The sequence below is a fragment of the Streptomyces sp. GESEQ-4 genome, from assembly GCF_017948455.1.
In the GTDB taxonomy this organism is placed as follows: Bacteria; Actinomycetota; Actinomycetes; order Streptomycetales; family Streptomycetaceae; genus Streptomyces.
On sequence record NZ_JAFFSU010000011.1, the window covers coordinates 170562 to 285904 of the forward strand.

99 protein-coding genes, 1 tRNA gene and 2 pseudogenes (1 of these 102 only partly in view) are annotated in these 115343 nt (G+C 69.4%); 49 read left to right on the top strand and 53 right to left on the bottom strand.

The window, feature by feature from the left end:
- The 3 genes from galK to galT form a co-directional block, all read right to left on the bottom strand.
- Positions 1 to 127: the 5' end (the start) of a galactokinase gene (galK, locus tag KCH48_RS22390; RefSeq protein ID WP_210576458.1), read on the bottom strand. Its footprint begins 1037 nt before the window's first position; only the first 127 of its 1164 coding nucleotides appear in the window; the start codon lies at positions 125 to 127; its stop codon lies beyond the left edge, outside the window.
- 151 nt (positions 128 to 278) lie between these two features.
- Positions 279 to 1256 (bottom strand): UDP-glucose 4-epimerase GalE, encoded by a 978-nt coding sequence (gene galE / locus KCH48_RS22395; RefSeq protein ID WP_210576459.1) that lies wholly within the window; start codon positions 1254 to 1256, stop codon positions 279 to 281.
- Positions 1253 to 2314 carry a galactose-1-phosphate uridylyltransferase gene (gene galT, locus KCH48_RS22400; protein ID WP_210576460.1) on the bottom strand — a complete coding sequence of 354 codons (1062 nt, stop codon included), beginning with the start codon at positions 2312 to 2314 and terminating at the stop codon, positions 1253 to 1255. Before galT ends, galE begins: the two co-directional genes overlap by 4 nt.
- 177 nt (positions 2315 to 2491) lie before the next feature.
- On the opposite strand from galT, the gene KCH48_RS22405 reads away from it, so the two are divergent.
- On the top strand, positions 2492 to 4171 hold the full coding sequence (locus KCH48_RS22405) for a sodium:solute symporter family protein (RefSeq protein WP_210576461.1): 1680 nt from the start codon (positions 2492 to 2494) through the stop codon (positions 4169 to 4171).
- Positions 4172 to 4192: 21 nt separating this feature from the next.
- Positions 4193 to 4540 carry a hypothetical protein gene (locus tag KCH48_RS22410; RefSeq protein ID WP_210576462.1) on the top strand — a complete coding sequence of 116 codons (348 nt, stop codon included), beginning with the start codon at positions 4193 to 4195 and terminating at the stop codon, positions 4538 to 4540.
- A 44-nt stretch (positions 4541 to 4584) separates the two neighbouring features.
- Here the strand turns inward: KCH48_RS22410 and KCH48_RS22415 are convergent, their stop codons facing one another.
- The 4 genes from KCH48_RS22415 to KCH48_RS22430 all read right to left on the bottom strand — a co-directional run bounded on the left by KCH48_RS22415 (position 4585) and on the right by KCH48_RS22430 (position 11388).
- Positions 4585 to 5295 carry a response regulator transcription factor gene (locus KCH48_RS22415; protein WP_210576463.1) on the bottom strand — a complete coding sequence of 237 codons (711 nt, stop codon included), beginning with the start codon at positions 5293 to 5295 and terminating at the stop codon, positions 4585 to 4587.
- A gap of 259 nt (positions 5296 to 5554) precedes the next feature.
- Positions 5555 to 7387 carry a PQQ-binding-like beta-propeller repeat protein gene (locus KCH48_RS22420; protein WP_210576464.1) on the bottom strand — a complete coding sequence of 611 codons (1833 nt, stop codon included), beginning with the start codon at positions 7385 to 7387 and terminating at the stop codon, positions 5555 to 5557.
- Between the two features lie 83 nt (positions 7388 to 7470).
- Complete coding sequence (locus KCH48_RS22425) at positions 7471 to 9351, bottom strand: PQQ-binding-like beta-propeller repeat protein (protein ID WP_210576465.1); 1881 nt, start codon at positions 9349 to 9351, stop codon at positions 7471 to 7473.
- 234 nt (positions 9352 to 9585) lie between these two features.
- Positions 9586 to 11388 carry an ABC-F family ATP-binding cassette domain-containing protein gene (locus tag KCH48_RS22430; protein ID WP_210576466.1) on the bottom strand — a complete coding sequence of 601 codons (1803 nt, stop codon included), beginning with the start codon at positions 11386 to 11388 and terminating at the stop codon, positions 9586 to 9588.
- 343 nt (positions 11389 to 11731) lie between these two features.
- On the opposite strand from KCH48_RS22430, the gene KCH48_RS22435 reads away from it, so the two are divergent.
- Positions 11732 to 12922 carry an alginate lyase family protein gene (locus KCH48_RS22435; RefSeq protein ID WP_210576467.1) on the top strand — a complete coding sequence of 397 codons (1191 nt, stop codon included), beginning with the start codon at positions 11732 to 11734 and terminating at the stop codon, positions 12920 to 12922.
- A 335-nt stretch (positions 12923 to 13257) separates the two neighbouring features.
- On the opposite strand, the gene KCH48_RS22440 is transcribed toward KCH48_RS22435, so the two are convergent.
- The 7 genes from KCH48_RS22440 to rsmI all read right to left on the bottom strand — a co-directional run bounded on the left by KCH48_RS22440 (position 13258) and on the right by rsmI (position 20559).
- Positions 13258 to 14370 carry a peptidoglycan recognition family protein gene (locus tag KCH48_RS22440; RefSeq protein ID WP_307840914.1) on the bottom strand — a complete coding sequence of 371 codons (1113 nt, stop codon included), beginning with the start codon at positions 14368 to 14370 and terminating at the stop codon, positions 13258 to 13260.
- A 227-nt stretch (positions 14371 to 14597) separates the two neighbouring features.
- Entirely contained in the window at positions 14598 to 15491 is an 894-nt protein-coding gene (locus KCH48_RS22445) for a 4-(cytidine 5'-diphospho)-2-C-methyl-D-erythritol kinase (protein ID WP_210576468.1), read from the bottom strand.
- Positions 15488 to 16384: a 16S rRNA (adenine(1518)-N(6)/adenine(1519)-N(6))-dimethyltransferase RsmA gene (rsmA, locus tag KCH48_RS22450; protein ID WP_210576469.1), complete on the bottom strand. Its 897-nt coding sequence runs from the start codon at positions 16382 to 16384 to the stop codon at positions 15488 to 15490. Before rsmA ends, KCH48_RS22445 begins: the two co-directional genes overlap by 4 nt.
- Positions 16385 to 16505: 121 nt before the next feature.
- Positions 16506 to 18008 carry a ubiquitin-like domain-containing protein gene (locus tag KCH48_RS22455; RefSeq protein ID WP_374104700.1) on the bottom strand — a complete coding sequence of 501 codons (1503 nt, stop codon included), beginning with the start codon at positions 18006 to 18008 and terminating at the stop codon, positions 16506 to 16508.
- Between the two features lie 143 nt (positions 18009 to 18151).
- On the bottom strand, positions 18152 to 19066 hold the full coding sequence (locus KCH48_RS22460; protein WP_210576470.1) for a TatD family hydrolase: 915 nt from the start codon (positions 19064 to 19066) through the stop codon (positions 18152 to 18154).
- A 46-nt stretch (positions 19067 to 19112) separates the two neighbouring features.
- On the bottom strand, positions 19113 to 19511 hold the full coding sequence (locus tag KCH48_RS22465; RefSeq protein WP_210576471.1) for a hypothetical protein: 399 nt from the start codon (positions 19509 to 19511) through the stop codon (positions 19113 to 19115).
- A 190-nt stretch (positions 19512 to 19701) separates the two neighbouring features.
- Complete coding sequence (gene rsmI / locus KCH48_RS22470) at positions 19702 to 20559, bottom strand: 16S rRNA (cytidine(1402)-2'-O)-methyltransferase (RefSeq protein ID WP_210576472.1); 858 nt, start codon at positions 20557 to 20559, stop codon at positions 19702 to 19704.
- Between the two features lie 62 nt (positions 20560 to 20621).
- Between rsmI and KCH48_RS22475 the strand changes: the two genes are divergently transcribed.
- The 3 genes from KCH48_RS22475 (at position 20622) to KCH48_RS22485 (ending at position 25866) form a co-directional block, all read left to right on the top strand.
- Entirely contained in the window at positions 20622 to 22373 is a 1752-nt protein-coding gene (locus tag KCH48_RS22475) for a dolichyl-phosphate-mannose--protein mannosyltransferase (RefSeq protein WP_210576473.1), read from the top strand.
- A 73-nt stretch (positions 22374 to 22446) separates the two neighbouring features.
- A complete protein-coding gene (locus KCH48_RS22480; protein WP_210576474.1) occupies positions 22447 to 24075 on the top strand; it encodes a penicillin-binding transpeptidase domain-containing protein in 1629 nt (542 codons plus the stop codon).
- Between the two features lie 111 nt (positions 24076 to 24186).
- Complete coding sequence (locus KCH48_RS22485; RefSeq protein ID WP_210576475.1) at positions 24187 to 25866, top strand: penicillin-binding transpeptidase domain-containing protein; 1680 nt, start codon at positions 24187 to 24189, stop codon at positions 25864 to 25866.
- A 67-nt stretch (positions 25867 to 25933) separates the two neighbouring features.
- Here KCH48_RS22485 and KCH48_RS22490 read toward each other — a convergent pair whose 3' ends face one another.
- Positions 25934 to 26281, bottom strand: coding sequence for an SsgA family sporulation/cell division regulator (locus KCH48_RS22490; RefSeq protein ID WP_210576476.1), 348 nt, complete (start codon positions 26279 to 26281; stop codon positions 25934 to 25936).
- A 168-nt stretch (positions 26282 to 26449) separates the two neighbouring features.
- On the opposite strand from KCH48_RS22490, the gene KCH48_RS22495 reads away from it, so the two are divergent.
- The 6 genes from KCH48_RS22495 (at position 26450) to KCH48_RS22520 (ending at position 31384) form a co-directional block, all read left to right on the top strand.
- The gene (locus KCH48_RS22495) at positions 26450 to 27505 is read left to right on the top strand and encodes an energy-coupling factor ABC transporter permease (RefSeq protein WP_210576477.1); all 1056 of its coding nucleotides are present in this window, start codon (positions 26450 to 26452) and stop codon (positions 27503 to 27505) included.
- A 1-nt stretch (position 27506) separates the two neighbouring features.
- Positions 27507 to 28268: a cobalt ECF transporter T component CbiQ gene (gene cbiQ / locus KCH48_RS22500; protein WP_210576478.1), complete on the top strand. Its 762-nt coding sequence runs from the start codon at positions 27507 to 27509 to the stop codon at positions 28266 to 28268.
- Entirely contained in the window at positions 28256 to 29023 is a 768-nt protein-coding gene (locus KCH48_RS22505) for an energy-coupling factor ABC transporter ATP-binding protein (protein WP_210576479.1), read from the top strand. Before cbiQ ends, KCH48_RS22505 begins: the two co-directional genes overlap by 13 nt.
- Before the next feature lie 57 nt (positions 29024 to 29080).
- Positions 29081 to 29542 (top strand): MarR family winged helix-turn-helix transcriptional regulator, encoded by a 462-nt coding sequence (locus tag KCH48_RS22510; protein WP_210576480.1) that lies wholly within the window; start codon positions 29081 to 29083, stop codon positions 29540 to 29542.
- Positions 29543 to 29671: 129 nt separating this feature from the next.
- The gene (locus tag KCH48_RS22515) at positions 29672 to 30154 is read left to right on the top strand and encodes an organic hydroperoxide resistance protein (RefSeq protein ID WP_210576481.1); all 483 of its coding nucleotides are present in this window, start codon (positions 29672 to 29674) and stop codon (positions 30152 to 30154) included.
- 54 nt (positions 30155 to 30208) lie between these two features.
- Positions 30209 to 31384 (top strand): serine hydrolase domain-containing protein, encoded by a 1176-nt coding sequence (locus KCH48_RS22520; RefSeq protein WP_210576482.1) that lies wholly within the window; start codon positions 30209 to 30211, stop codon positions 31382 to 31384.
- 22 nt (positions 31385 to 31406) lie between these two features.
- Here KCH48_RS22520 and KCH48_RS22525 read toward each other — a convergent pair whose 3' ends face one another.
- Together KCH48_RS22525 and KCH48_RS22530 are read right to left on the bottom strand one after the other, a co-directional pair.
- The gene (locus tag KCH48_RS22525) at positions 31407 to 31925 is read right to left on the bottom strand and encodes a hypothetical protein (protein WP_210576483.1); all 519 of its coding nucleotides are present in this window, start codon (positions 31923 to 31925) and stop codon (positions 31407 to 31409) included.
- 137 nt (positions 31926 to 32062) lie between these two features.
- Complete coding sequence (locus KCH48_RS22530; RefSeq protein ID WP_210576484.1) at positions 32063 to 32338, bottom strand: DUF1876 domain-containing protein; 276 nt, start codon at positions 32336 to 32338, stop codon at positions 32063 to 32065.
- A 176-nt stretch (positions 32339 to 32514) separates the two neighbouring features.
- Here KCH48_RS22530 and KCH48_RS22535 point away from each other — a divergent pair, with 176 nt between their 5' ends.
- Positions 32515 to 34038 carry a metallophosphoesterase family protein gene (locus KCH48_RS22535; RefSeq protein ID WP_210576485.1) on the top strand — a complete coding sequence of 508 codons (1524 nt, stop codon included), beginning with the start codon at positions 32515 to 32517 and terminating at the stop codon, positions 34036 to 34038.
- Positions 34039 to 34111: 73 nt separating this feature from the next.
- Here the strand turns inward: KCH48_RS22535 and KCH48_RS22540 are convergent.
- Positions 34112 to 34234 (bottom strand): annotated as a pseudogene (locus KCH48_RS22540) (EamA family transporter); the annotation flags it as partial.
- 26 nt (positions 34235 to 34260) lie between these two features.
- Here KCH48_RS22540 and KCH48_RS22545 point away from each other — a divergent pair.
- Positions 34261 to 35709 (top strand): recombinase family protein, encoded by a 1449-nt coding sequence (locus KCH48_RS22545; protein WP_210576486.1) that lies wholly within the window; start codon positions 34261 to 34263, stop codon positions 35707 to 35709.
- A 700-nt stretch (positions 35710 to 36409) separates the two neighbouring features.
- Here the strand turns inward: KCH48_RS22545 and KCH48_RS22550 are convergent.
- The 4 genes from KCH48_RS22550 to KCH48_RS22565 all read right to left on the bottom strand — a co-directional run bounded on the left by KCH48_RS22550 (position 36410) and on the right by KCH48_RS22565 (position 39899).
- A complete protein-coding gene (locus KCH48_RS22550; protein ID WP_210576573.1) occupies positions 36410 to 37759 on the bottom strand; it encodes a replication initiator in 1350 nt (449 codons plus the stop codon).
- Positions 37760 to 38053: 294 nt separating this feature from the next.
- Positions 38054 to 38251: a hypothetical protein gene (locus KCH48_RS22555; RefSeq protein WP_210576487.1), complete on the bottom strand. Its 198-nt coding sequence runs from the start codon at positions 38249 to 38251 to the stop codon at positions 38054 to 38056.
- Complete coding sequence (locus KCH48_RS22560) at positions 38248 to 39555, bottom strand: FtsK/SpoIIIE domain-containing protein (RefSeq protein ID WP_210576488.1); 1308 nt, start codon at positions 39553 to 39555, stop codon at positions 38248 to 38250. Before KCH48_RS22560 ends, KCH48_RS22555 begins: the two co-directional genes overlap by 4 nt.
- Positions 39552 to 39899, bottom strand: a complete 348-nt coding sequence (locus KCH48_RS22565) for a hypothetical protein (protein ID WP_210576489.1) — start codon at positions 39897 to 39899, stop codon at positions 39552 to 39554. The genes KCH48_RS22560 and KCH48_RS22565 overlap by 4 nt, the downstream gene beginning before the upstream one ends.
- A 164-nt stretch (positions 39900 to 40063) precedes the next feature.
- Between KCH48_RS22565 and KCH48_RS22570 the strand changes: the two genes are divergently transcribed.
- The gene (locus tag KCH48_RS22570; RefSeq protein ID WP_210576490.1) at positions 40064 to 40843 is read left to right on the top strand and encodes a GntR family transcriptional regulator; all 780 of its coding nucleotides are present in this window, start codon (positions 40064 to 40066) and stop codon (positions 40841 to 40843) included.
- Between the two features lie 407 nt (positions 40844 to 41250).
- Here the strand turns inward: KCH48_RS22570 and KCH48_RS22575 are convergent, their stop codons facing one another.
- The gene (locus tag KCH48_RS22575) at positions 41251 to 41547 is read right to left on the bottom strand and encodes a hypothetical protein (protein ID WP_210576491.1); all 297 of its coding nucleotides are present in this window, start codon (positions 41545 to 41547) and stop codon (positions 41251 to 41253) included.
- A 327-nt stretch (positions 41548 to 41874) separates the two neighbouring features.
- Positions 41875 to 42429, bottom strand: coding sequence for an ATP-binding protein (locus tag KCH48_RS22580; RefSeq protein ID WP_210576492.1), 555 nt, complete (start codon positions 42427 to 42429; stop codon positions 41875 to 41877).
- Between the two features lie 206 nt (positions 42430 to 42635).
- Between KCH48_RS22580 and KCH48_RS22585 the strand changes: the two genes are divergently transcribed.
- Complete coding sequence (locus KCH48_RS22585) at positions 42636 to 44012, top strand: sporulation protein (protein WP_210576493.1); 1377 nt, start codon at positions 42636 to 42638, stop codon at positions 44010 to 44012.
- Positions 44013 to 44015: 3 nt separating this feature from the next.
- Here KCH48_RS22585 and KCH48_RS22590 read toward each other — a convergent pair whose 3' ends face one another.
- The gene (locus KCH48_RS22590) at positions 44016 to 44930 is read right to left on the bottom strand and encodes an aminoglycoside phosphotransferase family protein (RefSeq protein WP_210576494.1); all 915 of its coding nucleotides are present in this window, start codon (positions 44928 to 44930) and stop codon (positions 44016 to 44018) included.
- 182 nt (positions 44931 to 45112) lie between these two features.
- Positions 45113 to 46261 (bottom strand): N-6 DNA methylase, encoded by a 1149-nt coding sequence (locus KCH48_RS22595; RefSeq protein ID WP_210576495.1) that lies wholly within the window; start codon positions 46259 to 46261, stop codon positions 45113 to 45115.
- A gap of 293 nt (positions 46262 to 46554) precedes the next feature.
- Between KCH48_RS22595 and KCH48_RS22600 the strand changes: the two genes are divergently transcribed.
- Positions 46555 to 48645 (top strand): sensor histidine kinase, encoded by a 2091-nt coding sequence (locus tag KCH48_RS22600; protein ID WP_246885723.1) that lies wholly within the window; start codon positions 46555 to 46557, stop codon positions 48643 to 48645.
- Positions 48646 to 48697: 52 nt separating this feature from the next.
- Complete coding sequence (locus tag KCH48_RS22605; protein ID WP_210576497.1) at positions 48698 to 49399, top strand: hypothetical protein; 702 nt, start codon at positions 48698 to 48700, stop codon at positions 49397 to 49399.
- Positions 49400 to 50834: 1435 nt separating this feature from the next.
- On the opposite strand, the gene KCH48_RS22610 is transcribed toward KCH48_RS22605, so the two are convergent.
- The gene (locus tag KCH48_RS22610) at positions 50835 to 51614 is read right to left on the bottom strand and encodes an EamA family transporter (protein WP_210576498.1); all 780 of its coding nucleotides are present in this window, start codon (positions 51612 to 51614) and stop codon (positions 50835 to 50837) included.
- The gene (locus KCH48_RS22615; RefSeq protein ID WP_210576499.1) at positions 51611 to 52156 is read right to left on the bottom strand and encodes a YbaK/EbsC family protein; all 546 of its coding nucleotides are present in this window, start codon (positions 52154 to 52156) and stop codon (positions 51611 to 51613) included. Before KCH48_RS22615 ends, KCH48_RS22610 begins: the two co-directional genes overlap by 4 nt.
- Positions 52157 to 52259: 103 nt before the next feature.
- Between KCH48_RS22615 and KCH48_RS22620 the strand changes: the two genes are divergently transcribed.
- On the top strand, positions 52260 to 53072 hold the full coding sequence (locus KCH48_RS22620; RefSeq protein WP_210576500.1) for a methyltransferase domain-containing protein: 813 nt from the start codon (positions 52260 to 52262) through the stop codon (positions 53070 to 53072).
- Between the two features lie 506 nt (positions 53073 to 53578).
- Here KCH48_RS22620 and KCH48_RS22625 read toward each other — a convergent pair.
- Positions 53579 to 54148, bottom strand: a complete 570-nt coding sequence (locus KCH48_RS22625) for a YceI family protein (RefSeq protein ID WP_210576501.1) — start codon at positions 54146 to 54148, stop codon at positions 53579 to 53581.
- A gap of 92 nt (positions 54149 to 54240) precedes the next feature.
- On the opposite strand from KCH48_RS22625, the gene KCH48_RS22630 reads away from it, so the two are divergent.
- Entirely contained in the window at positions 54241 to 54915 is a 675-nt protein-coding gene (locus KCH48_RS22630; protein ID WP_246885678.1) for an N-acetyltransferase, read from the top strand.
- 56 nt (positions 54916 to 54971) lie between these two features.
- On the opposite strand, the gene KCH48_RS22635 is transcribed toward KCH48_RS22630, so the two are convergent.
- Together KCH48_RS22635 and KCH48_RS22640 are read right to left on the bottom strand one after the other, a co-directional pair.
- Complete coding sequence (locus tag KCH48_RS22635; protein WP_210576502.1) at positions 54972 to 57194, bottom strand: MMPL family transporter; 2223 nt, start codon at positions 57192 to 57194, stop codon at positions 54972 to 54974.
- 150 nt (positions 57195 to 57344) lie between these two features.
- The gene (locus KCH48_RS22640) at positions 57345 to 57959 is read right to left on the bottom strand and encodes a TetR/AcrR family transcriptional regulator (RefSeq protein WP_210576503.1); all 615 of its coding nucleotides are present in this window, start codon (positions 57957 to 57959) and stop codon (positions 57345 to 57347) included.
- Between the two features lie 180 nt (positions 57960 to 58139).
- Between KCH48_RS22640 and KCH48_RS22645 the strand changes: the two genes are divergently transcribed.
- Positions 58140 to 61367 carry a S41 family peptidase gene (locus tag KCH48_RS22645; RefSeq protein ID WP_210576504.1) on the top strand — a complete coding sequence of 1076 codons (3228 nt, stop codon included), beginning with the start codon at positions 58140 to 58142 and terminating at the stop codon, positions 61365 to 61367.
- A 78-nt stretch (positions 61368 to 61445) separates the two neighbouring features.
- On the opposite strand, the gene KCH48_RS22650 is transcribed toward KCH48_RS22645, so the two are convergent.
- Complete coding sequence (locus KCH48_RS22650; RefSeq protein ID WP_210576575.1) at positions 61446 to 62063, bottom strand: MerR family transcriptional regulator; 618 nt, start codon at positions 62061 to 62063, stop codon at positions 61446 to 61448.
- Between the two features lie 200 nt (positions 62064 to 62263).
- Here KCH48_RS22650 and KCH48_RS22655 point away from each other — a divergent pair, with 200 nt between their 5' ends.
- From KCH48_RS22655 to KCH48_RS22670, 4 genes are all read left to right on the top strand, one after another.
- Complete coding sequence (locus tag KCH48_RS22655) at positions 62264 to 63790, top strand: NAD(P)/FAD-dependent oxidoreductase (protein WP_210576505.1); 1527 nt, start codon at positions 62264 to 62266, stop codon at positions 63788 to 63790.
- Positions 63787 to 64704, top strand: a complete 918-nt coding sequence (locus tag KCH48_RS22660; protein ID WP_210576506.1) for an alpha/beta fold hydrolase — start codon at positions 63787 to 63789, stop codon at positions 64702 to 64704. Before KCH48_RS22655 ends, KCH48_RS22660 begins: the two co-directional genes overlap by 4 nt.
- Positions 64701 to 65585, top strand: a complete 885-nt coding sequence (locus KCH48_RS22665; protein WP_210576507.1) for an SDR family oxidoreductase — start codon at positions 64701 to 64703, stop codon at positions 65583 to 65585. Before KCH48_RS22660 ends, KCH48_RS22665 begins: the two co-directional genes overlap by 4 nt.
- A 76-nt stretch (positions 65586 to 65661) precedes the next feature.
- Positions 65662 to 65901, top strand: a complete 240-nt coding sequence (locus KCH48_RS22670) for a hypothetical protein (protein ID WP_210576508.1) — start codon at positions 65662 to 65664, stop codon at positions 65899 to 65901.
- 87 nt (positions 65902 to 65988) lie between these two features.
- Here the strand turns inward: KCH48_RS22670 and KCH48_RS22675 are convergent.
- Positions 65989 to 66780: pseudogene (locus KCH48_RS22675) on the bottom strand (exodeoxyribonuclease III).
- Positions 66781 to 66954: 174 nt separating this feature from the next.
- On the opposite strand from KCH48_RS22675, the gene KCH48_RS22680 reads away from it, so the two are divergent.
- Genes KCH48_RS22680 through KCH48_RS22690 form a run of 3 tightly spaced genes read left to right on the top strand, consistent with a single transcriptional unit; the run spans position 66955 to position 69157 of the window.
- A complete protein-coding gene (locus KCH48_RS22680; RefSeq protein WP_210576509.1) occupies positions 66955 to 67761 on the top strand; it encodes an SDR family oxidoreductase in 807 nt (268 codons plus the stop codon).
- A 27-nt stretch (positions 67762 to 67788) separates the two neighbouring features.
- Complete coding sequence (locus tag KCH48_RS22685; protein ID WP_210576510.1) at positions 67789 to 68658, top strand: helix-turn-helix transcriptional regulator; 870 nt, start codon at positions 67789 to 67791, stop codon at positions 68656 to 68658.
- Positions 68659 to 68674: 16 nt separating this feature from the next.
- The gene (locus KCH48_RS22690) at positions 68675 to 69157 is read left to right on the top strand and encodes a GNAT family N-acetyltransferase (protein ID WP_210576511.1); all 483 of its coding nucleotides are present in this window, start codon (positions 68675 to 68677) and stop codon (positions 69155 to 69157) included.
- Here KCH48_RS22690 and KCH48_RS22695 read toward each other — a convergent pair.
- Entirely contained in the window at positions 69147 to 69818 is a 672-nt protein-coding gene (locus tag KCH48_RS22695) for a response regulator transcription factor (RefSeq protein ID WP_246885679.1), read from the bottom strand. The genes KCH48_RS22690 and KCH48_RS22695 overlap by 11 nt on opposite strands.
- Positions 69779 to 71062 (bottom strand): sensor histidine kinase, encoded by a 1284-nt coding sequence (locus tag KCH48_RS42330; protein WP_246885680.1) that lies wholly within the window; start codon positions 71060 to 71062, stop codon positions 69779 to 69781. Before KCH48_RS42330 ends, KCH48_RS22695 begins: the two co-directional genes overlap by 40 nt.
- A gap of 180 nt (positions 71063 to 71242) precedes the next feature.
- Here KCH48_RS42330 and KCH48_RS22700 point away from each other — a divergent pair, with 180 nt between their 5' ends.
- The gene (locus KCH48_RS22700) at positions 71243 to 71980 is read left to right on the top strand and encodes an ABC transporter ATP-binding protein (protein WP_210576513.1); all 738 of its coding nucleotides are present in this window, start codon (positions 71243 to 71245) and stop codon (positions 71978 to 71980) included.
- Complete coding sequence (locus tag KCH48_RS22705) at positions 71974 to 74514, top strand: ABC transporter permease (protein ID WP_210576514.1); 2541 nt, start codon at positions 71974 to 71976, stop codon at positions 74512 to 74514. The genes KCH48_RS22700 and KCH48_RS22705 overlap by 7 nt, the downstream gene beginning before the upstream one ends.
- Positions 74515 to 74534: 20 nt before the next feature.
- Here the strand turns inward: KCH48_RS22705 and KCH48_RS22710 are convergent.
- From KCH48_RS22710 to galU, 7 genes are all read right to left on the bottom strand, one after another.
- Positions 74535 to 74608 (bottom strand) — tRNA-Ala (locus tag KCH48_RS22710).
- A 127-nt stretch (positions 74609 to 74735) separates the two neighbouring features.
- Positions 74736 to 76025 (bottom strand): gephyrin-like molybdotransferase receptor GlpR, encoded by a 1290-nt coding sequence (gene glpR, locus KCH48_RS22715; protein WP_210576515.1) that lies wholly within the window; start codon positions 76023 to 76025, stop codon positions 74736 to 74738.
- A gap of 185 nt (positions 76026 to 76210) precedes the next feature.
- Entirely contained in the window at positions 76211 to 76867 is a 657-nt protein-coding gene (locus tag KCH48_RS22720) for a GNAT family N-acetyltransferase (RefSeq protein ID WP_210576516.1), read from the bottom strand.
- A 20-nt stretch (positions 76868 to 76887) separates the two neighbouring features.
- A complete protein-coding gene (locus KCH48_RS22725) occupies positions 76888 to 77394 on the bottom strand; it encodes a molybdenum cofactor biosynthesis protein B (RefSeq protein WP_210576517.1) in 507 nt (168 codons plus the stop codon).
- Positions 77391 to 77903 carry a cyclic pyranopterin monophosphate synthase MoaC gene (moaC, locus tag KCH48_RS22730; RefSeq protein ID WP_210576518.1) on the bottom strand — a complete coding sequence of 171 codons (513 nt, stop codon included), beginning with the start codon at positions 77901 to 77903 and terminating at the stop codon, positions 77391 to 77393. The genes KCH48_RS22725 and moaC overlap by 4 nt, the downstream gene beginning before the upstream one ends.
- Positions 77904 to 77987: 84 nt before the next feature.
- Positions 77988 to 79310, bottom strand: coding sequence for a gephyrin-like molybdotransferase Glp (gene glp / locus KCH48_RS22735; protein ID WP_210576519.1), 1323 nt, complete (start codon positions 79308 to 79310; stop codon positions 77988 to 77990).
- 5 nt (positions 79311 to 79315) lie between these two features.
- A complete protein-coding gene (gene galU, locus KCH48_RS22740; RefSeq protein WP_210576520.1) occupies positions 79316 to 80218 on the bottom strand; it encodes a UTP--glucose-1-phosphate uridylyltransferase GalU in 903 nt (300 codons plus the stop codon).
- A gap of 93 nt (positions 80219 to 80311) precedes the next feature.
- Here galU and KCH48_RS22745 point away from each other — a divergent pair, with 93 nt between their 5' ends.
- Entirely contained in the window at positions 80312 to 80932 is a 621-nt protein-coding gene (locus tag KCH48_RS22745) for a 5-formyltetrahydrofolate cyclo-ligase (RefSeq protein WP_210576521.1), read from the top strand.
- A gap of 62 nt (positions 80933 to 80994) precedes the next feature.
- Here KCH48_RS22745 and KCH48_RS22750 read toward each other — a convergent pair whose 3' ends face one another.
- A complete protein-coding gene (locus KCH48_RS22750; RefSeq protein ID WP_210576522.1) occupies positions 80995 to 83775 on the bottom strand; it encodes a penicillin acylase family protein in 2781 nt (926 codons plus the stop codon).
- Positions 83776 to 84028: 253 nt separating this feature from the next.
- Between KCH48_RS22750 and KCH48_RS22755 the strand changes: the two genes are divergently transcribed.
- The 6 genes from KCH48_RS22755 (at position 84029) to mscL (ending at position 89753) form a co-directional block, all read left to right on the top strand.
- Positions 84029 to 85558 carry a potassium/proton antiporter gene (locus KCH48_RS22755; protein ID WP_374104701.1) on the top strand — a complete coding sequence of 510 codons (1530 nt, stop codon included), beginning with the start codon at positions 84029 to 84031 and terminating at the stop codon, positions 85556 to 85558.
- Positions 85559 to 85790: 232 nt separating this feature from the next.
- Positions 85791 to 87083, top strand: coding sequence for an MFS transporter (locus tag KCH48_RS22760; RefSeq protein ID WP_210576524.1), 1293 nt, complete (start codon positions 85791 to 85793; stop codon positions 87081 to 87083).
- Between the two features lie 67 nt (positions 87084 to 87150).
- Positions 87151 to 87477: an FmdB family zinc ribbon protein gene (locus tag KCH48_RS22765; protein WP_210576525.1), complete on the top strand. Its 327-nt coding sequence runs from the start codon at positions 87151 to 87153 to the stop codon at positions 87475 to 87477.
- Positions 87478 to 87583: 106 nt separating this feature from the next.
- Positions 87584 to 88417 carry an S-methyl-5'-thioadenosine phosphorylase gene (locus tag KCH48_RS22770; protein ID WP_210576526.1) on the top strand — a complete coding sequence of 278 codons (834 nt, stop codon included), beginning with the start codon at positions 87584 to 87586 and terminating at the stop codon, positions 88415 to 88417.
- Between the two features lie 169 nt (positions 88418 to 88586).
- Complete coding sequence (locus tag KCH48_RS22775) at positions 88587 to 89156, top strand: hypothetical protein (RefSeq protein ID WP_210576527.1); 570 nt, start codon at positions 88587 to 88589, stop codon at positions 89154 to 89156.
- Positions 89157 to 89294: 138 nt separating this feature from the next.
- A complete protein-coding gene (gene mscL / locus KCH48_RS22780; protein WP_210576528.1) occupies positions 89295 to 89753 on the top strand; it encodes a large conductance mechanosensitive channel protein MscL in 459 nt (152 codons plus the stop codon).
- A gap of 43 nt (positions 89754 to 89796) precedes the next feature.
- Here the strand turns inward: mscL and KCH48_RS22785 are convergent, their stop codons facing one another.
- On the bottom strand, positions 89797 to 89979 hold the full coding sequence (locus KCH48_RS22785) for a hypothetical protein (protein WP_210576529.1): 183 nt from the start codon (positions 89977 to 89979) through the stop codon (positions 89797 to 89799).
- Between the two features lie 137 nt (positions 89980 to 90116).
- On the opposite strand from KCH48_RS22785, the gene KCH48_RS22790 reads away from it, so the two are divergent.
- The 4 genes from KCH48_RS22790 (at position 90117) to KCH48_RS22805 (ending at position 94765) form a co-directional block, all read left to right on the top strand.
- Positions 90117 to 91355 carry a low temperature requirement protein A gene (locus KCH48_RS22790; protein ID WP_210576530.1) on the top strand — a complete coding sequence of 413 codons (1239 nt, stop codon included), beginning with the start codon at positions 90117 to 90119 and terminating at the stop codon, positions 91353 to 91355.
- Positions 91356 to 91396: 41 nt separating this feature from the next.
- Complete coding sequence (locus tag KCH48_RS22795; RefSeq protein WP_210576531.1) at positions 91397 to 92422, top strand: P1 family peptidase; 1026 nt, start codon at positions 91397 to 91399, stop codon at positions 92420 to 92422.
- A 192-nt stretch (positions 92423 to 92614) separates the two neighbouring features.
- Positions 92615 to 93832: an Ig-like domain-containing protein gene (locus tag KCH48_RS22800; protein WP_210576576.1), complete on the top strand. Its 1218-nt coding sequence runs from the start codon at positions 92615 to 92617 to the stop codon at positions 93830 to 93832.
- Positions 93833 to 94018: 186 nt separating this feature from the next.
- The gene (locus KCH48_RS22805) at positions 94019 to 94765 is read left to right on the top strand and encodes a DUF6227 family protein (protein ID WP_210576532.1); all 747 of its coding nucleotides are present in this window, start codon (positions 94019 to 94021) and stop codon (positions 94763 to 94765) included.
- Positions 94766 to 94888: 123 nt separating this feature from the next.
- Here KCH48_RS22805 and KCH48_RS22810 read toward each other — a convergent pair whose 3' ends face one another.
- The 4 genes from KCH48_RS22810 to KCH48_RS22825 all read right to left on the bottom strand — a co-directional run bounded on the left by KCH48_RS22810 (position 94889) and on the right by KCH48_RS22825 (position 100771).
- Positions 94889 to 97006: a fructose-specific PTS transporter subunit EIIC gene (locus KCH48_RS22810; RefSeq protein ID WP_210576533.1), complete on the bottom strand. Its 2118-nt coding sequence runs from the start codon at positions 97004 to 97006 to the stop codon at positions 94889 to 94891.
- Positions 97007 to 97352: 346 nt separating this feature from the next.
- Positions 97353 to 98300: a 1-phosphofructokinase gene (pfkB, locus tag KCH48_RS22815; protein ID WP_210576534.1), complete on the bottom strand. Its 948-nt coding sequence runs from the start codon at positions 98298 to 98300 to the stop codon at positions 97353 to 97355.
- The gene (locus KCH48_RS22820) at positions 98297 to 99058 is read right to left on the bottom strand and encodes a DeoR/GlpR family DNA-binding transcription regulator (protein ID WP_210576535.1); all 762 of its coding nucleotides are present in this window, start codon (positions 99056 to 99058) and stop codon (positions 98297 to 98299) included. The genes pfkB and KCH48_RS22820 overlap by 4 nt, the downstream gene beginning before the upstream one ends.
- 198 nt (positions 99059 to 99256) lie before the next feature.
- On the bottom strand, positions 99257 to 100771 hold the full coding sequence (locus tag KCH48_RS22825; RefSeq protein WP_210576536.1) for an MFS transporter: 1515 nt from the start codon (positions 100769 to 100771) through the stop codon (positions 99257 to 99259).
- A gap of 62 nt (positions 100772 to 100833) precedes the next feature.
- Here KCH48_RS22825 and KCH48_RS22830 point away from each other — a divergent pair, with 62 nt between their 5' ends.
- Positions 100834 to 101799, top strand: coding sequence for a YafY family protein (locus KCH48_RS22830; protein WP_210576537.1), 966 nt, complete (start codon positions 100834 to 100836; stop codon positions 101797 to 101799).
- Between the two features lie 92 nt (positions 101800 to 101891).
- On the opposite strand, the gene KCH48_RS22835 is transcribed toward KCH48_RS22830, so the two are convergent.
- Both KCH48_RS22835 and KCH48_RS22840 read right to left on the bottom strand, forming a co-directional pair.
- Positions 101892 to 102497: a TetR family transcriptional regulator gene (locus tag KCH48_RS22835; protein ID WP_210576577.1), complete on the bottom strand. Its 606-nt coding sequence runs from the start codon at positions 102495 to 102497 to the stop codon at positions 101892 to 101894.
- Between the two features lie 485 nt (positions 102498 to 102982).
- Positions 102983 to 103978 carry an RNA polymerase sigma factor RpoD/SigA gene (locus tag KCH48_RS22840; protein WP_210576538.1) on the bottom strand — a complete coding sequence of 332 codons (996 nt, stop codon included), beginning with the start codon at positions 103976 to 103978 and terminating at the stop codon, positions 102983 to 102985.
- A gap of 196 nt (positions 103979 to 104174) precedes the next feature.
- On the opposite strand from KCH48_RS22840, the gene KCH48_RS22845 reads away from it, so the two are divergent.
- Positions 104175 to 104693: a GNAT family N-acetyltransferase gene (locus tag KCH48_RS22845; RefSeq protein ID WP_210576539.1), complete on the top strand. Its 519-nt coding sequence runs from the start codon at positions 104175 to 104177 to the stop codon at positions 104691 to 104693.
- A gap of 43 nt (positions 104694 to 104736) precedes the next feature.
- Here the strand turns inward: KCH48_RS22845 and KCH48_RS22850 are convergent, their stop codons facing one another.
- Entirely contained in the window at positions 104737 to 105528 is a 792-nt protein-coding gene (locus KCH48_RS22850; protein WP_210576540.1) for a dioxygenase, read from the bottom strand.
- Positions 105529 to 105648: 120 nt separating this feature from the next.
- Here KCH48_RS22850 and KCH48_RS22855 point away from each other — a divergent pair, with 120 nt between their 5' ends.
- Complete coding sequence (locus KCH48_RS22855) at positions 105649 to 106176, top strand: MarR family winged helix-turn-helix transcriptional regulator (RefSeq protein ID WP_210576541.1); 528 nt, start codon at positions 105649 to 105651, stop codon at positions 106174 to 106176.
- Between the two features lie 140 nt (positions 106177 to 106316).
- Here the strand turns inward: KCH48_RS22855 and KCH48_RS22860 are convergent, their stop codons facing one another.
- Entirely contained in the window at positions 106317 to 107858 is a 1542-nt protein-coding gene (locus tag KCH48_RS22860) for an MFS transporter (protein WP_210576542.1), read from the bottom strand.
- A gap of 152 nt (positions 107859 to 108010) precedes the next feature.
- Positions 108011 to 108658: a TetR/AcrR family transcriptional regulator gene (locus KCH48_RS22865; RefSeq protein ID WP_210576543.1), complete on the bottom strand. Its 648-nt coding sequence runs from the start codon at positions 108656 to 108658 to the stop codon at positions 108011 to 108013.
- A gap of 255 nt (positions 108659 to 108913) precedes the next feature.
- On the opposite strand from KCH48_RS22865, the gene KCH48_RS22870 reads away from it, so the two are divergent.
- The 5 genes from KCH48_RS22870 (at position 108914) to KCH48_RS22890 (ending at position 115267) form a co-directional block, all read left to right on the top strand.
- Entirely contained in the window at positions 108914 to 110218 is a 1305-nt protein-coding gene (locus KCH48_RS22870) for a M6 family metalloprotease domain-containing protein (protein WP_210576544.1), read from the top strand.
- A gap of 156 nt (positions 110219 to 110374) precedes the next feature.
- The gene (locus KCH48_RS22875) at positions 110375 to 112060 is read left to right on the top strand and encodes an IclR family transcriptional regulator C-terminal domain-containing protein (protein ID WP_210576545.1); all 1686 of its coding nucleotides are present in this window, start codon (positions 110375 to 110377) and stop codon (positions 112058 to 112060) included.
- A 154-nt stretch (positions 112061 to 112214) separates the two neighbouring features.
- A complete protein-coding gene (locus tag KCH48_RS22880; protein ID WP_210576546.1) occupies positions 112215 to 113219 on the top strand; it encodes a sugar ABC transporter substrate-binding protein in 1005 nt (334 codons plus the stop codon).
- A gap of 285 nt (positions 113220 to 113504) precedes the next feature.
- Positions 113505 to 114392, top strand: a complete 888-nt coding sequence (locus KCH48_RS22885; RefSeq protein ID WP_307840918.1) for an ABC transporter ATP-binding protein — start codon at positions 113505 to 113507, stop codon at positions 114390 to 114392.
- Positions 114389 to 115267, top strand: coding sequence for an ABC transporter permease (locus tag KCH48_RS22890; RefSeq protein WP_246885682.1), 879 nt, complete (start codon positions 114389 to 114391; stop codon positions 115265 to 115267). The genes KCH48_RS22885 and KCH48_RS22890 overlap by 4 nt, the downstream gene beginning before the upstream one ends.
- Positions 115268 to 115343 lie beyond the last annotated feature (76 nt).

The following is a 115343-nucleotide window of genomic DNA, read 5'->3' on the forward strand; positions in this document are numbered from 1 at the left end:
CGTCGTTGTAGTCGGTGTGCTCGCCGATCAGGTTGACCCGGCCCGGCGCCGCCCACACTCCCTCCGGCTCGGCCCCGTACAGCTCCTTGAACCGCTCGGCGACACCACCGACGACAGGCTCGCTCATCCCCTGACCCCTGACCTTTCGAACCGACCGGTCTGTACCGGCCCTGAATTTACTTGCCGCGCATACGCGTTACTTGCCGCGCGGACGACTCACTCGCCGCGAGTACGACTCAATCGCCGCGCGTACGCCGTCACTTGCCTCGCGTACACGGTCATTTGCCGCGCGCCTGCGCGAATTCCCACGCGTCCGCGACGATCCCGGCGAGGTCCGCTCGGGACGGGTTCCAGCCGAGCCGCTCGCGGGCGGTGTCGGCGGACGCGACAAGGACCGCCGGGTCGCCGTCGCGGCGCGGGGCCGTGACCTCGGGGATCGGGTGGCCGGTGACCTGGCGGACGGTCTCGATGACCTGGCGGACGGAGAAGCCGTTGCCGTTGCCGAGGTTGCAGATCAGGTGCTCGCCGGGTCGCGCGGCCTTCACGGCCAGCAGGTGGGCCTCGGCCAGGTCGGCGACGTGGATGTAGTCGCGGACGCAGGTGCCGTCCGGCGTCGGGTAGTCGTCGCCGAAGACGGAGATCGCCTCGCGCTTGCCCTGCGCGACCTGGAGGACCAGCGGGATGAGGTGCGACTCGGGGTCGTGCCGCTCGCCGACCATGACATTTGACTGCGTGCCGTATGCGCCTGCCACGTTGAAGTAGCGCAGGGAGACCGCGGCCAGGCCGTGCGCCGCCGCCTCACCGGTGATCATGTGGTCGACGGCGAGCTTCGAGGCGCCGTACGGCGAGGTGGGCGCCGTCGGGTCGGTCTCGGTGATCGGGGTGCTGACCGGTTCGCCGTACGTGGCCGCCGTAGAGGAGAAGACGAGCTTGCGGACGCCGGCCTCGCGCATCGCGCCCAGCAGCGCCATGGTGCCGCCGACGTTGTTGTCCCAGTACTTCTCGGGCTTGGCGACCGACTCGCCGACCTGCGAGAACGCGGCGAAGTGGAGGACGGCGTCGAAGGTCGCGTCCAGCCACTTGGCGGCGTCGCGGATGTCGCCCTCGATGAAGGTGGCGCCGGTGGGCACACCCTCGCGGAAGCCGGTGGTGAGGTTGTCGAGGACGACGACCTCGTGGCCCGCTTCCAGCAGATGCTGGGCGACCACGCTGCCGACGTATCCCGCGCCACCGGTCACCAGGTACTTACCGCTCATGAACTCGCTACCTCTCGCAGTCGCTCGGCCGCGCGCTCCGGCGGCACGTCGTTGATGAACACGTTCATGCCGGACTCGGAACCCGCGAGGAACTTCAGCTTGCCGGACGTGCGGCGGATGGTGAAAAGCTCGAGGTGAAGGGCGAAATCATCCCTGCTCACACCGTCGAACTCGTCCAGCGCGCCGAACGGGGCCTGATGCCAGGCCGCGATGTACGGCGTGGGCGGTTCGCCCTCGCCGAAGATCCGGTCGAAGCGCCTCAAGAGTTCCAGATAGAGCTGGGGGAATTCTGTGCGCGCCGCCTCGTCGAGCCCGAGCAGATCGGGCACGCGGCGCTTGGGGTACAGGTGGACCTCGTACGGCCAGTGCGCGGCGTACGGCACGAAGGCGACCCAGTGTTCACCCTCCAGGACGACTCGCTCACCGGCGAGTTCACGCTCCAGGACGGCGTCGAAGAGGTTCTCACCTCCGGTCGCTTCCTTATGAGTTGCGAGAGAACGCAGCATGAGCGCGGTGCGCGGGGTGGTGAAGGGGTAGGCGTAGATCTGGCCGTGCGGGTGGCCCAGGGTCACGCCGATCTCGGCGCCGCGGTTCTCGAAGCAGAACACCTGGTCTACGGAGGGCAGATGGGACAGCTCCGAGGTCCGGTCGGTCCAGGCGTCGAGCACCAACCCAACCTGTTCCTCGGTCAGTTCGGCAAAGGACGCGTTGTGGTCGGAGGTGAAGCAGACGACCTCGCAGCGGCCGGAGTCGCCGGCGAGCGAGGGGAAGCGGTTCTCGAAGACCACGACGTCGTACGACGAGTCGGGGATCTCGCTCAGCCGCTCGCCCTCGGAGGGGCACAGGGGGCACTCGTTGGCCGGCGGGTGGTAGGTGCGGCCCTGGCGGTGCGAGGCGATCGCGACGGAGTCGCCGAGCAGGGGGTCCTGCCGGATCTCGGACGTGGTGACGGTCCGCTCCAGCGGACGGCGGTCCACGGCGTCCCGGACCGTGTCGTCGCGCAGGTCGTAGTAGACCAGCTCGCGACCGTCGGCCAGCCGGGTCGAGGTCTTCTTCACTGCGGACTCCCTATCAGGGCCACTCCATCAACCAACATAAGTAAACATATCGAAACACAAGCAACCAGGGGCGTCAACGTCACAATCCAACAAAGAGCACCATACGAAGTGTTCAATTACTGAACACGGAGGCGTAGGTTCCGCTCTGGATCAGTTCGCGCAACGAAGCGAGTGCTTATGCAAACCCCCACATACCTGGCAGCTGAGCTCCGACTCCCCACCAACTGGCTCGACTACACGATCCTCGGCATCTACTTCGTCGTCGTCCTCGGCATCGGCTTCGCCGCCCGCCGCTCGGTCAAGACGAGCCTTGACTTCTTCCTCTCGGGCCGGTCGTTGCCGGCCTGGATCACCGGTCTCGCGTTCATCTCGGCGAACCTGGCCGCCACCGAGATCCTCGGCATGGCCGCCAACAGCGCGCAGTACGGCGCGTACACCGTGCACTGGTACTGGATCGGCGCCATCCCGGCCATGGTCTTCCTCGGCCTGGTGATGATGCCGTTCTACTACGGCAGCAAAGTGCGCTCGGTTCCCGAGATGCTGTTGCTCCGCTTCGACAAGTGGGCACATCTGCTCAGTTCGGCTCTGTTCGCCTTTGCCGCCGTTCTGATCGCCGGTGTCAACCTCTACGCCCTGGCGATCGTCGTCGAGGCCCTGCTCGGCTGGCCGCAGTGGGTGGCGATCGTGGTCGCGGGCGCCTTCGTGCTGGCGTACATCACCCTCGGCGGTCTGTCGTCCGCGATCTACAACGAGGTGCTGCAGTTCTTCGTGATCCTCGCGGCCCTCATCCCGATCGTCGTGCTGGGTCTGAAGAAGGTCGGCGGCTGGGACGGTCTGACGGACTCGTTGACGAAGACGCACGGCGCCGACTTCACGACCGCGTGGGGCGGCACCGGCATCGGCAGCGACAACCCGCTGGGCGCGAACTGGCTGACGATCGTGCTCGGCCTGGGCTTCGTGCTGTCCTTCGGCTACTGGACGACGAACTTCGCGGAGGTCCAGCGAGCGCTGTCGGCCAAGAACCTGTCGGCGGCCCAGCGCACCCCCCTCATCGCCGCCTTCCCGAAGATCTTCATCGTGTTCCTGGTGATGATCCCGGGGCTGACGGTGGCGGCCCTGATCCCCGGCTTCGGCACCCCCGACTCGGGCTACCAGTACAACGACGCCATCCCGTATCTGATGGAGCAGTTGCTGCCCAACGGCGTCCTCGGCATCGCGGTGACCGGTCTGCTCGCGGCGTTCATGGCGGGCATGGCGGCCAACGTGTCGTCCTTCAACACGGTGTTCACCAACGACATCTGGGCCCGGTACGTGGTCAAGGGCCGGGAGGACGAGTACTACGTCGGGTTCGGCCGTCTGATCACGGTGATCGGTGTGTGCGCCTCGGTCGGCACGGCGTTCCTCGCGTCGTCGTTCTCGAACATCATGAGCTACCTCCAGACGCTGTTCTCCTTCTTCAACGTGCCGATGTTCGTCGTCTTCATCGTCGGCATGTTCTGGAAGCGCGCCTCCGCGGTGTCCGGCTTCTGGGGACTGCTCGCCGGCACCGTGGCCGCGATGGTGAACTACTTCTGGATCTACAAGGAGGGCATCGTCGACATCCCCTCCGACCAGGGCGCCAACTTCGTCTCCGCGATCGTCGGCTTCGTGGCCGGCGCGGTCGTCATGGTCGCCGTGTCGCTGTTCACCAAGCCGAAGCCGGCTGAGGAACTGCAGGGCCTGGTCTACGGCACCGTCTCGCCCGGTATGTCCGAGGCTCCGGCCGTCGGCGACGACGCCTGGTACCGCAGGCCGGCCCTGCTGGGCTGGGGTGCGATCGTCCTGGCCGCCGCCTGCTACATCCCGTTCTCGTTCTGATCGCGGGAGGATTGAGAAACCATGTCTGAGCACTCAGGGCCCTCCGAATACTCCAAGTACTCCGAGAAGGACGTCCTACGGGAAGTCAGCGAGTTGCAGGCCAAGTCCGCGACCGCGGCCCGCATCTTCGACCTGCGCCGCATCATCGGCGGACTGTTCGTGATCTACGGCGTGATCGTCACGATCGCGGGCATCTCCCCGTCCGACGCCGACCTGGACAAGGCCGAGGGCGTCAACATCAACCTCTGGACCGGGCTGGGGATGCTGGCGCTGGGCGTGTTCTTCCTGGTGTGGCTGAAGCTGCGGCCTGTGGCTCCGCCGCCTCCGGACATCCTGCCGGACGAGTCGGCCGAGTCGCCTCGCCCGTGAGACCGGGGCCGGAGTCCGCGACGGACTCCGGCCCCGTTTCTGATCTACTCCAGTCCGTTACCCGTCCCCGTCTCAGGGGCCGAGTGCGGTACCGGACCCGCCCGGTCCAGCAGGCCGGTCCTGGCCGCCAGGGCCGCCGCCTCCAGCCTCGACCCCACCCCCAGCTTCATCAGGACCCGCTGCACATGCGTGCGTGCGGTCGAGGGGGCGATGCCCATGCCGGCCGCGATCAGCCGGGTGTCCTCGCCGTCGGCGACCCTGACCAGAACCTCGACCTCGCGAGGCGTCAGCATCTGCAGCAGGCGCTGGCCCTCGTCGTCCGGCTGAACCGCGGGGTTGAGGAGTTCGCTGAAGGCGCCTTGCAGGAGCTGCGGCGCCACGGCCGCCTCGCCCGCCCTGGCCTTCATGATCGCCCGCTCCACACCCTCGATGCGCTCGTCATGCCGTACATAGCCCGAGGCGCCCGCGGCGAACGCGGCGGCTATGCCACGCGGTGACGGCACGGGCCCCAGGACCAGCACCGCGACCTGTGGGCGCTCCCGTTTGATCTTCATCACCGGGTCGAATATGCCCGGTTCCGCAGGCGTCGCCGTCCCCAGCAGGCACACCTCCGGCGCCCGCGCGATCACCAGCTCCGCCGCCCCCGCGGCCGGTGCCGCCGCGGCGAGCACGCGATGGCCCCGCAGTTTCAGCGCCGAGGCCAGTGCCTCGGCCAGCAGTCGGTGGTCGTCGACCACCATGAGCCGCACTCCCATCGAGCAACCCCCCAGTCCCCCCAATGGATGCCCCACTATGCATGCCCACTGGTCCGCGCGGCCAGAAGCCCCCACCCGGCTCCCCCGCTCTTCATGCCCCCGGAAGCTACACGCTTGTTCGACGTTGCGCTCCCCCTACCGATGAGAAGTGCCCCGGATCGACGGAATTTCTCGCTTTCCGCTCATTCGAGGGTGATGGGCGGTACGCGCACGGCCCCGTCTCTGAGCAGGGACGGGGCCGTCAACGCGAGTGAGTGGTTCAGCCGTTGGTGCCGAACGCGATCACCAGGTACCTCTTGTCGTCCGGATTGCCGAGTTCACTCGCGTACACAGAAGACATGTACAGATGCCCCTGCGCGTAGAGGATCTCGGCGTACTGCGGAGACATACGGGTCTCCACATCCCGCACCGTCTTCACGGACGGGTTCTCCAGCAGCTTCGTCTCCTTGAAGGTGCCACCGTCGATGCTGACGATCTGCCCGCCCTTGTCGTACGGCGGACGCTTGTACGCGATGATGTTGCCGCCGTCCATGCGCAGCGGCGTGATCGTGTACCGGTCGCCCGCGTCCGCACGCTGTCCGGTCTGCTTGCCGGTGGCCAGGTCGAAGGCGACGATCTCGTTGGTACGACCGTACTCGCCGCCGCCGGCGTGCTCCTTGGTCTCCACGTAGAGCCGGTCGTTGCCCACCACGACGCCCGTGCAGGACTCGATCCTGGTGACGCCGGAGCAGCGGGCCTCGAACTGGTCGCCCGGCACGGAGATGCGGATGCGCAGCTTGCCGGTGGCGTTGTCGATCGAGAAGACGTCCGTGATGCCGACGGCGTCCTTGGACTCGCCGACCTCGGCGGCCACGACGAGCGGCTGGGTGGACACGACGCTGGCGTAGTCGACGCCCTCGGCCAGCTTGTACTCGGAGTTCACCTTCCCGGACTGCGGGTCGATGGTCTGGATGTGCAGCTGGGGACTGTCGTACGAGCCGCACCTGCGGACCGCGACCAGCTTCTCGCCGCCGGCGTACCCGGAGTCGCGGCAGTCCTCGTTGGCCTTGGGGAGCCACAGCGGCTTGCCGGTCTCGAGGTCGAACGCGGCGCCGCCGCTGCTGCCGCCGGCGGCGACCGTGCCGCCGCTGACGGTGATGTTGTCGAACCGGATCGGCTGGCCGTCGACCTCGGCGGTCTTCGTCCACAGCTTTTTACCGGCGTCGAGGTCGAGCGCCGCGATCTGGGTGCAGCCGTTCGAGGGCTTCGCCTTCGTCGGCATCGCGGGCTCGAAGGCGACGGCCGTCAGATTGTCGGTGACGTGCTTGCTGGCCTGGCAGACGGGGCCCGGCAGCGGGATCGTCCACAGCTCGGTGCCCTTGTCGGGGTCGTAGCCGACGATCTCGGCGACGCCGCTCTTGACGTACGCCTTGTCGGTCACCCACGAGCCGGACACGACGACGGTGGTGTCGTCCTCGACCTTGGGTGACGGGACCTGGAAGAGGACCTTGGAGGAGGCGTCGGCGGGCACCTTCTCCGTGCCGGCGGGGACGCTGCCGCCGCCTCCCGTGCCGTCGTCGTCCCCGCCGCCGGTGCCGCCGCTGGAGGTTGCCGTGTCCTCCTTGCCGCCCGTGTCACCGGACTGCGAGTACCACACGCCGCCGACGACGAGCGCGATCACCACGACGGCCGCGACGATCACGGCCAGCGTGGTGTTGGACTTCCGCCCGCCACCGTTCGGCACGGTGGGGTGGGGGTGCGGATGCATGCCCGGCTGCGGATAGCCGTAGCCGGGGGGCTGGCCGTACGGGTTCTGCGGCTGGTTCTGGGGCTGGTTCGGGGGCTGTGCGTACGGGTTGGGCTGCTGGCCCGGGTAGCCGTAGCCGGGCGGGGGCGACTGGGGGTGGCCGAAGCCGGGCTGCGGCGGTGGGGCGGCGGGCGGCATGCCCTGGGGGGCCTGCGGCGGGTGCGCGGGCGGCTGCGCGGGGGTCTGCGGTGCGCCGAAACCGCCGGGGCCCGGCTGCTGCGGCTGGGGCGGCTGGTCCTGGGGCGGGCCGAACCCTCCCCCTTGCGGGGGCTGGTGGGGCGGCGGTGGGGGCGGCGGCTGGGTCATGGCGTGGCTACCTCAGGGGACGGGGACGGCGGGTGCGGCGGGTACTTCGGGGACGGCGGTCAAGGTCATGCCTGGTGCGCGCCTCACTTGCCGAAGGCGAGCATCAGCTTCTCCTTGCTCTCGTCGTTGCCGCTCAGCCGGGTGCTCGCCAGGTAGAAACGCCCGTCGACCCAGTCGAACACGCTGGAGAAGAAGCCGTTTTCGATGTTCGCGGTGCCCGCCGGGTTCTGCAGCAGCTTCGCCGGGGTGTGGCTGCTGCCGGTGACCGGGATCGACACGACCTGGCCGCCCGCGTCGTACGACGGCTGGACGTACGCGATGAGCTTGCCGTCCTCGACCTTGATCGGCAGCATCGGCTCCTCCACCGGGGACTTGACGCGCCACTTCTCCTTGCCGTTGGCGAGGTTGATCGCGACGATCTCGTTGGCGCTCGTGGTGGCGTCGGTCGGCAGGTAGAGCGTGTCGCCGTCGGCGGCCACACCGGTGCAGCCCAGCAGATCACGCTGGAGGATGGCCCAGCCGCACTTGGCGCCGATGTTGATGTCGACGCTGACCTGCGAGCGGAACTTGCCGCCGGCGCCGAAGGTGGAGATGTTCCACGCCTTCTTGTCCTCGTTGGTGCTGTAGATGACCAACGGGTCCATGGAGTAGACGCGCGCGACCTTCCAGCCCTTCTGGAACTTCCGGGTCCACTTGGCCTTGCCGGTCGCCGGGTCGAGCTCCTGCACCTCGTCGTGCTCATTGGTGCCGGTGGCATCGCAGGACGCCACGGCGATCAGCTTCTCGCCGCCCGCGAACGCGTCCGGGAAGCACTTGTCGCCGTACCTCGTCTTGTCCCACAGCTTGTCGCCGCTGTCGATGTCGTACGCCGTACCGGACTGCGAGCGGCCCACCATCAGCGTCTTGCCGGTGATGGACAACTCGACGTCGAGCGTGCTGTCGAACAACGCGCCGTCGCCGACCGTGCCCTTCCAGCCCTTCTCGCCGGTGTTGAGGTCGATCTGCTGGAGCTGGTTGCACTTGGCGCGGTCGCTGGAGCCGCTCATGTACGCCACGACGATCTTGTCGCCGGACGACTTCTCCGGCGTGACCGCGCAGATCTTCTCCGGGAAGGTGATCGGGTCCCAGGTCTCGCCGCCGTCGCCGACGTTGTAGGCGAAGACCTGCTTGTACGCCGCCTTCACCGCCGCCTTGTCGGTGATCCACAGGCCGGGCGCGTCGGCACCGCTGCCGGGCGCGTCCGGTGCCTCCTTGTACCAGAGCACCTTCGACTCGCCCGACTGGCGGCCCTCGTTGAGGTCTTCCGGGTCGGAGCCGCCGTCAGCGCCGCCGCCGTCACCGGAGCCGGTCGGGGACGGCGAGCCCTTCGGGTCGTCGCTCTGCTGGGCGACCGGCTTCTTGTCCTGGTCGTCGCTGCCCCTGGTCACCGCGAACACGGTGCCGCCGATGACGACCAGCGCCGCGACCGCCGCGCCGATGACGAGAGCGGGCTTTCCCTTGAAGGGGTTGCGCGAGCCGGGGCCGGGCGCGCCCGGGTACTGCGGCGGCGGGTAGCCGTAACCCTGGGCGGGCTGCTGGCCGTAGGGCGCGGGCTGCGGTTGGCCGTACGGTCCCGGCTGCTGCGGCGGTTGGGCGTACGGACCGGAGCTGTACGGCCCCGGCTGCTGGCCGTACGGGGCTGCCTGCCCCGGCTGCTGCGGATAGCCGTACCCCGGCTGCTGCGGGCTGCCGGGCGGCGGACCCTGCGGGGGCGGCGGTGCCTGGGGCGGGCCCTGGGGCGGAGGGGGCGTCTGAGGGGCACCCTGCGGCGGGGGCGGCGGCTGCGCAGCGTCACCCTGCTGCGGGGCCGGCGGGGTCTGCGGAGCGTCTCCCTGCTGCGGGGGCGGGGCCCCGAAGCCGCCCTGGCGTGGGTCCTGTGGTGCTCCGAAGCCACCCTGCGGCGGCTGGTTGGGCGGCTGACTCATGAGCGGTTCCCCCTTCGACCGGTGTGGTGCCACGTTCTGTGCCGTCGCGTCTCGGCCACACCAGCCGTCTCTCAGACTTTTCTCAGACGAGCCTTTCTATCACCCGCCGCCGACAGCGCACCGTCGCTCATCGGCCGCTGTTCCCAAGGGAGAACCGGCCCGTGACGCCCCCGTTATGACCCTTCACGCACCCTTCACGCACCAGCGCGCCGCCCGCACGCAGGGCACGAAGTGCTACGCGTCCTCGGCGAGTTCCAGCCAACGCAGTTCCAGTTCCTCGCGCTCACCGGCCAACTGGCGCAGCTCGGCGTCCAGTTCGGCGACTTTCGCGAAGTCCGTGGCGTTGTCGGCGATCCGGTCGTGCAGCTTGGTCTCCTTCTCGGAGATCTTGTCGAGCTGCCGCTCGATCTTCTGCAGTTCCTTCTTGGCGGCGCGCTGGTCGGCGGAGCTCGGTCCGGCGGCGGCCTTCACCGCGACGGGCGCCGAAGCGGCCACCGCCTCCTCCATGCGCCGGCGCCGCTCCAGGTACTCGTCGATGCCGCGCGGCAGCATCCGCAGGGAGGCGTCGCCGAGGAGAGCGAAGACCCGGTCCGTCGTCCGCTCGATGAAGAACCGGTCGTGGGAGATGACGATCATCGAGCCGGGCCAGCTGTCGAGGACGTCCTCGAGCTGGGTGAGGGTCTCGATGTCGAGGTCGTTGGTGGGCTCGTCGAGGAAGAGGACGTTGGGCTCGTCCATGAGGAGCCGGAGGATCTGGAGCCTGCGCCGCTCACCACCGGACAGATCACCGACCGGCGTCCACTGCTTCTCCTTGTTGAAGCCGAACGTCTCGCACAGCTGCCCGGCGGTCATCTCACGCCCCTTGCCGAGATCGACGCGCTCCCGCACCCGCTGCACGGCCTCCAGCACCCGCAGATTGGGATCGAGTTCGCCGACCTCCTGCGAGAGATAGGCGAGCTTGACGGTCTTCCCTACGGCGACCCGCCCGCCGGCCGGCTGCGTCTCGCCCTCGGTCCGCGCCGCCTCGGCCATGGCGCGCAGCAGGGAGGTCTTGCCGGCGCCGTTGACGCCGACGAGGCCGATGCGGTCGCCGGGCCCGAGCTGCCACGTCAGATGCTTGAGCAGCACCTTCGGCCCGGCCTGGACGGTCACGTCCTTCAGATCGAAGACCGTCTTGCCGAGCCGCGAGGACGCGAACTTCATCAGCTCGCTGCTGTCCCGGGGCGGCGGTACGTCAGCGATCAGCTCGTTGGCGGCCTCGACGCGGAAGCGGGGCTTCGACGTACGGGCGGGGGCGCCGCGCCGCAGCCAGGCCAGCTCCTTGCGGACCAGGTTCTGCCGCTTGGTCTCCTCGGTGGCGGCGATCCTCTCGCGTTCGGCGCGCGCGAAGACGTAGTCCGTGTAGCCGCCCTCGTACTCGTAGACCGAGCCCTTCTGCACGTCCCACATGCGCGTGCAGACCTGGTCCAGGAACCAGCGGTCGTGCGTGACGCAGACGAGCGCCGAGCGGCGCTCACGGAGGTGGTTCGCGAGCCAGGAGATGCCCTCGACGTCGAGATGGTTGGTCGGCTCGTCGAGCACGATCAGGTCCTGCTCGTCGATGAGCAGCTTGGCGAGCGCGATACGGCGGCGCTCACCGCCGGAGAGAGGCCCGATGACGGTGTCCAGCCCCTGCGGGAACCCGGGCAGGTCCAGCCCCCCGAACAGCCCGGTCAGCACATCCCTGATCTTGGCGTTGCCCGCCCACTCGTGGTCGGCCAGATCCCGGATGACCTCATGCCGGACGGTGGCGGCCGGGTCGAGCGAGTCATGCTGGGTCAGCACACCCAGCCGCAGCCCGCCGGAGTGCGTGACCCGTCCGGTGTCGGCCTGCTCCAGCTTGGCCAGCATCCGGATGAGGGTCGTCTTGCCGTCGCCATTACGGCCCACGATGCCGATGCGGTCCCCCTCGGAGACGCCGAGGGAGATCCCGTCGAGCAGGGCACGGGTGCCGTACACCTTGCTGACGTTCTCGACATTGACCAGATTGACGGCCATTACTCTCCTGACACGGGGGTCGATCGACCCTCCAGGGTAGTCCGCGGGGTGGGGCGGGGTCGGTCCGGCGGGGGTTCCCGGGCGGCCCTGTCCGCTGGACCACCGGTCGGCTTGGCCGAAACGCGGAGGCTGGGCCCTTCCTGACTCGGGCTGTCGGGGGATGCCGTACGACGCTACGCATCGCCCAACTCCGATGAGTTGAGCTTCGTTGCTGTCCGGGACCGGTTCTCCGTGGACCGGCCACTCCTGTCTATTGACATGTACACAAGCCTTCCCTATGGTCCAGGCCAATCGTTCTTCATTCGGAACTGCGTTCTCATTCGTGAACGGAAGAGGTCATCGGATGACACGAACCAGAACCGCCCTGCTGAGTGTTCTCGCCCTACTGGCCGGCCTGCTGAGCGTTCAGCTCACCGGCCCTGCCCCACGGGCAACGGCCGCACCGACAGCCTTCACTCACCCCGGCGTGCTCGTGAGCCGGGCCCAACTCGACTACGCCCGGTCAAAGGTGCAGGCCGGCCAACAGCCATGGAAGGCCGCGTACGACAACATGATGGCCAGCTCCTACGCTTCACTGTCGCGTACCGCCAAGCCGCGGGCCGTCGTGGAGTGCGGATCGTCGTCCAACCCCAACCGCGGCTGCACCGACGAGCGGCAGGACGCCATCGCGGCCTACACGCAAGCGCTCGCCTGGTACTTCACCAGGGACGCCCGGTACGCCAAGAAGTCGATCGAGATCATGGACGCCTGGTCCGCGACCATCACCGATCACACCAACAGCAACGCCCCGCTGCAGACCGGCTGGGCCGGATCGACCTGGCCGCGCGCCGCCGAGATCATCAAGTACACCTACGACGGCGGCTGGCCGGGCGCGGGCCGCTTCGCGACCATGCTTCGCACCGTCTACCTGCCCGAGGTGATCAACGGCGCAGCGACCAAGAACGGCAACTGGGAACTGGTCATGACCGAGGCGGCGATCGGTATCTCGGTCTTCATCGAGGACCGCACCAGCTACGACAAGGCGGTCAGCACCTACCTCGCCCGGGTTCCCGCGTACATCTACCTGACCAGTGACGGCGCCCTGCCGAAGCCGCCGGCAGGCAGCAGCATCGACACCAGCGCCGAGATCATCAAGTACTGGCAGGGCCAGAGCACCTTCACCAACGGCCTCTCCCAGGAGACCTGCCGGGACTTCGGGCACACCGGCTGGGGCATCGCCTCCATAGCCGACATCGCGGAGACCAGCCGCATCCAGGGCCAGGACCTCTATCCGAGGATCCAGGACCGGCTGCGCCACGCGCTGGGCTTCCACACCTCCTACGAGAACGGCACCGCCGTACCTTCCTGGTTGTGCGGCGGCTCGGTCAACAAGGGCCTCGACCAGGTCACGGAGGTCGGGTTCAACGCCCTCCAGAACCGCCTCGGGATCAGCATGTCCAACACCCAGAAGTACACCGAGGAACACCGGCCCTCCGGCACGGACAACTACTTCAACGCATGGACGACCCTCACGCACGCCAACAATCCCAGCTGAGGACCACCGCCGACCCGGCTGATAGGCGTGCGCGCCGGCGGTTCCACGGAACGTCGGACGCTGGTCGACCGAGCGGCGAAAGCCCCGTATGGATCCGTGGGACCCGGACCGCTCGATCTCCGGGCGACGCGAAAGCTCCCACCGAGCGCCGTTACCCGCCCTGTGCCGCACGCAGGGCACACCCGGCGACCCGATCCTGGGCCACGGGAGGGCGCTGTGACACGGTCGACGCCCGACGCACCTGAGCGCCCGCAGCACCGACCGGACGGCTTGCCTCGCCCGTCCGTTGACAGTTGGCCTGCACACCGACGCAGGCCAACTGTCGGCGGGAAAGGTCAGGAGCGCGTGTCGGCAACCGCCGTGCGGACCTCGTCCAGGAGGTCGTACATCGTCTGGCCGGGGCAGTCGGTCTGGAGCCAGTCGCGGTGGCCGCTGATCGTGTTGACGTCCTTCGTCACGCCGTTGACGGGGTTGACGAAGGTGACCTGGGCCTGGGGGTCGAGGCCCTTGAAGCGGGTGATCACCTTGATGAGGCGGGTCAGGGAGGCCTTGGCGGCGTCCGTGGGCGGCTGGCCGGTCAGGTTGCCGAGGAGGGCTATGCCGAGGTTGCCGGAGTTGAAGCCGGCGGTGTGGAAGGCGGTGACGAGGTTGCCCTCCGGGTCGAAGGCGGGGATGCCGTCGTCGCCGGAGTAGCGGCCCTCGTAGACGGCGCCGGCCTCGTCGATGAGGAAGTGGTAGCCGATGTCGCCCCAGTCGTTGGTGATCGCGTGGAACTCGTAGATGCCGCGCACGGTCGCCGCCGGGTCGGGGTCGGCGTTCGGGGTGTCGGTGTGGTGGACGGTGATCGTCTGCAACGGGTAGTACGTCTCGGGCGAGTTGACCTTCCCGTCCTTGTACCGCTTCGACTCGTCGGCGCCCCACGCCGGCCGCGACAGGTACTGCACCCCACGCACCCGGGTCGGCTCGGTCGGCACCCGGAAGGTCTTGCCGGCCCCGCCCGTCGTGTCGATCGCCAGCGAGCGCACCCCGCTCGCCCCCTGCGGCGCCTTCAGCTCGTACGCGGTGGCGTCCCCCGCCGCCACCAGCGCCGTGCCGCCGTTCTCGACGGTCGCGCAACCGCCGCCCAGCTCCTGCCACTTGCCGTCCGCGAACCGGATCCCGGCACCGGCCTCCGCGCCGGTCCAGCGGACACCGACGTACGAGATGGCGAAGGGGGCGGTGGTCGCGGCGGTGCCGGTGGCGGCCTCGGTGCGGGTGGCCGGGAACTTCTGGGGCTCGGTGCCCGGAGTGCCGGATGAGGCGTCCGACGTACCGGAGTCCGAGTCGCCGGCCGCGAAGACGACCGGGGTCAGAGCGGCTCCCGCGGCTACCGCACCGCCGGCGGCGATCATGCCGCGCCGGGAGAGGGAGCGCTTCCTGCGGTGGTCGGGTGTGGGGGACGCAGACACAGGTGTGCCTCCAGGATCAGTTCAGTTCACTTGGGGGGACACCGCCGCGCGCACTCTGTGGTGTGACACGGCGAGTGCTTGAAGTTCAAACGACCCTACGCGTCACGCCCGCCCCACCCGCACCAACTCAGGCCAAGGAACGGTGAATTCACTGTGCCTGTCCGACAAATGGGGCGCGCGGGGAGGGCTCTGGGGTTTCAGATCCGCCGGGAGGTTCAGAGCGAGCTTCAGAGCACCGTGGCGCCCGGCGCCGGACCCGACGCCTGCCGTACCGAGCGGCATGTGCCGGACGCGAGCAGCGCCTCCGCGACCTTCGACGCCGACTCCCGGTCCCGCGCGAGGAACGCCGTCGTCGGACCCGAACCCGAGACCAGCGCCGTCAGCGCACCGGCGGCGCGGCCCGCGGCGAGGGTGTCGGCCAGCTCCGGGAAGAGCGAAAGCGCGGCGGGCTGAAGGTCGTTGGAGACGGCGGCGGCCAGCGCGTCGGGGTCGCCCTTCGCGAGCGCGCCGAGGAGTTCCTGGGAGGCGACGGGCTCGGGGATGTCCAGGCCTTCGGCGAGCCGGTCGAACTCACGGAACACGGCCGGCGTCGACAGCCCGCGCTCCGCCATCGCGAACACCCAGTGGAAGGTGCCGCCGACCTCGAGCGCCGTCAGCTTCTCCCCGCGCCCGGTACCGAGCGCCGCCCCTCCGACCAGACTGAACGGCACATCGCTGCCCAACTCGGCGCAGATGCCGAGCAGTTCGTCACGGGAGGCGTTGGTTCCCCACAGTGCGTCACACGCGAGCAGCGCACCCGCGCCGTCCGCACTCCCGCCCGCCATACCGCCGGCCACGGGGATGTCCTTGACGATGTGGAGATGGACGTTCGGGGTACGGCCGTACCGCGCGGCCAGCGCTTCCGCCGCGCGCGCCGCCAAGTTCGTACGGTCCAGGGGGACTTGACCGGCGTCCGGGCCCTCGCAGGTGACGCGGAGTCCGTCGGCCGGCGTGACGGTGATCTCGTCGTGGAGGCCGACCGCGAGGAACACATTGGCCAGATCGTGGAACCCGTCGGGCCGGGCGGCGCCCACGGCCAGCTGGACATTGACCTTGGCGGGAACGCGAACGGTGACGCTCACTGCTGACCGGGCTCCTTGTTGTCGGCGGCGCTCTTGCCGTTCTCGGCGATACGGGCGAACTCCTCGACGGTCAACGACTCGCCGCGCGCCTGCGGTGAGACACCGGCGGCTACGAGGGCGGCCTCCGCGGCGGCGGCCGACCCGGCCCACCCGGCGAGCGCGGCGCGCAGCGTCTTGCGGCGCTGGGCGAAGGCCGCATCGACGACGGCGAACACCTCGCGCCTGGTGGCCGTCGTCTTGATCGGCTCGACGCGCCGGGTCAGGGACACGAGCCCGCTGTCCACGTTGGGCGCCGGCCAGAAGACGTTGCGCCCGATGGCACCGGCCCGCTTGACCTCGGCGTACCAGTTGGCCTTCACGGACGGGACGCCGTACACCTTCGAGCCGGGCGGGGCGGCCAGCCGGTCGGCGACCTCCGACTGCACCATCACCAGCGTGCGCTCGATGCCGGGGAAGGTCTCGAGCATGTGCAGCAGCACGGGCACGGCCACGTTGTACGGCAGATTCGCCACCAGCGCGGTCGGCGCGGGACCCGGCAGCTCGGTCACGTGCATGGCGTCGGAGTGCACGAGCGCGAACCGCTCGGCCCGCTCCGGCATCCGGGCGGCGACGGTGGCGGGCAGCGCGCCGGCGAGTACGTCGTCGATCTCTACGGCGATGACCCGGTCGGCTGCCTCCAGCAGCGCGAGGGTGAGGGAGCCGAGCCCCGGGCCCACCTCGACGACCACGTCATCGGGCCGTACGCCTGCGGTACGGACGATACGGCGGACCGTGTTCGCGTCGATCACGAAGTTCTGGCCGCGCTGCTTGGTCGGACGCACACCGAGGGCTGCCGCCAGCTCGCGAATGTCGGCGGGGCCCAGGAGGGCGTCGGGGGGAGGGCTGCTGCTCACGGCCCCAAGAGTACGGGGCGCTGGCTGCGGGCATTGGGGGCGCTCTGGGGGTGCACAGCCTGCGGGCCGGTGGGGGCTGGTCGCGCAGTTCCCCGCGCCCCTTCGGGGCGCGATCCACCGCTCACCTGTGCAGACGTGACCCACAATGCGGCCACGGACTCGCCCCCCGCCGCACATACAGCCTCTTCGCCCGATGCGTCTGTTCCTCCGCCGACGCGTCCTGTGGGCGGCCCGTGCCGCCGAGGCTGTGCCAGGTCTGGGTGTCGACCTGGTAGAGGCCGCCGTACGTGCCGGAGGGGTCGACCGCGTTCGGGCGTCCCCCGGACTCGCAGGCGGCGAGGCCCTGCCAGTCCAGGTGGTCCGCGCCCTGCACGGAGGTGGGCATCGGCTTCGTGCCGACCTTCACGACCCGGTCCCGCGGCTCCCGGACCACCTCGGTCTTCACCCACCGCGGCTTCTGCTTGACCCCGTTGACGGTCCGGAGCACGTACGTGATGCGCCGCAGTCCCACCTGCCCGGCACGTTCGACGACTTCCGTGCCCTGGAAGAGCGAGGGGTCGTCCACCCGCCGCACCTGGACCGGGATCGCTTCCTCCCGGACCTCCTTGGTCCGGGTGATCCGCAGTACGGAGACGGTCTGCCCGTCCCGCGGGAAGCTCCCCGGCGCCACGGAGGTGGTGTCCTGCCCGCGCAGGGTGACCCCGGCCTCCTCGACGACCTCCCCGACCGTTGCCGCGTTCGTACGGACCGTCCGGGCGCGTCCGTCGGCCATGACCGTCACCGAGCGCTCGGTACGGACATCCAGCGCGAGCCCCTCACGCCCGATGCGCCGGGAGCGCGCGATGGACACGTACGCGCCCTCCGCACGCACCCCCAGCTGCTTGAGCGCCTCTTCCACCGTGCGGGCGGTCGTCCACACCTCGCGCCGCTGACCGTCGAGGGTGAGCCGCACGGGCCGCCCGTACCGCACGGCGACCTCGTCACCGTTGGCGAGCGCCGAACCGGGCGCGGGCGCCACCTCGTCGTGGGCCCCGGTCTTCAGGCCCTGGTCCGCGAGGAGCTCGGTCACGTCGTCGGCGAAGGTGTGCAGCGTGCGCGGCTCCCCGTCGACGGTGAGCTCGATCGCCTTGTCCTTGGCGACGAACGCGGAGGTACCGCCCGCGAGGAAGGCGACGACCAGCGCCTGGGGCAGCAGACGGCGCATGGAGCCGTCGGCACGCTCGGCGTACCGCGCCTTGCGCCGACGCGCGGACCGCCGATGCGCGCCGGAGCGCACAACGGGCGCGGGCGCCTCCTCATACGTCTCGTCATACGCCTCCTCATCGGCTTCCTCGTCCGCCTCCTCGTCCACCTCTGCGTCCGCCTCAGCACCGCCGGCCTGGCGCGGCACCACCGGCTCGAGCATCTCGTAGGCCGGCGCGTAGGTGTCCCCGTACCCCCAGGCGGTCTCCCCCCATGTCTCGGCGCTGTACGGATCGAACGCGCCGCCCGATGCGTCGTACGCCCCGTACGACACATACGGCCCGTACGCCGCGTCCACTCCGTACGGCGTCTCCCCCGCGTACTGCGAGTCCTGCACGTTCTGCGCGTACTGCGAATTCCGCGCGTACTGCGAGTTGCTCACGCCGACACGCTCCAGAAGGCCAGAGGGGTCCGGATGGGGCCCAGAACCTAGCGGAGCGCCGGTCACTCTCCAAAGTCACTCAACTACACAGAGTAGTAATGGCCTGTGGTTGCACCTCGGGAGCGTTACCGGGCGGTTATGCGTCAGTAGCCGAAGGCAGTTGCCGTGTTCGAGCCGAGGGCCGCGGCCAGCGTGTCCTCGTCGATGCCCCGTATGGCGGCCATGGCGCGCACCGTGACCGGAATGAGATACGGCGCGTTGGGCCGTCCGCGGTACGGCACCGGCGTGAGGAAGGGCGCATCGGTCTCCACGAGGACCAGCCCCAGCGGGGCCACGGCGAGGGCCTCGCGCAGGTTCTGGGCGTTCTTGAAGGTGACGTTCCCGGCGAAGGACATGTAGTAGCCGGCGCGGGTGCAGATCTCCGCCATGTCCGCGTCGCCCGAGTAGCAGTGGAACACCGTCCGCTCGGGTGCGCCCTCTTCCTTCAGCACGCGCAGTACGTCCGCGTGGGCGTCGCGGTCGTGGATGACGAGGGCCTTGCCGTGCCGCTTGGCGATCTCGATGTGGGCACGGAAGGACCGCTCCTGCGCCGCCTTGCCCTCGGGGCCGGTGCGGAAGTAGTCGAGTCCCGTCTCGCCGACGGCCTTCACGTGGGGCAGTGCGGCCAGCCGGTCGATCTCGGCGAGTGCCTCGTCCAGGCCCGCGTCCCCGCCGGGCTCCCGTGCGCCCTGCCGGGACCAGCCGGCGCGGGGGGTCTGGGGGGCTTGCCCCCCAGAAAGAGGTGTGCCGTGGACGATGCGCGGCGCCTCGTTGGGGTGCAGGGCGACGGCCGCGTGCACGGTGTCGTACGCCGCCGCCGTCTGAGCCGCCCACTGCGAGCCGCGTACGTCACAGCCGACCTGCACGACCGTCGTCACACCGACCGACGCGGCCTTCGCCAGGCCCTCCTCCACCGTGCCGGACTGCATGTCGAGGTGGGTGTGCGAGTCGGCGACGGGCACCCGGAGCGGCGCGGGCAGCGGCGGTGCGGCGTTCTTGTCGGACGCGTTCGAAGGCATGCCCCGATCCTACGAAAGGGGCATGCCTTCTCAGCGGGCGCTCCGGTCAGCTCGCCCTGCGCTGGAACGAATGCAGAAGATCGGACAGGTGCCAGTGCCGGTGCTCGGCCAACTGCGCGGCCTTCACGTCCGCCTCGCGCTGCTGCGGCACAGGCCGCTGCTGCCGGTGCGCGGCGTCCAGCGCCGACGACACCTGCCCCGCCCGCATGATCCGTACGACATGGTTGTCGCAGTTCTGACACGTGGGCCTGCTCAACGGGGACGGCACGATCTGCCCGTCGGCCACGTACATCACGAACTCATGGCCCTCGGCGTCCGTGTGGTGCTCTATCTCGTACGACTGCTCCCAGCCGTGCCCGCAGCGCATGCAGGCGAAGGAATAGGACTCGTTCACTACGGCGGTCGCCCCGTTGCGAAGGCCGGTCTGCCCTGCGATCTCGGTCATGCCAGCTCCTGTTGTCCGCTGGAGGGACGGGGTGCGTCCCGATTCCCAGTGGACTGCTCGGCCGGAGCGAACGCACGGGACCTGTCCAGTGTTGGGGCGCATTTGGGCGTTCCTTGCCGAAAGGGCCCGCGCGCTTTACTCACCGATGGGGCGCTCGCTCAGCCGAGATACGCCCTGCTCAGAATAAGTTTCACGCCCCCGCGTTCTTCGCCGCCACCACCGCGTCGAAGACCTCCCGCTTCGGCACCCCCGCCGCCACGGCCACCGCGGCGATCGCCTCCTTGCGCCGCTCCCCCGCCTCCTCCCGCACCCGCACCCGCCGCACCAGCTCCTCGGCGTCCAGTTCCTGCGCCCCCGTCTCCGGCGCCCCCTCGACCACGACCGTGATCTCTCCGCGGACGCCGTCCGCCGCCCACGCGGCCAGCTCGCCGAGCCCGCCCCGCCGTACCTCCTCGTACGTCTTGGTCAGTTCGCGGCAGACGGCGGCCCGCCGGTCCGCGCCGAAGACCTCGGCCATCGCGGCGAGCGTCTCGTCGATCCGGTGGGTGGACTCGAAATAGACCAGCGTCCGCCGCTCCCCAGCGACCTCCCGCAGCCGCGCCAGCCGCTCCCCCGCCTTCCGCGGCGGGAAGCCCTCGAAGCAGAACCGGTCGACGGGCAGCCCGGACAGCGCGAGGGCGGTCAGTACGGCGGACGGCCCCGGCACCGCGGTCACCTTGATGTCCTGCTCGACGGCGGCGGCCACTAGCCGGTACCCGGGGTCGGACACCGACGGCATCCCCGCGTCCGTGACGAGCAGCACACGCGCGCCGCCGAGGAGTTCCTGGACCAGCTCGGGCGTACGGGCGGCCTCGTTGCCCTCGAAGTACGACACCACGCGCCCCTTGGGCGTCACTCCGAGCGCCTGCGTCAGGCGCCGCAGCCGCCGGGTGTCCTCGGCGGCTACGACATCAGCTCCCGTCAGCTCTTCCGCCAGCCGGGGCGGGGCGTCGGCGATGTCGCCGATGGGGGTACCGGCAAGGACCAGGGTTCCGGGCGCAACTGTCACGTTTCCATCCTCGCAGCCCCCATGCACGGGACTCCCACAGAACGGTTCCCTACGATGGCGCGGTGACCAGTACAGCGTCGTCGGTGGACTCCACGGACATCCGACAGGGCGAGGCCCTTCACGACCAGCGGCCTTCGTGGCAGCAGCGGCTGCGCCGTTTCGGCTACACCGCGGGGCCCAGAACCGACATCCGGGACCGGCTGGTGCCGCCGTACACCCGGCCCAGCCCGCGTCTGTGGGCCGCGCTCGGGCTGCCGCAGGCGCTGGTCGAGCGGCTGACGCGCTGGTCGGGCTGGGGCGGTCCGCTGCTGGTGACGCTGTTCGCGGGCGTGATCCGGTTCTGGAACCTGGGCAGCCCGAAGGCGGTGATATTCGACGAGACGTACTACGCCAAGGACGCGTGGGCGCTGGTCCACCGCGGTTTCGAGGTCAACTGGGACAAGAACGTCAACAACCTGATCCTGTCCTCGAACGGCGACGTCCCGATCCCCACGGACGCGTCGTACGTCGTACACCCGCCGGTCGGCAAGTACGTCATCGGGCTCGGCGAGCTGATGTTCGGCTTCAACCCGTTCGGCTGGCGGTTCATGACGGCGCTGCTCGGCACGCTGTCGGTGCTGATGCTGTGCCGGATCGGCCGCAGGCTGTTCCGCTCGACCTTCCTCGGCTGCCTGGCGGGCGCGCTGATGGCGGTGGACGGGCTGCACTTCGTGATGAGCCGCACCGCGCTGCTCGACGGCGTGCTGATGTTCTTCGTGCTGGCGGCCTTCGGCTGCCTGGTGATCGACCGTGACAAGACGCGCGAGAAACTCGCCGCCGCGCTGCCCGGCGACGCCAGCGGCCGGGTCGGCCCCGATGTGCACACGGCGGAGAACACCCGGTTCGGGCTGCGTCCCTGGCGGCTGCTGGCCGGCCTGATGCTGGGCCTGGCCATCGGCACCAAGTGGAACGGCCTCTACATCCTCGCCGCGTTCTGCGTGCTGGCCGTGCTGTGGGACGTCGGCTCCCGCAAGGTGGCCGGCGCCCGCCACCCGTACCAGGCGGTGCTCCGGCGGGACCTGGGCTGGACGTTCCTGTCGACGGTGCCGGTCGCCGTGGCCACGTACATCCTCTCCTGGCTCGGCTGGATCCTTTCGCCGACGGACGGCAGCGGCGGCTACTACCGCAACTGGGCCGCGACCGACGGCAAGAACAGCGACTGGTCCTGGCTGTTCCCGGACTGGTGGCGCAGCCTGTGGCACTACGAGCACCAGGTGTACGAGTTCCATGTCGGCCTGAGCTCTCCGCACACGTACCAGTCCAACCCGTGGAGCTGGCTCGTCGACGGCCGCCCGGTGTCGTACTTCTACGAGTCCCCCGCCCCCGGCAAGGACGGCTGCCCCGTCGACGCGGGCGAGAAGTGCGCGCGTGAGGTGCTGGCGATCGGCACGCCGCTGCTGTGGTGGGTGGCCGCCTTCGCGCTCCTGTATGTGCTGTGGCGCTGGTTCTTCCGCCGCGACTGGCGCGCGGGCGCGATCGCCTGCGGTATCGCGGCCGGGTACCTGCCGTGGTTCATGTACCAGGAGCGCACGATCTTCTTCTTCTACGCCGTCGTCTTCCTGCCGTTCCTCTGCCTCGCCGTCGCGATGCTGCTCGGCGCGCTCGTCGGCCCGCCGGGCTCCAACGACACCCGCCGCGTGGCGGGCGCGACGGGCGTGGGCGTGCTGGTGCTGCTGATCGCCTGGAACTTCATCTACTTCTGGCCGCTGTTCACCGGCACGGCGATCCCCATCGACGACTGGCGTTCACGTATGTGGCTGGATACCTGGGTTTAGCCGAACTCCCCTCACAGGTTCCTCTCCCGCCACTTACAGTGCAGGGACCTGAGTAGGGGGAGGGAGCGCAGCCATGCGCAAGGGGGTCAAGGCCACCGTCGTCGGTGGGGTGTTGGTCGTGATGCTGGGAGGCGCCGGGTACGGCGCCTTCAACCTCGTGTCCGCACTGAACGGTGACGGCGGGCTCGGGGCGAGCGAGCCGGAGCCCGTGAGAACCGGGCCGCCGAGCGGCGACGAGGTCGAGGAGACGACGGGGAAGTTCTTCGCGGCCTGGGAGAAGGGGCAGGCGGCGACGGCTGCGGCGCTCACCAACAACGAACTGGCGGCCGAGCCGCTGTTCACCGCCTACGGGCAGGAAGCGCACATCACCGGCGTCAGCATCACCCCCGGTGCGGGGACCGGCGCGACCGTGCCGTTCACGGTGAAGGCGACGGTGTCGTACGACGGGAAGTCCAAGCCGCTGACGTACAAGAGCACCCTCACCGTGGTGCGCGGTAAGACCACCGGGAAGGCGCTGGTCGACTGGAAGCCGTCCGTCGTCCACCCCGAACTGCAGCGGGACGACACCCTCGTCACCGGTGAGGCGGCGAGCCCGCCCATCGAGGCCGTGGACCGCGACGGGACCGTCCTGACCGAGGACAAGTACCCGTCCCTCGGGCCGATCCTGGACGAGCTGCGCGGCAAGTACGGCGAGCAGGCGGGCGGTACGCCCGGCGTCGAGCTGGCGATCCGGCACGCGTCCGCCGAGGCCGCCGACACCCCGCTGCTGACCCTCGCGGAGGGCAAGGCGGGCCGGCTGCCGACGACGCTCAGCGCGAGCGCGCAGGCGGCGGCCGAGAAGGCGGTGAAGAGCTACGACGAGTCGTCCGTGGTCGCCGTCAAGCCCAGCACCGGCGAGGTGCTCGCGGTCGCCAACAACCGCGCGGACGGCTTCAACGCGGCCTTCCTCGGCAAGCAGGCCCCCGGCTCCACGATGAAGATCGTGAGCGCGGCCACGCTCATCGACAACGGGATCACCGAGATGAACGGCCCGGCCCCCTGCCCGCCCGACGCGGCCTGGCAGAGCCAGACCTTCCGCAACATCAAGGGCATGGACCCGAACGACAACGCGACCCTCTCCGAAAGCTTCGCCCGCTCGTGCAACACGGCCTTCGTGAAGTACGCGGACGCGGTGAAGGTGGACTCCCTCACCAAGGAGGCCGAGGAGCGGTTCGGGCTCGGCAAGGACAACTGGCAGACCGGCATCCCGTCCTTCGACGGCCAGGTCCCGGCCTCCGGCGGCCCGGACACCGCGGCCAACATGCTCGGCCAGGGCCAGGTCCAGATGAACCCGCTGAACATGGCGTCGGTCACGGCGACCGCGATCACGGGCACCTTCCGGCAGCCGGTGATCGTGCCGCAGAAGCTCGACGGCCGTGAACTGGCAAGCGCGCGCGGCCTGTCCGCGGACACCGTCGGCCAGCTGCGCGCCATGATGAACCGCACCGCGACCAGCGGCACCGCGGCCGAGGCGATGTCCGGGCTGACCGGCAGCGTCGGCGCGAAGACCGGCTCCGCCGAGGTCGACGGGCAGAAGACGTCCAACAGCTGGTTCACCGGGTACCGCGACGACATCGCGGCCGCGGCCATGACCGAAGAAGGCGGGCGCGGCGGCGACGCGGCCGGGCCGATTGTCGCAGCTGTGCTACGGACCGGCGGCTGAACGGGCTGCGGAACTCACCCGCACAGGACGGGACTCTAGGGTGGTTGCCGTCGTTGATGAGGTGCATGAGGGCAACGGGGACCCTGGGGACTCGCGGAGGATTCGAAAGCTGTGGGAACGAGAAGGCGCGTCGCCGAGCGACGGAACACGAAGAAGCCGGCCGTCATCGGCGGGACGATCGCCGTGGTCATCGCGGGCGCCGGAGTGGGCGTCTACGCGCTGTACGGCGCGGGGGCCGCGGCCGACGACCGTACGTCCCCGACGGCGGCGCGCGCCGAGGAGAAGAAGGTCAAGACCGGCCCGCTGTCGGCGACCGAGGTCACCACGGCCGCCCGCACGTTCCTCACGTCCTGGCAGCAGGGCAAGGTGACCGCGGCGGCGGCCGCCACGAACGACGCCACGGCGGCCACCACCCTGCTCACCGGCTACACCAAGGACGCCCACATCAAGGACGTCACCCTCACCGCGGGCACCCGCACCGGCGCCAAGGTGCCCTTCACCGTCAAGGCGACGGTGTCGTACAAGGGCACCAGCAAGCCGCTGACGTACGCCAGTTCACTCACCGTCGTCCGTGACACCGAGGACGGCAAGCCCTACGTCGACTGGCACTCCGCGGTCGTCCACCCGGACCTCGCGGACGGCGACACCCTGGTCACCGGCGCGTCCGGCACCCCGCCGGTCAAGGCGCTGGACCGGGACGGCGGGGAGATCACGACCGCCGAGTACCCGTCACTGGGCACGGTCCTTGACGGGCTGCGCGAGAAGTACGGCAAGACCGCGGGCGGCAAGGCGGGCGTCGAGCTGCGGGTGATCCGCGGCAAGGCGTCGAAGGCCAAGGAACTCTCCGACGAGACGGTCCTGGAACTCAGCAAGGGCACCCCGGGCACGGTCAAGACGACCCTGGACCCGGCCCTGCAGGCCGCCGCCGAGGCGCAAGTGGCCAAGAAGGCGAAGTCGTCGGTCGTGCTCCTGCGCCCGTCGACCGGCGAGATCCTCGCCGCCGCCAACGCCTCGCGCGGCTTCAACACGGCGTTCCAGGGCTCCCTCGCCCCCGGCTCCACGATGAAGGTCATCACCTCGTCGCTGCTGATCGAGAAGGGGCTCGCGTCGGAGGACAAGGCGCATCCGTGCCCGAAGTACTTCACGTACGGCGGCTGGAAGTTCCAGAACGACGACAAGTTCCAGATCAAGGGCGGCACCTTCAAGGCGAGCTTCGCCCGCTCCTGCAACACGGCCTTCATCAGCCAGGCCCCCAAGCTGGACGACGACGACCTCACCCAGCAGGCCCAGCAGGTCTTCGGCCTGTCCCTGGACAACTGGGCGATCGGCGTCCCCTCCATGGACGGCTCCGTGCCGGTCCAGTCGGACGCCCAGATGGCGGCCTCGCTGATCGGTCAGGGCGGCGTCCGCATGAACCCGCTCAACATGGCGTCGGTCTCGGCGACGATCAAGACGGGCGTCTTCCACCAGCCCTACCTGGTCTCCCCGGACGTCGACAACCGCAAGCTGGCCACCGCCTCCCGCACCCTGTCCGCCTCCACCCTGTCCCAACTGCGCGACCTCATGGCCTACACGGCGGCCTACGGCACGGCGGCGGAGGCGATGTCCGGCGTCACCGGCGACGTAGGCGCGAAGACCGGCTCCGCCGAGGTGGACGGCCAGAAGAAGCCCAACGGCTGGTTCACCGCCTACCGGGGCGACCTCGCGGGAGCGGGCGTGGTCCAGTCGGGCGGCCACGGGGGAGAGACGGCGGGCCCGATCGTGGCGGCGCTGCTGAAGGCGGGCGGTTGAGCAGCGCGCCCCAAAGGGGCGCGGGGAACTGCGCGACCAGCCACAACGAACCCGCAGGCGAAGCACCTCAGTGCGGCACGGGTTCTGCCAAATAGGTCCGCCGCAAGAACCGCATCAACGCCTTCGTCTCGAACTGCACCACCGAAACACCCTGCGCCGAGTGGAACTCGACAACCGCCTGCACCCGCCCGCACGGCCACACCCGCACATCCCCCGAGCCCGCAGGCGCCCGCAGCCCTTGTTCCAGCAGTGCCCGCGAGAACGTCCACTCGTGCGACGCCCCCGGCAGCCCGACCCGCACCGAACGCGGGTCGGCCTCGGGGTCGTAACGCAGGACGACCGGAATCGTGTCGCTGTCCTCGATGGGCGCGTCCGTGACGATATGGGCTCGTGCGTACTGTTCGACTGCAGACATCGGACGGCCCCTTACTCTGCGTTACATAAGTAAAAAATGTGCATCCGCTTCCCCTCTAATGTCCCATATTTCGCGGATCACGCCCGCTGACGTCACACATCTCACGTAGCCGATGTACGAGCCACTCGCTCTTGCGAGGCATTCGCAACAAGCCACTATCATCGAACGGTGCACGTACCTGACGGATTCATAGACGCCCCCACCTCCGCCGTGACCGGCGTCGTCGCCGCGGCGGCGGTCGCCGTGAGCCTGCGCGGCGCGCGCCGGGAACTCGACGAGCGCACCGCCCCGCTGGCCGGCCTGGTCGCCGCGTTCATCTTCGCCGTGCAGATGCTGAACTTCCCCGTCGCGGCGGGGACCAGCGGCCATCTCCTCGGCGGCGCGCTCGCCGCGATCCTCGTCGGCCCCTACACCGGCGTCCTCTGCATCTCCGTCGTCCTGCTGATGCAGGGCATCCTCTTCGCCGACGGCGGCCTGACCGCGCTCGGCGTGAACATCACCGTCATGGGATGCGTCACGACGGTCGTCGCCTACGGCATCTTCCGCGGCCTGGTGAAGCTCCTGCCGCGCACCCGCCGCTCCGTCACCGCCGCCTCCTTCGTCGCCGCCCTCGTCTCGGTCCCGGCCGCGGCGGCCGCCTTCACGTTCCTGTACTGGATCGGCGGCACCACCGACGTCTCGATCGGCAAGGTCGCCACCGCCATGGTCGGCGTGCACCTCCTCATCGGCATCGGCGAGGCCGCGATCACCGCGCTGACGGTGGGCTCCGTGATCGCCGTACGCCCGGACCTCGTGTACGGCGCGCGCGACCTGCGCCAGCGCCTCCAGTTGCGGGTGAACGGCGAACTCGTCGACGCGCCTGCCCCCGAGGTCGCCGTGGCCGCGCGCACCTCCCACCGCAAGGTGTGGATCGGTGGTCTGATCGCCTCCCTCGTGCTGGCCGGTTTCGTCAGCTTCTACGCGTCCGCCGACCCGGACGGCCTGGAGAAGGTCGCCGCCGACAAGGGCATGGACCAGAAGGTCGAGGAGCACGACACCGCCGACTCACCGCTCGCCGACTACGGCGTCAAGGACGTCGAGAACGCCCGCCTGTCCGGGGGGCTGGCGGGCGTGATCGGCGTGGGCGTGACGGTGGTCGCGGGCACCGGCGTCTTCTGGGCGGTGCGCAGGCGTCGTACCACCGAAGACACCGCCTCGTCCGGTCCCGTCAGCACGAGCGTCTGAGATGGGAGCGGGGCACGCGCACCGGCTCTACCGGCACGGGCACTCACCGGTGCACGCCCTGCCGCCGCACACCAAGCTCGCGGCGGTGTTCGCCTTCGTGGTCGTCGTGGTGTCGACGCCGCGGGAGGCGATGTGGGCGTTCGGGCTGTACGCCGTCCTGCTCGCGACGGTGGCGTCCATCGCGCGCGTGCCCGCCGGGTTTCTGCTGAAGCGGCTGCTGATCGAGGTGCCGTTCGTCGCGTTCGCGGTGCTGCTGCCGTTCGTGGCGGAGGGCGAGCGGGTCGACGTGCTCGGGCTCTCGCTGAGCGTCAACGGGCTGTGGGGCGCGTGGAACGTGCTCGCCAAGGGGACCCTGGGCGTCGCCGCCTCCGTCCTGCTCGCCTCCACCACCGAACTGCGCGAACTGCTGCTCGGGTTGCAGCGGCTGAAGCTGCCGCCGCTGCTCGTGCAGATCGCGTCCTTCATGATCCGGTACGGCGATGTCATCGCCGACGAGATGCGGCGGATGCGGATCGCCCGGGAGTCCCGGGGGTTCGAGGCGCGCGGGGTCAGGCACTGGGGCGTGCTGGCCAAGAGCGCGGGCGCGTTGTTCATCCGCTCCTACGAACGCGGTGAGCGGGTGCATCTGGCCATGGTGAGCCGTGGGTACACCGGATCCATGCCGGTGATCGACGAGGTGACCGCTGACCGGGCGCAGTGGTCGTACGCTCTTGCCCTCCCCGCCGCCGCCCTCGTCGTCTGTGTGTTGGGATGGGCCCTGTGAGCACCGCTTCCCTGGAGGTCTCCGGCCTCGCCTTCGCCTACCCCGACGGCCACCAGGCCCTGTTCGGCGTGGACTTCTCCATCGCGCGCGGCGAGCGGGTCGCGCTGCTCGGGCCGAACGGCGCCGGCAAGACGACGCTCGTGCTGCACCTCAACGGCATCCTGACCGGCGGCACCGGCACCGTGCACGTCGCCGGGCTGCCCGTCGGCAAGCGGCACATGGCCGAGATCCGGCGGCGGGTCGGCATCGTCTTCCAGGACCCGGACGACCAGCTCTTCATGCCGACCGTGCGGGAGGACGTGGCGTTCGGGCCCGCGGCGGCCGGACTGAAGGGGGCCGAGCTGGAGGCGCGCGTCGACCACGCGCTGGAGCTGGTCGGCATGGCGGAGTTCAAGGAACGCCCGCCGCACCACCTCTCCTTCGGCCAGCGTCGCCGGGTGGCCGTCGCGACGGTGCTCGCGATGGAGCCGGAGATCCTCGTCCTCGACGAGCCCTCCTCCAACCTCGACCCGGCCTCCCGCCGCGAACTGGCCGACATCCTGCGCTCGTTGGACGTGACCGTGTTCATGGTCACGCACGACCTGCTATACGCCCTGGAACTGTGCGCGCGCTCGCTGATCCTGAGTGAGGGCGTGATCGCCGCGGACGGCAAGACGGGCGAGCTGCTGGCGGACGAGGAGCTGATGCGGGCGCACCGCCTGGAGCTGCCGTTCGGCTTCGACCCGCGCTCCGTGACCGCCGAGAACCGTCCGTGACGCGTTTCCGTGACGGCCGTCCCTCGGTCGTCCGCAGTCTTCCGTGACAATGGGCGTGTGACGAACCAAGAGGATGCCGGATCGCTGCTGCTGGACGAGCAGCTGTGCTTCGCGCTGTACGCCGCCCAGCGCGCGGTGACGGCCATGTACCGTCCGCTCCTCGACGAGCTGGGGCTCACCTACCCGCAGTACCTGGTGCTGCTGGTGCTGTGGGAGCGCGGCGAGACCACGGTGAAGGAGCTGGCGGCGGCGCTGCGGCTCGACTACGGCACTCTGTCGCCGTTGCTCAAGCGGCTGGAGAGCGCGGGTGTGGTGCGCCGGGAGCGCGCGGCACACGACGAGCGCTCCGTGATCATCGCGTGCACGGGGCGCGGCGAGGAACTCAGGGAACGCGCGGTGCGTATACCGGGCGCACTCCTCACGGCGACCCAGCTCGGCGGCGCGGATGTCACCCGGCTCCGCGAGGAGTTGTGGCAGCTCGCACAACGGGCGCGGGCCGCGGCCGAGCGCTCCCGCTGAGCTTCGGTTACCGCCGGTTTCCTCCCCCTCCCTCCCGCACCCGCCGTTACCGGCGAGTACCTTGTGCACGATGCACTTGCACACACCTGTGTTGCCAGCTGCCCCGTCCCATCAGGGGGAGGTCCTGCCATGATCGACGGCGCCGAAGCCGACATCCGTCCCGACAGCCGTCCCGACACCCGTAGCGATACACGCCCCACGAAGATCGTGTACGTCGCCGAGGCCACCGCCCACGGCGGCCGGGACGGCTATGTCACCAGCCAGGACGGCCAGATCGAGCTGAAGGTCGCGATGCCGCCCGAGCTGGGCGGCGACGGCAACGGCACCAACCCGGAGCAGCTGTTCGCGGCCGGCTACAGCTCCTGCTTCCACAACGCGCTGGTCCTCGTCGGCCGACGCGAGGGCTACGACCTGACCGGCTCCACCGTCGCCGCCAAGGTCGGCCTCGGCCCCAACAGACAGCGCGGCTACGGTCTCGCGGTCGCCCTCAGCGTCTCGCTCCCGGTCCTCGACACGGACATCGCGGCCAAGCTGGTGGACGCGGCCCACGAGGTGTGTCCGTACTCCAACGCGACCCGCGGGAACATCGACGTAACGATCCTGCTTGGCTGAGGTGAGGGGGAGACCCCGGAGAGAGACGAACCCGGCGAGACGAGGAGTACGCACGTGGACGTGAACGGCACTGTCGCCGAAGGCTTCGAGCCGGTCAGGGACGCGTTCGCAGCGAACTTCGAGACGCTCGGCGACCGGGGTGCGGCGGTCGCCGTGTACCGGGACGGGCGCAGGGTCGTCGATCTGTGGGCCGGTACCAGGGACATCGACGGCACCGAGCCCTGGCTGCGCGGCACCGCGCAGATCGTGCGCTCGGCGACCAAGGGCGTCGCCGCCGCCGTACCGCTGCTGCTGCACCAGCGCGGACTGCTCGACCTGGACTCGCCGGTGGGCGAGTACTGGCCGGAGTTCAAAGCGCGCGGCAAGGAGCGGGTACTGGTCAGGCACGTCCTGAACCACCGGTCCGGCCTGCCGGTCCTCGACCGTCCGCTCACGCCCGAGGAGGCCCTGAACCCGGCACGGGGCGCCGAGGCGGTCGCCGCACAGGCCCCGGTCTGGGAGCCCGGCACCGACCACGGCTACCACGCGCTGACCTACGGCTGGATGCTCGACGGACTCGTCCGGCGCGTGACGGGCCTGTGGGTCGGCGAATGGATCGCCGCGGAGATCGCCGGACCGCTGGGCGCAGACCTGTGGCTGGGCCTGCCGGAAGCCGAGGAAGCCGCTGGCCGGACGGGCCGGGTGGGCCGTATCGAGACACCCGAACCCGCCACCGGGACGGGTCTGCGCGTCCGCCCGAGGCGTGCGGTGACCGAGGCGTACGACGACCCGGCCTCCCTCACCCGCCGCGCCTTCGCCGCGATCACCCCCTTCCCCGACCAGAACGACCCGGCGTACCGCGCGGTCGCCCTGCCCTCGACGAACGGCATCGCGACCGCCGACGGCCTGGCCCGCTTCTACGCGGCGCTGATCGGCGAGGTCGACGGCGCCGCACGGCTGTTCACGCCTCAAACGCTCGCGTCGGCCCGCGCCGAGGAGTCGGCGGGCCCCGACCGCGTCCTGGTCGTCAGCACCCGCTTCGGCCTCGGCTACATGCTGCACGGCAGCGCGTCACCGCTCCTCGGCCCCGGTTCCTTCGGCCACCCGGGCCGGGGCGGCTCCCTGGGCTTCGCCGACCCGGAGACCGGCATCGCCCTCGGCTATGTGACGAACGGCTTCCGCAAGACCGTGACGGCGGATCCGCGGGCACAGGCGTTGGTGCGGGCGGTGCGGCGGGCGACGGCTGCATAGCCTTCGCCGTGCACACAGGGATTCAACGGGACGACAGCGAAGTCGCGCGGAACTGCCAGATCTGGGCCGGGTCCTGCGGGCGCAGGGCGGTCAGGTCGATGTGCGGCGGGTGGATCCGCAGCGGGCTGCCGTCGAGGGCGAGCTCGGTGCCGGAAACCATGAGGTGATGGCCGTTCGCGGTCGCGGTGAGGGACCACTCGACGGGGACGGCGTGTCCCATGACCCGCTTACGGATGCCGCGGGTGCGCGCATAGCCGAGGTAGGTGCCTTCCTTGACGTTACGGATGGTCCTGTTGCCGTTGGCCAGGGGCTGGACCTCCCACACCTGGCCGCCGCCGGCGCCCTCCGGCAGCAGCACGACAGCCCCCTCCGCTTCAGTGAGCGTGAGGAACTGCCAGTGAAAGCGGGAGATCGTGTAGAGCCCGCTACGCAGAGGCGCCGCGGCGGCACGGGCGGGACTCGCGGCCGGGAAGAGGGCGGCCAGCCCCGCGGCCGCCACGGTGCCGAGGGCGCCGCGCCGGCTGATGGATCGCTCTGTCATGCCGCGATCGTGACGCCCCGCCGCCCCCTCGATCCGTCTGGACCCGCTGGGGCGGGCCGATTTCCCTCAGCCGTGTGAGCCCGCCCGGACCGGTGTGCCTGGTGCGCCTGGTGCGCCTCCCTGATGTACTTCCCCGATCAGACGTGAATCGGATGCGACGTACGCCCGGACGCCGAGTCGATCTCGGTGTGCGCCTTGGTCAGCATCTGCATGGCGAGTTCGTTCAGTGCGCGGGCCGCGGCGATCTCCTCGCCGACCCGTGGCTGATTAGGGTCCGTGTGGTGGCGCGTGGCGTGCCCATGGGCCCGTACTTCGCTGCCGTCGGGCAGGCGCACCATCGCCGCCGCCCGGGTGTGGGTCTCGTCCTCCTGGAACTCGAGCTCGACATGCCATCCCACTGTGGTGTGCATCATGACGATCACCTCCGGAACACTTGCTTCCAGAGTGCTCCTTCCGGCCTACGGACGCATCCATGAGGCGTGTCCGAAGTCACGCGGACACGCCGCGAGTGACGGATGTCGCACGCCGGACCGTATGACGCCGCCGACAAAACCGCCGCAGTTAACGTCAACAGGGCACAAACTGCAGTATGCGCTGCTGCCTCTCCGCTCCTCTGACGGTCCTGGCCGCCCTCCCCAGCCCCTGCGACATCATGCGCTCCGGCGCACTGCTGGCGCCCGCTCTGCCCGCTCTGCTGCGCGGCGCCCTCGCGCGCGCCCAGCGAGCACGCCACGCCTTCCCCCACCACCCCGACGCTCTGGCCGCCGTACACCTCGAACTGGTCACCCTCACCGAGGACCGCGCGATCATCACCTGGTTCACCGGCGTCCCCGGCACCGACGACGGCTGGGGCCACATGCTGCCCGCCTTCACCGAGGGCGAGGTCGTCTACGGCACGCACCCCGGCCGCCTGACCCGCACCGCGTCCGAAGGCCGCCTGACCGCGCACCACCAGGTCGAGATCATCGGCCTGGAACCGGGCCAGACGTACTACTACCAGGCCCGCTCCCGCGGTACGGCCGCCACACCCACGCCCCTGCACCTCGTGCGCGGCAACGCGGTCGGCACCAATCTGCACGGCATCGGCTCGCGCGGCGGACCGTACTCCTTCACCACGCCCCAGCCGCCGCCCGGCCGCCACCTGATGTCCATCGCCCTCTGCAACGACCTGCACCTCGGCGAGACCACCGCCGGCCGGGTGGCCGGAATGCCGATGCTGCGCGGCATCTCGCAGCAGCCCGGGCTCGCGCCGTATCCGGAGATCATGGGCCGGGCCCTGGTCGAGGAGGCGCGGCGGCGCGGCGCGGACGTGCTGCTGGCCGCCGGGGACATCTCGGCGGGCGGGGCGCCGCGGGACCTGGCCGAGGCGAGACAGATCCTGGACGGTTTCGGCGTCCACGGGCGGGACTACTTCGTCGTACGCGGAAACCACGACCGCCCCGGCCCCTCCGGAGACACCTTCCGCGACGGCTTCCTGGGCGGCACGGGACCCGGCTACCTCGCCCACGACCTGGGCGGACTGCGGCTGATCGGGCTCGACACCTACGAGAAGAAGGGCAACGGCGGCGACGCGGGCGGGCTCGGCGACGAGCAGCTGTCGTGGTTCCGGGCGCGGCTGCGGGAGCAGCGGGAGCAGCCCACGCTCGTCTTCGGCCATCACCCGCTGACCGTGCGGGACTCGGTCTTCCCGATGGGTCGCGGCCAGCGCCTCGACCGCCGCCAGGCTCGCGCGATCGTCGACGCGTACGCCGCCTCGCCGGGCGTCTTCCTCCACCACGCGGGCCACACCCACCGCAACAAGCGCACGGTCCTGATGCGCGCCCCGCACGTCACCCAGCAGGAAGTCAGCGCCGTCAAGGACTACCCCGGCGGCTTCTCCCTCCTCCGCATCCACACAGGCGGCTACGCCCTCAACTACTACAAATGCGGCACCGACCCGGCCCGCGAGTGGAGCGAACGCAGCCGCCGCGTCGCCGGCGGCCTCTGGCCCCACCACGCCCTCGGCCGCTCCCCCGCCGACCGCAACAGCGTGCGCGCGCATGACCTGTCCGGGATCACCGTCCCGCGCCAGCGCACCGTTTCGGGGGCTTTGCCGGGGGCGGCGGGGGTGTAGCTGTGAGGCCTTGCGAGCTGTGAGGCCTCGCGCGCCTGTGAAGCATCACGAGCTGTGAGGCCTCACGCCGGTCTCACCCCGCATGCAGCATCAACCCGATCCCCACGACCAGCACCCCCGCCGCCACGATCCGGGACACCCCGAACCGCTCCTTGAAGAACACCGCTCCGATGGCCGCGCCGACGATGATCGATGTCATACCCGGCTCATACAGTGTTTGTCATGAGCCGATCGAAGTTACCCAAGACCGCCATCACCCCCGGCGAGCCCGCAGCGATCTACTGCCGGATCTCTCACACCAAGGACGAGGATCAGACCGGCGTCGACCGCCAGGAGCGCATGTGCCGGGAGATCGCCGAACGGCTTCAGCTTCGCGTCGAGCCGACCCATGTCTACGTGGACAACAACCGTTCGGCGTGGCAGCGCAACCGGAAGCGGCCGGGGTGGGAGGAAATGCTGAAGGCGATGGGGGACGGCGAGATCCGGCACGTCATCGTCTACCACCCCGACCGCCTCATGAGACAGCCCAGGGACCTGGAAGAGCTGCTCTCCATAGCCGACGACAAGCGCATCCTGCTGCACGGCGAGGCGAACCGGCGTGACCTGTCGGACCCCGACGACCGATTCATCCTCCGCATCGAGGTGGCCCACGCCTGCCGCTCCTCCGATGACACGTCGCGCCGCCTCAAGGACGCTCTCAAAGACAAGGCCCGCGAAGGCAAACCGCACGTGGGCAACCGTCCGTACGGCTACACCCGCGACGGCCGCGCGATCGTCGAAGAGGAAGCGGAGATCGTCCGCGAGGTCTACCGCCGCTACTTGGACGGAGAGTCACCGAACCGAATAGCGCAGGACCTTGCAGCGCGCGGCATCCCCACGTCGAAGGGCAAGGCGTGGAACCCCGAAAACGTTCGCCATCTACTCTCATCCCACTTCGTGGCCGGGTTGCGCTTCCACCTGGGCGAAGAAGTGGCCGTAGGGACTTGGCCCGCCATCATCGACCGTGGACAGTGGGACGAGGTACAGCGGCTCAAGGAATACCGCGCCCAGCAGCACCAGGACACGAAGAATCGGCCGATCCGGAACTACCTCCTGCGCGGGGTCGTCACCTGCGCGTGCGGAGCGCGCATGAGCGGATCGAACAGCGTCCGGTACGCCTACTACCGGTGCACCCGCGCCGACAACACCGACCAGCAGAAGTGCAACCGTTCCGTCTCGGCCGAACCGCTGGAGGCATTCGTTCGGGACGTGGCGATCAAGGTGCTGACCAAGCTGGACACCTCGGGCTACGAGCCCGCCACGACCACGCGTCCCGAGGTCGACGTACTCGCGGATGACAAGGACCGGGCGAAGCTGGAGGAGCTGAAACAGCTCTGGCTCAACGATGACGACTTCACGACAGCCGACTTCCAATCCATGCGTGCGCCCATCCTCAAACGGATGAAGGAGCGGCAGCGGAAGACCATCAAACGTCCGATCGCCGTCCTGGACGGGATCGCCGGACCGGACGCCGAGGCCAACTGGAAGAGGCTGGAGAAGGAGGAGGACTACGCGCGCATGAACGCGATCTATCGGTTCCTGTTCGCCGCGGTGGTCGTCCGTCCGCCGACGAGGTTGGGCAGGGGGTTCGACACTGATCGGGTGGACATCAAGCCGAACCCGCTGGACTAATCGGCTCCCCGTAGCCGCTAGTCACCCAAGCGTTCAAGAGGGAGGCCCTCACCGTGATGGTGAGGGCCTCCCGGGTTAGACAGCCTCGGTCTCGTCACCTCGCTGCGAGCCTGGCTTAGTTGGTGGCCTATCGGCCTTGTTCTTCAGTTCCTCACGAACCTTGCGGAATGCACGAATGACGCGGATCAGGTCCGTGCTGAGACTGACCAACTGACCGCAGACGTACCGGAGGACCAGAAAGGCACCACCTACGAGGACGGTGATCGCCGAAACCCAGCCCACGGTGACCATGGAGACTCACTCTCCACCCCGGCGGCTGTCAGCCAATGGCCGACGATCAAGCCGCCCCGAGACTCCGCTACCGGAGCCCGTCCTTCACAGGGATATGACTATGCGCAAAGGGGCACAGAGCGGGATGGGCCTGGCGCAACAAGCTAGCTTGCTCACAGCGCTCCCCTCGTCAAGAGTGTTACCGATCTTCACTCGTGTGGGCTAATGCAAGCCAAGGTAGAACTCAGTTGCGCTTCTTGTCCAATACGGCTTGGCAACAAGGGCGTTGAGGATGAGGAAGATGCCTACCCCTTCCGATCCGGGCCGAGGAGCCGCGCGAGTCGCGCAGCGCTCTTCGGCCCTATCCGCGTGGGGAACTTGGCCGCTTGCCGCTCGACGGCCCGAGTCCACTGCTCGCTGTGGCGTCTCGTCACCGGGGCGCCTCACGTTCTGCGCGGGCGGTCTCGCGGTTCGTGGCGAGGTCTTCGGCGATTCCCGCCGCGATGAGGGCGGCGCCGGGGGTGTGGCCGGAGCCGACGTAGCGCCAGTGCCGATCGGTGACCGTGTCGGGGGTGTCGGCGTGGCCGAGGTGGTGGGCGCGTTCGGCGCGGAGTGCTGCGTATGTCGTCGAGTAGGCACGCGATTTGGTGAGGATGTGGCCCCGGTAGCCGAGTGTGTGGGTCCAGGTGCGCAGGTTCAGCGGTTCGTACTCCGGCAGACCGCCGAGACGCCAGCAGGTACGCATGAGGTTGCGCACGTGTTCGCTCACGGGCGCGGCGTCGATGTCGTGCCAGGTCGTGAGCCGGTAGTCGGTGCCGGCGCCGGTCTCGCTGGCGCCTTTGGTGACGTACTTGGCCACGTACGCAGCCACCGCATCGTCGTCCGGTCCGTCACCGCCAGTGCGCAGGGGGCGGGCGTCGAGCTGGGTGCCCCAGCGGAGGGCGAGTTCACCGACGGCCGGGCTGTAGGTCGTGTGGACCAAGACCCGCCGGGCGGACGCGCGGGCAGCGTCGGCCAGGCGCTCGACGGTGCCCCAGGCCGGGGGGTCGTCGTCTGGCCCTGCGGGACCGTCGAGGCGGATCACTGCGTGCACGTGGACGGCGGCGCGCCTCTGGTATTCGGCGACGCGGGCGAAGGACAGCCGCGCGTGCTGGCCGAAGCGGGACTGTACGAGGCCTGCGGAGGTGGCGAGTTGGCGCCGGAAGCCGATGACGAACCGGTCCCACAGCTTGCCTGCGTGTGCGTGCCAGAGCGCATGGGCCGGGTAGTCGTAGCAGTCGGCGCAGAGGGGTTGGCCGATGACGGGCGCGTCCGGGGCGTGGATGGCGCCGCAGCCGAGGGGACAGCCGTGTTCGCATGTATCGCCATCCCGCCGGGGGCGGCAGCGGTCCCCAGCACTGTGGACCGGCCCGAAGGACGGCGCGGTCAGCGTGACGAACAGCCGGGGACGTTGGCGGACGGTGGTGGGGACGTTCTTGCCGCCGGTCAGGCCCGCACGCACCAGGTGGAAGGTGTCTCCGGCGTGGAGGCGGGAGCAGGCAGGGCAGATGGTTGCGCGTCGGTTGCGGCAGCGGACGGAGAGGCGTTCGCCCGGTTCGTCGCGGGTGTCGTAGTGACGGATGATCTCGCCGGTTGTGCCGTCCAGGGTGGTGGTCGAGCCGGACAGGTGGACGGGGTGGGCGCAGCCGCCGGTTGCGGCGATCTGCTCCAGCCAGCGGGGGAACTTCGGGTCTTGGGCGATGCGGAGGGCGTCGCGGTCTGTTTCGGAGAGCTGACGCAGGCGCGCCGCGCGGTCGAGGGCGGCGCGCCTGTCAGCCGGAGTGAACTCCGGGGTGATGGTGGTGACCTTCCGGGGTGGGCCGCCGCAGCGGCACGGTGGATGGGTGGTGGCGCGGTGTCGGTCATGGGGATCGCTCCTTTGCGTGGTCGGGGCGGGGTGAAGGTCAGCGGATGGTTCCGGTGCCCCGGCAGACGCGGCAGCGCCGCAGCCGTCCGGTCCACGTCCTACGGGCTCCGTCGCCCTTGCAGTGGGGGCACCTCACGCGAGGCATGGGCATGGTTCGGTCCCTTCTGCTCAGGTGTGGGAGAAGCCGCTGATGACCCAGGTCACGAGCCCGTGGACGGTGAAGACCACGGGGGTATGGCCGAGGTAGACGCCGAAGAGGCCGACGCAGACCGCTTCCCAGGCGCGCACATCGCGGGAGCGGACGAGGAGAACGGTGATGATCCCGAAGATCACCGCGAACGTGAACGCCGTACCTTCGCTGATCACTTGTCGTCTCCTTCCAGTGCCGCAAGGGCACGGTCCACGGCGGGCAGTTGCGGAGTCATGCCGGAGTACTTACGGGCGGTGGCCACGGCCTCATCCGTCGGCGTCAGATGGGAACGGGCACGGCTCCAGCCGCCGTCCGGACCGGTGCAGACAGCCACGCCCCGTTCCTCTGCTGTGATCGACTGGGCGACAGCCACGGCGTCCTTGTTCAGGTCGCCCAAGGTCATCTCGGCCGTACCGGGATCGTTGACCCGATGGCAGATCCGACCGCCCAACTGAGCGCGCAGGGCGGTGACGCCGGGCCCGAGGTCCGAGCCGACCCGCTGTCCGGCGACGACCAGGTGCAGCCCGAGCGCGGCCCCGAGTTGGGCGAGACGAAGCAGCAGTGTGGAGCACTGCTCTGCCTCTGCTTTGCTCTCCCGCGTGCCGTCGGACAGGTACAGTTCCGCGATCTCGTCGATGATCACGACGACGGGTATCGGCCGCAGCTTGTCCGGCAGCTCCCAGATCGAGCGGACCCCCGCCGAGCGACACGCACTCATCCGGTCCTGCATGTCGACGACGAGCGCCGACAGGACGGCGACCGCTTCTCGTCGGCAGGTCGCCAGCGCGCTCAACCGCCCGGCGAACAGGCCCAGTTCCATGCCGCCCTTGCAGTCAACGCCGACCAAGGCGACCGGTTGCGGCGCAAGCTGGGTGATCAGCCGGGCCAGCAGGGTGGACTTGCCCGAGCGGGTGGCCCCGGCGATGAGCCAGTGCGGCACCAGCCGCAGGTTGATCACCCAGGCGCCCCCGGTCTCCAGTGCGCCGATGAGCGCCGACAGCAGCTCGGTGGGAGCCGTGGCTAAGCCGGGCCGCTCAAGCGGATCACTGCCCGTGGCCGTCAGCAGCACGAGGCCACGTTCGGGCGAGGTGACCCGCACGGCGTGGACCCTCCACGCGTGGGCGAGCGCGTCCGCCGCCTTCATGTACGTCGACGGGGTCTGCCCGGCGTGCAGGCGCACGGTCACGGTCAGGCCCAGGCGAGTGGCGCGCGGGAACGAGGCGCGCGGTGCCACCGGCCGCACCGGATCGCCCTTGACGACCAGGTCGCCGAGCAGCCCGCGCGGCGGGCGGCGGGACACCGACAGGTCGTTGAGCATGGCGACCTTGCGCCAGGTGAACAGCACCCGCCACGCGGTGACCGGGTAGCCGGCGAGGTACCAGTGCCAGGCAGGACGGTGCCTGCGCAGCAGGTCACCGACGATGAGCACCCACGCCAGCACTGCGAGCCCGAACGCGAAGATGATCGGTCCGGTCGTCATGCGTCACCGCCCTTGGCGCGTGCGGGAGTTCCCTGCACGGGGGTGATGGCGTCGGCGCGGAAGCTGAGGCCGTGCCGGTCGCCCATCTGCCAGGCGAAGGCGGTCAGCCCGGTGACCTTGACGATCTGCCCTTCCTCGATGCCTGTCGGCTGACCGCTGACGGCGATCTCGATGACGGAGATACGCCGCCCGTCCTGCCGCACGGTGACGGCCACGGTGTAGACCGGGTTGCCGTCCCGGTCCCTCTTCACCTCCTGTGTCTCGGGGTTGGTGAGCTTTGCTTCGGGCGCGATGGCGCACCGCAGTACGCCGAGTCGCGCCGTGTCCACGGGTATGGACTGCATTTCGTTGGCCTCCCTGGCCAGTCAGGACGCCAGTCATATGCTGACGTCACTTGTCCTTACGAGTGATGACTATGAAGTTCTGTACGGCGAGTCCGCAACTACTTATGCTGACGAGTGATGTCGCGCGTGCGACGTGCCTACGACCTCAACCCGGAGATGCCGCCATGTCGGAGATCCAGCGCCCCGGAGCCCTGTACCAGCAGGTGGCCGCCGCCATCCGCGAAGCGATCCTCTCGGGCGAGTTCGCGCCCGACTCTCTGCTGCCGTCCGAGGCTCAGCTGATGGCCCGCTACGGCGTCTCCCGTCCCACCGTCCGTAACGCCATCGCGGCTCTGCGGGCGGAGGGGCTGATCGATGTCCGGCACGGCAAGGGCAGCTTCGTCCGCTCCGACGGACAGCCCTCCCTGACCCTGGACCGCTGTATCAGCCGCGCATCGGACGGCCGGTTCGCCATGCCCGACGGCGACGTCTGGGACGAGGCCGAGGAACCGAGCACCTACCGCACGCACACCACCAAGGCGACCGGCCGACTGCTCGAACTCGGCGAAGAAGAGGCCCTGTTCGGCTGTGACCGACTCCTTGTCGATGCCGCCACGGGCACCCGCGCGATGCACCGCACCCTGATCCCCTTCGAAGTATCCGAGGGCATCCCCCCGCTGGCCGACGAACCGTGCAAGCGCCCCGCAGCGATCTACTCGCTGCTCAGCCAGGACGGCCACAAGCTGTGGTGGTCCGAGACGGTCCGCGCCCGCATGCCGTTGCCGGACGAGCGCACCACGCTCCGCCTCCCGGACGCGACCCCGATCCTGCACCTGGCCCGCATCGCGCACGGAACCGACGACCGCCCCCTGATCCTCGAAGAGCTGCGCGTCGGCGCGGACCGTGCCGAACTCGCCTACCGGATCACCGCCGACAAGCAGCCCGCACGACGCACCCGAGCCTGAGCGCCAACGGCCATCGGTCGAAACCGCCTTCACTTCCTCAAGGGCGCGCCTGCGGCGCGCCGGGTCGCCCGGCCGCCCCGGCCGGGCGTGCGGCGTGGCCGCCGGTCCCGTCCGGTCGGCCAGCGCCCCACACCGCAGCACGCCGGAGGAGTCGAAGCGTCGACCGGCCGTCGCAGGCCGGGGCGCGGTGGGCTGGGGGTCGACGGCCTCCGAGACTTTAGGCAGCTCCCATGGGGCGAGCCTCGAAGAACAGGGGGCCGATCGGGCTATTGCGGGCAGCTCCAAGGACTGCCCGATCCGCTGGCGAGCGTAAGGCCCCCTGTTCACTCGCCCCATGGCAGCTACCGCCCAAAGTCTCTGCGGCCGGCGACGTGCCCACGTGCACCGCTCACCAGCGAAAAGGCGACTCATCGCGCACCGCCGTTGCCGTCCGCGAGTGTCTCCAGAAGCTGAGAGAGCCGGTCCACGTCATCCGGCCATCCCGTCAGCCGGACGACCCCGCGGCCGTCCTCGTTCGTCGAGGCGACAGCGCGTACAGCGGACAGCTCGAAGCCCGAGCCCAGGAGCGCCCGGTTAAACCGATCGGCAGCCTCACGCGCCTCGCGCCAACCCGCGATGTAGTCGACGCCAGACACCCAGAGACACGAGTCCGCGCCTGTCACGTCGAGCCCGTCGCTCAGCCAGTCCTCACCGGAGCCAGTCACCTTGTCCACCTCTGCCTCGATCTAGGTAACGGATCATCAATTTCCTTGCACCGGGGCAGAAACGCAGCACGACGGCCCCGGTACCATCAGGCACCGGGAACCGCCGTGTTCCCAGCCGGGCCACCCTTCGCTTACCAGGGCAGTGGGTGGCCCGGCCTCTTTTGGGATGTGAAGCGCGGCCCCTCACTCGGGAGGGGAGCCCCCGGGGACGTCCGAGGAGCCGCGCCCCTTCGGCCGGAGTGGTCAGACTCCGACCTGTGACCGGGCCGCCGCCCGCTCCCGATCGCGAGGGAGCAGAGCAACGACATTGCGGCGGCCCGGCGCCTGTCAGGCCAAGTACTCGGCCCTCAACTGATCAAGATCGAAGCGGCACCACACGGTCTTGCCGCCTCTCGTCCCGGGCGACCACCACACTGATTCCGCCAACCGCTGGGCGATGAACAGCCCGCGTCCCCTGTCCGGCAGCATCGCTTCGACGAAGCCGCCTGCCAGCTGAGGCGAAGGGAAGTCGCCGGGCGGAAGGTCAGGGGGTGTCGAGTCCTCATCCGTGACACCGAGAACCAGCACTTCAGGCCACGTCATCAAGGTGACATCGATGCGCCGTCCGGCGCCCGGCTGTGACAGACGGTCGTCGGGCACCGCGTGATGCACCACGTTGCCGACCAGTTCCGACACGACGAGCTGTGCGGCGTCGACGGCATGCGGCAGTCCCCAGGTCTGGAGATAGGAACTGACCATGTCCCGCGCGGCTTTGGCACAGTCCGGCGACTCGGCATAGACCGTCAGCGAACGGAAGTGCCCGTTCGCCGGGTCGTAGATCGACCGACGCGAAGCGCACACTGTCGGGGTGTTCGCTGCGTGTTTGCTCTGCTGTGCTTCCACCGCGTTCCCTCCCGAACACTGACGGACTCTGTAGCCCGTCGATCTGTGCAGACCAGTGAACGGCGCAGGAAGCCCAGTCGGGAGAGTTCACCAGGGGGTTCACGTGAACACCGGCAAAGACAAAGGGGGTTCGCGAATGAACCCCCAGCGCGATACTGCTGTGACACGATGAACACTCGCTGTCATTCTCGGGTTGGCAGGGGAGCATGAGCCGAGAGCCGAACGCGCAGTTGATCGCCGTCATGGACGAGGCAGGCGTCTCGAACAAGGGCCTCGCGAAACGCATGACGGACGAAGCCGCCCACCGCGGCATGGACCTGGGAACAACACACGTCGCCGTCAAGCGCTGGCGCGAAGGCGCAGGCATCAGGCCCCAAACGGCTGCACTCATGGCGGACGTTCTCGCCGCCAAACTTGGGCGCCGCATCACGCCGGGCGATCTCGGCTTCTTCGACCACACCAAGGCAACAGCGCCCGAGCCGATCGGCTACCCAAGCACCGTCCCCGACCTCTTGGCCCTGCTGGACGGCGTCACCCAGGAGCACGCCGACGCCCCCGCGTCGGCCCAACTGATCGTGGCAGACGCGGACATCAGCTCCGCCGTCCTGTCATGGATGATCGCGCGCCCGGACGGCATCCAGGCCGACAGGCCCGCTCACCAACGAGTAGGCATGCGCGACGTCCGCGCGATCAGAGACGCCGCCGGGATGTTCATGCAGCTCGACTTCAAGTACGGCGGAGGCCACGGCCACAAGGCACTTCGCCACTACTTCCGCGCCGAAGTACTGCCCCTGCTGGACGCGAGTTTCAGCGAGAAGGTGGGCACCGCGTTATACGGCGCCGCTGCCGAGATCTCCCAGTTGCTCGCATGGACCGCGTACGACGTCGGCAACCACCGGCTCGCCCACCGCTACCTGACGTCCACGCTGCGCCTGTCCCAGGTCATCGACGACCGCATGTTCGGCGCCCGCATCCTCGGCAACCTCAGCCACCAGGCCAACTACCTCGGCAACCACGCCCAAGCCATCCAGCTGGCCCGCGCTGCCGTCTATGGCGCCAAGGGCCGGGCCACCCCGCGCGCCATGGCGCTGAACTCGGCCATGGAGGCCCGCGCCCTGTCCAACGCGGGCGACGGCATCGCGGCAGCCCGCGCCATGAAGGAAGCAGAGCGCCACTTCGAACGCGCCGAGACGGGCGAAGACCCGGCATGGCTCGGCTACTTCGACGAAGCGGAACTCATGGGTGAACTCTGCCACTGCTTCCGCGACCTCAAGATGCGCCGCGACGCCGTCGCCCAGGCCCAGCGCGCCGTAGACAGCACCGACCCGAAGTACGCCCGCACCCTGGGCTTCTGCCGCATGGTCCTCGCCCAAAGCCAGCTACTGAACGGCGAGTTGGAAGCCGCCATCACCACCGCAAGCCTCGCAGTCGACGGCGGCGACTCCCTCCAGTCCAACCGCTTCCAGCGCTACGTCACCGACTTCCAGAACGAGGTCAGCGTGCACGCAGCAAACCCCACCGTGGCCGCCTTCAACGAGAAGGTCCACGATGCGCTCACCCGCCTGGACGAGGACGACGAGTAGCAACTACCAAGGCCGCCAGTCCCGAGGCGCATCGTCATTCCGCAGACCAGCGATGCGCCGGCGGTACTCGGCCGCAGTCTCCGCATCCTCCTGCACGTTCTGCATGAGCCACGTCGTCATGCCGAACTCTTGGATGCCCCGCAGCGTCTCGTAGCCGTGCCAGTCGTACAGGTCGCGCCCGTACCCGGCGACGAAGTCGGCGTACTGGTCGTCGGTCTGCCACCCAAGGCTGTGGTGCTCGACAGCCGTGACCATGAGATCCCACTCAGGGTGGTCGAAGCAGAAGGCCTCGAAGTCGATCAGGATCACGCGCCCCTGATCATCCACCATGAGGTTCTGCACGTGGGCATCTCCGTGCACCGGCCCCTTGGGCGTCTCGAACCTCAACTCCTCGTACTTGTCCAGCAGTTCGCGCCAACGCTTCCGCAGAAAGACCTTGTCGTCGTCCGGGATGACGGCCCGGTCGAGCCGTAGCTGTTGCTTGTCGAAAGGGTTGAACGAGGGCAGGGCAAGCCCGTCCGGCAGGGTCAGCGAGTGCAGATCACGCAGGACCCCGCCCAGCTCCCCGTACGTCGCCTTGCGTTCCCCTTCGACGATCAGATGCCAGAAGGTCACGGGGTGGCCATCGATCAAGAAGGGCTGCTCCAGGTCTTCGATGATGCGCGATGCCGGGAACCCTTCCTCTCCCAGCCACCGCGACACGGCCACCTCGGTGCGGGCTTTGGGCAGCCACTCTTCCCCCCGAGCCACGCGCACGATCACCGGCACAGAGGCCAGCCGAAACAGCGCGTTCTCCCCGAGACGGATCAGCTCTGCGCCTCTGTCATCGAGCCTCGCAGCCCGGCACGCGGCGGCCATCACCCGCGCAGCCCCCGCCGAGGTGAACCCCTCTTCCGATCGAGCAGCGTCAACCGCCATGCCCGTACCAGCTCCCCTAGTCGCGCGCGATCAACCGACGCACGCCCACGGGTGACCAACCCGACGCACGCCAGACACGACATTGACCGTACCCACCTGCGGACCCTCAGAGCGAGGACAAGCCTCAAGGAGCGAGCTTCCGCAGGCACCGACAGGAGGGATTCACAAAAACGGACAAACGCTCATGAAATATTCTTCTGCGTGACTCTCCACGGAATCTCTTTAATCGCCGAAACGGTGAGGTGTCGACAACTGATTCGATCGTCCAGTATATCGTTCGTTAGCGGGGAGTTCAGCAGCCTGATCAGTGCGTTACACGCTTTTATCCCTCCCTTCAGTGGCTTTGCCACCAAAAGGTGGTTATCGACAGCCACTTCTTCGTTACCGGTGATGAGCACTCCCGCAGCGCGTAAGGTAGAACCTTCAGTAGGACGGGATGTCCTTCTGATTGCTACAAAGGGAGGCTTGAAAAGGCGCCCACCAAATTGCCGCCGTCGAGTGGGAGTGCTCATTCGACCAGTGCCGGGAAGGTCACGCGCTACCAGGAAGGGCATACTTGGGCCTTCGTGGGGGTCCCGGTTGTCGACCACGGTGCCTACCCGAACCTCGAATAGATTCCCTACCGCCTCACCGGCTGGCGGCTTACTCCACCAGGAAGCAGTACGTCGAACTGGGTCAGTTCCGCGGAGTTGCGCAACAAGCAAAAAGACATCAATATCGGTGTGGTGGTCAAAGACTCCGAGGCGCTCAACATGAGTCACATTGGTTTGAGACTCGACAACTGCTCGCCACTTGGTGAAGTTCGAACCGCTGCGCAGCGAATCCGGCAAGATGGCGACTATGTGGCCCGCAGGTTTAATGTGCCTCAAAGAGTCCAGTAAAAAAAATGCCGCATTTGATGTCTTCCCTTGAGCCCAGCTGCAGTCCTTCGAAGCGTGTACACGAGTGAAGGGTGGGTTCAAAACTACAGCATCGACTTGCGCCTGCGCCCGGGTTTGCGCATTGCCCTGCTCGATATTACTCAAGTATTCCAACGGCCTGGAAAATTGCTCGAATTTTCCGTTAACATCGTGATGCCGCTTGAGAGCCGAGAGCAAGATTCGGCGACGAGCAGTTTCGACGAACTCTGCATGCAAGTCCCATCCGTAAATTTTTGCGTCCCAGGTTGCGAGCGTTTCAAGAAGCGTTGAACCGATGGGCATGTCTTCAGTAGCCGCCAGCAACAGGTCACCCGCGCCGCAGGTTGGATCAAGGATGGAGTCGGCCGGGATGGCCCTCAGCACCTCAGCAACCTTTGCCCTAAGGTTGCTTGGCGTGAAAAAGGCACCCACCTGCCGGCGGTAGCTCAGGGGCACCAAGCGCCTGAGCTCCGCCGCTGAGTGGCCGTCAAGTAGCCTGTCAACCTGCGTACGTGCCAGCTCACCGCTGGTATGGAGGCTTCCAAGTACCCCATCGATGTGGGCTGTGTGCTCTAGGTACGCCGCACTGCCTGACGGGCTGTCCACGTTCCAACTCCTGACTGGGGAAGGCCTGTTGAGCGGAAGGCCGTAAGGGTACTATCTCCGCTACTGCTCTTCCTGGCAGGACGTGTCGGCGCGCGCGGTGAGGATGTTTCGTGGCATCTATGGCAAGCCTGAGGTTCTCTCCAGAAATCTTGCGCCGCTTAGGCGAGGAACTCGTTCCACACCCCGACTTGGGTGTTATCGAGCTGGTGCGCAATGCTTACGATGCAGATGCGCCAACTTGCTCCGTGGAAATGCACTCCGTTGAAACTCGTGGCGGTCGGATTGTCGTCACGGATACCGGTGACGGAATGACCGAGGACGACATTGTCAGTGGATGGTTACTTCTCGGGAAATCATCGAAAGCGGAATCGACGCTCACGAGTAACGGACGTCGAAAGGTTGGGGAAAAAGGTCTTGGTCGCCTAGCTGCTCTGAGGCTTGGTCGCTATGTGACGCTCACGACGCGCCCGCGCGTTACTCCAGGTGTGCAACACGTGCTGAAAATCGACTGGCGTAGCTTTGATGCTGTGGCAGCAGTCGAGGACGTGCAACTCACTATAACGACAATGCCAACGGAAGCAGAGCCGGGCACAAGGATTGAGATCGACGATCTCACCACGGCATTCAAGCCAAAAGACGTTGAACGATTGGCAAGAGCTCTGGTCTTGCTGACCGGCCCCTTCCCCGGGCCAGCTGACTTCCGAGTTGACTTGAATGCTCCTGAGTTTCAAAAGCTCGCCAGTCTCGTTCATCAGTCATTCTTTGAAGAAGCAGAATATCGAATTGTCGCTGAACTGAATGATGATGGTCGCGCCTCCGCCACCCTTTATGACTGGCATGGCGAGAAGATCGCCAGTGGCGGACATAGTGCGGTGAGCTCTGCAGGATCAGAGCGCGGGGATTCTCCCCTTGCCTACTTCACGCCAGCTGCTCAGTTCGAGCTGTGGACATTTAATCTGAGCGCCAATGCATTCGCTATACGCGGGTCGAGGCATAAGGTGTCAGAGGTTAGGAACTGGCTCCGGTCTGTCGGAGGCGTGCACCTCTATCATCGAAATCTGCGAGTGCACCCTTACGGTGATGAGGGACATGACTGGCTGGACATGAACCTGCGTAGGGTACGCAGTCCCGAGTTGCGTCCTGGCACGAATACTTCCGTGGGGCGCGTCAGCGTCATAGACGAGGAGCAACGTCTTACCCCCAAGACTGACCGGACAGGTTTTCTCGAAACACCTGAGTTTGTTGAACTAGCGCGTTTTGGGCGCAACGTCTTGGACTGGGCCGCGAAAGAACTCTTGCGGCGCCGCGAAAAGGAAAAGGGAGAGAAGCAACAAAAGGCCGGAGACAAAGTCGAGAACGCCATTAACAGACTTCAAGACACTGTCAATAAGCTTCCTCCGCAACAGCGCAGAGAGGTATTGGAAGCTACGAACTTCTTGCGGTCTGCTTTTGATGAGAAAGTTCGAGCTGTCGAGGACGATCTTCTCCTCTACCGAACGCTCAGCACGGTTGGAACCACAACCGCTGTTTTTGCGCATGAGACGAAGCAACCCGTGGACTTGATCGATCAGGCTTCCAGCGTCATCGCTCGACGTGCGGCACGGCTTTTGAAGGATGACTATGCGAAGAATCTTTCTGAGCCTGTAGAAACAGTCCGGCGAGCCGCGGACTCCCTACGAACCTATGCTGACATTCCATTGCGCCTGTTGCAGCGCAGAAAGCGGCGACCCAAGGTCGTTGATGTCAACGAGGTTGCTGCCGACATTGTCGCACTCTTCGGCCCGCATCTTGATGGTGCGAATATTGCTGTTGAGCTGCAATTGGCTGAAGGCGGAGCTCCCGTAAAGGCAACTGTCGCAGCAATCGAAGCCATCCTGGCCAACTTGCTTGCCAACGCTACGTACATCTTCACGCAGCCACATGCCGGGGGCACATCAGAAAGGCTGATTGTAATCAAAACCGACCTCAGTCCAGATTCGGTCTTTGTCACCGTGATGGACAATGGCCCGGGCATTGATACATCAAAGCTTTCAATTGATGATATCTGGCTGCCAGGAACTACCACGCGCGAGGATGGGACAGGTCTCGGTCTAACGATAGTTAGGGATGCCACAAGAGATCTAAAGGGCGAAGTCTTCGCCAAGCCTGTAGGGGAAATGGGCGGTGCAGAATTCAACGTCGAGCTTCCGCGCGTCACGTCGCTATCCTGAAGCCCGGTAAATTTCGTTTTACTGCCACTTAGGAATGTAGGAGAAAACCATAGTGAACGTGCTGGATCGTCCGCTCCGGCCTGGCGATCCCATCGCGATCATTGAGGATGAAGAGGTAAACAGGCGCACGACAGGATGGATCGTCGAGGAAGCCGATTTCACTCCTGTTCCTGTTTCTCGCATCCCGACGTCGTTAGACGAGCTCTTTGCGGAAATTGAAGACAAAGCAGTTGCCGTGCTTTGCGATCACCGCTTAGGGCGTGGAGGCAACGTATCCTATTATGGTGCCGAAGTGGTCGCCAAGAGCAATCGCAGGAAGATTCCGGCAGTTCTTCTCACTAGTTATGCCAATAGTGACGAGAATTCGAGCATCCGGCGATGGCGGTCTGAAATCCCCATGCTGTTGAGTCGAGGGGCGGATAGCGATCCAGAACGGCTGGCGCAGGCTTTTTCTCTCGCAGAGGAAGAATGCCGGGGAGTATACATCGAGTCACGCAAGCCTTACCGCGTCATCGTGCGTGTGCAGGATTGTCGGTACGGGCCCGAAGAGGTAGTCGCGGAGTGTGTAGTCACGGCCTGGCAACCACGCACTACTATTGACGTGCCGGCGTCGATGATTACGGAGTACCTGGATACACCGATCGACCACCTCGTGGGTAAACGACTCAGCGCCGAAGTGAATATCTATGCCCCTACAGCGGGCGAGTTGTACTTTCGCGACTTTAGAATGGGGCCGGGGGTTCCTACAGGATGATATCGGCTGGCACGGTCACAGGTGGCACGACGAAGCCACTTGAAGTAGTCATCGTTGATGTGGGCCACGGAAATTGTGCCATCATCCGAGATGGTCTTAGAAGTGCAATCGTTGATATACCGCGCGGCAAGCCTGTGATCAGCGCACTTACGGATAACAAGTGTCACAGGATCGAGCATCTCCTTTTATCCCATCCGGATGAGGATCACATCGGTGGTGCTGCACGCCTTCTGGCAGATCCAGACGTCTCCATTGCGAATTTCTGGTGTAATCCCAGCGCTATTCAAGATACTGATACCTACCTTGATCTTGTGGAGCAGGCCGCGTTGCGGGAGGATGAGCGTAGGACGCACTATAGAAGTAACCTAAATGTGGGTGCTCGCGAGGATCTAAATTTCGAGCGGGTAGCAATCGAGGTGCTCCACCCCGACATGCGTCTGGCTGGGATTGGTCAGACCTCGCGAAAGCATAAGCGCGGCGAGGTTCCGAGTAATCGAATGTCAGCTGTCCTAAGGGTGAGCCTTGGGGGTAGGCCTGCTGTCTTACTCGCTGCGGATATTGACGATAAGGGATTCGACGCCATCGTGAGTCGTGGCGTGGATATGGAGGCGCCAGTCCTCGTATTTCCACATCACGGCGGTTCGGCAAAGGGGGGCGATGACCGAGAATTCGCGAGAAAAGTCTGTGAACAGGTGAAGCCTCAACTGGTGGTATTCTCTCTCGGACGGCACAAGTACAAGAATCCTCTGCCTGAGGTGCTGGCTGGTGTCAGAGATGCGGCTCCCACGGCACATGTTGCGTGTACCCAGATCAGTAAACACTGTCATTCTCGTGACTCTGTCAGTGGAAATTCTGCGCATTTGTCGCCGAGTTGGCCGTCGGCGGGTAGGGCTAAGGGAGAGTCGTGCGCAGGCACGATTATTGTTCGGGCTAATGAAAGTGGTGAAATCTCCTACGACCCGTCTCAGAGTCGGCATAGCCAGTTCATAATCCAGAACGTCGATGGCCCCAAGTGCCTTAACTTGACCGTATGAGACTAGTTCCGCAGCTTTGGACTGGGTCTGTTGAGACGCGAGTGATCAGGCCCCGTAAGCTTCCGGCGCGTCGGGCGCTTGTGGACCTGCCCGGTAAGGCACGACGTGGGGGCCCTGCTCTTCGAGGCTCGCGCCCAAGTAGCTCGCGTCCGGAGCCGGAACGATGCACGTCGGGCACGAGGCGCCCCAGTTCGTCCTGAAGGGGTCACCTAGCTTGACGCCCGTCCCGCCCAGCCCGCAGTACCGATTCGAGTTCTCGATGTTCGAGAGGTGCTGCTGGTGGTAGCACTCAGCCGCGTAGAAGTCGCCCCCTCCTGAGAGAACGATCTCCGTCTCGATGCTGCCGCAGACCGTACCGAGGACTCATGGGTGCGGGACGACTCCTGGGTGTACGGGATGCCTCATCCAGCCCCTTTGATCAGCGACGTATTACTGCATGAGCGCGGCTTGACTGACGATTCCCGTAGGGCGGCGATCGGTGCAAGGGCGGCCCTGGTCTGTGCCCACAGGACCAGGGCGTACGCCGATACGGACAGTGCGGCGCCGAGGAGGCCGAGGGCGGCGGACGGGCGGAGCAGGGTGATGGTCTGACGTCGCCAGCGGCGGATGGCGTACGCGGGGATGATCGTTCCCTGTATCACCATGAGCCAGGCGATGTAGCCGAGCGAGGATCCGGAGGCCCGCACCCCGAGCCCGTCGACCACTGTGTAGACGGCGATGGTCAGCCCGGTCGCCAGGGCCGCGCCGATCGCCGCCCAGTCGGGGCGCCGGCCGCGCAGCCCCCACAGGGCGACGCCGGTGAGGCCGGCGCAGGACAGGGCGATGCCGGCGGCTGCCCACGCGTCCGGCACCTCATGGGCGAAGACGGCGGCGAGCACGGTGACGAGGAGGGGCGCGCTACCGCGGGCGATGGGGTAGGCCTGGCCGAAGTCGCCCAGGCGGAAGGACTTCATCAGCAGCGCGTAGTACGCGATGTGAATGGCGGCGGAGAGGAGGAGGTACGGCCATGCGCCCGCCGCCGGTATCGCCACGAACGGGATCATTGTCAGGCCGATCGCCACACCGCCGCCCGCGATCAACGTGAAGCCGACGAGCTTGTCGGTGATGCGATGGGCGATGGCGTTCCAGCCGGCGTGGGTTACGGCTGCGAGGAGGACGGCGGCGGTGACCAGGGGGGTCACGGGGTGGGCTCGGGTGCGCCCTGGTCGTGGGTGTCCTGCTCGCGTACGTCCACGAGATTCGCGCCGGCGTGGGTGATCAGCTTCTTGGGCTCCATGGGGAAGACGGTGTACGGAGTTCCGGCGGCGGCCCACACGAGGTCGTGGTCGAGCAGGGAACGGTCGGCGAGTACCCGGGTCTTCGTGCGGTGTCCGAAGGGTGGCACGCCTCCGATCGCGTACCCGGTCGTCTCGCGTACGACGTCCGCCTTCGCGCGCGTCACCTTCTCGGCTCCGAGTTCCCGCCGCACCAGCTCCACGTCGACCCGTGAGGCCCCGTCCATCAGCACCAGTACCGGTACGCCGTCCGCCGCGAAGATCAGCGACTTGCAGATCTGGCTCAGCTCACACCCGATGGCGGCGGCCGCCTCGGCGGCGGTGCGGGTGGCGTCCGGGAAGCGGCGGATGCGGCCCTGGAGTTCACCGAGCCCCAGCTGTTGGAGTGCCTCGGCGAATCGTGGGTGGGCTCCGGAGTCTTCGGTGGCGGAGGTGGCGGGGGTCGTCATGAACGGCACGCTAACTCACAACACCGTTGCCCTTCGCGTTCGTTTTCATCGGTGTCACCGCGCCCCGCGCAGAGCTCGCAGATCCCGCAGAGGGAGAAACCCCATGTCCCGCTACCTGTTCGACAACACCGACGCCCGCACACCCGACCGCTTCTCGACCCTGGAGTCGTGCTACGACCCCGTCTCCCGCCGCCAGTTGGAACTGACCGGCCTGGCCCCCGGTTTCCGTTGCCTGGAAGTCGGCGGGGGCAGCGGATCGTTGGGGGCGTGGATGGGTGAACGGGTCGGTCCGGAGGGGGAGGTCACGGTGACCGACCTCGACCCCCGCTGGGCCGAGTCGCGACCCCGGCCGCCGCAGGTACGCCTGCTGCGCCATGACATCGTCAACGACCCGTTGCCGGGCGGCGACTACGACGTGATCCACGCCCGGCTGGTCCTGTTGCACCTGCCGGAGCGGATCGCCGTACTGGAGCGGCTGGCGGCAGCCCTGCGGCCGGGCGGATGGCTCCTGCTGGAGGAGTTCGACTGCACCTGGATCCCCGTCCTCGCGACCCCGGATGACGATTCCATCGCCCTGTTCACCCACGTCCAGGCCGCGCTGCTGGCCCAGTTGGAGAAGGCGGGCGCCGATGTGGCGTGGGGGCGCCGGGTGCCTTCGGCGATGACACGGGCGGGGCTCACGGACGTCACGGCGACGACGTACGCGGAGTCCTGGGCGGGCGGCGGCACGGGGATCGACCTGCATCGCGTGAATATGGAACAGGCGGAGGTGGGGCTTCGGGGGGATGGGGTTACGGAGGGGGAACTGCGGCGGTTCTACGCGTTGTTGAAGAACCCGGAGTTTGTGATCAACTCCTATCCGTTGATCAGCACGCGAGGGCGGCGGCCGGAATCTGGCGAGGGCGAATTCCGGTGACCGTCGGGGCCGCCCGCTTCTTTGGCAGTGTCGTGCTTCCGCGAGCCGAGTAAAGGGCGCTCCGCTGCGCTACGCGTCGGCTCCGCCGATGGCCTCCGGCCACCCTTGACTCGGCTCACTCCAGCACGGGTGAGAAGCGAGCGGGCGGCCCGGAGGGGTGGGTGGCCGACTCATGTTCTCGGTCGGGTGGGCTGGGATGCGGGCCGGGGTCGGGGGCGCGGTCGCGCCTCGCCAGCACGCCGGGTGGCTTAGCGGCTTGCGGTGCGTGGGGGGTGCGGGACGCGTCAGCCGAGTGGCGGCGCGCCCGGCGGGTTTAGCGGCTTGCGGCCGGAGGGTGGGGCGCGGTCGTACCTCGCGAGTCATATGGGCCTCGCCGGTCCTGCCTGAGCCGGTAATTGGCAGATTTGGGCCAGCCTCTGTGCTGCCGACCCGAGGGGTCCTGGCTCACTCGTGGCCCAAACGTTCCAATTGGTGCTTTCCGGCGGGCCGGGGAGTGCCGGGAAGGGCTACCCCAGTGCCGCCGTCTCGGTCAGTGCGGCGAGGTCGAACTCGATGCGGACCTCGTCGGCGAGTCGGAGGGCGCCGGCGAAGGCCTTGTACGGCTTGATGCCCCAGGTGCTCTGTACGACGGTGGCGGTGCCGTGCACACCTCCCTCGGCGTCCAGGCCCGCCTCGAGGGTGATCGGATGGGTCGTGCCCATGATCGTGAGGTCTCCGGTCACGGTGAAGGCGTGCGGGGTGCCGGCGATCTCGGTCGATGTGAAGGTGATGCGCGGGTGCTCCGCGGAATGGAGGATCTTCTCTCGGATCGTTCGCTTGATGTCCGCCCGGTCGTCGTCCGTGAGCGGCTTCAGGCCTCCGACTCCCTCCCGGACCTCCAGGGAGTCGACCTCGATCGAGGCGACCACGGACGACCGGCCCGGATCGGCGACATCGACGGTGACGTCCCCGGACCACCGGGTGACCTCGATCGTCAGGTCATGGCCGGCCTTGCGGCCCAGCCCGGTGCGGCTGGTCTTGATCCTTAGCTGCCCTGTGTCCGAGCCGATGCCGTGCTTTCCGCTTGCAGGGTCCATACGGCCAACATACGTCCGGCCCCTTGCCAGCGCCTGACGTGCGTCACGAGAACTGCATTGCGGGGGCGGTGTCGGGCGGGCAGCATGCGGTGATGGCCTCGATGCCCGCAGGGATTCGTGACGTCCCATCCGCCGCCGTACGTCTCTATCGCCCCGCCGATCGCGATCGCCTCGACGACATCTGTGTTCGCACCGCCCACGTCGGTCAGGATGCCCGGCCCCACTACGCCGACCCCGGCGTCTTTCCGGTGATCTTCGCGCAGCCTTACGTCCATCTGGAACCGGAGCTGGCGTTCGTGCTGGACGACGGGCGCGGGCGGGCCGTCGGTTACATCCTGGGGACGGCGGACACCCCTCGCTTCGTCGAGGACTTCCGGGCGAAGTGGCTGCCGAGGGTGGCGGACCGGTATCCGGAGCCCGGCGGTCCGCCGCGCACGCCCGATGAGGAGATCGTCTCGCTGCTGCGTCGGCCCGAGCGGATGCTGCTGCCCGAGGTCGTCGACTACCCCGCCCATCTCCACATCGACCTGCTGCCGGAGTGGCAAGGGCGCGGCTACGGACGTGAGTTGATGCGGACGTTCCTGCGGGCGCTGCACGGGAGGGGTGTGCCGGCCGTGCATCTGTCGATGCTGACCGCCAACACGCCCGCGCGAGCCTTTTACCGTCGTCTCGGTTTCCATGAGATCGCGGTGCCCGATCCGGGGCCGGTCACCTATCTCGGGCGCAGCACGGCAGAGGAGCGCGGCACTACAGCAGAAGGCCGGTGAAGGCCGCCGTCCCCACGGAGCCCTCACCGGCCGGTCCTGTCAGAAGCTGTACGACGTCAGACGCGTACCAGCTCCCGTTCCTCGTCCGGATCCGCGTTGCTGCGGTCCTCCGCGGTCCTCAGGCCCTCGCCCTCGACGTCCACGTTGGGCAGCGCGCGGTCCAGCCACTTCGGCAGCCACCAGGCCTTGTGGCCGAGCAGTGCCAGTACCGCCGGGACGATCGCCATCCGCACGACGAACGCGTCGAAGAAGACCGCGATCGCGAGGCCGAAGCCGATCATCTTGATCATGGACTCGCTGGAGCCGATGAAGCCGGCGAAGACCGCCATCATGATCACCGCGGCGGCGGTCACCACACGAGCGCCGTGCTTGAAGCCCGTGACGACCGCCTGGCTCGGCTTCTCGCCGTGGACGTAGGCCTCGCGCATCCGGGTCACGAGGAACACCTCGTAGTCCATCGCCAGGCCGAAGACCACGCCGACCATGAAGATCGGCATCATCGACATGATCGGGCCGGTCTCCTCGACGCCCAGGAGGCCGGACAGCCAGCCCCACTGGAAGACCGCGACCACGGCACCCAGCGCCGCCAGCACGCTCAGCAGGAAGCCGAGGGCCGCCTTCAGCGGGACCAGGATCGAGCGGAAGACCGCGATGAGGAGCAGGAAGGCTAGGCCTACCACCAGCGCCAGGTACGGGACCAGCGCGTCGTTCATCTTCTGGGAGAAGTCGATGTTCATCGCGGTCGTGCCGGTGACCAGTACGTCCGCGTCCGTGTCGGACTTGATCTGCGCGCCCGCGTCCCGGATGGAGTGGACGAGGTCCTCGGTCTGTGTCGAGGAGGGCTTGGAGTCGGGGATCACCGTGATGGTGAAGGTGTCCCCGGCCTTGTTGAACGCCGCCGGGCTGACGGACACGACGCCGTCCAGGCCCTTGATGTCATCGATGGTGGTCTGCGCGACCGCCTTCGGATCGTCGCTGCCCTTCGCGTCGCCAGCGATCATCAGCGGCCCGTTGAAGCCGGGCCCGAAGCCGTCGGAGAGGGTGTCGTACGCCTGTCGCTGTGTCGTGGACGTGGGCTGCGAGCCGTCGTCGGGAAGGCCCAGCTCCAGCGAGGCGACCGGAACCGCGGCGGCTCCGAGGCCGATGACGCCGAAGAGGAGGACGGCGACGGGGCGGCGTACGACGAAGCTCGCCCAGCGCGTGCCCATGTTCGGCTTGGTCTCCGCCGCGGACGCGGACTTCCGGCGGCCGAGGAACTTGCTCTTCGACCCCGCCGGCTGCACCTTGCGGCCCGCGTACCCGAGCAGTGCCGGGATCATCGTCAGGGCGATCAGTACGGCGATGACGACCGTGCCGGCCGCCGCGAAGCCCATCTTCGTCAGCATCGGGATGTTGACGACCGCGAGTCCGGCCAGCGCGATCACGACCGTGAGGCCCGCGAAGACCACCGCGGAGCCCGCCGTGCCGACCGCCCGGCCGATCGCTTCCTCGCGGTCCCGGCCCTCGGCGAGTTCGGCCCGGTAGCGGGAGACGATGAACAGCGCGTAGTCGATGCCGACCGCGAGGCCGATCATCATGGCCAGCGTGGCGGTGGTGTCACCGAGATCGAGGGGGTTGGCCAGCGCCGTGATGCTCGAGACGCCGATCCCCACGCCGATGAGCGCCGTCAGCAGCGGCAGTCCGGCCGCGACCAGCGAGCCCAGGGTGATGACGAGGACGACCGCGGCGACGGCGATACCGATGATCTCGCCGGAACCGGTCTCCGGCGTCGCCTGGAGCGCGTCACCGCCGATCTCGACGGTCAGCCCGGCGTCCCGCGCGTCCTGCGCGGCGTCCTCCAGCGCCTCCTTGGAGGCGTCCTTCAGTTCCATGCCGGAGACGTCGTACGACACCGCCGCATACGCGACCGTCCCGTCCTTGCTGACCGCGTTCGCCTTGAACGGGTCGGCGACCGAGGTGACCTCGGAGCCGTCGGACAGGTCCTGGACGGTCTTCTCGACGGTCGCCTTGTTGGCGGCGTCGGTCATCTTCTCCCCGTCGGGCGCCTGGAAGACGACCCGCGCGGTCGCGCCGTCGGCAGCCATGCCGGGGAAGCGCTCCTCCAGCAGGTCGAAGGCCTTCTGGGCCTCGGTGCCGGGGATCGAGAAGGAGGAGGAACCCGCTGCGGGTGCGCTGGCCGCGCCCACACCCGCGAGCGTCAGCAGCGCCACCCATATCAGGGCGACGAAGTGGCGTCGCCTGAAGGCGAGCCGGCCGAGTTTGTAGAGAAACGTTGCCACGAGGGCGTACTCCCGGTCAGGTCGTGGGTGTAACAGGGCAGGGGTGATCGGCCCGTTGGGGTGCAGGCGTGATCGGCCCGACGACGTGAGCGGTTACGTCAGGTGGGGTGGGGCTTGCTGTGGGAATTACCGGTTGAGTGACCGGTTGGGTTACCGGTCGGCAGACCGGTTCACGGTGATACCGAGGGCGGGGAGGACCACGGCGTCGATGTACGAGGTGAGGAAGTCCCGGGTCGGCGGCCGGTCCTCGATCAGGCCCCGGGCGACGAACGCACCGACCATCATGTGCATCACATAGCCCAGCGCCGGGTTGTCCGCCCGGATCTCGCCCCGGTCGACGGCGCGTTGCAGCACACGGCCGAACTCCGCCATTTCCGGCTCGATGAGCTTTTCCCGGAACTCCTGCAGGAGGTCGGGGTTGTTGTGCACCGCCATCGCCAGGCCTCGCATGAGCCCGGCGTTCTGCTCCATCTCGCAGTCGTCCGTCTGCTCCATGTGGGCGTGCAGATCGCCCCGGAGCGAGCCGGTGTCGACGCCTTCGAACGGACCGGGCTTGCTGTGCCGCACGGCCTTCACGACCAGCTCGGGCTTGCCGCCCCACTGGCGGTAGAGGGTGGCCTTGCTGGAACGGGTGCGGGCGGCCACGGCGTCCATGGTGAGGGCGTCGTAGCCGACTTCGCGGAGCAGGTCGAGCACGGCCTCGTACAGCTCGGCCTCGCGCTCGGGCGTGATCCGACTGCGACGCACCGTTGCGGCCTCAGCCATCCCACTCACCTTCTCCTTCTCCTCGCCGGAGGGAACTGCCGACTTGGAACGACACTGTTTCGTACGTCATGAATGTAGCGCAAGCTCCCGCGAAACGAAACCGTTTCGTACGTGTGCTGGGTCACGTGTGTACGTACCGCATAAGTTGCCCGGCCCCATCGACGGGAAAAGCATGGGGAGGTGAGCTATCTGCGCCTGCCGCACCTCAGCGGCGACCTGCTGTGCTTCGTGACCGAGGACGACCTGTGGCTGGCCCCCCTCGACGGACCGGGCCGAGCCTGGCGGCTCACCGTCGACCGCACCAAGGCCGGCCACCCCCGCTTCTCGCCCGACGGCCGCCATATCGCGTACACGAGCTGGCGCAGCCTGGTCCCGGAGATCCATGTCGTGCCGGTGGACGGTGGCGCCGGACGGCAGCTGACGTACTGGGGCAGCGCTGACACCCGGGTGTGCGGCTGGACCCCGGACGGCGACATCCTCGCCGTCGCCTCGCACGGCGAGCCCTTCTCCTACTTCACCTGGGCCTACAAGGTGACCCCCGACGGCGACCCCGGCCGCAAGCTCCCCTGGGGCCCGGTCTCCGACATCCAGGTCGCCGACCTCGACGGCGAGCGCAAGACCCTGCTCCTCACCGGCACCCCGCCGCACGAACCGGCCGCCTGGAAGCGCTACCGGGGTGGCGCCATGGGCCGCCTCTGGCTGCACGGCGACCGGCTCCTCGCGCACGTGGACGGCCACCTCGAAGCCCCCCTGTTCGTCGGCGGCCGTATCGCCTTCCTCTCCGACCACGAGGGCGTCGGCAACCTCTACTCCTGCGCCCACGACGGCTCCGACCTGCGCCGCCACACCGACCACGACGCCTTCTACGCCCGGCACGCCGCGAGCGACGGCACACGCGTCGTCTACCAGTGCGCGGGCGACCTGTGGATCGTCGACGACCTGACCGCCGACTCGAAGCCGCGCAAGCTCGACGTACGCCTGAGCGGCCCCCGCGCGGGCCGCCGCCGGTATCAGGTGCCCGCCGCCCAGCACGTCGACGGCATCTCCGTCGACGAGACGGGCCGCGCGAGCGCCGTGATCGTACGAGGAAGTCTCTACTGGCTGACCCACCGCGACGGCCCGGCCCGCACGATCACCGACACTCCGGGCGTACGGGTCCGGCTCCCGGAGATGCTCGGCAAGGTCGGCCAGGTCGCGTACGTCACGGACGCGGAGGGCGAGGACGCCGTCGAGATCGCGTACCTGCCGCGCGCGACGGGCGACCGCGCGCCCCGGCGCCTCGCCTCCGGCGAACTGGGCCGCGTCCTGGAGCTGGTCTCCGACCCCCAGGGCGAGCGCCTGGCGATGGCCTCGCACGACGGCCGCCTCCTGCTCATCGACGCAACGGAGGACTCCAACGGCGAGGTCACCGAGCTGATCCGCTCGATCAACGGCCCGGTGCGGGACCTGGCGTTCTCCCCAGACGGGGCATGGCTCACGTGGTCGCACCCGGGGATCGGCCGCACGCTCCGCCAGATCAAGATGGCCCGGATCAAGGACCGTTTCATCGTCGACGTGACCAACGGCCGCTTCGAGGACGAGAACCCGGTCTTCACGCGAGACGGCCGCTACCTCGCCTTCCTCTCCTGGCGAGGCTTCGACCCGGTGTACGACGTCCACACCGGCGACCTCTCCTTCCCCCTCGGCTGCCGCCCCTACCTGGTCCCGCTGTCCTCCGCGACCCCCTCCCCCTTCGCCCTGAACCCCGAGGGCCGCCCGGCGGCGGGCGGCCTTGACCCGGTGGAGGACGACGAGAGCGGCGACGGCGCGGTCACGGTCGAAGTGGAAGGCCTGGAGAGCCGGGTCACCCCCTTCCCGGTCGCCGCCTCCAAGTACTCGGCGCTGTACCCGGTGTCCGGCGGCGGACTGGTCTGGCTGCGCTGGCCGATCTCGGGCGCGCTGGGCGAGACGTTCGCCAATCCCGACGACACGACCGGCCGCCCCACCCTCGAGTACTTCAACATCACCAAGGCGAAGAAGTCCGAACTGGTCGAGCACCTGGACTGGTTCGCGGTGAGCGGCGACGGCACCCGCCTGGTCGTCGTCGACGAGGACGACCTGCGAGCCGTCCCCTCCACCGAATCAGGGGACAGCGATACGACCGTCTGGATCGACCTCCGCCGCATCCTGCACGAGGTCGACCCGGTCGCCGAGTGGCGCCAGTCGTACGAGGAGGCGGGCCGCCTGATCCGCGCCTACTTCTGGGAACCCGGCATGTGCGGCATCGACTGGGACGCGGTGCTGGACCAGTACCGCCCCCTGCTCGAACGAGTGGCCTCCCCCGACGAGTTCGCGGACCTGCTCCGCGAGGTGCTCGGCGAACTGGGCACCTCCCACGCCTACGTCTCCGCCGCCCGCCGCAACGAAGGCCCCCCGCACTACCAGCGCCGGCAGGGCCTCCTCGGCGCCAACTTCGTCCGCAGGGACGGCGGCTGGACGGTCAAGCGCATCCTGCCCGGCGAGTCGTCCGACTCCAAGGCCCGCTCCCCTCTCGCCGGCACGGGCATCCGCGAGGGCGCGGTACTGACCCACGTGGACGGTCGCCCGGTGGACCCCGACACAGGCCCGTACCCACTCCTTGCGGGAGCAGGCGGTACGACGGTGGAGCTGACGTTCACCCCGGCCGAGGGCGAAGGCCGCTCCCGCAGGGTCGCCGTAGTCCCCCTGATCGACGAACGCCCCCTGCGCTACCAGGACTGGGTGGCCAAACGCCGCGCGGTCGTACGCGAGTTGAGCGGCGGCCGCTGCGGCTACCTCCACATCCCCGACATGGGCGGCTCCGGCTGGGCCCAGTTCAACCGCGACCTGCGCATGGAGGTCTCCCGGCCGGCCCTCATCGTCGACGTACGCGGCAACGCAGGCGGCCACATCAGCGAACTCGTCGTCGAAAAACTCACCCGCACCATCCTCGGCTGGGACCTGACGAGAAACGCCCAGCCGGTGTCGTACGCCTCGAACGCCCCGAGGGGCCCGGTGGTAGCCCTGGCCGACGAGGCAACCTCCTCCGACGGCGACATGATCACGGCAGCCTTCAAGCTCCTCAAGCTCGGCCCGGTCGTCGGCCAGCGCACCTGGGGCGGAGTGGTCGGCATGACCGGCCGCCACCGCCTCGGCGACAGCACGATCATCACGGTCCCCATGAACGCGGCCTGGTTCGACGCGTACGGCTGGTCCATCGAAAACCACGGCGTCGCCCCCGACTTGGAAATCCTCCGCACACCCCTGGACTGGGCAGAGGGGAGGCACGCACAGCTGGACGACGCGGTGCAGCTGGCCCTGGACCTACTCCAGACGAACCCTCCAGCAACACCCCCGGACTACAGCCACGTACCGGACCGCTCGAGACCAAATTTGCCGCCAAGATCTTGAGAAGGGGCGAGGGCAGCTACCTAAGGGGCGCGGGGAACTGCGCGACCAGCCCCCACGGCGGGAAAGCCGAAAGAACACCTACGACTTCCGCATTCGCCGATCCATCGCCAGCGAAAGCTCCGCCTCCACCACGCTCCGCGCCAGCGGCCGCAGACGCTGCATGTCGTCCTCCGTGGCATGGCGGAGCACCACGTCGGCGAAGAGTTCGGCGAGGGCGTCGACGTGTTGGCGTACCTGTTTGCCGGCGGCCAGGACTTCCGCCAGGGGGATGCCTTCGCGGACGAGGGCGGCGGACACGTCCAGCAGGCGGCGGCTGACGTGGACGATCTCGTCGCCGTCGGTGCCGAGGTAGCCGAGGTCCATCGCGGCGGCGAGGTTCTCGGGGGTGACCTCGCCCTCGAAGCGGGCGGCGAGTTCCTCGGGTGTGAGGTGGACCGGCTCCTCTTCGGTGGGGGTGTCGACGCCGAGTACGTCGGCGACGTCGCGGCCGTGTTCGAGGGCCTCCGCGAGCTCCGCGATGCCGTTGAGGGTGTGGCCGCGTTCCAGCAGTGCCGCGATCGTGCGCAGGCGGGCCAGGTGGTGATCGTCGTACCAGGCGATGCGGCCCTCGCGGCGGGGTGGCCGGATCAGCTTGCGTTCACGGTAGAAGCGCAGGGTGCGGACGGTGATGCCGGCCAGGCGGGCCAGCTCCTCCATGCGGTACTCGCGTCGTCCTCCGTCTTCTGCCACGTCGGAAGCCTATGTTGTACCGCCGGTAACTTTCCTCCGCGCGACCCCTACCCATCAGTACGGTCCTGCCCTACTCTCCCATTGCGCCAGTGTTCACTGGCAGAGTCGCGAGCGGATGCAGCGGAAGCGGCGAACGCAGCGGAAGCAGTCGGATGCATGGAGGCGGGATGGCCCAGCAGGAGCACGAGCATGTGCGGGTGGCGGTGGTCGGGTCCGGGTTCGGCGGGCTGGGAGCCGCCGTACGGCTGCGGCGCGAGGGTGTCACCGACTTCGTCGTACTGGAGCGGGCCGGCAGCGTCGGCGGCACCTGGCGGGACAACAGCTATCCCGGGTGCGCGTGCGATGTCCCGTCCCATCTCTACTCGTTCTCCTTCGCGCCCAACCCCGACTGGCCCCGCACCTTCTCCGGGCAGCGGCACATCCGCGCCTACCTGGAGCACGTCGCCGATGTCTTCCGGCTCCGGCCCCACATCCGCTTCAACTCCGAGGTCCAGCGCATGACCTGGAGCGGCGAGCGGCTCTGCTGGGACATCGAGACGAGCAGCGGCTCCCTCTCGGCGGACATCGTCGTCTCCGCCACCGGGCCGCTGTCCGAGCCCAAGATCCCGGACATCCCGGGGCTCGACTCCTTCCCCGGCAAGGTCTTCCACTCGGCCCGCTGGGACCACGACTACGACCTGCGCGGCAAGCGGGTCGCCATGGTCGGGACGGGCGCCTCCGCCATCCAGATCGTGCCGGCCATCCAGCCCCTCGCCGAGCGGCTCACCCTCTTCCAGCGCACCCCGCCCTGGGTGATGCCCCGCGTCGACCGGGCGATCAGCGGCGCGGAGCGCGCACTGCACAGGGCCCTGCCCTTCACCGCCCAGGCCCGACGTGGACTGTTGTGGGGCATACGGGAGTTGCAGGTCCAGGCCTTCACCAAGCGCCCCAATGAGCTGGGCATGGTGGAGCAGTTGGCCAAGCGCAACATGGCCCGTTCCATCAAGGACCCGGCCCTGCGTGCGAAGTTGACCCCCGACTACCGCATCGGCTGCAAGCGGATCCTGCTCTCCAGCGACTACTATCCGGCGCTCGCCCGGCCCAATGTCGACGTCGTCACGAGCGGGCTCAGCGAGATCAGGGACTCCACCCTCGTCGCCGCCGACGGCAGCGAGGCCGAGGTCGACGCGATCATCTTCGGGACCGGCTTCCACGTCACCGACATGCCCATCGCCGAACGGGTGGTGGGCGCGGACGGGCGGACACTCGCCGAGGCCTGGAAGACGGGCATGAAGGCGCTGCGCGGAGCCTCGGCGGCCGGGTTCCCCAACTGGATGACCATCATCGGGCCCAATACGGGGCTGGGGAACTCCTCGATGATCCTGATGATCGAGTCCCAGCTGAACTACCTGGCCGACTTCGTACGGCAGTTGGACGTCCTGGGCGGTCGCGCCGCCCTCGACGCCCGCCCGGATGCCGTACAGGCCTGGAACGACCAGGTCCAGGAGCGCATGCGGCGCACCGTGTGGAACACCGGCGGCTGCACCAGCTGGTATCTGGACGCCAGTGGCCGCAACACCACCATCTGGCCGGGCACGACGACCGAGTTCCGGCGGGCGACGCGGCGGGTTGATCTGTCGGAGTACGACGTCCTGCGGGTCCCCGTAGAGAAGCCCGCGGAGAAGGCAGAGAAGAAGGCCGAGGTGGACGCGTGAGCCGTCTGATGCACGTGGCCTCCGGTCCGTACGCCCCACCCGTCCCCGCCCGCGAGCTCACCGCCGTCTCCGCCGACGGCGCCCGGCTGCACGTCGAGGTGCACGGCCCCGAGAACGCCCCCGCCGTCGTCCTCGCCCACGGCTGGACCTGCTCCACCGCCTTCTGGGCGGCCCAGATACGCGAACTGGCCGTCGACCACCGGGTCATCGCCTACGACCAGCGCGGCCACGGACGCAGTCCCGAGAGCCGCGCCTGCAGTACGGACGCGCTCGCGGACGACCTCGAAGCCGTACTGAAAGCGGCTCTCGCGCCGGGAGAGAAGGCCGTGCTGGCCGGGCACTCCATGGGCGGGATGACGGTCATGGCCGCCTCCACGCGGGCCGGGTTCCGGCAGCATGCGGCGGCGGTGCTGCTGTGCAGCACGGGGGCGTCGCGGCTGGTCGCCGAGTCGACGGTCGTACCGATGCGGGCCGGTCGGCTGCGGACCGCGCTGACCCGGCGGATCCTCGGCTCCCGGGCGCCCCTCGGACCGGTCACGCCGCTGGCCCGGCGGATCCTCAAGTACGGGACGATGGGCCCGGGTTCGCATCCGCAGATGGTCGAGGCGTGCGCGCGGATCGTGCACGCGTGTCCGCGCAAGGTGCGGTACGCCTGGTCGCAGGTGCTCGACCTGGTCGATGTCGCCCATGGTGTACGGGAGTTGACGGTTCCGACGGCCGTCGTCGTCGGTACGGCGGACCGGTTGACGCCGGTCGTGCACGCCCGCTCGCTGGTCGCCGCGCTGCCGAACTGCGTCGGGATCACCGAACTGCCCGGGCTCGGCCATATGACGCCGATCGAGGCGCCCGAGCTGATCACCGGGAAGATACGGGAACTCGTCACGACGTACGCACAGGTCAAGGAGGGCGCATGAGCAGGGTCAGCCTTGAGGGGCAGGTCGCGGTCGTCACCGGGGCCGCGCGCGGCGTCGGCGAACTGCTCGCCCGGAAGCTGTCCGCGCGCGGCGCGAAGCTCGCGCTGGTCGGCCTGGAGCCGGACGCGCTCAAGCAGGTCTCCGAGCGGCTGCACGGCGACAGCGGCCACTGGCACGCCGACGTCACCGACCACGAGGCGATGGCGCGGGTGGCGGGCGAGGTGAAGGAGCGGTTCGGGAAGGTCGACATCGTGGTCGCCAACGCGGGTGTCGCGACCGGCGGTCCCTTCGCGGACTCCGATCCCGATGCCTGGCGGCGGGTGATCGAGGTCAATCTGATCGGATCGGCGGTGACGGCGCGCGCGTTCCTGCCGGCGCTGCGGGAGAGCCGGGGCTATCTGCTCCAGATCGCCTCCCTCGCGGCCATCACGCCGGCACCGATGATGACCGCGTACTGCGCGTCCAAGTCGGGCGTCGAGGCGTACGCGCACAGTCTGCGGGCCGAGGTCGGCTACCAGGGCGTGAAGGTCGGGGTCGGGTATCTGTCGTGGACCGACACGGACATGGTGCGCGGGGCCGACCAGGACGACGTGATGCGGGAGTTGCGGCAGCGGTTGCCCTGGCCCGCCAACAAGACCTATCCGCTGGGCCCCGCGGTGGACCGGATCGTCGCCGGGATCGAACGGCGGGCCGGCCATGTCTACGGGCAGCGGTGGCTGCGCGGGATGCAGGGCGTGCGGGGGTATCTGCCGGGGGTCATCGGGGCTGTCGGGCAACGGGAGATGAAGCGGTTCGCTCATCGGCTGGAGGGCATGCGGACGGGGCTGGTCGGTGCGGGGGGCTCCGCCGATGAGCAGGAGCGGGTTACGCGCCGTAACTGATCGACATGCGGAGCGTCACACCGCGTGTGAGGCTGGTCGAGCCCGATCCCCTCACCCATTTCGGGAGTGAAACCACATGGGCATGAAGGACAAGTTCCAGGACCAGTCCGAGCAGTGGCAGCAGCAGGCCAAGGAGAAGGCTCAGCAGGGGCGCCAGCGGGAAGAGCAGGGACGCCCGCGCGAGGAGCAGGGGCGCCAGCGCGAGGAGCGCGGGCGGGAGCAGGATCCTCAGCGAAGTGGCCGGCCGCGTGATGAGGAGACGGAGCGTCTCCAGCGGGAGGAAGAGGACCGGTTCAATCAGGACTACGACGCCTAGCCGCGCGGCGTTCGGCTATAGCCGTTGACGTGGGGTGCCCTGTGTTTCGGGGCACCCCACGTTTGTATTGCGTTGACGCCTGGCTTTTCAGGCCCCGTAGACGACGGTCACGGGCGCGTGGTCCGACCACCGCTCGGCGTGCGTGGCCGCGCGCTCGACGTACCCCTTGAGGGCCTTCGCGGCCAGCCCGGGCGTCGAGACGTGGTAGTCGATGCGCCATCCGCTGTCGTTGTCGAAGGCCCGCCCCCGATACGACCACCACGTATACGGCCCCTCCACCTCCGGATGCAGCACCCGCACGACGTCGACGTACTCGTCGAACACCCGGGACAGCCACTCCCGTTCCTCCGGCAGGAAGCCGGAGTTCTTGGTGTTGCCACGCTAGTTCTTGAGGTCGGCCTGCTGGTGGGCGATGTTCCAGTCGCCGCAGACCAGGACTTCACGCCCGTCGGCGGCGGCGCGCTCGCGCAGGCCCTTCAGGTAGGCGTGGAACTCGCCCATGAAGCGGACCTTCTCGTCCTGGCGCTCGGTGCCGACCTCGCCGGAGGGGAGGTAGAGGGAGGCGACGGTGACGCCAGGCAGGTCGGCCTCGACGTAGCGGCCGCTGGTGTCGAACTCGGTCGAGCCGAAGCCGACTTGGATGCGGTCGGGCTCGCGGCGGGAGTAGAGGGAGACGCCGGCGCGGCCCTTGGCGGCGGCGGGGGCGTGTACGACATGCCAGCCGTCGGGCGTGCGTACATGCTCCGGCAGCTGCTGCGGCTCGGCGCGCACCTCCTGCAGGCACACCACGTCGGCTTCGGTCTCCGCGAGCCACTCCACGAAGCCCTTCTTCGCGGCGGCACGCAGCCCGTTCACATTCACAGAGGTCACAGTCAGCAAAGCACTCTCCAGAGCAAGGGAAGACGCAGGCACGCTACTGGACGCCGGCACCCTCCCAAGGCAAGGGGGCTCTCGCAGTACCTGTATCGCCAGGGTCTCCCGGACGTCCAGAACGCCTGTCAACCTGGCTGAGTCGAAAGCCACGACAGAAGTAGACAGAAGTAACGGAGACCAATGGCGGACAACCAATTCACCACTCACAAAGAACTCTTCGATCTGAGTGGGAAGTACGCCCTTGTCACGGGCGGCACCAAGGGCATTGGGATGATGATTGCGCGCGGCCTTCTCCAGGCGGGCGCCCGCGTCGTCATCAGCTCACGCAAGGCAGACGCGTGCGCGGAGGCACAGCATCTACTGTCCGAATTCGGCGACGTCCAGGCAATCCCCGCCGACCTGTCCAGGCACGACGAGTGTCAGCGCCTCGCTGATCTCGTCAACGCCGACTCGGAACGCCTGGACATCCTTGTCAACAACGCGGGAGCGATGTGGCGCGAGCCGCTGGAGACGTTCCCGGACGAGGCCTGGGACGCAGTGATCGACCTCAATCTCAAGTCGCCGTTCTGGCTGGTGCAGGCGCTGCTCCCCGCACTTCGCAAGGCGGGCACCGCCGATGATCCCGCGCGGATCATCAACATCGGCAGTATCGCCGCCATCCACGTCGCCCAGTCGCCCAACTACTCGTACGCCAGCAGCAAAGCGGCACTCCATCAACTCACCAGAGTGCTTGCCAGAGAGCTGGGCCCACAACACGTCACGGTGAACGCGGTGGCACCGGGAGTTTTTCCGTCGCAGATGATGGCGTCCACACTCGATGCCATCGGCGACACGATCGCAGCGGCGACCCCTCTGCGCCGGCTCGGCCGCGACGACGACATGGCGGGTATCGCCGTATTTCTCGCCGGCCGGGCCGGGTCCTACCTCACGGGCACCATCATCCCGGTGGACGGCGGCATCGCGACGACCGCATCAGGTACCCCTTGAATTGCGGGACGGGATTACGGTGAGGGGATGGCCACGATCGATCCACGCACCGAGATCCGGGAGTTTCTCAGCTCGCGTCGCGCCCGCATCACACCCGAGCAGGCGGGCCTGCCCGCTTACGGCGCCAACCGTCGGGTCAAAGGTCTGCGCCGCGAGGAGGTAGCGCTGCTGGCGGGAGTATCGGTCGACTACTACGTGCGCATGGAGCGCGGCAGCCTCGCCGGTGCCTCCGATGGAGTGCTCGACGCGTTGGCCTCTGCCCTGCAACTCGACGAGGCCGAGCGCGACCACCTGTTCCACCTCGCACGCCGATCCAGGGCGCCCGGCGGCCCACGCCGGCGTAGGCCTGCTGTGACGGTGCGCTCGACGCTGCGGCAGGTACTCGACGCGATCTCCGATGCGCCTGCCTGGATCGGTAGCGCTCGTTATGACGTGCTCGCCATGAATCAACTCGCTCGCGCGCTGTATTCACCAGTGCTGGCCGACCCGCGACGGCCCGCGAACACAGCGCGGTTCGTCTATCTGAACCCCGAGGCGGCCAGAGATTTCTTTGTCGACTACGACCGAATTGCCGGTGACGTGGCCGCGAAGCTACGCATGGAAGCCGGCCGCAATCCGCACGACGAGGAGCTGATCTCCCTCGTCGGCGAATTGTCGACGTGCAGTGAGCTGTTTCGGCAGCGGTGGGCATCTCAAGACGTACGGCTGCACCGGTCCGGCCGCAAGCGTCTGCGCCATCCGATCGTGGGCCGGCTCGACCTGGACGTCGAATCCCTGCAACTGCCCGCCGAACCCGGCCTGCACCTCAACGTCTACACCGCACCCGCGGGCACACCGACCGCCGACAATTTGGCGCTCCTGGCGTCATGGGCGGCCACCCAACAGACGCCGTACTAGATATACGATTTACGGCATGCATATACGTCGCGTCCCTTTCGACCACCCCGACGCCGTCAAGCTCGACAACGAGGTCCAGGCCGAGTACCACGAGCGCTACGGCGACGGCGGCGACGCCACCTCCCTCGCCCCGTCCGACTTCGAGCCGCCGAACGGCGTGTACCTCATCGCGTACGACGACCAGGACCGCCCCGTGGCCACCGGCGGCTGGCGCAGCCAGGACCAGAACGCCGAGGGCAACCAGGACGGCGACGCGGAGCTCAAGCGGATGTACGTCGTCGCGGACAAGCGTGGGCAAGGGCTGGCGCGGCGCATGCTCGCCGCCCTCGAGGACGACGCGCGAGCGGGGGGCCGTGTGCGCATGGTGCTGGAGACGGGGCTCCAGCAGCCGGAGGCGATAGCCCTGTACACGTCCAGCGGTTATGAGCCGTGCGAGAAGTTCGGCTACTACCGCTTCTACGAGTCCAGCCGCTGCTTCGCGAAGCCCCTCAACTCCTGAGGAAGGCGAGGACCGCGAGGACCCGCCGGTGGACGTCGTCGGCCGGCGGCAGATCCAGCTTGGTGAGGATGGAACCGATGTGCTTGCCGACGGCCGCCTCGGACACCACCAGCGCCTTGGCGATCGCTCCGTTCGAGCGCCCCTCGGCGATCAGCGCCAGCACCTCCCGCTCGCGCGGGGTGAGACGGGCGAGCGGATCCCGGCGCCGGCGCAGCAGTTGTCGTACGACTTCCGGGTCGACGACCGTGCCGCCGGACGCCACCTCGGCGAGCGCGTCCACGAACTCCTCGACCTGGCCCACCCGGTCCTTGAGCAGATAGCCGACGCCGGATCCGTCGCCGGAGTCGAGCAGTTCGGCCGCGTACGCCCGCTGCACGTACTGGCTGAGCACCAGCACCGGCAACCCGGGCCGATCCTCACGCAGTTGGACCGCCGCGTGCAACCCCTCGTCCTGGAAGCCGGGCGGCATCCGTACGTCCGTGACGACGACGTCAGGTTCGTGTTCGGCGACCGCCGCCCGCAGAGCGTCCGCGTCACCGACGGCGGCGGCCACCTCGTGGCCGAAGCGGGTGAGCAGCCCGGTCAGCCCTTCGCGCAGCAGCACGCTGTCCTCGGCGAGGACTATGCGGAGGGTTCTCGGGTGGGGCGGCTCGGACGGCAAGGAATCTCCATGCGCAGCAGGGTCGGTCCACCCGGCGGGCTGGACAGACTGAGTCTGCCATCGAGGACCGACACCCGGTCGGCGAGGCCCGTGAGTCCGGTGCCCTGTGACATGTCGGCTCCGCCGCATCCGTCGTCCTCGATACGCAGCACCAGGCGTCCGCCGTCGTACCGCCCGTGTATCCCGGCCGTCTCCGCCCCGCTGTGCCTGGCGACGTTGGCGAGCGCCTCGCGGGCGACGAAGTACGCGGCCGTCTCGACGGGCCGGGGCAATCGGCCGGGCAGGTCGAGGTCCAGGTCCACCGGCACCGGGCTGCGGTCGGCAGCGTCGGTGAGGGCGGCCTCGAGGCCGTAGTCGGCGAGGACCTTCGGGTGGATGCCGTGGATCAGCTCCCGCAGTTCGGCAAGGGCTCCGTCGGCGTCCGCGTGGGCCTTGGCGAGCTGGTCGGCGAGCGGGCCCGGCGGCGCGTCGAGGCGGGCGAGGCCGAGGGTCATGGTGAGGGCGACGAGGCGCTGTTGCGCTCCGTCGTGCAGATCGCGTTCGATACGGCGGCGCTCCGCCTCGAAGGCGTCCACCAACCGCACGCGGGAGCGGACCAGTTCGGTGACCCGCTCGCTGTCCTCGGCCTTCGTGGTGAGCAGCGCATGCGCCAGCTCGGCGCGCGCTGCGGCAGCGCACCCGAGGGCGTACGCGCCGGGCGCGAGGAGCGCCAGCCCGAGCACGGCGACCCCGAAGGCGCCGGGCCAGGCGTCGACCGTCCACACCTTGACCACCTTCGCCTCGCCGTCGACGGCGACGATCAGGGGTGCGCAGGCCATGGACAGCGGAACGCCCGCCAGCAGTACGACGGCCAGCGCGTCCAGCGGCCACAGCACCAGCCCGAACAGCACGGCGTACGCCAGCTCCCGCCAGGTCGCCGCTTCCTTGAGCCGCGTCGACAACCACGCCCGCAACCCCGGCACGGCAGGCACCCGATGCTGCCCGGCGGCCACCCGCTGCCCGGCGATCCGCAACCGCCACCGCTCCACACCCGCCACGGGAATCCCGGCCAGCGCGGTGAGCAGCAGCACCGGCAGCCCGACGACCACGACGGACAGCGCCGCCCCGACCACCGCCCCACTGACGATCACCACCAGGACGACCGCCCCGCACACCGCCCCGCTCGCCAGATAGGCAACGGCCCGCCAGGGCCACGGGGACAGCAGATACCCGCGGTCGCCCAGCGCCCGCCAGATGTTTCGCATGGGGATCACCGTAGGAGCCCGGGACGTCCCCCGCGATCGGGCTGCACGGAGAGTCGGGGGTATGCCTGGCCCTACCTCAAGTCTCGGTCCTGCCGCACTGATTCGGACGGCCGTCGGGCGGTTTCGTGGACGCCACGAAGCCGAACGCCCCTGACTGCGGGGAGAGATGAGCGAGATGAGATGAGATCCAACGCGATCGAATTGCGGGACATCAGCAGGCAGTACGGGGGCGGCGACGGCGGGGTGACGGCGCTGGACCGGGTCTCGCTGGCGTTCCCGCCGGGCACCTTCACCGCCGTCATGGGCCCGTCGGGGTCGGGCAAGTCGACGCTGTTGCAGTGCACGGCCGGGCTCGATCGGCCCACGTCCGGCTCGGTCAGGATCGGCGACACGGAGCTGACCGGGCTGAGCGAGCGCAGGCTGACCTTGCTGCGGCGGCAGCGGATCGGCTTCGTGTTCCAGTCGTTCAACCTGCTGCCGTCCCTCACCGCCGAGCAGAACATCGCCCTGCCCCTGCGTCTGGCCGGACGGCGCGTGGCCAAGGCCGCGGTGCGCGAGGCGCTGCATCGGGTCGGCCTCGGCGACCGGGCCCGGCATCGGCCCTCGGAGCTGTCCGGCGGGCAGCAGCAACGCGTCGCCATCGCCCGTGCCCTGATCACCCGCCCCGAGGTCCTCTTCGGCGACGAGCCGACGGGCGCGCTGGACACGCGGACCGGGCGGGAGGTGCTGGATCTGCTGCACGGCCTGGTCGACGCCGAGGGCCGCACGGTGGTGATGGTGACGCATGATCCGGTGGCCGCGTCGTATGCGGACCGGGTGGTCTTCCTGGTGGACGGGCGGGTGCACGGGGAGCTGTGCGGGGCATCGAAGGGGAAGATCGCCGCGCACATGACGGAGCTGGAGGCCCTGCCGTGCTGACCACCACCCTCCACGCGCTGCGCACCCGCTGGACCACGTTCGCCGGCAGCTTCGTCGCGCTCTCGCTCGGCGTCGCGCTGATGACGGTCATGGGGCTGACCCTGGCCTCCTCCCTGGCCGCGCCCGAGCAACCGCCGGAACGGTTCGCCGCGGCCCTGGTCGTGGTGCAGGGCCAGGACACCCTGCGCGTCGGCGACCGCACCCAGAAGCTGGCACAGCCACGCCCGGTCCCCGCGCGGACGGTCGCCGCGCTGCGCACCCTCGGCAAGGTCACCGAGGACCGCGCCTTCGCCGTACGAGCGGAGCGCGCGCCCAGCGATCTGGTGGGTCACCCGTGGTCGACGGCCGCTTTCGCCCCGTACGAACTGAGCGCGGGCCGTGCGCCCCGAGCCGCGGACGAGGTGGTGGCGACCGGCGACTGGAGCGCCGTAGGGAAGAAGCTGCGCACGGACCACGGGACGGTACGGGTGGTCGGGACGGTGCGCGCACGTGGCTTCGGCTTCTGCTTCGAGAACGCGCTGTTCTACCCGGACGCCCGGGCCGCCGCGCTGTCGCCGCCGGTCATGCGACTCGTCGTGGACGCGAAGGCGTCGGAGGTACGACGGCTGGTGGCTCCCGGCGTGCGCGTCCTCACCGGGGACGAACGGCGGCTGGCGGACGCCGATCCCGACCGCGACGCCGAGGCGCTCACCGCGCTGAATGCCCTGTTCGGCACGGCGGGCGGCGTCACCGCGTTCGTGTCGGTGTTCGTCGTGGCGTCCACGTTCGCCTTCGCGGTCGCCCAGCGGCGCCGCGAGTTCGGGCTGCTGCGCATGGTGGGGGCCACGCCGGGCCGGCTGCGCCGCATGGTCGTCGCGGAGGCGCTGACGGTCGGCGCGCTCGCGTCGGCGGCGGGCTGCGCGCTGGGGGCGTACGGCGCCCCGCACCTCGCCGGCCTGGTCGTCGAAGGCGGCCTCGCCCCGGCCTGGTTCACGATCGGCGACCACACCTGGCCGTACCAACTGGCGTTCTGGACGGGCCTGTCGGCCGCCCTGTGCGGGTCGGTCGCCGCGTCCTGGCGGGCCGGGCGAACCGGTCCGACGCAGGCGCTGCGGGAAGCGTCGGTGGACAGCGGGGCGAGCGGGATGCGGCCATGGGGACGTCTCCTGTGCGGGACAGCCCTGCTGATCACGGCCACCGTGACCCTGGTCCTGGCGCTGCTGACCGAGCCGGGTGACCTGCTGCACCGCAAGACGTACATCAGCCGCCCGATGCTCCTGATCACCGCGGTCGCCCTGCTCTCCCCGGCGCTGGTGGGTCCGCTGACCCGGCTGATCGTCCGGCTGCCCGGCGCGATCGGCCTGCTGGTCCGGGAGAACGCCGCGGCCGGCGTCGGACGCACGGCCGCCGTGGCCGCGCCGGTTCTGGTCACGGTCGCTCTGACGGGCTCCCTGCTGGGCGCCACGGCGACCTTGAACGAGGCACGGGCGACCGAGGCACGGGAGCGGACCGCCGCGGACTTCGTGGTGACGTCGGCGGGGGCGCCACTGGACGCGGCGACCGTGCGGCGACTTCGGGAGGTGCCCGGGGCCGATGTCTCCCCGGTCGCGTCGAGCGCGGTGTACGTCCTCGAGGACGGCGTCGCCCTCATCAAGTCCGAGGCCCACGCGGTCGATCCACACCGACTCGCCGCCACCGCACACCTGCCGCTCACCGACGGCCGCGTCACCGACCTCGACGACGACTCGATCATCGTCAACGAGGAGTGGTCCCGGCACCGGGTCGGCGAACACGTGCCGGTCTGGCTCGGCGACGGCACCCGACGGTCCCTGCGGATCGCCGGGGTGATGCCGGTGGGGACCGGGGACAACGGGGTGTACGTCACAGCGGCGAACGCGCCGGGAGCGGTGGTGGAACGGGTGGATGTGCGGGTGCGGGAGGGGGCGGACAGGGCGGGGGTGGCGGGGGCGTTGCGGGAGGCGGTGGGGTTGGGGGAGACGGTGGGCTTGCGGGAGGTGGTGGGCGGCCGTAGGCACGCGGCGCACGCCGACGTCGTCACCTCCGACGACTGGGTCCGGACGGCCTTCCCCACGACGGGCCTCGTCGACACCGACCGAGCCACCCGCCTCGGCATCCTGCTCGTCCTCGGCATCGCCCTCCTCTACACCGGCATCTCCCTCGCCAACACCCAGCTCATGGCGGCCTCCGACCGCGCACGGGAGCTGACGGCCCTACGCCACGCCGGCGCCACCCGCACCCAGGTGCTGCGCCTGGTCGCCGCCGAGGCCCTGACGGTCGTAGTGATCGGCGCGCTCCTCGGCCTCCTGGTGACCGGCCTCAACCTGCTCGGCATGTGCAGCGCCCTCGCCCTGCAGTCCGTGTGGTCGCAGATCCGACTCCCCTGGGCGGAACTCGGCGCGACAACGGGCGCGTGCGCGGTGCTGGCTGTGGTATCCGCGGTACTCCCGACCGCAGTCGCGCTGCGCCCCCGCACAAAGAGAAATCCCGCCCGATCTCACGATCGGACGGGATCCCGTCAACCATCCCCGAGCTGACTCAAGAACAGTTGTTGCGGTGGACCTGTGGGGATTTGAACCCCAGACCCCCTCGATGCGAACGAGGTGCGCTACCAGACTGCGCCACAGGCCCTTGCAACGAGTGAAACCTTAGCACCCCGATCCGGATGCTTGGAAATCCGTTCCGTCGCCGGTCGAGGGACCGGGACAGGGCTGGTGGGGCGGGTGGGCGGGGCCGGCGCCGGGTGGCGGCGCGGGGCCTACTCGTTCGCCGCGCGCGGCCGGTCCCCGTCCTCGTACTGGTCGAACAGCGGCGTACGCCCCCGCTCCCGTGCCCGGCGGGCGGAAGCGGCGCGGCGGGCGTCGCTGCGGTCGCCTTCTTCTTCCTTGTCGTCCGCGCGGGCGCCCGTCTCGTCGTGGCCGGCGGATTCGCGTACGGCGGCGGAGTCGGCGCTGTTGGCACGTTCCCGCGTCCCGGCTCCCGCCTCGCCGTCCCGGGCGACCGAGCTGGAGCGTGCGGAGCTCCACGCGTCCGGTGCGCCGAGGTCCACGCCGGCGGTGGCCCGCGGAGCGACCGGCGCTGTCACATAGGTGGGCAGCGGCACCGGTACCGGGTCCCAGCTGTCGCCCTGACCCGGCCGCCGTTGCCGCTCGCGCTGCTGGTCGACCCACTCGGCGTGGTCGGTCTGCTCGACGAGGGCGCGGCGGTCGGCGGCGAGGGCCGAGAGGCCGGCGTCCTGCTCCGGCTCGGGCCTTTCGTCGTGCTCGTCGGTTCCGGTGCCCGTGCCCGCGCCGGCTTCGGCGGAGGTGCGCCGACGCGACTGGCGGCTGCGCTCGCGCAGTCGCTGCGCCGCGGCCTCGGCTCGGCGCCGGTCCATCTGGTAGGCGAAGCGGCGGCGTTCCTGGGCGCGGAGATACACGATGTACGCGCTGAGCATCACGGCGGGCACGCCGGGCGCCCAGAGGAACGCGAGCCCGCCGACCGCGGCGACGATCGCGCCGAGGGTGAAGGCGAGGAAGAGGACCACCGTGGTGCGCCGGCGGCGCGCGAGGACCTTGGTGCGCCGAGCCCGTGCTTCGGCCGCCTCCGCGTCGGGGGTGCGCCGGGCGGCCGGCACTCGCTTGCGCGGCGGCGCGGCTGCGGGTTCGGGCGCCGGCTTGGCTTCGGGCGCGGAGGCGTGGGTGGATTTGGGCTCCGGCGCGGGCGCATGCTCGCGCGCCGGTTCCGAGCGCCGTTGGGCCGGCGGCTGAACCGCCGCGCGCGCCTGCGGGCGGATCGGTGGCATGGCGAAGGCCCGGACGTCCACCGAATCGGTGACCGTGCCCGGGTCGTCGGCGCTGGGCTCCCCCTCGTCGGCGGAGCGCGCGCGCAGGTCCTTGGCGTATCGGCGCTCCATCGCCGCCCGTCCGGACAGCAGCCGGATGGCGGTGCTGAAGCGTTCCGTCGGACGGGCCTCGTTCAGCTCGTCCTGCCTACGGAGCCACATCGGCACCAAGTAGGCGGCCCAGGCCCCGACAATGACTGCGTAGATGAGGCCGCTGCTGCTCACGCCTCACACGGTAGAGGGGTTTGCGTGAGGCCATCTGCCAATTGAGCCGGTGTGTCGCACGATCTGGCTGATATTTCGAACTTTTTTTGTGACCGATGCGATCAGCAGCCCGCCGAGGGTGCGAATTTATGGGCTTGAGCCGGTCATCGGGCGAACAATTTCGAACACTTATTCAATTTCCAGGGCTAGGCGGGATTCCCCTGGGTGTTCTGCGGGTTCGCCTGGGTGTTCTGCGGGTTCGTCCGCGGCGCTTTCCGCGAGCGCGACCGGCGCCAGCGGCTCAGCAGCCCTTCGGGCACCTCTTCCGCGGTGAGCGCGAAGACGAGGTGGTCGCGCCAGGCTCCGTCGATGTGCAGATAACGCGGACGCAGCCCCTCCTCGCGGAATCCGAGTTTCTCCACGACCCGGCGGCTGGGCCCGTTCTCGGGGCGAATGCAGACCTCGATGCGGTGCAGACCAACGGTCCGGAAACAGTGGTCCACGACAAGCGCCACAGCCGTGGGCATCACCCCGCGTCCTGCCACATCCTCGTCCACCCAGTAGCCGATGTGCCCCGAGCACATCGAACCCCAGGTGATCCCGGCGACCGTCAACTGCCCCACCAGCCGTCCCTGGTACTCGATCACGAACGGCAGCATCCGGCCCGCGTTCGCCTCGGACCGCAGATGGCGCACCATCTGGCGGTAGGTCGGCCGGTGCGCGATCGGCCCGGTCGGCGTGGGCGGCGGAATCGTCGCCTCCCAGGGCCGCAGCCAGTCGCGGTTGCGCCGGTTGACCTCGCGCCAGGCGCGCTGGTCGCGCAGCTTTATCGGCCGGAGGACGACATCGCCGTCCACCAGCACGGCCGGCCAGGATGGGCTGTTCAGCTCGCACCCCCACTACCGGCGCCGGGTCTGGGGTGGTCCCCGCCGCGGATCTGGTCGACGGCGTGCGCCAACAGCGGCTGCAGGACGGCCAGTCCGTCCCTCACCCCGCCGGTGGACCCGGGCAGGTTCACGATCAGCGTCCGCCCGGCCACCCCGGCCAGACCGCGGGAGAGCGCCGCCGTCGGCACCTTCTCCCGTCCGAACGCACGGATGGCCTCCGCGATGCCCGGCACCTCGTGGTCGATCACCCTGCGGGTCGCCTCGGGTGTGCGGTCGGTGGGCGAGATGCCGGTGCCGCCGGTGGTGACGATGGCGTCATAGCCGGCCTCGACGCCCGCGCGCAGGGCGGCCTCCACCGGGTCGCCGTCGGGGACGACCTGCGGGCCGTCGACCGCGAAGCCGAAGCCCTTGAGGCCGTCGGCGATCAGTGGGCCGCCCTTGTCCTCGTAGACCCCGGCGGCCGCCCTGTTGGAGGCGGTGACCACAAGAGCGCGGTACGTCATGTCCGGCTCCAGTCGCCCGACTTGCCGCCCGTCTTCTCCTCCACCCGTACGTCCGTGATGACCGCTCCCTTGTCGACCGCCTTGACCATGTCGATCACGGTGAGCGCGGCGACGGAGACCGCGGTGAGCGCCTCCATCTCGACGCCCGTGCGGTCCGTCGTCTTCACGGTGGCCAGGATCTCCACGGCGTCGTCCGCGACCGACAGATCCAGTTTCACACCCGACACCGACAACGGGTGGCACAGCGGGATCAGATCCGGCGTGCGCTTGGCACCCATGATGCCCGCGATCCGCGCGGTGGCCAGGGCGTCCCCCTTGGGAACCCCCTCGCCGCGCAGCAGCTCGACCACGCGGGGCGATACGAGGACGCGGCCGCTGGCACGGGCGGTGCGCGCGGTCACGTCCTTTCCGGATACGTCGACCATGCGCGCGGCGCCCGCGTCGTCAATGTGCGTCAGTCGGTCCTGCACAGAGGGTCCGGGGGTCTCCCCCCGGGAAGGCACAGTCATGGCGTGTGGCGCTCCCGGTCCGGGCCCGCCGCGGTACGGCGCCGGGCCAGTTGTGCGCGACACGGTACCCCCAACCTGGGGCGCTCAGCGGAGCAGGACCACCTCGACCTCGGCTCCGGGCTCGACGGACTCCGTGTCCTCGGGGACCACGATCAGCGCGTCCGCGTGTGCGAGGGCCGCGACCAGGTGGGATCCGGCCCCGCCGACGGGGGTCACCTCGCCGTCGGCGTACGTCCCGCGCAGGAACTGTCTGCGCCCCTTCGGCGAGGTCAGCGCCTCGTCGGCGGTGAGCGTGGCCCGGGTGGTGGGCCGGTGGACGTCGTCGAGGCCCATGAGGGTGCGGATCGCGGGGCGGACGAACAGCTCGAAGGAGACGTACGACGACACCGGGTTGCCGGGGAGTGCCAGCAGCGGGGTGTGGTCGGGGCCGATGGAGCCGAAGCCCTGGGGCTTGCCGGGCTGCATGGCGAGCTTGCGGAAGTCGATTCCGCTGCCCGCCTCGTCCTCGTCCCCGACGTGCGACAGCGCCTCCTTGACGACGTCGTACGCGCCGACGCTCACCCCGCCCGTGGTGACCATGAGGTCGGCGCGGACGAGCTGGTCCTCGATGGTGGACCGGAGCGTCTCGGCGTCGTCGGCGACGGCGCCCACCCGGTAGGCGATGGCGCCGGCGTCACGGGCGCAGGCGGTGAGGGCGAAGCTGTTGGAGTCGTAGATCTGGCCGCTGCCGAGCTCCTGGTCGGGCTGGACGAGTTCGCTGCCGGTGGACAGGACGACCACGCGCGGGCGCGGGCGCACGCGTACCGAGCCGCGTCCGATGGCGGCGAGCAGCGCGATCTGCGGCGGACCGAGGACGGTGCCGGCTTCCAGGGCGCGGTCGCCGGCCTTCACATCGCTGCCCATCGCGCGTACGTGCGCGCGTGCCTCGGCCGACCGGTACACCTGCACCTGCCCGTCGGCGCCCGTGGGGGCCAGGCTGCGTGCGCGCATCCCGGTCACCGGGCCTTCACCGAGGCCTCCGTCGGTCCACTCCACGGGGACGACGGTCTCCGCGCCGGGCGGCAGCGGGGCGCCGGTCATGATGCGGGCGGCCTGTCCGGGCCCCACCTGGAGCAGCTCGGCCTGGCCCGCCGCGACGTCCCCGACGACCTCCAGGACCGCCGGGAACTCCTCGCTCGCGCCCGCGACATCCGCGACCCGCACCGCGTACCCGTCCATGGAGCTGTTGTCGAACGGCGGCAGGGACACCGGCACCGTGACGTCCTCGACCAGGACGCAGCCCTGGGCGTCGAGGAGTTGCAGCTCGATGGGTTCCAGGGGGCGGACGGTGGCGAGGATGTCCTCCAAGTGCTCGTCCACCGACCAGAGGTGGTCCTGACCGGCGGTGCGGGGCGCGGCGCTGCTCAACGTTGCTACATCTCCTCGGCTACGTAACTGCGAAGCCAGGTCCGGAAGTCCGGTCCCAGGTCTTCACGTTCGCACGCGAGTCTGACAATGGCACGCAGATAGTCGCCGCGGTCGCCGGTGTCATAGCGGCGGCCCTTGAAGACGACGCCGTGCACCGGGCCGCCGACCTTCTCGTCCTGCGAGAGCTGCTGGAGGGCGTCGGTGAGCTGGATCTCGCCGCCGCGACCGGGCTCGGTCTTGCGCAGTATGTCGAAGACGTGCGGGTCGAGGACGTAGCGGCCGATGATGGCGTAGTTGGACGGGGCGTCGGCCGCGGTCGGCTTCTCGACCAGGTCCGACACCTTGACGACGTCGCTGTCCTCGGTGGTCTCCACGGCCGCGCAGCCGTAGAGGTGGATCTGCTCGGGCGCGACCTCCATGAGCGCGATGACGCTGCCGCCGCGCTGCTCCTGCACCTCGACCATCCGCTTGAGCAGCGGGTCGCGCGGGTCGATCAGGTCGTCGCCGAGGAGGACGGCGAAGGGCTCCTGGCCGACGTGCGGGGCCGCGCAGAGCACGGCGTGGCCGAGGCCCTTGGGGTCGCCCTGGCGCACGTAGTGCATGGTGGCGAGATCGCTGGACTCCTGCACCTTGGCGAGCCGGCTGGCGTCGCCCTTCTTCTGAAGGGCCGATTCCAGCTCGTAGTTGCGGTCGAAGTGGTCCTCGAGAGGGCGCTTGTTGCGGCCCGTGATCATGAGGACGTCATCGAGGCCCGCGGAGGCGGCCTCCTCGACCACGTACTGGATCGCCGGCTTGTCGACGACCGGCAGCATCTCCTTGGGAGTGGCCTTGGTGGCCGGCAGGAACCGGGTACCGAGGCCCGCTGCGGGAATGACAGCCTTGCTGATCCTGGGGTGCGACTGAGTCATGCCCGCAACCTTATCCGGTGCCTTTGTGGAGAATCTGCGGCTCCGGTTAATTGGCTCTCATATGAGCGCAATAGAAGGGTACGGGTGCGACCTTTGAGTCACATCGGACGTCCGGCTGAGCCTGACAAGCGAACGTTGCGGCGCGGGTTCATCTCGGTGAGAAGCAGGTTGACGGCGGATGACCTGCGAGAAGCCGCCGAGGCTCTGGGCGAGCGCGCGCTCGAGCTGCCCGAGCTGGCACAGGCCCGGACGGTGGCTGCGTACGTCTCCGTCGGGAGCGAACCCGGAACGCTCGCGCTGCTGGACGCGCTGCGCGCGCGGGGCGTACGTGTGCTGCTCCCGGCGCTCCTGCCGGACAACGACCTGGACTGGGGCGCGTATTGCGGGGCGGACTCCCTCGCGCGCGTCCAACACGGCGGCAGAATGGCCCTCTTCGAGCCCACCGGGGAACGCCTGGGCCCGGACGCGGTGACCGGCGCCGACGTCGTCCTGCTGCCCGGCCTGGCCGTCGACGCGCGCGGCATGCGGCTGGGGCGCGGCGGGGGGTCGTACGACCGGGTTCTCGCCCGCCTGGAGCGCGCGGGCGCGCATCCGGCGCTGGTGGTGCTGCTGTACGACTCGGAGGTCGTCGAGCGGGTTCCCGCGGAGGCTCACGACCGGCCGGTGCACGCGGTGGTGACGCCGTCGGGTGTACGTCGCTTCAGTCGGCCATGAACGGGATCGCCCGTGAACGCGAAATGCCCCTCCACGCGCGCGTGGAGGGGCATTTCAGTGCCTCAGGGCTTCAACACCAGCGTGTCACTGGTGTTCTCCTCGACCGCCTTGTCCGAGAAGGACCAGTCCAGCAGTTCGCCCTTGGCCCATTTGTTCGTCTGGTCGGTGTAGTGGGAGCTGTAGGCGTGCCCTGACGCGCCGGTGAGATTGATCCACTTCGACTTGTCGAGATCGCCGAGGTTGACCACCATGCGCATCGACGGCACCCAGATGACGCCGTAACCGCCGGCGGCGTTCCACCCGGTCGCGTTGACCGTCGCCTCGCCGCCGCTGAGCCTCCAGGGGCCGCGGTTGAGGGCGTACTGCAGGAAGCCGGGGCCTTCGGTGCCCAGGGTCTGGTTCTTCAGGAACAGGCGGTGCAGCCGGCCCCAGTTCCAGGTGTCGATGTCCTTGCCGAGTTTGGCGGTCAGCTCCCAGCGGGCGTCGATCATGGCGCGCTCGAACAGCTTGTCGCGGTCGTCGGCGGCCGGGCGGGTGCCCGAGCGGGGCGTCTTCCACCAGTCGCTTTCCGGGTCGTTCATGAGATTGCGCACGACCTCGAACCAGCGGTCACCGCCGTCCGGCTGTGCCTGGTCGGCTTCGCGCTGGCCGCACTCGCGGACCTTCTCGGTCTCGTCCGCGGGGCCGGTGGTGTTGACCGGGTCGACCCACAGGCACTGGCCCTCGACGCGCAGTTCCTTGGGCAGCTTGTTGCCGAAGGCGAGCTTGAGGATGTTGCGCCAGACCGAGTTGAAGTAGGCGGCCGCCGCCGAGTCGGCGTCCTGGGTGTAGTCCCAGCCCTCGAGGAGCTTCTGGGCCTCGCGGACGTCCTTGTCGGCGAGGTTGATCTTCAGCAGCTGGGGCACGAGCAGTTTGGCGATCTCACTGCTGTTGTCGAGCTGCATCTGGCGCATGTCGTCGGTGGAGATCTTGCCGCCGTCGTCGATCTTCGACTGGATCAGATCGGTGATCCGCTGGCTGCGGGCGCCGTAACCCCAGTCCGTGGTCAGCGTGTAGGGGTACTCCTGATCGACGACGGCCTGGTTGGCGGTGACGATGTAGCCGCGCTGCGGGTTGAACTCAAAGGGCAGTTCGTCCTGGTCGAGGTAGCCGGTCCACTGGTACGAGGAGTCCCAGCCCGGCGCCGGGAGCCTGCCGTCGTCGCCCTTCTCGCGCGCGGGGATCTTTCCGGGCAGCGTGTAGCCGATGTTGCCCTGGGTGTCGGCGTAGACCAGGTTCTGCGAGGGCACCTCGAACAGCGCGGCCGCCTCGCGGAAGTCGTTCCAGTCGGCGGCCTTGTTCATGGCGAAGACGGCGTCCATGGTGGTGCCCGCGTCCAGGGCGGTCCAGCGCAGGGAGATGGCGTAGCCGTCCCCGCGGTCGGGGGCCGCGGCGTCGACGGTGGCCTTCTTGCCGACCTTCACCAGCTCGTCGTCGCGGTCGGACAGCAGGGGCATCCCCTGCAGGGTCTCTCCGCCCTCGATCTTCTCGTCCTGGGTCTCCCGGACGATGATCTTCTTCGGTGCGCCGCCGGCGACCTTGATGGTCTCCTCGCGCGAGGAGAACGGCTTGACCTTGCCGTCGTACAGGTAGCCGTTACCGGTGAGTTTCTGCAGGTAGAGGTCGGTGACGTCGACGCCGGAGTTGGTCATGCCCCAGGAGATGTCCTGGTTGTGGCCGATGACGACGCCGGGCATGCCCGCGAAGGTGTAGCCGCTGACGTCGTACTGGCACTTGCTGGAGACGGAGCGGCAGTGCAGGCCCATCTGGTACCAGACGGACGGCAGCGAGGCCGACAGGTGCGGGTCGTTGGCCAGCAGCGGCTTGCCGGTGATGGTGTGCCTGCCGGAGACGACCCAGGCGTTGGAGCCGATGCCGTTGCCGTTCACGCCGACGGCCGTGGGGAGGTCGTCGAGGACGTCGTAGAGGCCCGTCAGCTGGGTCTGGAGGGCCGAGGAGGCCGCACCTGTCGTGCCGCCCGCCGTGGACGCCCCCGACGTGCCGCTCGCGCTGTCGCTCTGCTCGAAGGTCTCTGTGAGGTCGTCGTACTGGCCGTCCTGGACGATCGGCTTGTTCCGGCCGTACGGGTACGCCGGGTACAGGTCCTCGATCTGCTTGGGGCCCAGGCGGCTGGTCATCAGGGCGCGGTCGATCTCGTCCTGCATGTTGCCGCGCAGGTCCCAGGCCATCGCCTTCAGCCAGGCCACCGAGTCGACCGGGGTCCACTTCTCGGGCTTGTAGTCGTTGCTGAACCCGAGCGCCGCGTACTCCAGGGAGATTTCCTCGCCTTCCTTGCCTTCCAGGTAGGCGTTGACTCCCTTGGCGTACGCCTGGAGGTACTTCTTCGTGGCGGGCGACAGCTTGGTGTCGTACTCCTCTTTCGCCACACGGTCCCAGCCGAGGGTGCGCAGGAACTCGTCGTTGTCGACCTGGCCCTTGCCGAACATCTCCGACAGGCGCCCGGAGGTCATGTGCCGGCGCACGTCCATCTCGTAGAACCGGTCCTGCGCCTGGACGTAGCCCTGCGCCATGAACAGGTCCTCGTCGGAGGAGGCGTAGATCTGCGGGATACCGTTGCCGTCACGCTTGACGTCGACCGGTGCCGAGATGCCGTCGAGCGAGATGGAACCCTTGGTCTGCGGGAACGAGGCGCGGACGGTGCTGATGGACCAGTACCCGCCGTAGCCGACGCCTCCGACGAGGGCCAGCACGAGGACGAGGACGATCAGACGGGCTTTGCGCCCCTTCTTCCTCCGAGACTTGCCGGGCTGCTGACCCGATGAGGCGGTGGTATTGGGGGGCATCGCTGTCCTTGCTGTCCTTACGCGAGCGGCAGGGCCGGCTGTCCTTTTGAATGAGCGCTGGAGCAACCATAGGCGCAGGGCCCGGCGCCCCTTGACGCGGAGTGGGCAACCGGGACGGACGGGCGTTCGATCCCACCCCCGGAACGTCAAGAAATCGTCAAGAGTTAGGTAAGGTAACGAAGTACCTGGACGCGAAGCACCGTGCCTTCGTGTCAGATGTACATGAGCCCATGCCCACGCGCGCGTGCCGTGCGTGAGCCAGGAAAGGGAACGGCCGCTGACAGTCCACGATCTCAACGAACTTCTACTCGTCTGCTCGCTCGTCCTGCTCGTCGCCGTCGCAGCGGTCCGGATCTCCTCGCGCAGCGGGCTCCCCGGCCTGCTCGTCTACCTGGGCATCGGCGTCCTCATGGGCCAGGACGGCATCGGCGACATCCACTTCAACGATGCCGAGCTGACGCAGGTGATCGGCTATGCGGCGCTGGTGGTGATCCTCGCCGAGGGCGGTCTCGGCACGAAGTGGAAAGAGATCAAGCCCGCCCTGCCGGCCGCCACCATGCTGGCGCTCGTCGGGGTCGCGGTCAGCGTCGGGATCACAGCGACGGCCGCGCACTATCTCATCGGTCTTGAGTGGCGTCAGGCACTGATCATCGGCGCGGTGGTGTCGTCCACGGACGCGGCGGCCGTCTTCTCGGTGCTGCGGAAAATCCCCCTCCCCGCGCGCGTGACGGGCACGCTGGAGGCCGAGTCCGGCTTCAACGACGCTCCCGTGGTCATTCTGGTGCTCGCTTTCTCCACGGCGGGACCGATCGAGCACTGGTACGTGCTGGTGGGCGAGATACTCCTGGAACTGGCCATCGGCGCGGCCATCGGTCTCGCGGTGGGCTGGCTGGGCTCCTGGGGGCTCAGGCATGTGGCGCTGCCCGCCTCCGGCCTCTACCCGATCGCCGTCATCGCCATCGCCGTCACGGCGTACGCGGCGGGCGCCATGGCCCACGGCAGCGGGTTCCTCGGTGTGTACCTCGCCTCGATGGTCATGGGCAACGCGAAGCTGCCGCACTGGCCCGCCACCCGCGGGTTCGCCGACGGGCTCGGCTGGATCGCGCAGATCGGCATGTTCGTCCTGCTCGGCCTGCTGGTCACCCCGCACGAGCTGGGCGACGACATCGTGCCCGCGCTGGTCATCGGGCTGGTGCTGACCGTGGTCGCGCGTCCGCTGAGCGTGGTGCTGTGCCTGGTGCCGTTCCGGGTGCCGTGGACGGAGCAGGCGCTGATGTCCTGGGCCGGGCTGCGCGGCGCCGTGCCCATCATCCTGGCGACGATCCCCATGGTGGAGGGCGTCGAGGCCAGCCGCCGTATCTTCAACATCGTCTTCGTCCTGGTCGTCGTCTACACCCTGATCCAGGGGCCGACGCTGCCGTGGCTGGCCCGCAAGCTGCATCTGGGCAAGGAGGCCGAGGCCGCCGACCTCGGCATCGAGTCGGCGCCGCTGGAGCGGCTGCGCGGGCATCTGCTGTCCCTGTCGATCCCCGAGGGGTCGAAGATGCACGGCGTGGAGATCAACGAGCTGCGGCTGCCGGCCGGTGCCGCCGTCACACTCGTCGTACGCGACGGGAAATCGTTCGTTCCGCTGCCGACGACCGTGCTGCGACGCGGGGACGAACTACTCGTGGTCGCTACCGACCCCGTCCGGGACGCCGCGGAGCGGCGGCTGCGTGCGGTGGGGCACGGCGGCAAGCTGGCCGGATGGCTGGGGACCAACGGCGACAACAATCACAGGTGAACGCCACCATGGTGCTCACTTTCACAGGTGCGTCAGTCACTGATCCCTGTACGATGAAGGCGCACTTTGATCGAACCACCTCTGTCTGACGCAGAGCTGGCGCGACCGTATGGCGGCCGTGACGCCCCCGCAGTGGGCGCCGGTATCTACCGCAGTTCCGCGCAAGAGGACAGCTCTCGGCGCCGCCCCCACCTGTGGGGGCGCGCTACCAGGCGGCAGAAAGGCACGGACCGTGGCATCCACGGTCACCACCGAGCCGTCGAAGAACTCGCCGGCCTCCTCCCGCCCGGGCTACGGGCAACTGCTGCGCACCCGCGGCGCCTGGACGTTCCTGCTCCCCGCCTTCGCGGCACGCCAGCCGTTCGCGATGCTCACCCTCTCCATCGTGCTGCTCGTGCAGCACACCACCGGCTCGTACGCCGCCGCGGGCGCCGTCGCGGCGGCCACCGGCGTCTCCATGGCGGTGTTCGCGCCCTACAGCGGGCGCCTCGCGGACCGCTACGGGCAGCGCGCCGTACTGATCCCCGGCGTGCTCGTGCACACGCTGTCAGGCCTGACCCTGACGGCCCTCGCGCTCATGGACGCCCCTCTGTGGGCGCTGTTCGCGGCGGCCGTTCCCACCGGCGCCTCCGTGCCGCAGATCGGGCCGATGGTGCGGGCCCGCTGGGGCGTGAAGCTCCAGGACTCGCCCCTGATGACGACCGCGGCGGCCTTCGAGTCCGTCACCGACGAGCTGACCTTCGTCGTCGGCCCGCTGCTGGCGACCGCCCTGTGCACCGCCGTCGACCCGGCCGCGGGCCTGGTGACCGAGGCGGCACTGACGCTCATCGGCGGTCTGCTGTTCGCCGCGCAGAAGAGCACACAGCCTCGCGTCTCGGTGAGCGGGCACGCGCGCGTGGAGCACGTTTCCGCGCTGCGCATCCCTGGAGTGCGCGTCCTGATCGTGACGTTCCTCGGCATCGGCGCCGTCTTCGGCGGGATGCAGGTCTCGCTGGCCGCGTTCAGCGAGTCGATCGGCGAACCCGGCCTGAACGGCGTCCTGTACGGCGTCTTCGCCGCGGGCAACATGCTCTCCGGCCTCGTCTGCGGCGCGATCGCCTGGAAGGTCGCCCCGCAGCGCCGCCTCGTGGTGGCGTACGGCGCGCTCGCCCTGACGGCCTCCGGCCTGTGGGCCGCGCACTCCGTGCTCGTCCTCGCGGGCCTCGGCCTGCTCGTGGGCATGTGCATCGCGCCCGCGCTGATCACCGGCTACACGCTGGTCGAGGGCCTGGTCCCGGCCGGCGCCCGCACCGAGGCCTTCACCTGGCTCACCGGCGCGGTGGCCCTCGGCCAGGCGGCGGCCGTCACGGTCGCCGGACAACTCGAGGACCGCTTCTGGGACGGTGCCGGATTCCTCGTGCCGATGGGCGGCACCGTGCTCGCCCTGGCGACGCTTCTCGCACTGCGCTCGAGGCTGGCGACGCGGCCCCGCAGCCGCACCGTCGCACGTGGCGTCGGTCACCGCACACCGGTCGCAGTGGACTGATCCCGCGGAATACGTCACTATGGTTCGTCGTTAGCACTCATCGAGTGAGAGTGCCAGGAGGAAGACAGTGCCCACCTACCAGTACCAGTGCACCGAGTGCGGCGAGGGCCTCGAGGCGGTGCAGAAGTTCACCGACGACGCCCTGACCGAGTGCCCCAGCTGCGAGGGCCGCCTCAAGAAGGTGTTCTCCGCGGTCGGCATCGTCTTCAAGGGCTCCGGCTTCTACCGCAACGACAGCCGCGGCTCCTCGTCGAGCAGCGCCCCGGCGTCGTCCAAGCCGTCGACGTCCTCCTCGGACTCCTCGACCACGTCGTCGTCCTCGGACACGAAGTCGTCGAGCACCGGCACCTCGTCGAGCTCCGGCACCTCGTCCAGCAGCAGTTCCGCCGCGTAGGCGCGCAAGCCTCGCTCACCGGACCCTGTCGTCGTACGACGGCAGGGTTTCCGGCATTTCCGGAGCCCCTCTCAGCGCCCGGCCGGGGCCAGCTAGTGTGCTGGTCATGGCCAACGCAGAGATCGGTGTAATCGGGGGCTCCGGCTTCTATTCGTTCCTCGACGACGTGACCGAGATCCAGGTGGACACCCCTTACGGTGCGCCCAGCGACTCGCTCTTCCTCGGCGAGATCGCCGGGCGGCGGGTCGCCTTCCTGCCCCGCCACGGACGCGGCCACCATCTGCCGCCGCACCGCATCAACTACCGGGCCAACCTGTGGGCACTGCGGTCGGTCGGCGTACGCCAGGTCCTCGGCCCGTGCGCGGTGGGCGGCCTGCGCCCCGAGTACGGACCCGGCACGCTGCTCGTGCCGGATCAGCTGGTCGACCGTACGAAGTCCCGGGCGGGGTCGTACTTCGACGGCCTTCCGCTGCCCGACGGCACCGTGCCGAACGTGGTGCATGTGTCCCTGGCCGACCCCTACTGCCCCACCGGACGGACGGCGGCGCTCAAGGCGGCGCGGGGGCGCGACTGGGAGGCGGTGGACGGCGGCACGCTGGTGGTGATCGAGGGGCCGCGCTTCTCGACCCGTGCGGAATCGCTGTGGCACCGGGCGCAGGGCTGGTCCGTGGTGGGCATGACCGGACACCCCGAGGCCGCGCTGGCCCGTGAACTCGAGCTCTGCTACTCGTCGTTGACCCTGGTCACCGACCTCGACGCGGGCGCCGAGACCGGCGAGGGCGTCTCGCACGACGAGGTTCTGCGGGTGTTCGCGGCGAATGTGGACCGGCTGCGGGGCGTGCTGTTCGACGCCGTCGCCGCGCTGCCCGCCTCCGAGGAGCGGGACTGCCTGTGCACGACGGCGCTGGGCGGGATGGATCCGGGGTTTGAGCTGCCGTAGCGCTGTCTGCAGCGTGCTCAAGGTGAAGGGCTGAGGGGCTGAACTTCCCGTTCGGGTGAGGGAGTTGTCCACAACCGGCCAGTAGCGCACGGACCTCAGCGAGCGGCGGCGCGAAGCCTCATCGTGGCGTGGAAAGCCGATTCCTCGTCACGCACAGGTGGTGATCCGCATGTCCTTCGTGCCCTCGTCCTTGTCTTCGTCCCCTCCTTCTCCGTCCTCTCCTTCTCCGGTTTCGCCTCGTCCGCTCGGCACCGACGCTCCCGCCACCTGCGAGGTGCCACACTTCGCTCCCGTCCGGGTGCGCGGCGGTTGCTGTCAGCTGCGCCGTCTTCTACGGCACCGGAGGCGGGCCGTGGCAGCCGGGCTCGCCGTCACCGCGGCGGCGCTCGTGGCGGCGGGCCCGCGGGAGTCCGACCGGGCGCGCGGGCACCCGGTGGCCGAGCCGGTACGCCAACACCGCACCGTCGAGCGGGTGTCCGCGCCGGTGCGGATCGCCGACGGAGAGACGGTGAGGCTGCTGCGGCCCGGCGACCGGGTCGACGTGATCGCCGCCGAGGAGACCGCGACGGGCGGTGACGCGCGCGTGGTCGCGCGCGGGGCGCGGGTGACGAAGGTGCCCGAGCCTGTGGACTTTGCCGGTGAGAGCGGGGCCTTGGTCGTCCTGTCGGTGCCACGCTCCACGGCGGCGGGTCTCGCTGGCGCCAGTGCGACGGCGCGGCTGGCGGTGACGTTGTGCTGAGCCGGGTGGTTCGCCTTCTGCGCACGCTGGTGTCAAGTCGCTCGTTCCAGCTACCCACCTGGACATGGCGGCCTCGGGCTGACGTAGGTTGCGGATCGTTTGATTCCACAGCCTGTGTGCGCGAGGAGAGGCTCCGCGGTGAGCGAGAAGAAGGAACCGAGCATCTGGGAGGGCTTCAAGGCCTTCCTGATGCGCGGGAACGTGGTCGACCTGGCGGTCGCGGTGGTCATCGGGGCCGCCTTCACCAACATCGTCAACGCGGTGGTGAAGGGGCTCATCAACCCGCTGGTCGGAGCGATCGGCACGAAGAACCTCGACAGCTACAGCTCCTGTCTGAGCGACAACTGCCAGGGCGATCAGGGCATCCGGCTGCTGTGGGGCTCGGTCCTCGGCGCGACGCTGAGCTTTGTGATCACCGCGGCGGTCGTCTACTTCCTGATGGTGCTGCCGATGGCGAAGTACCTGGCCCGCCTGGAGGCCCGCCGGAAGGCGAAGGAGGGCACGCACGAGGTCATGGAGGTGACCGAGCTGGAGGTACTCAAGGAGATCCGCGACGCCCTGGTCGCACAGCGCGGCTCGGGTCACGACGAGCCGTAGCGGCAGCGGTCGGGGCGCGACGGGCCTGCTGGACCCGCCGGACTCAGAGGTGGTGCGGCGGCTTCTCGTCCAGGAAGCGCTTGAGGTCGGCCGCGCTGCTGCCGTCGGCGCCGGGCCGCTCGCCCCAGCCGCGGTCCGTGTCGTCCGCGGACTGCTGGTCCAGCGGGTCGTCGAAGATCAACGCGGGCTTGGGGGCGGGCTGCTCGGGGTCGGGGCCGGTGCTCATGCCTTCAGGGTACGGCCGCGAGCGGCCGCTCCCGCCCGTGTCTCGCCTGACCTGGCCTTTCGCAGGCTCCCCCGGTCCCCCGGTGCTTGTGAGGCCTTCACAGGAATTTCGGCGGGTTATCTGCTGTGCTTGGACTCATGACGTCCAGTCCGACTCCGGCGCCCACCTCCCCCGGCCCGCCAGACCGCCGACGACCGCTGCGCAGGCTCACCGCCCGCGGTCGCGACGAGGCGCACCGGGCCGCCACGCCGCTGGAGCTCTTCTTCGACCTGTGCTTCGTCGTCGCCATCGCGCAGGCGGGCCTCCAGTTGGTGCACGCCGTCGCCGAGGGGCATGCGGGCGAGGGGATCCTCTACTACGCGATGTCCTTCTTCGCCATCTGGTGGGCCTGGATGAACTTCACCTGGTTCGCCTCGGCGTACGACAACGACGACGTGCTCTACCGGGTCGTCACCCTGATCCAGATCGCCGGAGTCCTGGTCCTGGCGGCCGGGGTGTCCCGGGCCTTCGAGGACCACGACTTCCTGGTCGTCACCCTGGGCTACGTGATCATGCGGCTGGCCCTGGTGACACAGTGGCTGCGGGCCGCGCGGTCGGCCGACGGCCCGGAGAGAACGATGGCCCGGCGGTACGCCGGCGGGGTGCTGTTCTGCCAGATCGGCTGGGTGGTGCTGCTGACCGTGCCGGACGACGCCCTGCCCTGGGGCTTCCTGGTCATGGCGATCCTGGAGATGTGCGTACCGCCGTACGCGGAGAAGGACTTCACCACGTCCTGGCATCCGCACCACATCTCCGAGCGGTACGGGCTGTTCACGATCATCGTGCTGGGCGAGACGATCGCGGCGGCCACGATCGGGGTGAAGACCGGCATCGACGAGAACGACGCGCTGGGCGAACTGGTGCCGATCGCCGCGGGCGGGCTGCTGATCATCTTCGCGGCCTGGTGGATCTACTTCGTGGTGCCGATCCACGGCCATCTGCGGACCAACGGGCAGGCGTTCCTGTGGGGGTACGGGCACTACCTGATCTTCGCGTCGGCGGCGGCGATCGGCGCCGGCCTGGAGGTGGCGGTCGAGCAGTCCGTCGGCAAGGCGCACATCTCCACGCTGGCGGCGTCGGCCGCGGTGACACTGCCGGCGGCGCTGTATCTGCTGACGGTCTGGGCGCTGCATTCCCGCCACTTCAAGGTGGGCATCGCCCAGCAGCTGGTGCTGCCGACGGCGGCCCTGCTGGTGATCCTCTGCACCTTCCTGGGCAAGTGGGCGGTCCTCGCGGCAGGTGTCGTGCTGGCGCTCACGGTGGCGACCGGGGAGACGATGACGGCGCACCTGACCGCGCGGGAGCGCGAAGAGAGCACGCCGGCCTCGGCGGCGTGAACCGACCGCGGGGGGCGGGCGCACGGGCGAGACTGGGGCCCATGACAGTTGACGCATTGACGGACGTGGCCGGTGTGCGGGTGGGACACGCGACGCGTACCGGCGGCGGTTGGCTCACCGGCACCACGGTCGTGCTCGCCCCGGAGGGCGGGGCCGTCGCCGCGGTGGACGTGCGCGGCGGCGGGCCCGGCACCAAGGAGACCGACGCGCTGGACCCGCGCAACCTGGTGCGCACGGTCGAGGCGATCGTGCTGACCGGGGGCAGCGCGTACGGGCTCGACGCGGCGTCCGGTGTGATGGCCTGGCTGGAGGAGCGGGGGCGCGGGGTGCGCGTCGGCGCCGATCCCACGCATGTCGTGCCGGTGGTGCCCGCCGCCTGTGTCTTCGATCTGGGGCGGGGCGGCGACTTCCGGGCCAGGCCGGACGCGGCCACCGGACGGGCCGCGGTGGAGGCTGCCGCGGCGAGCGAGCTCGGCGCGCGGGTGGCGGAGGGATGCGTGGGCGCCGGTACGGGCGCCACGGTCGGTCCGGTCAAGGGCGGCATCGGCACCGCGAGCACCGTCCTCGACTCCGGGATCACGGTCGCGGCGCTGGTGGTGGCGAACGCGGCGGGTTCGGCGGCGGATCCGGAAACGGGGGTGTTGTACGGGGAGTTGTTCCAGGGGCGGGTGAGCTATCCGGAGGCGCGGGTCCACGAGGCCGCGCGCCGGCGGCTCGCCGAGATCGCGGCCAAGAACGCGCCCCCGCCGCTCAACACCACGCTCGCGGTGGTGGCCACGGACGCGGACCTGTCGAAGGCGCAGGCCCAGAAACTGGCGGGCACGGCGCACGACGGCATCGCGCGCGCCGTACGGCCGGTGCATCTGCTCAACGACGGAGACACGGTGTTCGCGCTGGCGACAGGAGAGCGCGCCCTGGACGCCGAGCACCCGCTCGCCCTGAACGAGGTGCTCGCGGCGGGCGCGGACACGGTGACGCGGGCCATCGTGCGGGCCGTGCGGGCCGCCGAGTCGGTGGACGGACCGGGCGGGACGTGGCCGTCGTATCGGGAGCTGTACGAGCGCTGACTCTGATGGTCGTCCACAAGGCGACTACGACAGCTGACTGAGAGGTAACTCACAGGGCAGTACGCGGAATTGTCCCGGTTCTGTCACGTGATGGCGTTCACGGCGCTCGGCGGGAACCCGACCGGGGCCCGATCCCCTCTTTCTCCACGGACTGGAGCGGATCACGCACATCACATGAACCTGGAGCAGCTAGTGACAACGCCGGACATAGCAGCACGGCGCGCACTGGGGGCCAGTGCCGTCCTGATGGTCGGCGCCCTCACTCTCACCGCGTGCGGCGGCAGCGCGAACGCCAGCAACGACGGCAAGGGCGGCGAGGACAACCCGAAGACCTCCGCCGCGAAGATCGTCATCTCGGCGAAGGACGGCTCGACGAGCGCGTCGATCAACACGACCGGCGTGAAGGTGAGCGACGGCAAGCTGACCGACGTGAAGATGACGGTCGCGGGCGCGGGGACGGCCGTACCCGGGGAGATGTCCGCGGACGGCTCCGGCTGGAAGCCGAAGGAGCAGCTGGAGCGGGGGACGAAGTACCAGATATCGGCGACCGCCAAGGACTCGAAGGGCAAGACGGCCGCCGCCAACTCCATCTTCACCACGGTGAGTTCGGCGAACAGCTTCATCGGGACGTACACGCCGGACAACGGGAAGACGGTCGGCGTCGGGATGCCGGTGTCGTTCAACTTCGACAAGGTGATCAGCGACAAGAAGGCCGTGCAGTCGCACATCTCCGTGACGTCGAGCAGCGGGCAGAAGGTGGTCGGGCACTGGTTCGGGGCGCAGCGGCTCGACTTCCGGCCCGAGGAGTACTGGAAGGCCGGCTCCAAGGTCACGATGAAGATCGACCTGGACGGCGTGGAGGGCGCGAACGGCGTCTACGGGGTGCAGAAGAAGACCGTCACGTTCACGATCGGCCGGTCGCAGGTCTCCACGGTCGACGTCAACACGCAGACCATGACGGTCGTACGGGACGGCAAGACGATCAAGTCCGTGCCGATCTCGGCGGGCAGCGCTCAGAACACCACGTACAACGGGCAGATGGTGATCTCGGAGAAGTTCACGCAGACACGCATGGACGGCACGACGGTCGGCTTCGGTGGCGAGTACGACATCCCGGACGTGCCGCACGCGATGCGGCTGACCACGTCGGGCACCTTCATCCACGGCAACTACTGGTATAACAAGGGCAATCCGCCCTTCGGGCGTGAGGGCACCAGTCACGGCTGTGTCGGTCTCGCGGATGTGCAGGGCGCGCAGGGGGACACCCCGGCCAAGTGGTTCTACGACAACTCGCTGGTCGGGGACGTGGTGACCGTGAAGAACTCCCCCGACAAGACGGTGGCGCCGGACAACGGGCTCAACGGCTGGAACATGTCGTGGAGCCAGTGGCTCGCGGGAAGTGAAGGCTGAGCGCGGCGGGCGGCACAAGCTGTCGCTGACCAGCAAGTTTTGACGGACCATCGGGCCGCGTGGGAACTTCCCAGGCGGCCCACGCGTTTTCCGTGCGCACGTTTTCTCGGTTCCCGGACATGATGTCCGACCGAGGGGCTACGGTATGCACCCACAAGGTGACATGCAGCAACGCCGGGAGAAACCTTGAGCGTTCCGTACGAGACGGCAGCGTACGAACCACACGAGTCGCCCGAGTCTCCGGAGGAGCACCTCGCGCGACTCCTCGGCCGTGCCCTGAACTCCTTCGAGCTGCCCGACGAGACAATACGGCGGCTCGACTGCGCGCTGGCGCACGACAGTTCGCTGCACTCCGCGCACCACAGCGCGGGACTGCACCGCGAGACGTACCGGCACACCTGGCTGCTCGCCGACGGCTCCGCGCTCACCCTCTGGGAACTCGTCCACAACACCGCCCCGGGCCGCGACCCGCAGCACGAGGTGTACATCGACGAGGAGGAGCTGCGCGCCGCCACCGCCCGGCTGCCGCTGCCTGCGGACCCCCCGGACTTCGAACTGCCGGTGACGGTGCAGCTGTCCCCGATCCCGGTGCCCCGGCACGCGTACATGCACGACGACTCGGCGGACCACGTGCGCCGGCTGCTGCGCCGCGCGGAGAACCCGGACCGGCCGGGGGCGGACACGGCCGCGCTGCTGACCACGGCGTTCGCGTACCAGATCACGCAGGCCTTCGGCCGCCCGTGCCGCGCGGGCCGCGTCGCGCTGTGCTTCTCGCTCTACGAACACGCCTTCCTGCTGCGCGACGGCGAGGAGATCTCCCTCTGGGAGGTCGAGCACACGGCGACGCCGGACGGTCGGCACATGTGCGAGGTCTACGTCACCGAGGACGCGGCCCGCGACGCGATGGAGCGACGGGCGGCGCGGGTCTCCTAGTCTCCTTAAGGCACGAGGTCTCCTTAAGGCACGAGCGGAAATGCGGTCGGCCGCGAGCCTCCGGAGAGGACCGCGGCCGACCGCATCCGCCATGTGCGCCGCTGACCCGCCGCTACACCACCGTCACGCCGCCACCGGCTGCTTCGCCTCCGCCGGTGCCGTGGGCGAGCCCGCTGTCTCGGCGGTCACCGTGCCCGGGGCCGTCTTGCGCAGGCCCTTGAGGATGATCACCAGGCCGGTCGTGACACCCACACCCGCGGCGATGGCGACCAGGAAGAGGAACGGGTTGCCGATCAGCGGGACCACGAAGACGCCGCCGTGCGGGGCACGCAGCGTGGCGTCGAAGGCCATCGACAGGGCGCCGGTTACGGCGCCGCCCGCCATCGACGCCGGGATCACGCGCAGCGGGTCGGCCGCGGCGAACGGGATCGCGCCCTCGGAGATGAAGGAGGCGCCGAGGACCCAGGCGGCCTTGCCGTTCTCGCGCTCGGTCGGGGTGAAGAGCTTCGCGCGCACGGTCGTCGCCAGCGCCATGGCCAGCGGCGGAACCATACCGGCCGCCATCACGGCCGCCATGATCTTCATCGCGGAGTCGCTGGGGCTCGCGACCGCGATGCCGGCCGTGGCGAAGGTGTACGCGACCTTGTTGACGGGGCCGCCGAGGTCGAAGCACATCATCAGGCCGAGCAGGGCGCCGAGCAGGATGGCGTTGGCGCCGGAGAGCCCGTTCAGCCAGTCGGTCATGCCCTTCTGGGCCTCGGCGATGGGCTTGCCGATCACCACGAACATCAGGAAGCCGACGATCGCCGAGGAGATCAGCGGGATCACCACGACCGGCATGATGCCGCGCACCGCCGCGGGGATCTTGACCCTCTGGATGGCCATCACCACGCCACCGGCGATCAGACCGGCGGCCAGACCACCGAGGAAGCCCGCGTTGATGGTGAGGGAGATCGCACCGCCGACGAAGCCGGGCACCAGGCCCGGCCGGTCGGCCATGCCGTAGGCGATGTAGCCGGCCAGGACCGGGACGAGGAACTGGAAGGCCACGCCGCCGATCTGGAAGAGCAGCGCGCCCCAGCTGTCGACCTGGCCCCAGTCGAAGTGCTCCATGACCGACGGCGCCTTGTTGACCTCCCAGCCGCCGATCGCGAAGCCGAGGGCGATCAGCAGACCGCCGGCGGCGACGAACGGGACCATGTAACTCACGCCGGACATCAGCCACTTGCGCAGCTTGGTGCCGTAGCCCTCGCCGGAGTCACCGGCGCGGTCCACCGGCGTGCCCGCGCCGGAGGACGCCCCCGCGGTCTTCTCACCCCGCGCCGCCTTCCCGCGCACCTCGGTGATCAGCTCGCCGGGCCGGTTGATGCCCGCCTTCACGCCGACGTCGACGGTCGGCTTGCCGGCGAAGCGGTCCTTCTCCCGTACGGGTACGTCGTGGGCGAAGATCACGCCGTCCGCCGCCGCGATGACCGCCGGGTCGAGCCGGGTGAAGCCGGCCGAGCCCTGCGGCTCGACGACGACCTCGACGCCTGCCTCGCGGCCCGCGTTCTCGAGCGACTCGGCCGCCATGTAGGTGTGCGCGATGCCGGTGGGGCAGGAGGTGACGGCGACGATACGGAAGGGGCGCTCGCCGGAGTCGGACGACGTGCCCGGCTCCGTGCTGACCGCTGCGGCGCCGACGGAGGCCGCCCCCGGCGCCGCAGCGGTGTCTTCAGAGGCGCTCTCAGCGCCTTGCGCGCCCTGCGCACCCCGCACGCCCTCGGACGCGCCCTCCGCACCGCTCGCCGCCGCCGGCACCTCGTCCCCGCGGATCAGCGCCGCCGCGGACACCGCGTCGCCCACCGACCGCAGCGCGTCCGTGAACTCGGTGTTCATCAGCTGCCGGGCCAGTGACGACAGGATCGTCAGGTGGGCGTCGTCGGCGCCGGCCGGCGCGGCGATCAGGAAGATCAGGTCGGCCGGGCCGTCCGCCGCACCGAAGTCGATGCCGTCGGCGCTGCGCCCGAAGGCGAGCGTCGGCTCGGTGACGTGCTCGCTGCGGCAGTGCGGGATGCCGATGCCGCCGTCGAGGCCGGTCGGCATCTGGGCCTCGCGGGCGGCCACGTCGGCGAGGAAGCCCTCGAGGTCGGTCACCCGGCCCTGGGCGACCATGCGCTCGGCGAGGGCTCGGGCCGCCGCTTCCTTGGTGTCGGCGGACAGGTCGAGATCGACCAGGTCCGCGGTGATCATGTCGCTCATCGCGGGCTCCTTCGCACGCGTATCGCCCGGGGACTGCGGTGGGCGCTTCTGGGGACGGGGGTGCTGTGGGGGGCTTCGGGGGGTGCGGAGGCGGGGCCGGGGAAACCCCGCCTCCGCCGGTCGGCAGGGCGGCTCAGGATGCCCTGCCGACCGTCGGCCGCGGCGAGTAACGGGGTGCTTCGCCGCTTCAAGGCCGGTCCATGGGGTGTCGCCGATGACGCCAAGGTCGTAGCCCCAGCCGATGCCACAGCCGTAGCCGTAGCTCCAGCCGTAGCCATAGCCGCCATCGTCATCAAAGTCACCAATGCCGCAAAAGCCGTGACCGGTATGAAAGACATCACATCGGTCATGACACCGGCTCCTTCAGTACGCGGTCCACCGGTACGTCGGCCGTGACCGTCACCGCGGCCGGGTCCAGGTCGCCCGGTGTCGGCATCACGCTGCCGGGCAGCTGCACGGCGGCGGCACCGTGTGCGACGGCGGAGGCGAGGGCCTCCGGGCCGCTGCCGCCGGCGATCAGGAACCCGGCGAGCGAGGAGTCGCCGGCGCCCACGTTGGAGCGCACGGCGTCCACGTGCGCGCTGCCGAACCAGGCGCCCGCGCCGTCCACGAGCAGTTGCCCGTCCGCGCCCAGGCTCGCCAGCACGGCCCGCGCACCCATCTCGCGCAACTCCTCGGCCGCCTTCACCGCGTCGCCCACCGTCGCCAGCGGGCGTCCGACGGCCTCCGCGAGTTCCTCGGCGTTCGGCTTCACGACGTCGGGCCGCTCACGCAGCGCCTCCAGCAACGCGGGCCCGGAGGTGTCCAGCGCGATCCGTGCGCCCACGGCGTGCGCCCGCGCGACCAACTCGGCGTACCACGACGGCGCGAGCCCTCGCGGCAGGCTCCCGCAGCACGCGATCCACGCGGCGTCCTGCGACTGCCTGCGCACCGTCTCGAAGAGCAGCTCCTGCTCCTCGGCCGACAGTTCCGGACCCGGTGCGTTGATCTTCGTGAGCACCCCGTCCGACTCCGCGAGCGCGATGTTCGAGCGGGTGTGCCCGGCAACCGGGACCGGCGCGACCTCGATACCCTGCGCGTCCAGCAGATCCGCCACGAGCGCGCCCGGCGCACCACCCAGGGGCAGCACCGCCACCGTGCGCTGCCCGGCTGCCGTGACGGCGCGCGAGACGTTCACGCCCTTGCCGCCGGGGTCCATGCGCTCGCCGGTGGCGCGGATGACCTCGCCGCGCTCCAGCGAGGGGACCTCGTAGGTGCGGTCGAGGGACGGGTTGGGGGTGACGGTGAGGATCATGCGCGCACTACTTCCGTGCCGCCGCGCTCGATCGCGGTGGCGTCTTCGGGGCTCAGCCCGCTGTCGGTGATCAGCAGGTCCACGTCACTCAGGTCGCCGAACCGGGCGAAGTGCTCCTGGCCGTGCTTGGAGGAGTCGGCGAGCAGCACCACGCGGCGGGCGGCGGCGAGGGCCGCGCGCTTGACCGCGGCCTCGGCGAGGTCGGGGGTGGTCAGACCGTGGTCGGCGGAGAAGCCGTTGGCCGCCACGAAGAGGACGTCCGCCCGGATCTCGCCGTACGCGCGCAGCGCCCAGGCGTCCACGGCGGCGCGCGTACGGTGCCGTACTCGCCCCCCGACGAGATGGAGCTGCATGCCCGGGTGATCGGCGAGGCGTGCCGCGATCGGCAGGCTGTGCGTGACGACGGTGAGGGACGCCTCCAGCGGGATGGCCGCGGCGAGCCGCGCCACCGTCGTACCGGCGTCGAGGATCATCGTGCCCTCGGTCGGCAGCTCGGCGAGGGCCGCCTTGGCGATGTTGTCCTTCTCGTCGGCCGCGGTGGTCTCGCGCTCGGCGAGGTCCGGCTCGAAGTCGAGGCGTCCGGCCGGGATGGCCCCGCCGTGCACCCGGCGGACCAGGCCGGCGCGGTCGAGGGCCTTCAGATCGCGCCGGATCGTCTCCGCCGTGACCTGGAACTCCTCGGCCAGCGACACCACGTCCACGCGCCCGCCGTCACGGGCGAGGCGGAGGATCTCCTGCTGCCGCTCCGGTGCGTACATGCCCGTTCACCTCCGACTCATGCCCGAACTTGTGGTTTCAGTCGGGAGGCTACGCCCGGATTTCCGGAAAGTAAACAGGGTCGGACGTCATCCGGGCATGAACGGACTTCCGGGCGTCACCTCCACACTCCGGCCATGGCAAAAGGGCCCGGTGTCACCATCGACACCGAGCCCCTCCGAGCGGACCGGACCTCCCGCCTACGGCACCAGCTCAGGCTCCCGCTCCGTCACCCGCACCTCGGCCTCCGCCCCCTCCACATGCTGAGCCGGCCGCTTCGGCAGCGCGAACATCAGCAGGAAGATCGCGCCCATCACCAGGGCCACCCACCCCAGCGCGTACTGGAAGGCGTCCACGAACGCCGGGCCCACCTCGGCCGGCGCCAGCCGCTCGCTGATCCGGCCGAAGAACACGACCGACACCAGCCCGAGCCCCAGCGCGTTCCCCATCTGCATCACGGTGTTGATCAGCCCCGACGCGGAACCGGCGTGCTCGCGCGGCACCTCCGACAGCACGGCGTCGGTCAGCGGGGCGAAGATCAGGCCCATGCCCGCACCCATCACGATCAGGGGCAGCGCCATCTGCCAGGAGGCGATCCCGAGGCCGTACCGCTCGGACTCCCACAGGTAGAGCAGGACACCGGCCGCCATCGTCAGCGCGCCCGCCTGCAGCACCTTGCGCCCGAAGCGCGGGACGAGCTTCTGCACCGACATCCCGGCCGCCACGGACACCGCGATGGAGAACGGCACGCCCGTCAGCCCCGCCCGCAGCGGGCTCCAGCCCAGCCCGGTCTGCATGTACAGCGTCCACACCAGGAAGAAGACACCGAGCCCGATCCCGAACACCGTCTGCACCGCGATACCAGCCGCGAAGCTCTTCACCTTGAACAACGACAGCTCGACCAGGGGGGAGCCGTCCCGCGCGGCCTTCCGCTTCTCGTACGCCACCAGCGCCGCGAACACGACGAGCGCGCCCGCCATCGACACGTACCCCCACAGCGGCCAGCCCAGCTCACGGCCGCGGGTCAGCGGGTAGAGCAGCATCAGCAGACCCAGCGTCACCAGGCCGACGCCGACGAGGTCGAGCTTCAGCGCCCGCGGTGCCCTGGACTCGGTGATGAAGCGGCTGCCGAGGATCAGACCGACGATGCCGACCGGCAGGTTGATCAGGAAGATGGGCCGCCATTCGAGCCCGAACAGGTTCCACTCGGTCAGCAGCGCACCCAGCAGCGGACCGGAGACAGCACCCAGACCCACGATCGCGCCGAACAGCCCGAACACCTTGCCCCGCTCGTGCGCCGGGAACGTCGCGTGCACGATCGACAGCACCTGCGGCACCATCAGCGCCGCCATCGCGCCCTGCAGGATCCGCGCGGCGACCAGCATCTCCGCGTTCGCCGCGAAGCCGCACAGCGCCGACGCGAGCGTGAAGCCGCCGATGCCGACGAGGAACACCCGCTTGCGGCCGTGAATGTCGCCGAGCCGTCCGCCGGTGATCAGGCCCGCGGCGAAGGCGAGCGCGTAACCGGCCGTTATCCACTGGATCTGGCTCCAGGAGGCGCCGGCTTCCTGCCGGATCGACGGGATGGCGATGTTGACGATCGTGACGTCGACGAGGTCCATGAAGGCCGCGGTCATCACGATCGCGAGCGCGAACCAACGGCGACGGTCTGCCGGAGCGGCCGGCCCGTGCGGTGAGGTCTCGGTGGAAGTCATGTCCTCAACCTAGAAGTGCACTAGGTCAGATCATGTCCTAGTTCTGCGGCATCCTCGAACTCATGACGACAGACACCCCGGCCCGGCTCCTCCAGCTGCTCTCCCTGCTCCAGACGCCCCGCGAATGGCCCGGCGGTGAGCTCGCCGACCGGCTCGGCGTCTCCCGCCGCACGGTCCGCAGGGATGTCGACCGGCTGCGCGAACTGGGCTATCCGGTACAGGCGACCATGGGCGCCGACGGCGGCTACCGGCTGGTCGCGGGCAAGGCGATGCCGCCGCTCGTCCTCGACGACGAGGAGGCGGTGGCGATCGCGGTCGGACTGCGGGCCGGCGCGGGGCACGCACTGGAAGGGGTCGACGAGGCCTCTGTACGGGCCCTGGCCAAGCTGGAGCAGGTGCTGCCGTCCCGGCTACGGCACCGCGTCTCCACGCTCCAGGCCGCGACCACACCGCTGACCAGCGGAGACGGGGCGAGCATCGCGCCCGAGACGCTCACCGTGATGGCGTCGACCGTGGCCGGGCGGGAGCGACTGCGCTTCGCCTACCGCGCGAAGGACGGCACCGAGTCGCGACGGCTGACCGAGCCGTACCGGCTGGTGTCGACGGGACGCCGCTGGTACCTCGTCGCCTACGACCTCGATCGCGCCGACTGGCGTACGTTCCGCGTCGACCGCGTGAGCGAGCCCTTCGCCACCGGCACGCGGTTCGCTCCGCGGGAGCTGCCGACGGGGAGCGCGGCGGAGTATCTGCGGCAGTCGATCCGGGGGCAGCAGGACACCTACGCGTTCACGGTCACGTTCGCCTCCTCGGCGGAGGCGGTGGGCCCACGACTGCCGGCCTGGCTCGGGGCACCCGAACCGCTGAGCACGGACCGGTGCCGGCTGCGGGCGACCACGAGCGATCCGGTGGAGTGGCTGGCGGTACGGCTAGCGATGCTCGGAGTGGACTTCACGGTGCAGGCACCCACGGAACTCGTGGAGTGCGTACGGGAATTGGGCGGGCGGCTGAGCCGAGCGGGCGGGGACTGAAGCGCCCCGAAGGGGCGCGGGGCTGTATTGGATTTGCGGCTACCGCCGCGTGGGCGCGACCAGCCACAACACACCCGCAGACGAACGACGGCCTACCCCTCGCTCCAAAAACGCCGCACCGCCTCCAAGTTCCGCAACGCCAACGCGGCCGGCCCCTCCGGCCCCGTCGCTGGCGCCTCCCCCGATGCCCAGGTCTCGACCGCCACGCGCACCGCGGCGTCGGCGACGGCAGCGGCGTAACGGAGTTCGGGGGACATCACAGAGCCTTCGGCAACGTTGTCGTCGCCAACCCCACCCCACCCACCCCGCTCCCCCAACACCACAGCCAGCGACGCCTCCGACGCCAGACACACCTCGCCCCACACCTTCCGCAGCGCGGGGCTGGTCATGGCCAGGCGGACCAGCGTGCGCACCCACTCCCAGGACGCCGCGGAGACCGCCGTACCCGGCGTCAGGGTGTGCCGTACGGCGTGTTCCAGGGCCTCGGGGAGCGGCAGTTCGGGGGGAGCCTCCCGCACCGCCTCGGCCCAGCGCTGGGCGCCCATGATGTAGAGCGGGGCGACGGCCTCTTCCTTGGTCGCGAAGTAGCGATAGAAGGTGCGGGGAGCGATGCCCGCGGCCTGGGCGATGTCCTCGGCGCGGGTGGCCCGCAGGCCCTGGGTGACGAAGAGACGGGCCGCCGCCCTGGCGATCTCCATCCGGGTCTCGGCCTTGCGGCGCTCGGTCAGCGACATCGGCGCGGACCCGGAGGGCGCCGCGGAGGCGCCCCGGTTCTGTGCGGGGGTGGGACTGCTCACACTCGGCAGGCTATGCCCCTGTGACACAATCTGCCATTCGGCGGGCCACCCCGTGGTTCAGGTACGGGGTGGCCTGCCCTCCAGCATGCCCTGGCAGGGGGAGGCCGGGGCAGAGCCGGGCCCCGGCGCCCGGGGGGAGGGGCACCGGAACCCGGCTCGGGGAGAGTCCCGGCGCCGGGGGGAGGGCGTCGGGACTTGGTTCAAAGGGGGTCGCTGGTCTTGTTCCCGCGGCCCCGCGGGTTGAAGCGGCGTTAAACACGCCATGTTTGCGCGGTCTTTCGCCACCAGCGCACGCGCCTGCCGAGGCCGTACGCCGCCCGGCGCACGCAGCTTCCCACGCGCGCCGGACCCGAAACAGTCTCTCCTACAGGTCTCTTACAGGTCTCTTACGCCGCCGCGTCGAACCCGGTGTCCCGGGCCAGCTTCTTCAGCTCCATCAGGGCGTGCTTCTCGATCTGCCGGATCCGCTCGCGCGTGAGGCCGTGCTCCTTGCCGACCTCCGTCAGCGTGCGCTCCCGGCCGTCCTCGATGCCGTACCGCATCTTGATGATCGAGGCGGTGCGCTGGTCGAGGCGGCCGATCAGGTCTTCCAGGCCCTCGCTGCGCAGCAGCGTCAGCACCGACTGCTCGGGCGAGACCGCGGAGGTGTCCTCGAGCAGGTCACCGAACTGGGTGTCGCCGTCGTCGTCCACCGACATGTTGAGTGAGACCGGGTCGCGGGCCCAGTCCAGGACGTCCGTCACGCGCTCCGGCGTCGAGCCGAGCTCGGCGGCGATCTCGGCGGGCTCCGGCTCGCGGCCGTTCTCCCGGTTGAACTCGCGCTGGATACGGCGGATCCGGCCCAGCTCCTCCACCAGGTGGACGGGCAGCCGGATGGTGCGGGACTGGTCGGCTATCGAGCGGGTGATGGCCTGGCGGATCCACCAGGTCGCGTACGTCGAGAACTTGAAGCCCTTGCGGTAGTCGAACTTCTCCACCGCGCGCACCAGGCCCGCGTTGCCCTCCTGGATGAGGTCCAGCAGGGGCAGGCCGCTGCGGGGGTAGCGGCGGGCCACGGCGACGACCAGGCGGAGGTTGGAGCGGATGAAGACGTCCTTGGCCCGCTCACCCTCGGCGACCAGTGCCTCGAGCTCCTCGCGGGAGGCGTCCACCTGGGACTCCGCCTCGCCGTCGAGGACCTGTCGCGCGAACACACCCGCCTCGATGGTCTGAGACAGCTCGACCTCCTTGGCGGCGTCGAGCAGCGGGGTGCGCGCGATCTCGTCGAGGTACATGCCGACCAGGTCGCGGTCGGCGATCTCGCCGCCGTGGGCGCGAACACTGCGTGCCGCGTCGGTCCCGCCCTTGGCGGACTGACGACGGGCGACGGCACCGGTTGCCATGCGTGCTCCCTTGCGATGGTGAGGTCAGCGGGTGGTTCTGCGGATGCCCGGTTCTACGCCTCGGGTGGCTCTTCGGTTCACTCCTCGGGTGCCCTGCATCCGATGGAAACAACGACTGGAATCAGGACAGAATTCCCAACCGGCCCCTCTATTTTTCTGATCATGCAGTACCCTGTGCCGCCACATAGGAGGCGTGATGTCGTCGGAACGTACAGAGGTGCAGGTCAGGCCGGGAGTCGAGGCTGACCTCGAAGCCCTCACCGACCTCTACAACCACTACGTACGTGAGACGCCCATCACATTTGACACGGCTGCCTTCACTCCGGAAGAGCGTCGTCCTTGGCTGCTCTCCCACCCTGAAGACGGCCCGTACCGGCTGAAGGTTGCCGCGGCGGTGGACTCACAGGAAATTCTGGGCTACGCCACATCCAGCCCTTACCGTGCGAAGCCCGCCTACGCGACCTCCGTCGAGGTCACGGTGTACGTCGCCCCCGGCGCGGCCCGCCGCGGCATCGGCACGCTCCTCTATGAGGCCCTCTTCGAGGCGCTGGCCGGCGAGGACCTGCACCGGGCCTACGCAGGCATCGTCCAGCCGGGCGAAGCGTCCACGCGGCTGCATGAACGCTTCGGATTCCGGTACGTCGGCACGTACCGCGAGGTGGGCCGGAAGTTCGGGCGCTACTGGGACGTCGCCTGGTATGAGAAGGATCTGTAGGCCACGTACGCCACGCAGGCCACGCAGGCCACTCGGACAGAGGTCACCCGAACTGAACGGACCGCTTCGCCATTCCCATCCAGAACCCGTCGATCACCGACTTCTGCGCGTCCAGCTCACCGGCCGCGTCCGCCGCGCCCAGCGTCACGAACAGCGGGGCGAAGTGCTCGGTGCGCGGATGGGCGTAGCGGCCGGCCGGGGCCTTGTTCAGGAAGTCCAGCAGGGAGTCCACGTCACGGGACTCCAGCGCGCTCCGGCCCCAGTCGTCGAACTCCGACGACCAGCGCGGCACTCCCCCGCCGGTGTGCCGCAGCGCGGCCAGGTTGTGGGTGAAGAAGCCGGAGCCGACGATCAGCACGCCCTCGTCGCGCAGCGGCGCGAGCGTGCGGCCGATCTCCATGAGCCGGACCGGGTCGAGAGTCGGCATGGAGACCTGAAGCACCGGGATGTCGGCCTCGGGGAACATCTCCACCAGCGGGACATAGGCGCCGTGGTCGAGGCCCCGGTCCGGCACGTCCTGCACGGGCATGCCCGGCGCCCGCAGCAACTTCCGTACGGACTCGGCGAGTTCGGGGGCGCCCGGGGCGTCGTAGCGCACCTGGTAGTAGTGCTCGGGGAAGCCCCAGAAGTCGTAGACGAGCGGGACCGGTTCGGTGGCGCCGAGGGCGAGCGGGGCCTCCTCCCAGTGGGCGGAGACCATCAGGATCGCCTTGGGGCGCGGCAGGTCGGCGGACCAGGCGGCGAGTTCACCGGGCCAGATCGGGTCGTCCGCGAGCGGCGGGGCGCCGTGACTGAGATACAGGGCGGGCATGCGCTCCTGAGTGGCGGCGGACATGACGGCGACTCCCTCCGAAGAACTGCTGCTCGAGCTATTGCTTCAACTCTGAAACATCCCTTCTGAATCCTACGCCGCGTTTGTTTAACTTTCAAGGAGAGCCCTCGTACAGTGGAGTACATGAACATGGCACCGACATCCGCAGAAGATGCGCCCGCAGCGGAGGAGCCTCGCTGGCTCACCGCTGACGAGCAGCGCACCTGGCGCTTCTACCTGCACGCCACCACGCTCCTCGAGGACCACCTCGACCGCCAGCTCCAGCGTGACGCGGGCATGCCGCACATCTACTACGGCCTGCTGGTCGCCCTTGCCGAGTCCCCCGACCGCCGGCTGCGGATGACCGAGCTGGCCATGAACGCGAAGATCACCCGGTCCCGGCTCTCCCACGCCATCGCGCGCCTGGAGAAGAACGGGTGGGTGCGGCGGGAGGACTGCCCCTCCGACAAGCGGGGGCAGTTCGCGGTGCTGACGGATGAGGGGGCGGAGGTGCTGCGCCGTACCGCGCCGGGTCATGTGGAGGCCGTGCGCCAGGCGCTGTTCGACCGGTTGACCCCGGAGCAGCAGAAGTCTCTCGGGGAGATCATGCAGATCATCGCGGAGGGGCTGCAGCCGAGCGAGGCGGGTGCGGACCTGCCCTGGCTCCGCTGAGCCACAAAGCTGAGCCACAAAAGGGTGCGGACCTGCCCCCGGCTCCGGTGCGCGGAGTCGGGGGCAGGTCCTGGGAGTCGTACGTACGAGAGCGTCCCCTCCCCCGTACGTACGAGTCGGTCCCGAAGGGTGTCGTCGGCTCAGTGGGCGACGACGGGTATCGCCACCTCATCCTCGACGCCATCGGCCGATCCGGCCACCGCGGAGGTGTCGGGCTTGCCTGCGTTGACGAGGACCATGACGATGACCGCGGCGAGGACCAGCATGCCGACGGCGAACCAGATCGCGTTGGTGTAGCCGTGCACCTGGCCCTGCAGCTGGACCAGCTGCTGCTGGGAGCTGGAGGTCGCCGAGCCGATGTGGTCCGCGATGTAGGTGGTCGTGGCCGACGCGGCGATCGTGTTCAGCAGTGCCGTACCGATCGCGCCGCCCACCTGCTGCGAGGTGTTGACCATCGCGGAGGCGACACCGGAGTCCCGGGGCTCGACGCCCAGGGTGGCCAGGGACATGGCCGGCATGAAGGCCGTACCCATACCGAGGCCGAGCAGCAGCATCGCGGGCAGGATCGTCGAGTTGTACGACGAGCCGATCTCCAGCTGCGTCATCAGGAGCATGCCGATCGCGGCGACCAGGAAGCCGGGGCCCATCAGCATCCGCGCCGGGACGCGGGTCATCAGACGGGTACCGATCTGGGTCGAGCCGACCATCATGCCGACGATCATCGGCATGAAGGCGAAGCCGGTCTTGATCGGCGTGTAGCCCTTCACGATCTGCAGGTAGTAGGTGAGGAACAGGAAGGTGCCGAACATCGCGATGATCGCGATACCGAGCGAGAGGTAGATCCCGCCGCGGTTGCGGTCGGTGATCACGCGCAGCGGCAGCAGCGGGGCCTTGACCTTGGCCTCGGTGATGACGAACGCGATCAGCAGCACCGCCGACGCGACGAACATGCCGACGGTCACCGAGTCGCCCCAGCCGTCGGACTCGGCGCGGGTGAAGCCGTAGACCAGCGCGACCAGGCCGAGGGTGGAGAGCAGGACGCCGGGGATGTCGAGCGGGTTGCGGTTGCGGCCGCCCTCCGGCTCACGGATGACGAAGTACGCGCCGAGCGCGGCGACGATGGCGAACGGGATGTTCACGAAGAACGTCCAGCGCCAGTCCATGTACTCGGTCAGCACACCGCCGAGGATGAAGCCCACGGCACCGCCACCACCGGCGATCGCACCGTAGATGCCGAACGCCTTGGCGCGCTCCTTGGCGTCCGTGAACATCACGGCGAGCAGGGAGAGCGCGGCGGGCGCGAGCAGTGCGCCGAACACGCCCTGGAGGGCACGGGCGCCGAACATCATGGCCTCGTTGGTGGCGGCGCCGCCGAGCGCGGAGGCCCCGGCGAAGCCGATCAGACCGACGACGAAGGCGCGCTTCCGGCCCCACAGGTCGGCGACCCGGCCACCGAACAGCAGCAGTCCGCCGAAGGCGAGGGCGTAGGCCGTGACGACCCACTGCCGGTTGCCGTCGGAGATGCCCAGGTCCTCCTGGGCGGAAGGCAGCGCGATGTTCACGATGGTCGCGTCGAGCACGACCATCAGCTGGGCGAGCGCTATGAAGACGAGCGCTTTCCAGCGGTTGGCGTCGCCGGACGAGGCCGGGGCGCCGGGAGCCTTTGAGGCTGTTTCAGACATGGGGATACCCACTTCGGGACTTCGGGACGGAAAAACGGTGAAGTAAGGGAACGACGGGTCTAGGGAACGACTGGTCAAGGAACGGCTCGTCGTCACTGACGGCCGGAAGCTGTGTGTCGTGACTGACTGGCGCGAGGCGCTGAACTAATCGGTCAGGCTGGGCTCCGCAGGTCCTCCATCGTCGATGCCACCCCCGGCAGGACCGAGCGGGCCGGGGCCCGCAGTCCGTCCAGGAAGAGCTGCAGGTGCCGGTGGACGAAGCGGTCGAGGCTCATACAGCCGACACCGGCCGGGGGCCGGCTGAGCTGGGCCACGGCGAGCATCACGTCGCCGACGGCCACATCGGAACGGAGCTGGCCCGCCTTCTGGGCACGCTCCATGACCTCTGCGATGAGCTGCTCGACCCGTTCCCGCGCCGCCACCAGGTCGGGGTGGTGCTGGTCGAATGCGCTGGAGATCATCGGGCACAGCGCGCTGATCCGCTCGTCGGCGGCGGCGTGCACGAAGCGCTCCAGGGCCTCGAAGGCGTCCCCGGTCTCCGCCAGCGCCTGGTGCGCGGCCTCTGCCGTACGGTCCATGACCGAGCAGACGACCTCGCGGACCAGGGCCTCGCGGTCGGGGAAGTTGCGGTACACCGTGGCGTTGCCGACGCCGGCCCGGCGGGCGATCTCATCGAGCGGCACATCAGGGCCGAACTCGGTGAACATCTCGCGGGCGGCGGTGACGATCCGCTCCCGGTTGCGCAGGGCGTCGGCGCGCGGCCGGGTCACCTTCTTCTGCACGGGGGTCGCGGTCTGCACGGCGTACTCCTCGATTGGCTCTGGTGCGATCCGGGGAAGCTCTCCCCGTTTCGCGCGGACACAGGTCTAAACGGGGAAACGATCCCCGGTTATTTCCCGCCCTCGAAGAAACTTTCTGTGACCTGAGTCACATCCCTACCGGCGGGAAACGCACGTTCGGCCCCTCCAGCGCGCGCCCGCCCCACCCCCCGCCCCAGGGTGATCGAAAGGGCGCAGTCCGTGACCTGCGGCTGCCCGGAGCGAAGGGGGCCGTGCATGCCGCAGCCGACCGCCACCCGTCGGATACGCCCGCGCCGCCTGGCCGCCCTCGCGTCCGTGACCGTCCTGACCTTCGCGGTCAGCAACGCGGCCGGTACGGGGCACCCGGCGGCGACCTCCACGACGGCCGGCGCCGGCTCGATCGCCCTGGCCCGCTCCGCCGCCCACGGCCCCTGCATGATCACCGGCGGCCCCCAGGTCCAGATGTCGGAGGGCGTCCCGACCCCTCGCGGCTACTCACGCTCCACAGGCACCGTCCGCGCCCTCACCCTCATGATCGACTTCTCCGACGCGCCCGGCCAGGGCACCGCGCTCGACCGCTACGCCGAGTTCTTCCCGCAGACCCGGGAATGGTTCCGGACCAGTTCCTACGGCCGCCTGGACTACCGCCCCGACACGCCCATACGCCAGTGGCTGCGCATGCCGAAGCCGTTCCGGGCGTACGGCATAGAACGCGGCGCCCCCTTCGACCCCGGCTACCGCGACCTGGTCCAGGACCTCGTCGCCGCCGCGGATCCCAAGGTCGACTTCACGTCGTACGACTTCCTGAACGTGCTGATCACCCCGAACGCCGGCCCCTCCGCGCTGGACACCGTCCTGTCGGTGACCTTCGCCGGCAACACCGAGGCGCCCGTCGCGGACGGCAGGCCGGTGGCGAACGCGTCCTTCGTCTACTCCCGCCAGGACGACGGCTCCGGCACCTACGGCAAGACCGGCTACCGCGTCCTGCCCCACGAGAACGGCCATGTCTTCGGCCTGCCCGACCTCTACACCCAGGAAGGCGGGGCCGCGGTCGGTCACTGGGACATCATGAGCGAGGACTGGGGCGCCAACAACGACTTCCTCGGCTGGCACAAATGGAAACTGGGCTGGCTGGACGCCGCCCAGGTCGGCTGCGCGGCCGACACCGGCACCAGCGACCACACGCTCACCCCCCTGTCCCGCGCGGGCGGCCCCAAGCTGGTCTTCGTCCCGCTCGACGCCCGCACCGGCTACGCGGTCGAGCTGCGCACCCGCGGCGGCAACGACGAGGCCGTCTGCCGCCCCGGCGTGCTGATCTACAAGGTCGACGCGACGGTGGACACCGGCCGCGGACCAGTGACGGTGTACGACTCACGCCGTGACAGCGGCGGCTGCACCCGCAGCCCGAACGTCCACGCGGAACTCTCCGACGCACCCTTCACCCCGGGCGAGGACTTCCGCGACCCCCGCCACGGCATCCGGATCGCGGTGACGGACGCGGGCCCCGGCGGGAAGCATCAGGTCCGGGTGACACGGGGGCCCAGGCCGACGCGGAAGTGAAGGGCTTGGGGCGCTTGCAGCGCCCTCAAGGGGCGCGGGGAACTGCGCGACCAGCCACAACGAACCCGCAGACGACCGACCACCCATCGCGGCTGACGGAACGGAAACGCGCGCGGATTACCGTAGGGCTGCCGCGACCGCCGTACCGGAGAGCCGATGCCCGCGAACACCACGACCGCCGCCCTCGGGGCGACCGGCCAGCCCGACGCCGTACCGGCCGAGGCGGTCACCCCGCTGATGCGGGGGATCGCCGTGCTGCGGCACCTGACCGAGGCGGGCGGCACGCTGAGCCCGAGCGGGCTGGAACGGGCCACCGGACTCGCCCGCTCCACCATCGACCGGATCACCTCGACGCTCGCGCGCATGGGGTACGTCCGTCTCGACGGCCGGGACGCGGTCCTCACCCCGCGCCTGATGGAACTGGGCAACGCCTACCTGTCCGCCCTGCGTCTGCCGGCCCTCCTCGCCGCCCGTGCCGACGAACTCGCCGACGAACTCGACGAGTCGGTGTCGCTCGCGGTGGGCGACCGCGACGGCATCCGCTTCATCCACCAGGCCACCCGCCGCCGCGCGATGTCCCTCAGCTTCCGCATCGGCGACCTCCTCCCGGCCGAACGCACCGCGCCAGGACCGCTGTTCGCCGCCGAGTGGAGCGACGACGACTGGGCGCGCTGGCGCGCACGCCGGGCGGCGGACCCGCAGGACCGGGCCTTTCCTGCCGTACCGCCACGCGAACACCCCCACCCCGACGAGGAGTTCGAGCACCGGGCGGCACAGGCGGCGGCTGACGGCTGGGCGCTGGACGACCAGTTGATCGAACCGGGCCTGGTCGCGGTGGCCGTACCCGTACGCGATCCGCGCACCGGCCAAGTCGCCTGTGTGGCAAGCGTGGTGAGCCACACCAGCCGCCACACCGCCGCCGGCCTGCGCGACACGCTCCTGCCCCGGCTGCGGGCGGCGGTGACGGACATGGAACGCGAGCTGCGCGAGTCCCCGCCGCCGGAGCCGGCCGCGCCGCCGTCGGGGCTTGCGACCTGGACGGGGGCGTCGAAGCTGGAGCTGGGAAGGGAGTTCGTGGAATCCCTGGCCCGCGGCCTGACCGTCCTGACGGCCTTCGGTGAGGGCCGCGCGGAGCTGACCCTGACGGAGGTCGCGAAGGCGACGGGCCTGGCACGGGCGACGGCCCGCCGGGCGCTGATCACCTACGAGCATCTGGGGCTGGTGCGGCCGGCTCCGCACCGCACGTTCACGCTCACCCCGAGGGTCCTCTCCCTGGGGTTTCCGCCCCTCTCCCGCACGACCCTCTCCCAGATCGCGACCCCGCACCTCGCCGACCTCTCCACCCGGGTCCACGAGTCGGCGTCGCTGGCCGTCCTGTCGCCGTCGGGCGAGGAGATCCAGTACACGGCCAGGGTGGCCACGATCCGGGTGATGAGCGTCAACATCACGGTGGGGACGCGGCTGTCGGCGTACGCGACCTCGATGGGGCGGGTGATGCTCGCCGACGTACCTGAACAGGCGCGCGTACTGGGCGAGTTGAAGGCGCTGACCCCGCGCACGGTCACGGACCCCGCGGCTCTCTCCGCGATCCTGGACGAGGTCCGCGCGCAGGGCTACGCCCTGGTCGACGAGGAGCTGGAGGAGGGCCTGCGCTCCATCGCGGTGCCGGTCCGTGACCGCACGGGCCGTGTGGTGGCCGCGGTGAACGTCGCGATGCACGCGGCCCGGCACACCGCCGGCGAATGCGTCCACGACATCCTGCCCGAGCTGAGGGCGACGGCGACGGCCATCGAGGCGGACCTGCATGTGGCGGGGAGGTTCACGCGGGTGTCGGCGGCGTGAGGAACGCGCACCCTCCCTTTCAGGCCTTGTAGAGACGTCCTGACATATCCATTGACAGCCCTCCGGGGCGGCCTCATAGTACGTGGCACTTGGCACTAGAGCGCGCTAATAAAGCGCTCTAGTGCCCCGGACCGCACAGCGAGGTGCAGGGGACATGCGCAGACACCAACGAGCCGCCACACTCACCGCGACCGCTCTGGCCGGCGTCCTGTTCGCCGCGGGCTGCTCCAGCAGCTCGGGCGGCAAGAAGTCCGAGGAAGAGGGCGCGGCCGCCTCGGCGGGCAAGGCGAACACCCCCCGGATGACGGTGGCCATGATCACCCACGCGTCACCCGGCGACACGTTCTGGGACCTCATCCGCAAGGGCGCCCAGGCCGCCGCCGCCAAGGACAACATCAAGCTCGTCTACTCCAGCGATCCCAGCGCCGGCAACCAGGCCAACCTCGTGCAGAACGCCATCGACCAGAAGGTCGACGGCATCGCCCTCACCGCCGCCAAGCCGGAGGCCATGAAGGACGTGGTGGCCAAGGCCCAGGCGGCCGGCATCCCGGTCGTCGGCTTCAACTCCGGTGTCGGCAACTGGAAGGAGCTCGGCATGCTCGAGTACTTCGGCCAGGACGAGAACATCGCCGGCCAGGCCTTCGGCGAGCGGCTCAACGAACTCGGCGCGAAGCACGCCGTCTGCGTCATCCAGGAACAGGGGCAGGTCGCCCTGGAGGCCCGCTGCGCCGGCCTGAAAAAGGGGTTCAAGGGCAAGACCGACACCCTCTACGTCAACGGCACCGACATGCCGTCCGTGAAGTCGACGATCACCGCCAAGCTCAAGCAGGACGGCTCCATCGACCAGGTGGTCACCCTCGGCGCCCCGATCGCCCTCACCGCCGTGCAGTCCGTGTCCGACGCGGGCACCGACGCCAAGGTCGCGACGTTCGACCTCAACAAGGATCTCGTCAAGGCCGTCCAGGACGGCACGGTCGAATTCGCCGTCGACCAACAGCCCTACCTCCAGGGCTACCTGTCCGTCGACGCCCTCTGGCTCTACAAGACCAACGGCAACTTCAGCGGCGGCGGCACCGCCCCCGTCCTCACCGGCCCGGCCTTCATCACCAAGGACAACGTCGACCAGGTCGCCGAATTCGCGGCGAAGGGGACGCGCTGACGGTGAGGGCCGCGGTTCCGGCGCCACGTCGGGTGGCGCTGGCAGCCGCTCTCATGCATCGGCCCGCAGGTAAACGTTAGGTAATGTGTTCACCCGGGTAGGGCCCGGACAGTCACCGCGAGGCGGCCACGACCGGCCGCAGACGATCGTGGGTGACGACCACGAGAAGACAGACTGACCGGGGGAACACGTATGAAGACCGCTCACGCCCTGTCCGGGGATAGGAGCGATGGGAGCAGTCCACCGCCGGAGAACGACACGGTCATCGACGTACGCGATCTGCGGATGCGCTACCGCACCCAGGACGTACTGAAGGGGGTCGGCTTCACGGCCCGTCGAGGGGAAGTCGTCGTACTGCTCGGCCCGAACGGCGCGGGCAAGACGACCACGATCGAGATCCTGGAAGGCTTCCGGATGCGCTCGGCCGGTGACGTGACCGTCCTCGGCACCGATCCGGCTCGCGGGGACGAGCGGTGGCGTGCGCGCCTGGGCATCGTGTTGCAGTCCTGGCGCGACCACGGCAAGTGGCGGGTGCGGGAGCTGCTGGTCCAGCTGGGTTCGTACTACGCGCCGTACTCCACCCCCCTCGTCCGGCGGCCGTGGGACATCGACGACCTCATCGCCGCCGTGGGGCTCACCGAGCAGGCGGACAAACGGGTCGGGACCCTGTCGGGCGGGCAGCGCAGACGGTTCGACGTGGCCATCGGCCTTGTGGGCCGACCCGAGCTGCTGTTCCTGGACGAGCCGACGGCCGGTCTGGACCCGGAGGCCAAGAACGAGTTCCACGGCCTGGTGCGCGGGCTCGCGGACGAGAACACCACCGTTCTGCTGACCACGCACGACCTTGCCGAGGCGGAGAAGCTCGCCGACCGGATCCTCATTCTCGCCGGTGGCCGCATCGTGGCCGACGGCCCCGCCGAGGAGCTGTCCCGGCAGATATCGGCCGAGGCCACGGTGCGCTGGACCCTGGACGGGAAGCCCTACGAGCAGGCGACGGCCGAGCCGACCCCCTTCGTCCGCCGGCTGTTCGAGGAGCACGGCGAGGCGGTCGGCGGGCTGGAGGTGCGCCGGGCGAGCCTGGAGGACACCTACTTGACGATGGTGCGCGAGTCGGAGGCGGGGAGCATCTCCGGCGAACGCGCGGCACAGGCTTTCGGGGAGGGAACGCGATGAGTCGGATGAGTCCGACGAGTCCGGTGAGTCCGGTGTGGCACGCGGCGAGAGCGGGAGTGCGGCGTGGCTGCATAGAACTCCGGCAGACCTTCACCACCGGCCAGGACGTGTTCGGATACACCATCTGGACGGTCCTGCTCGTCGTGCCGCTGTTCCTGGTCAGGGACGATCGGCTGGAGGGTGCCGGCATCTCGGTCGGCGCGTTCATGCTGCCGAGCATGGTGGGCATGACGCTCGCCTTCACCGGCATGATGACCACCGCGCAGCTCCTGGCCACCGAGCGCGAGGACGGCACCCTGCTGCGGGCCAAGTCCGTGCCTCACGGCATGGTCGGCCACCTGGTCGGCAAGATCGTCATGGTGTCGGGTACGGCACTCGTCTCCATGGGACTCGCCCTCGCCGCCGGCGTGTTCCTGGTCGAAGACGTTGCCCGGCAGGGCGGCGGAGCATGGCTGACGCTGCTCTGGGTGGTACCGCTGGGCCTCCTGGCCACCCTGCCCATCGGCGCCGTCATCGGCTCCCTCGTCGACAGCCCTCGCACCATCGGCCTGCTGATGCTTCCCGTCATGGGCCTCATCGTGATCTCCGGAATCTACTTCCCCCTCTCGAAGCTGCCCGAGTGGCTCCAGACCGTCGGCCAGATCTTCCCCGTCTACTGGCTCGGCCTCGGCCTCCGCTCAGCCCTCCTCCCGGCCGACGCGGTCGCCGCCGAACTCGGCGAATCCTGGCGGCACCTGGAGACAGCCGGGGTACTGGGCGCCTGGACGGCCGCCGGGCTCCTCCTCGCACCACCCGTACTGCGGAGGATGGCCCGCCGCGAGTCCGGATCCGCGATGGCGGAACGGCATCGGAAGGCTATGCAGCGGGTCGGTTAGTGGCGTGCCGGGGGGCGAGGCCTCGGGGTGGCGGGGTCCGCGGTAGCGCCGGCGGTGGCATCCGACCCCGGAGCCT

Excerpts from the sequence above, each read along its gene's own strand:
- galE (WP_210576459.1), bottom strand. The coding sequence starts at position 1,256 with ATGAGCGGTAAGTACCTGGTGACCGGTGGCGCGGGATACGTCGGCAGC.
- KCH48_RS22405 (WP_210576461.1), top strand. The coding sequence starts at position 2,492 with ATGCAAACCCCCACATACCTGGCAGCTGAGCTCCGACTCCCCACCAAC.
- KCH48_RS22410 (WP_210576462.1), top strand. The coding sequence starts at position 4,193 with ATGTCTGAGCACTCAGGGCCCTCCGAATACTCCAAGTACTCCGAGAAG.
- KCH48_RS22415 (WP_210576463.1), bottom strand. The coding sequence starts at position 5,295 with ATGGGAGTGCGGCTCATGGTGGTCGACGACCACCGACTGCTGGCCGAG.
- KCH48_RS22420 (WP_210576464.1), bottom strand. The coding sequence starts at position 7,387 with ATGACCCAGCCGCCGCCCCCACCGCCGCCCCACCAGCCCCCGCAAGGG.
- KCH48_RS22425 (WP_210576465.1), bottom strand. The coding sequence starts at position 9,351 with ATGAGTCAGCCGCCCAACCAGCCGCCGCAGGGTGGCTTCGGAGCACCA.
- KCH48_RS22430 (WP_210576466.1), bottom strand. The coding sequence starts at position 11,388 with ATGGCCGTCAATCTGGTCAATGTCGAGAACGTCAGCAAGGTGTACGGC.
- KCH48_RS22435 (WP_210576467.1), top strand. The coding sequence starts at position 11,732 with ATGACACGAACCAGAACCGCCCTGCTGAGTGTTCTCGCCCTACTGGCC.
- KCH48_RS22460 (WP_210576470.1), bottom strand. The coding sequence starts at position 19,066 with ATGCCTTCGAACGCGTCCGACAAGAACGCCGCACCGCCGCTGCCCGCG.
- KCH48_RS22465 (WP_210576471.1), bottom strand. The coding sequence starts at position 19,511 with ATGACCGAGATCGCAGGGCAGACCGGCCTTCGCAACGGGGCGACCGCC.
- KCH48_RS22480 (WP_210576474.1), top strand. The coding sequence starts at position 22,447 with ATGCGCAAGGGGGTCAAGGCCACCGTCGTCGGTGGGGTGTTGGTCGTG.
- KCH48_RS22490 (WP_210576476.1), bottom strand. The coding sequence starts at position 26,281 with ATGTCTGCAGTCGAACAGTACGCACGAGCCCATATCGTCACGGACGCG.
- cbiQ (WP_210576478.1), top strand. The coding sequence starts at position 27,507 with ATGGGAGCGGGGCACGCGCACCGGCTCTACCGGCACGGGCACTCACCG.
- KCH48_RS22505 (WP_210576479.1), top strand. The coding sequence starts at position 28,256 with ATGGGCCCTGTGAGCACCGCTTCCCTGGAGGTCTCCGGCCTCGCCTTC.
- KCH48_RS22515 (WP_210576481.1), top strand. The coding sequence starts at position 29,672 with ATGATCGACGGCGCCGAAGCCGACATCCGTCCCGACAGCCGTCCCGAC.
- KCH48_RS22525 (WP_210576483.1), bottom strand. The coding sequence starts at position 31,925 with ATGACAGAGCGATCCATCAGCCGGCGCGGCGCCCTCGGCACCGTGGCG.
- KCH48_RS22530 (WP_210576484.1), bottom strand. The coding sequence starts at position 32,338 with ATGATGCACACCACAGTGGGATGGCATGTCGAGCTCGAGTTCCAGGAG.
- KCH48_RS22535 (WP_210576485.1), top strand. The coding sequence starts at position 32,515 with ATGCGCTGCTGCCTCTCCGCTCCTCTGACGGTCCTGGCCGCCCTCCCC.
- KCH48_RS22545 (WP_210576486.1), top strand. The coding sequence starts at position 34,261 with ATGAGCCGATCGAAGTTACCCAAGACCGCCATCACCCCCGGCGAGCCC.
- KCH48_RS22560 (WP_210576488.1), bottom strand. The coding sequence starts at position 39,555 with ATGACGACCGGACCGATCATCTTCGCGTTCGGGCTCGCAGTGCTGGCG.
- KCH48_RS22565 (WP_210576489.1), bottom strand. The coding sequence starts at position 39,899 with ATGCAGTCCATACCCGTGGACACGGCGCGACTCGGCGTACTGCGGTGC.
- KCH48_RS22570 (WP_210576490.1), top strand. The coding sequence starts at position 40,064 with ATGTCGGAGATCCAGCGCCCCGGAGCCCTGTACCAGCAGGTGGCCGCC.
- KCH48_RS22585 (WP_210576493.1), top strand. The coding sequence starts at position 42,636 with ATGAGCCGAGAGCCGAACGCGCAGTTGATCGCCGTCATGGACGAGGCA.
- KCH48_RS22590 (WP_210576494.1), bottom strand. The coding sequence starts at position 44,930 with ATGGCGGTTGACGCTGCTCGATCGGAAGAGGGGTTCACCTCGGCGGGG.
- KCH48_RS22600 (WP_246885723.1), top strand. The coding sequence starts at position 46,555 with ATGGCAAGCCTGAGGTTCTCTCCAGAAATCTTGCGCCGCTTAGGCGAG.
- KCH48_RS22615 (WP_210576499.1), bottom strand. The coding sequence starts at position 52,156 with ATGACGACCCCCGCCACCTCCGCCACCGAAGACTCCGGAGCCCACCCA.
- KCH48_RS22620 (WP_210576500.1), top strand. The coding sequence starts at position 52,260 with ATGTCCCGCTACCTGTTCGACAACACCGACGCCCGCACACCCGACCGC.
- KCH48_RS22625 (WP_210576501.1), bottom strand. The coding sequence starts at position 54,148 with ATGGACCCTGCAAGCGGAAAGCACGGCATCGGCTCGGACACAGGGCAG.
- KCH48_RS22630 (WP_246885678.1), top strand. The coding sequence starts at position 54,241 with ATGGCCTCGATGCCCGCAGGGATTCGTGACGTCCCATCCGCCGCCGTA.
- KCH48_RS22640 (WP_210576503.1), bottom strand. The coding sequence starts at position 57,959 with ATGGCTGAGGCCGCAACGGTGCGTCGCAGTCGGATCACGCCCGAGCGC.
- KCH48_RS22650 (WP_210576575.1), bottom strand. The coding sequence starts at position 62,063 with ATGGAGGAGCTGGCCCGCCTGGCCGGCATCACCGTCCGCACCCTGCGC.
- KCH48_RS22655 (WP_210576505.1), top strand. The coding sequence starts at position 62,264 with ATGGCCCAGCAGGAGCACGAGCATGTGCGGGTGGCGGTGGTCGGGTCC.
- KCH48_RS22665 (WP_210576507.1), top strand. The coding sequence starts at position 64,701 with ATGAGCAGGGTCAGCCTTGAGGGGCAGGTCGCGGTCGTCACCGGGGCC.
- KCH48_RS22670 (WP_210576508.1), top strand. The coding sequence starts at position 65,662 with ATGGGCATGAAGGACAAGTTCCAGGACCAGTCCGAGCAGTGGCAGCAG.
- KCH48_RS22680 (WP_210576509.1), top strand. The coding sequence starts at position 66,955 with ATGGCGGACAACCAATTCACCACTCACAAAGAACTCTTCGATCTGAGT.
- KCH48_RS22685 (WP_210576510.1), top strand. The coding sequence starts at position 67,789 with ATGGCCACGATCGATCCACGCACCGAGATCCGGGAGTTTCTCAGCTCG.
- KCH48_RS22690 (WP_210576511.1), top strand. The coding sequence starts at position 68,675 with ATGCATATACGTCGCGTCCCTTTCGACCACCCCGACGCCGTCAAGCTC.
- KCH48_RS42330 (WP_246885680.1), bottom strand. The coding sequence starts at position 71,062 with ATGCGAAACATCTGGCGGGCGCTGGGCGACCGCGGGTATCTGCTGTCC.
- KCH48_RS22700 (WP_210576513.1), top strand. The coding sequence starts at position 71,243 with ATGAGATCCAACGCGATCGAATTGCGGGACATCAGCAGGCAGTACGGG.
- KCH48_RS22725 (WP_210576517.1), bottom strand. The coding sequence starts at position 77,394 with ATGACGTACCGCGCTCTTGTGGTCACCGCCTCCAACAGGGCGGCCGCC.
- moaC (WP_210576518.1), bottom strand. The coding sequence starts at position 77,903 with ATGACTGTGCCTTCCCGGGGGGAGACCCCCGGACCCTCTGTGCAGGAC.
- galU (WP_210576520.1), bottom strand. The coding sequence starts at position 80,218 with ATGACTCAGTCGCACCCCAGGATCAGCAAGGCTGTCATTCCCGCAGCG.
- KCH48_RS22750 (WP_210576522.1), bottom strand. The coding sequence starts at position 83,775 with ATGCCCCCCAATACCACCGCCTCATCGGGTCAGCAGCCCGGCAAGTCT.
- KCH48_RS22770 (WP_210576526.1), top strand. The coding sequence starts at position 87,584 with ATGGCCAACGCAGAGATCGGTGTAATCGGGGGCTCCGGCTTCTATTCG.
- KCH48_RS22775 (WP_210576527.1), top strand. The coding sequence starts at position 88,587 with ATGTCCTTCGTGCCCTCGTCCTTGTCTTCGTCCCCTCCTTCTCCGTCC.
- KCH48_RS22785 (WP_210576529.1), bottom strand. The coding sequence starts at position 89,979 with ATGAGCACCGGCCCCGACCCCGAGCAGCCCGCCCCCAAGCCCGCGTTG.
- KCH48_RS22790 (WP_210576530.1), top strand. The coding sequence starts at position 90,117 with ATGACGTCCAGTCCGACTCCGGCGCCCACCTCCCCCGGCCCGCCAGAC.
- KCH48_RS22795 (WP_210576531.1), top strand. The coding sequence starts at position 91,397 with ATGACAGTTGACGCATTGACGGACGTGGCCGGTGTGCGGGTGGGACAC.
- KCH48_RS22810 (WP_210576533.1), bottom strand. The coding sequence starts at position 97,006 with ATGAGCGACATGATCACCGCGGACCTGGTCGATCTCGACCTGTCCGCC.
- pfkB (WP_210576534.1), bottom strand. The coding sequence starts at position 98,300 with ATGATCCTCACCGTCACCCCCAACCCGTCCCTCGACCGCACCTACGAG.
- KCH48_RS22820 (WP_210576535.1), bottom strand. The coding sequence starts at position 99,058 with ATGTACGCACCGGAGCGGCAGCAGGAGATCCTCCGCCTCGCCCGTGAC.
- KCH48_RS22825 (WP_210576536.1), bottom strand. The coding sequence starts at position 100,771 with ATGACTTCCACCGAGACCTCACCGCACGGGCCGGCCGCTCCGGCAGAC.
- KCH48_RS22830 (WP_210576537.1), top strand. The coding sequence starts at position 100,834 with ATGACGACAGACACCCCGGCCCGGCTCCTCCAGCTGCTCTCCCTGCTC.
- KCH48_RS22835 (WP_210576577.1), bottom strand. The coding sequence starts at position 102,497 with ATGGAGATCGCCAGGGCGGCGGCCCGTCTCTTCGTCACCCAGGGCCTG.
- KCH48_RS22840 (WP_210576538.1), bottom strand. The coding sequence starts at position 103,978 with ATGGCAACCGGTGCCGTCGCCCGTCGTCAGTCCGCCAAGGGCGGGACC.
- KCH48_RS22845 (WP_210576539.1), top strand. The coding sequence starts at position 104,175 with ATGTCGTCGGAACGTACAGAGGTGCAGGTCAGGCCGGGAGTCGAGGCT.
- KCH48_RS22850 (WP_210576540.1), bottom strand. The coding sequence starts at position 105,528 with ATGTCCGCCGCCACTCAGGAGCGCATGCCCGCCCTGTATCTCAGTCAC.
- KCH48_RS22855 (WP_210576541.1), top strand. The coding sequence starts at position 105,649 with ATGAACATGGCACCGACATCCGCAGAAGATGCGCCCGCAGCGGAGGAG.
- KCH48_RS22860 (WP_210576542.1), bottom strand. The coding sequence starts at position 107,858 with ATGTCTGAAACAGCCTCAAAGGCTCCCGGCGCCCCGGCCTCGTCCGGC.
- KCH48_RS22870 (WP_210576544.1), top strand. The coding sequence starts at position 108,914 with ATGCCGCAGCCGACCGCCACCCGTCGGATACGCCCGCGCCGCCTGGCC.
- KCH48_RS22875 (WP_210576545.1), top strand. The coding sequence starts at position 110,375 with ATGCCCGCGAACACCACGACCGCCGCCCTCGGGGCGACCGGCCAGCCC.
- KCH48_RS22880 (WP_210576546.1), top strand. The coding sequence starts at position 112,215 with ATGCGCAGACACCAACGAGCCGCCACACTCACCGCGACCGCTCTGGCC.
- KCH48_RS22885 (WP_307840918.1), top strand. The coding sequence starts at position 113,505 with ATGCGCTACCGCACCCAGGACGTACTGAAGGGGGTCGGCTTCACGGCC.
- KCH48_RS22890 (WP_246885682.1), top strand. The coding sequence starts at position 114,389 with ATGAGTCGGATGAGTCCGACGAGTCCGGTGAGTCCGGTGTGGCACGCG.